Annotated in this window: 103 protein-coding genes, 1 tRNA gene and 3 pseudogenes (2 of these 107 only partly in view); 35 read left to right on the top strand and 72 right to left on the bottom strand. The window is 72.1% G+C overall.

What is annotated here, in order from left to right; all coding sequences use genetic code 11:
• The 3 genes from QHG49_RS28250 to QHG49_RS28240 form a co-directional block, all read right to left on the bottom strand.
• On the bottom strand, positions 1 to 2,398 hold the 5' portion of the coding sequence (locus QHG49_RS28250; protein WP_301491716.1) for a YfhO family protein. Its footprint begins 170 nt before the window's first position; the window shows 2,398 of its 2,568 coding nt (coding positions 1-2,398); it begins with the start codon at positions 2,396 to 2,398; its stop codon lies beyond the left edge, outside the window.
• Positions 2,399 to 2,671: 273 nt separating this feature from the next.
• Entirely contained in the window at positions 2,672 to 3,109 is a 438-nt protein-coding gene (locus QHG49_RS28245; protein ID WP_145483803.1) for a GNAT family N-acetyltransferase, read from the bottom strand.
• Between the two features lie 69 nt (positions 3,110 to 3,178).
• Positions 3,179 to 4,612: a PLP-dependent aminotransferase family protein gene (locus QHG49_RS28240; RefSeq protein WP_301491715.1), complete on the bottom strand. Its 1,434-nt coding sequence runs from the start codon at positions 4,610 to 4,612 to the stop codon at positions 3,179 to 3,181.
• Here QHG49_RS28240 and QHG49_RS28235 point away from each other — a divergent pair.
• Both QHG49_RS28235 and QHG49_RS28230 read left to right on the top strand, forming a co-directional pair.
• Positions 4,611 to 5,525 carry a DMT family transporter gene (locus QHG49_RS28235; protein WP_301491714.1) on the top strand — a complete coding sequence of 305 codons (915 nt, stop codon included), beginning with the start codon at positions 4,611 to 4,613 and terminating at the stop codon, positions 5,523 to 5,525. The two genes, QHG49_RS28240 and QHG49_RS28235, sit on opposite strands and share 2 nt — an antisense overlap.
• A 20-nt stretch (positions 5,526 to 5,545) precedes the next feature.
• The gene (locus tag QHG49_RS28230) at positions 5,546 to 5,743 is read left to right on the top strand and encodes a DUF1918 domain-containing protein (protein ID WP_145484125.1); all 198 of its coding nucleotides are present in this window, start codon (positions 5,546 to 5,548) and stop codon (positions 5,741 to 5,743) included.
• Here QHG49_RS28230 and QHG49_RS28225 read toward each other — a convergent pair.
• A complete protein-coding gene (locus QHG49_RS28225) occupies positions 5,740 to 7,032 on the bottom strand; it encodes a glycoside hydrolase family 10 protein (RefSeq protein ID WP_301491713.1) in 1,293 nt (430 codons plus the stop codon). The genes QHG49_RS28230 and QHG49_RS28225 overlap by 4 nt on opposite strands.
• Positions 7,033 to 7,205: 173 nt before the next feature.
• Between QHG49_RS28225 and QHG49_RS28220 the strand changes: the two genes are divergently transcribed.
• Positions 7,206 to 8,081: a 3-hydroxybutyryl-CoA dehydrogenase gene (locus QHG49_RS28220; RefSeq protein WP_145483794.1), complete on the top strand. Its 876-nt coding sequence runs from the start codon at positions 7,206 to 7,208 to the stop codon at positions 8,079 to 8,081.
• A 194-nt stretch (positions 8,082 to 8,275) separates the two neighbouring features.
• Positions 8,276 to 8,536 carry a hypothetical protein gene (locus QHG49_RS28215; RefSeq protein ID WP_145483791.1) on the top strand — a complete coding sequence of 87 codons (261 nt, stop codon included), beginning with the start codon at positions 8,276 to 8,278 and terminating at the stop codon, positions 8,534 to 8,536.
• Between the two features lie 26 nt (positions 8,537 to 8,562).
• Here the strand turns inward: QHG49_RS28215 and QHG49_RS28210 are convergent, their stop codons facing one another.
• The 10 genes from QHG49_RS28210 to infC all read right to left on the bottom strand — a co-directional run bounded on the left by QHG49_RS28210 (position 8,563) and on the right by infC (position 19,455).
• Complete coding sequence (locus QHG49_RS28210) at positions 8,563 to 9,099, bottom strand: NUDIX hydrolase (protein WP_186337802.1); 537 nt, start codon at positions 9,097 to 9,099, stop codon at positions 8,563 to 8,565.
• 65 nt (positions 9,100 to 9,164) lie between these two features.
• Positions 9,165 to 10,505, bottom strand: coding sequence for a transcriptional regulator (locus QHG49_RS28205; RefSeq protein WP_301491712.1), 1,341 nt, complete (start codon positions 10,503 to 10,505; stop codon positions 9,165 to 9,167).
• A gap of 195 nt (positions 10,506 to 10,700) precedes the next feature.
• Positions 10,701 to 11,750, bottom strand: coding sequence for a PP2C family protein-serine/threonine phosphatase (locus QHG49_RS28200; protein WP_145484124.1), 1,050 nt, complete (start codon positions 11,748 to 11,750; stop codon positions 10,701 to 10,703).
• A gap of 251 nt (positions 11,751 to 12,001) precedes the next feature.
• On the bottom strand, positions 12,002 to 14,518 hold the full coding sequence (pheT, locus tag QHG49_RS28195; RefSeq protein WP_301491711.1) for a phenylalanine--tRNA ligase subunit beta: 2,517 nt from the start codon (positions 14,516 to 14,518) through the stop codon (positions 12,002 to 12,004).
• A complete protein-coding gene (gene pheS, locus QHG49_RS28190; protein WP_145483779.1) occupies positions 14,518 to 15,639 on the bottom strand; it encodes a phenylalanine--tRNA ligase subunit alpha in 1,122 nt (373 codons plus the stop codon). Before pheS ends, pheT begins: the two co-directional genes overlap by 1 nt.
• A 138-nt stretch (positions 15,640 to 15,777) precedes the next feature.
• Entirely contained in the window at positions 15,778 to 16,908 is a 1,131-nt protein-coding gene (locus QHG49_RS28185) for an ATP-binding protein (RefSeq protein WP_159699825.1), read from the bottom strand.
• 50 nt (positions 16,909 to 16,958) lie between these two features.
• Complete coding sequence (locus QHG49_RS28180) at positions 16,959 to 17,810, bottom strand: RNA methyltransferase (RefSeq protein ID WP_159699828.1); 852 nt, start codon at positions 17,808 to 17,810, stop codon at positions 16,959 to 16,961.
• 191 nt (positions 17,811 to 18,001) lie between these two features.
• Positions 18,002 to 18,385 (bottom strand): 50S ribosomal protein L20, encoded by a 384-nt coding sequence (rplT, locus tag QHG49_RS28175; protein ID WP_037651207.1) that lies wholly within the window; start codon positions 18,383 to 18,385, stop codon positions 18,002 to 18,004.
• Positions 18,386 to 18,483: 98 nt separating this feature from the next.
• Positions 18,484 to 18,678 carry a 50S ribosomal protein L35 gene (rpmI, locus tag QHG49_RS28170; protein ID WP_004933563.1) on the bottom strand — a complete coding sequence of 65 codons (195 nt, stop codon included), beginning with the start codon at positions 18,676 to 18,678 and terminating at the stop codon, positions 18,484 to 18,486.
• 114 nt (positions 18,679 to 18,792) lie between these two features.
• Positions 18,793 to 19,455: a translation initiation factor IF-3 gene (gene infC, locus QHG49_RS28165; RefSeq protein ID WP_222128847.1), complete on the bottom strand. Its 663-nt coding sequence runs from the start codon at positions 19,453 to 19,455 to the stop codon at positions 18,793 to 18,795.
• A 383-nt stretch (positions 19,456 to 19,838) separates the two neighbouring features.
• Between infC and QHG49_RS28160 the strand changes: the two genes are divergently transcribed.
• A complete protein-coding gene (locus tag QHG49_RS28160) occupies positions 19,839 to 20,195 on the top strand; it encodes a DUF1844 domain-containing protein (RefSeq protein WP_086810444.1) in 357 nt (118 codons plus the stop codon).
• 1 nt (position 20,196) lies between these two features.
• Here the strand turns inward: QHG49_RS28160 and QHG49_RS28155 are convergent, their stop codons facing one another.
• The 3 genes from QHG49_RS28155 to QHG49_RS28145 form a co-directional block, all read right to left on the bottom strand.
• A complete protein-coding gene (locus QHG49_RS28155) occupies positions 20,197 to 20,928 on the bottom strand; it encodes an SseB family protein (protein ID WP_159699834.1) in 732 nt (243 codons plus the stop codon).
• Positions 20,929 to 21,012: 84 nt separating this feature from the next.
• Positions 21,013 to 22,173, bottom strand: coding sequence for a type VII secretion-associated serine protease mycosin (mycP, locus tag QHG49_RS28150; protein WP_301491710.1), 1,161 nt, complete (start codon positions 22,171 to 22,173; stop codon positions 21,013 to 21,015).
• Entirely contained in the window at positions 22,170 to 23,096 is a 927-nt protein-coding gene (locus tag QHG49_RS28145) for a hypothetical protein (RefSeq protein ID WP_301491709.1), read from the bottom strand. Before QHG49_RS28145 ends, mycP begins: the two co-directional genes overlap by 4 nt.
• Before the next feature lie 1,024 nt (positions 23,097 to 24,120).
• On the opposite strand from QHG49_RS28145, the gene QHG49_RS28140 reads away from it, so the two are divergent.
• On the top strand, positions 24,121 to 25,323 hold the full coding sequence (locus tag QHG49_RS28140) for an amino acid deaminase/aldolase (RefSeq protein WP_301491708.1): 1,203 nt from the start codon (positions 24,121 to 24,123) through the stop codon (positions 25,321 to 25,323).
• A 10-nt stretch (positions 25,324 to 25,333) separates the two neighbouring features.
• Here the strand turns inward: QHG49_RS28140 and QHG49_RS28135 are convergent, their stop codons facing one another.
• Genes QHG49_RS28135 through QHG49_RS28125 form a run of 3 tightly spaced genes read right to left on the bottom strand, consistent with a single transcriptional unit; the run spans position 25,334 to position 28,891 of the window.
• Positions 25,334 to 26,116, bottom strand: coding sequence for a 3-oxoacyl-ACP reductase (locus tag QHG49_RS28135; RefSeq protein WP_145483756.1), 783 nt, complete (start codon positions 26,114 to 26,116; stop codon positions 25,334 to 25,336).
• Positions 26,113 to 27,486, bottom strand: coding sequence for an aldehyde dehydrogenase (locus QHG49_RS28130; RefSeq protein WP_301491707.1), 1,374 nt, complete (start codon positions 27,484 to 27,486; stop codon positions 26,113 to 26,115). Before QHG49_RS28130 ends, QHG49_RS28135 begins: the two co-directional genes overlap by 4 nt.
• A 46-nt stretch (positions 27,487 to 27,532) precedes the next feature.
• Positions 27,533 to 28,891: a glutamine synthetase family protein gene (locus tag QHG49_RS28125; protein ID WP_301491706.1), complete on the bottom strand. Its 1,359-nt coding sequence runs from the start codon at positions 28,889 to 28,891 to the stop codon at positions 27,533 to 27,535.
• Between the two features lie 95 nt (positions 28,892 to 28,986).
• On the opposite strand from QHG49_RS28125, the gene QHG49_RS28120 reads away from it, so the two are divergent.
• Together QHG49_RS28120 and QHG49_RS28115 are read left to right on the top strand one after the other, a co-directional pair.
• Positions 28,987 to 29,724, top strand: a complete 738-nt coding sequence (locus tag QHG49_RS28120; RefSeq protein WP_301491705.1) for a FadR/GntR family transcriptional regulator — start codon at positions 28,987 to 28,989, stop codon at positions 29,722 to 29,724.
• Between the two features lie 47 nt (positions 29,725 to 29,771).
• Positions 29,772 to 30,458, top strand: a complete 687-nt coding sequence (locus tag QHG49_RS28115; protein ID WP_145483745.1) for a gamma-glutamyl-gamma-aminobutyrate hydrolase family protein — start codon at positions 29,772 to 29,774, stop codon at positions 30,456 to 30,458.
• A gap of 287 nt (positions 30,459 to 30,745) precedes the next feature.
• On the opposite strand, the gene QHG49_RS28110 is transcribed toward QHG49_RS28115, so the two are convergent.
• Positions 30,746 to 31,678 (bottom strand): LysR family transcriptional regulator, encoded by a 933-nt coding sequence (locus QHG49_RS28110; protein WP_301491704.1) that lies wholly within the window; start codon positions 31,676 to 31,678, stop codon positions 30,746 to 30,748.
• Positions 31,679 to 31,748: 70 nt separating this feature from the next.
• Between QHG49_RS28110 and QHG49_RS28105 the strand changes: the two genes are divergently transcribed.
• Complete coding sequence (locus tag QHG49_RS28105) at positions 31,749 to 32,918, top strand: TDT family transporter (protein WP_301491703.1); 1,170 nt, start codon at positions 31,749 to 31,751, stop codon at positions 32,916 to 32,918.
• On the opposite strand, the gene QHG49_RS28100 is transcribed toward QHG49_RS28105, so the two are convergent.
• The 4 genes from QHG49_RS28100 to QHG49_RS28085 all read right to left on the bottom strand — a co-directional run bounded on the left by QHG49_RS28100 (position 32,830) and on the right by QHG49_RS28085 (position 37,371).
• The gene (locus tag QHG49_RS28100; protein ID WP_159699846.1) at positions 32,830 to 33,552 is read right to left on the bottom strand and encodes a helical backbone metal receptor; all 723 of its coding nucleotides are present in this window, start codon (positions 33,550 to 33,552) and stop codon (positions 32,830 to 32,832) included. The genes QHG49_RS28105 and QHG49_RS28100 overlap by 89 nt on opposite strands.
• On the bottom strand, positions 33,549 to 34,118 hold the full coding sequence (locus QHG49_RS28095; protein ID WP_159699849.1) for a helix-turn-helix domain-containing protein: 570 nt from the start codon (positions 34,116 to 34,118) through the stop codon (positions 33,549 to 33,551). The genes QHG49_RS28100 and QHG49_RS28095 overlap by 4 nt, the downstream gene beginning before the upstream one ends.
• A 372-nt stretch (positions 34,119 to 34,490) precedes the next feature.
• Positions 34,491 to 36,293, bottom strand: coding sequence for an ABC transporter permease/substrate binding protein (locus QHG49_RS28090; protein WP_301491702.1), 1,803 nt, complete (start codon positions 36,291 to 36,293; stop codon positions 34,491 to 34,493).
• Entirely contained in the window at positions 36,286 to 37,371 is a 1,086-nt protein-coding gene (locus tag QHG49_RS28085) for a glycine betaine/L-proline ABC transporter ATP-binding protein (RefSeq protein WP_301491701.1), read from the bottom strand. The genes QHG49_RS28090 and QHG49_RS28085 overlap by 8 nt, the downstream gene beginning before the upstream one ends.
• Before the next feature lie 247 nt (positions 37,372 to 37,618).
• On the opposite strand from QHG49_RS28085, the gene QHG49_RS28080 reads away from it, so the two are divergent.
• The gene (locus QHG49_RS28080; protein ID WP_244319822.1) at positions 37,619 to 38,548 is read left to right on the top strand and encodes a 5'-3' exonuclease; all 930 of its coding nucleotides are present in this window, start codon (positions 37,619 to 37,621) and stop codon (positions 38,546 to 38,548) included.
• Positions 38,549 to 38,681: 133 nt separating this feature from the next.
• Complete coding sequence (locus QHG49_RS28075) at positions 38,682 to 39,530, top strand: siderophore-interacting protein (RefSeq protein ID WP_145483724.1); 849 nt, start codon at positions 38,682 to 38,684, stop codon at positions 39,528 to 39,530.
• Between the two features lie 28 nt (positions 39,531 to 39,558).
• Here QHG49_RS28075 and QHG49_RS28070 read toward each other — a convergent pair whose 3' ends face one another.
• Both QHG49_RS28070 and QHG49_RS28065 read right to left on the bottom strand, forming a co-directional pair.
• Positions 39,559 to 40,491 carry a 5'-nucleotidase gene (locus QHG49_RS28070; RefSeq protein WP_301491700.1) on the bottom strand — a complete coding sequence of 311 codons (933 nt, stop codon included), beginning with the start codon at positions 40,489 to 40,491 and terminating at the stop codon, positions 39,559 to 39,561.
• Positions 40,492 to 40,547: 56 nt separating this feature from the next.
• Positions 40,548 to 41,138 carry a GNAT family N-acetyltransferase gene (locus QHG49_RS28065; protein ID WP_301491699.1) on the bottom strand — a complete coding sequence of 197 codons (591 nt, stop codon included), beginning with the start codon at positions 41,136 to 41,138 and terminating at the stop codon, positions 40,548 to 40,550.
• A gap of 138 nt (positions 41,139 to 41,276) precedes the next feature.
• Here QHG49_RS28065 and QHG49_RS28060 point away from each other — a divergent pair, with 138 nt between their 5' ends.
• Positions 41,277 to 42,224 carry a pseudouridine synthase gene (locus QHG49_RS28060; protein WP_301491698.1) on the top strand — a complete coding sequence of 316 codons (948 nt, stop codon included), beginning with the start codon at positions 41,277 to 41,279 and terminating at the stop codon, positions 42,222 to 42,224.
• Positions 42,225 to 42,234: 10 nt separating this feature from the next.
• On the opposite strand, the gene QHG49_RS28055 is transcribed toward QHG49_RS28060, so the two are convergent.
• The 16 genes and pseudogenes from QHG49_RS28055 to QHG49_RS27980 form a co-directional block, all read right to left on the bottom strand.
• Positions 42,235 to 43,734, bottom strand: coding sequence for a cytochrome P450 (locus QHG49_RS28055; RefSeq protein WP_301491697.1), 1,500 nt, complete (start codon positions 43,732 to 43,734; stop codon positions 42,235 to 42,237).
• A 39-nt stretch (positions 43,735 to 43,773) separates the two neighbouring features.
• Entirely contained in the window at positions 43,774 to 44,394 is a 621-nt protein-coding gene (locus QHG49_RS28050; RefSeq protein ID WP_145483712.1) for an ATP/GTP-binding protein, read from the bottom strand.
• A pseudogene (locus QHG49_RS28045) lies at positions 44,375 to 44,719 on the bottom strand (DUF742 domain-containing protein); the annotation flags it as partial. The gene QHG49_RS28050 and the pseudogene QHG49_RS28045, both read right to left, overlap by 20 nt.
• A 233-nt stretch (positions 44,720 to 44,952) precedes the next feature.
• Positions 44,953 to 45,357: a roadblock/LC7 domain-containing protein gene (locus QHG49_RS28040; RefSeq protein ID WP_037651243.1), complete on the bottom strand. Its 405-nt coding sequence runs from the start codon at positions 45,355 to 45,357 to the stop codon at positions 44,953 to 44,955.
• Complete coding sequence (locus QHG49_RS28035) at positions 45,354 to 47,012, bottom strand: ATP-binding protein (protein WP_301491696.1); 1,659 nt, start codon at positions 47,010 to 47,012, stop codon at positions 45,354 to 45,356. Before QHG49_RS28035 ends, QHG49_RS28040 begins: the two co-directional genes overlap by 4 nt.
• A 314-nt stretch (positions 47,013 to 47,326) precedes the next feature.
• Positions 47,327 to 50,179: an RNA helicase gene (locus QHG49_RS28030; RefSeq protein ID WP_145483707.1), complete on the bottom strand. Its 2,853-nt coding sequence runs from the start codon at positions 50,177 to 50,179 to the stop codon at positions 47,327 to 47,329.
• An 86-nt stretch (positions 50,180 to 50,265) separates the two neighbouring features.
• On the bottom strand, positions 50,266 to 51,207 hold the full coding sequence (gene tatC / locus QHG49_RS28025) for a twin-arginine translocase subunit TatC (RefSeq protein ID WP_186337799.1): 942 nt from the start codon (positions 51,205 to 51,207) through the stop codon (positions 50,266 to 50,268).
• A 47-nt stretch (positions 51,208 to 51,254) separates the two neighbouring features.
• Complete coding sequence (gene tatA, locus QHG49_RS28020; RefSeq protein ID WP_145483705.1) at positions 51,255 to 51,542, bottom strand: Sec-independent protein translocase subunit TatA; 288 nt, start codon at positions 51,540 to 51,542, stop codon at positions 51,255 to 51,257.
• Positions 51,543 to 51,775: 233 nt separating this feature from the next.
• Positions 51,776 to 51,970, bottom strand: coding sequence for a hypothetical protein (locus tag QHG49_RS28015; RefSeq protein WP_145483702.1), 195 nt, complete (start codon positions 51,968 to 51,970; stop codon positions 51,776 to 51,778).
• Positions 51,971 to 52,034: 64 nt separating this feature from the next.
• Positions 52,035 to 52,295, bottom strand: coding sequence for a hypothetical protein (locus QHG49_RS28010; RefSeq protein WP_145484118.1), 261 nt, complete (start codon positions 52,293 to 52,295; stop codon positions 52,035 to 52,037).
• 244 nt (positions 52,296 to 52,539) lie between these two features.
• Positions 52,540 to 53,559: a YafY family protein gene (locus QHG49_RS28005; protein WP_145483698.1), complete on the bottom strand. Its 1,020-nt coding sequence runs from the start codon at positions 53,557 to 53,559 to the stop codon at positions 52,540 to 52,542.
• A gap of 14 nt (positions 53,560 to 53,573) precedes the next feature.
• Positions 53,574 to 54,551: a YafY family protein gene (locus QHG49_RS28000; RefSeq protein ID WP_145483695.1), complete on the bottom strand. Its 978-nt coding sequence runs from the start codon at positions 54,549 to 54,551 to the stop codon at positions 53,574 to 53,576.
• Between the two features lie 148 nt (positions 54,552 to 54,699).
• Positions 54,700 to 55,071, bottom strand: a complete 372-nt coding sequence (locus QHG49_RS27995) for an FKBP-type peptidyl-prolyl cis-trans isomerase (RefSeq protein WP_145483691.1) — start codon at positions 55,069 to 55,071, stop codon at positions 54,700 to 54,702.
• Positions 55,072 to 55,153: 82 nt separating this feature from the next.
• Positions 55,154 to 56,155 carry an FKBP-type peptidyl-prolyl cis-trans isomerase gene (locus QHG49_RS27990; RefSeq protein WP_145483689.1) on the bottom strand — a complete coding sequence of 334 codons (1,002 nt, stop codon included), beginning with the start codon at positions 56,153 to 56,155 and terminating at the stop codon, positions 55,154 to 55,156.
• A 149-nt stretch (positions 56,156 to 56,304) separates the two neighbouring features.
• Positions 56,305 to 57,666 (bottom strand): Pup--protein ligase, encoded by a 1,362-nt coding sequence (pafA, locus tag QHG49_RS27985; protein ID WP_145483686.1) that lies wholly within the window; start codon positions 57,664 to 57,666, stop codon positions 56,305 to 56,307.
• 9 nt (positions 57,667 to 57,675) lie between these two features.
• Positions 57,676 to 58,935: an MFS transporter gene (locus tag QHG49_RS27980; protein ID WP_145483684.1), complete on the bottom strand. Its 1,260-nt coding sequence runs from the start codon at positions 58,933 to 58,935 to the stop codon at positions 57,676 to 57,678.
• Positions 58,936 to 59,058: 123 nt separating this feature from the next.
• Between QHG49_RS27980 and QHG49_RS27975 the strand changes: the two genes are divergently transcribed.
• Entirely contained in the window at positions 59,059 to 60,081 is a 1,023-nt protein-coding gene (locus tag QHG49_RS27975; protein ID WP_159699879.1) for a LacI family DNA-binding transcriptional regulator, read from the top strand.
• 57 nt (positions 60,082 to 60,138) lie between these two features.
• Here the strand turns inward: QHG49_RS27975 and prcA are convergent, their stop codons facing one another.
• From prcA to arc, 6 genes are all read right to left on the bottom strand, one after another.
• Positions 60,139 to 60,888: a proteasome subunit alpha gene (gene prcA, locus QHG49_RS27970; RefSeq protein WP_301491695.1), complete on the bottom strand. Its 750-nt coding sequence runs from the start codon at positions 60,886 to 60,888 to the stop codon at positions 60,139 to 60,141.
• Between the two features lie 61 nt (positions 60,889 to 60,949).
• Positions 60,950 to 61,795 (bottom strand): proteasome subunit beta, encoded by an 846-nt coding sequence (prcB, locus tag QHG49_RS27965; protein ID WP_145483675.1) that lies wholly within the window; start codon positions 61,793 to 61,795, stop codon positions 60,950 to 60,952.
• Between the two features lie 34 nt (positions 61,796 to 61,829).
• Positions 61,830 to 62,093: an endonuclease domain-containing protein gene (locus QHG49_RS34185; protein WP_313958841.1), complete on the bottom strand. Its 264-nt coding sequence runs from the start codon at positions 62,091 to 62,093 to the stop codon at positions 61,830 to 61,832.
• 48 nt (positions 62,094 to 62,141) lie between these two features.
• Positions 62,142 to 62,360, bottom strand: a complete 219-nt coding sequence (locus QHG49_RS27955) for a ubiquitin-like protein Pup (RefSeq protein ID WP_037651273.1) — start codon at positions 62,358 to 62,360, stop codon at positions 62,142 to 62,144.
• A 172-nt stretch (positions 62,361 to 62,532) separates the two neighbouring features.
• Positions 62,533 to 64,044, bottom strand: coding sequence for a depupylase/deamidase Dop (gene dop / locus QHG49_RS27950; protein WP_370530515.1), 1,512 nt, complete (start codon positions 64,042 to 64,044; stop codon positions 62,533 to 62,535).
• Positions 64,045 to 64,276: 232 nt separating this feature from the next.
• Positions 64,277 to 66,043, bottom strand: a complete 1,767-nt coding sequence (gene arc / locus QHG49_RS27945) for a proteasome ATPase (RefSeq protein WP_111585203.1) — start codon at positions 66,041 to 66,043, stop codon at positions 64,277 to 64,279.
• 519 nt (positions 66,044 to 66,562) lie between these two features.
• Here arc and QHG49_RS27940 point away from each other — a divergent pair.
• Positions 66,563 to 66,865 (top strand): ferredoxin, encoded by a 303-nt coding sequence (locus tag QHG49_RS27940; RefSeq protein ID WP_046424349.1) that lies wholly within the window; start codon positions 66,563 to 66,565, stop codon positions 66,863 to 66,865.
• 25 nt (positions 66,866 to 66,890) lie between these two features.
• On the opposite strand, the gene QHG49_RS27935 is transcribed toward QHG49_RS27940, so the two are convergent.
• From QHG49_RS27935 to QHG49_RS27925, 3 genes are all read right to left on the bottom strand, one after another.
• Positions 66,891 to 67,472 (bottom strand): hypothetical protein, encoded by a 582-nt coding sequence (locus QHG49_RS27935; RefSeq protein WP_301491693.1) that lies wholly within the window; start codon positions 67,470 to 67,472, stop codon positions 66,891 to 66,893.
• Between the two features lie 232 nt (positions 67,473 to 67,704).
• Positions 67,705 to 68,607, bottom strand: a complete 903-nt coding sequence (locus QHG49_RS27930) for a tRNA (adenine-N1)-methyltransferase (protein ID WP_145483668.1) — start codon at positions 68,605 to 68,607, stop codon at positions 67,705 to 67,707.
• A 64-nt stretch (positions 68,608 to 68,671) separates the two neighbouring features.
• Entirely contained in the window at positions 68,672 to 70,180 is a 1,509-nt protein-coding gene (locus QHG49_RS27925) for a site-2 protease family protein (protein ID WP_301491692.1), read from the bottom strand.
• A gap of 179 nt (positions 70,181 to 70,359) precedes the next feature.
• On the opposite strand from QHG49_RS27925, the gene QHG49_RS27920 reads away from it, so the two are divergent.
• Both QHG49_RS27920 and QHG49_RS27915 read left to right on the top strand, forming a co-directional pair.
• Positions 70,360 to 71,538, top strand: coding sequence for a PD-(D/E)XK nuclease family protein (locus QHG49_RS27920; RefSeq protein WP_301491691.1), 1,179 nt, complete (start codon positions 70,360 to 70,362; stop codon positions 71,536 to 71,538).
• A gap of 14 nt (positions 71,539 to 71,552) precedes the next feature.
• The gene (locus tag QHG49_RS27915) at positions 71,553 to 72,224 is read left to right on the top strand and encodes a response regulator transcription factor (protein ID WP_046423998.1); all 672 of its coding nucleotides are present in this window, start codon (positions 71,553 to 71,555) and stop codon (positions 72,222 to 72,224) included.
• Positions 72,225 to 72,326: 102 nt separating this feature from the next.
• Here the strand turns inward: QHG49_RS27915 and QHG49_RS27910 are convergent, their stop codons facing one another.
• The 3 genes from QHG49_RS27910 to metH form a co-directional block, all read right to left on the bottom strand.
• Positions 72,327 to 73,931: an ABC transporter substrate-binding protein gene (locus tag QHG49_RS27910; RefSeq protein WP_145483663.1), complete on the bottom strand. Its 1,605-nt coding sequence runs from the start codon at positions 73,929 to 73,931 to the stop codon at positions 72,327 to 72,329.
• A gap of 437 nt (positions 73,932 to 74,368) precedes the next feature.
• Complete coding sequence (locus QHG49_RS27905) at positions 74,369 to 75,070, bottom strand: HAD family phosphatase (protein WP_301491690.1); 702 nt, start codon at positions 75,068 to 75,070, stop codon at positions 74,369 to 74,371.
• A 182-nt stretch (positions 75,071 to 75,252) separates the two neighbouring features.
• A complete protein-coding gene (metH, locus tag QHG49_RS27900; RefSeq protein ID WP_301491689.1) occupies positions 75,253 to 78,768 on the bottom strand; it encodes a methionine synthase in 3,516 nt (1,171 codons plus the stop codon).
• A 313-nt stretch (positions 78,769 to 79,081) separates the two neighbouring features.
• On the opposite strand from metH, the gene QHG49_RS27895 reads away from it, so the two are divergent.
• From QHG49_RS27895 to QHG49_RS27875, 5 genes are all read left to right on the top strand, one after another.
• Positions 79,082 to 79,846 (top strand): IclR family transcriptional regulator, encoded by a 765-nt coding sequence (locus QHG49_RS27895; RefSeq protein WP_159699894.1) that lies wholly within the window; start codon positions 79,082 to 79,084, stop codon positions 79,844 to 79,846.
• 353 nt (positions 79,847 to 80,199) lie between these two features.
• Positions 80,200 to 80,991 carry an MIP/aquaporin family protein gene (locus tag QHG49_RS27890; protein WP_145483652.1) on the top strand — a complete coding sequence of 264 codons (792 nt, stop codon included), beginning with the start codon at positions 80,200 to 80,202 and terminating at the stop codon, positions 80,989 to 80,991.
• Positions 80,992 to 81,063: 72 nt separating this feature from the next.
• Positions 81,064 to 82,602: a glycerol kinase GlpK gene (gene glpK, locus QHG49_RS27885; RefSeq protein ID WP_159699897.1), complete on the top strand. Its 1,539-nt coding sequence runs from the start codon at positions 81,064 to 81,066 to the stop codon at positions 82,600 to 82,602.
• 48 nt (positions 82,603 to 82,650) lie between these two features.
• On the top strand, positions 82,651 to 84,267 hold the full coding sequence (locus QHG49_RS27880) for a glycerol-3-phosphate dehydrogenase/oxidase (RefSeq protein ID WP_145483647.1): 1,617 nt from the start codon (positions 82,651 to 82,653) through the stop codon (positions 84,265 to 84,267).
• A 226-nt stretch (positions 84,268 to 84,493) separates the two neighbouring features.
• A complete protein-coding gene (locus tag QHG49_RS27875; protein WP_145483644.1) occupies positions 84,494 to 85,423 on the top strand; it encodes a PAC2 family protein in 930 nt (309 codons plus the stop codon).
• Between the two features lie 185 nt (positions 85,424 to 85,608).
• On the opposite strand, the gene mshC is transcribed toward QHG49_RS27875, so the two are convergent.
• The 4 genes from mshC to QHG49_RS27855 form a co-directional block, all read right to left on the bottom strand.
• Positions 85,609 to 86,838, bottom strand: a complete 1,230-nt coding sequence (gene mshC, locus QHG49_RS27870) for a cysteine--1-D-myo-inosityl 2-amino-2-deoxy-alpha-D-glucopyranoside ligase (protein WP_301491688.1) — start codon at positions 86,836 to 86,838, stop codon at positions 85,609 to 85,611.
• A 93-nt stretch (positions 86,839 to 86,931) separates the two neighbouring features.
• Entirely contained in the window at positions 86,932 to 87,759 is an 828-nt protein-coding gene (locus QHG49_RS27865; RefSeq protein WP_145483639.1) for an SCO1664 family protein, read from the bottom strand.
• Positions 87,723 to 88,313 carry a DUF3090 domain-containing protein gene (locus QHG49_RS27860; protein WP_145483636.1) on the bottom strand — a complete coding sequence of 197 codons (591 nt, stop codon included), beginning with the start codon at positions 88,311 to 88,313 and terminating at the stop codon, positions 87,723 to 87,725. Before QHG49_RS27860 ends, QHG49_RS27865 begins: the two co-directional genes overlap by 37 nt.
• Positions 88,314 to 88,410: 97 nt before the next feature.
• Positions 88,411 to 89,097: a histidine phosphatase family protein gene (locus QHG49_RS27855; RefSeq protein WP_301491687.1), complete on the bottom strand. Its 687-nt coding sequence runs from the start codon at positions 89,095 to 89,097 to the stop codon at positions 88,411 to 88,413.
• Between the two features lie 62 nt (positions 89,098 to 89,159).
• On the opposite strand from QHG49_RS27855, the gene corA reads away from it, so the two are divergent.
• Positions 89,160 to 90,161: a magnesium/cobalt transporter CorA gene (gene corA / locus QHG49_RS27850; RefSeq protein WP_167532148.1), complete on the top strand. Its 1,002-nt coding sequence runs from the start codon at positions 89,160 to 89,162 to the stop codon at positions 90,159 to 90,161.
• 139 nt (positions 90,162 to 90,300) lie between these two features.
• On the opposite strand, the gene QHG49_RS27845 is transcribed toward corA, so the two are convergent.
• Positions 90,301 to 91,356 (bottom strand): LLM class F420-dependent oxidoreductase, encoded by a 1,056-nt coding sequence (locus QHG49_RS27845; protein WP_301491686.1) that lies wholly within the window; start codon positions 91,354 to 91,356, stop codon positions 90,301 to 90,303.
• 139 nt (positions 91,357 to 91,495) lie between these two features.
• Here QHG49_RS27845 and QHG49_RS27840 point away from each other — a divergent pair, with 139 nt between their 5' ends.
• Entirely contained in the window at positions 91,496 to 92,479 is a 984-nt protein-coding gene (locus QHG49_RS27840) for an aldo/keto reductase (RefSeq protein WP_145483626.1), read from the top strand.
• A complete protein-coding gene (locus QHG49_RS27835; protein WP_301491685.1) occupies positions 92,476 to 94,857 on the top strand; it encodes a helix-hairpin-helix domain-containing protein in 2,382 nt (793 codons plus the stop codon). The genes QHG49_RS27840 and QHG49_RS27835 overlap by 4 nt, the downstream gene beginning before the upstream one ends.
• Positions 94,858 to 94,949: 92 nt before the next feature.
• On the opposite strand, the gene QHG49_RS27830 is transcribed toward QHG49_RS27835, so the two are convergent.
• Positions 94,950 to 95,738, bottom strand: coding sequence for a hypothetical protein (locus tag QHG49_RS27830; protein WP_301491684.1), 789 nt, complete (start codon positions 95,736 to 95,738; stop codon positions 94,950 to 94,952).
• A 47-nt stretch (positions 95,739 to 95,785) separates the two neighbouring features.
• On the opposite strand from QHG49_RS27830, the gene QHG49_RS27825 reads away from it, so the two are divergent.
• Positions 95,786 to 95,974: a DUF5703 family protein gene (locus tag QHG49_RS27825; RefSeq protein WP_145483619.1), complete on the top strand. Its 189-nt coding sequence runs from the start codon at positions 95,786 to 95,788 to the stop codon at positions 95,972 to 95,974.
• A gap of 108 nt (positions 95,975 to 96,082) precedes the next feature.
• On the opposite strand, the gene QHG49_RS27820 is transcribed toward QHG49_RS27825, so the two are convergent.
• The 3 genes from QHG49_RS27820 to QHG49_RS27810 all read right to left on the bottom strand — a co-directional run bounded on the left by QHG49_RS27820 (position 96,083) and on the right by QHG49_RS27810 (position 98,708).
• A complete protein-coding gene (locus QHG49_RS27820) occupies positions 96,083 to 96,844 on the bottom strand; it encodes a chaplin (RefSeq protein WP_301491683.1) in 762 nt (253 codons plus the stop codon).
• A 139-nt stretch (positions 96,845 to 96,983) separates the two neighbouring features.
• On the bottom strand, positions 96,984 to 97,217 hold the full coding sequence (gene chpH / locus QHG49_RS27815) for a chaplin ChpH (RefSeq protein ID WP_145483614.1): 234 nt from the start codon (positions 97,215 to 97,217) through the stop codon (positions 96,984 to 96,986).
• A gap of 165 nt (positions 97,218 to 97,382) precedes the next feature.
• The gene (locus QHG49_RS27810; RefSeq protein WP_301491682.1) at positions 97,383 to 98,708 is read right to left on the bottom strand and encodes a M20/M25/M40 family metallo-hydrolase; all 1,326 of its coding nucleotides are present in this window, start codon (positions 98,706 to 98,708) and stop codon (positions 97,383 to 97,385) included.
• 213 nt (positions 98,709 to 98,921) lie between these two features.
• Here QHG49_RS27810 and QHG49_RS27805 point away from each other — a divergent pair.
• Positions 98,922 to 99,009, top strand: a tRNA-Leu gene (locus QHG49_RS27805).
• Positions 99,010 to 99,172: 163 nt separating this feature from the next.
• Positions 99,173 to 99,262, top strand: a pseudogene (locus tag QHG49_RS27800) (helix-turn-helix domain-containing protein); the annotation flags it as partial.
• A 73-nt stretch (positions 99,263 to 99,335) separates the two neighbouring features.
• Here the strand turns inward: QHG49_RS27800 and QHG49_RS27795 are convergent.
• Both QHG49_RS27795 and QHG49_RS27790 read right to left on the bottom strand, forming a co-directional pair.
• Positions 99,336 to 99,965 (bottom strand): bifunctional 2-polyprenyl-6-hydroxyphenol methylase/3-demethylubiquinol 3-O-methyltransferase UbiG, encoded by a 630-nt coding sequence (locus tag QHG49_RS27795; RefSeq protein WP_301491681.1) that lies wholly within the window; start codon positions 99,963 to 99,965, stop codon positions 99,336 to 99,338.
• 74 nt (positions 99,966 to 100,039) lie between these two features.
• Positions 100,040 to 100,492 (bottom strand): hypothetical protein, encoded by a 453-nt coding sequence (locus tag QHG49_RS27790; RefSeq protein ID WP_301491680.1) that lies wholly within the window; start codon positions 100,490 to 100,492, stop codon positions 100,040 to 100,042.
• Positions 100,493 to 100,858: 366 nt separating this feature from the next.
• On the opposite strand from QHG49_RS27790, the pseudogene QHG49_RS27785 reads away from it, so the two are divergent.
• Both QHG49_RS27785 and polX read left to right on the top strand, forming a co-directional pair.
• Positions 100,859 to 101,281 (top strand): annotated as a pseudogene (locus tag QHG49_RS27785) (XRE family transcriptional regulator); the annotation flags it as partial.
• 116 nt (positions 101,282 to 101,397) lie between these two features.
• Complete coding sequence (gene polX / locus QHG49_RS27780; RefSeq protein ID WP_159699948.1) at positions 101,398 to 103,122, top strand: DNA polymerase/3'-5' exonuclease PolX; 1,725 nt, start codon at positions 101,398 to 101,400, stop codon at positions 103,120 to 103,122.
• A 38-nt stretch (positions 103,123 to 103,160) separates the two neighbouring features.
• Here the strand turns inward: polX and QHG49_RS27775 are convergent, their stop codons facing one another.
• Both QHG49_RS27775 and QHG49_RS27770 read right to left on the bottom strand, forming a co-directional pair.
• On the bottom strand, positions 103,161 to 104,456 hold the full coding sequence (locus QHG49_RS27775) for a phosphoribosyltransferase family protein (RefSeq protein ID WP_301491679.1): 1,296 nt from the start codon (positions 104,454 to 104,456) through the stop codon (positions 103,161 to 103,163).
• Positions 104,457 to 104,467: 11 nt separating this feature from the next.
• Entirely contained in the window at positions 104,468 to 104,782 is a 315-nt protein-coding gene (locus QHG49_RS27770) for a dsRBD fold-containing protein (protein WP_301491678.1), read from the bottom strand.
• A gap of 179 nt (positions 104,783 to 104,961) precedes the next feature.
• Between QHG49_RS27770 and QHG49_RS27765 the strand changes: the two genes are divergently transcribed.
• Positions 104,962 to 105,339, top strand: coding sequence for a YchJ family protein (locus QHG49_RS27765; protein ID WP_301491677.1), 378 nt, complete (start codon positions 104,962 to 104,964; stop codon positions 105,337 to 105,339).
• A gap of 24 nt (positions 105,340 to 105,363) precedes the next feature.
• Here the strand turns inward: QHG49_RS27765 and QHG49_RS27760 are convergent, their stop codons facing one another.
• A complete protein-coding gene (locus tag QHG49_RS27760) occupies positions 105,364 to 106,065 on the bottom strand; it encodes a FadR/GntR family transcriptional regulator (RefSeq protein ID WP_159699957.1) in 702 nt (233 codons plus the stop codon).
• A 141-nt stretch (positions 106,066 to 106,206) separates the two neighbouring features.
• Here QHG49_RS27760 and QHG49_RS27755 point away from each other — a divergent pair, with 141 nt between their 5' ends.
• Together QHG49_RS27755 and QHG49_RS27750 are read left to right on the top strand one after the other, a co-directional pair.
• Positions 106,207 to 106,731, top strand: coding sequence for a gluconokinase (locus tag QHG49_RS27755; RefSeq protein ID WP_145483592.1), 525 nt, complete (start codon positions 106,207 to 106,209; stop codon positions 106,729 to 106,731).
• A gap of 37 nt (positions 106,732 to 106,768) precedes the next feature.
• Positions 106,769 to 108,166: a GntP family permease gene (locus QHG49_RS27750; RefSeq protein ID WP_301491676.1), complete on the top strand. Its 1,398-nt coding sequence runs from the start codon at positions 106,769 to 106,771 to the stop codon at positions 108,164 to 108,166.
• An 86-nt stretch (positions 108,167 to 108,252) separates the two neighbouring features.
• Here QHG49_RS27750 and QHG49_RS27745 read toward each other — a convergent pair whose 3' ends face one another.
• The 3 genes from QHG49_RS27745 to QHG49_RS27735 are packed head-to-tail and all read right to left on the bottom strand — an operon-like array spanning position 108,253 to position 110,624.
• Positions 108,253 to 108,885 carry a cytochrome b/b6 domain-containing protein gene (locus QHG49_RS27745; RefSeq protein ID WP_145483588.1) on the bottom strand — a complete coding sequence of 211 codons (633 nt, stop codon included), beginning with the start codon at positions 108,883 to 108,885 and terminating at the stop codon, positions 108,253 to 108,255.
• The gene (locus QHG49_RS27740) at positions 108,869 to 109,585 is read right to left on the bottom strand and encodes a molybdopterin-dependent oxidoreductase (protein ID WP_159699963.1); all 717 of its coding nucleotides are present in this window, start codon (positions 109,583 to 109,585) and stop codon (positions 108,869 to 108,871) included. Before QHG49_RS27740 ends, QHG49_RS27745 begins: the two co-directional genes overlap by 17 nt.
• Before the next feature lie 52 nt (positions 109,586 to 109,637).
• Positions 109,638 to 110,624 (bottom strand): hypothetical protein, encoded by a 987-nt coding sequence (locus tag QHG49_RS27735; RefSeq protein ID WP_145483583.1) that lies wholly within the window; start codon positions 110,622 to 110,624, stop codon positions 109,638 to 109,640.
• 397 nt (positions 110,625 to 111,021) lie between these two features.
• On the opposite strand from QHG49_RS27735, the gene QHG49_RS27730 reads away from it, so the two are divergent.
• The 3 genes from QHG49_RS27730 to QHG49_RS27720 all read left to right on the top strand — a co-directional run.
• The gene (locus QHG49_RS27730) at positions 111,022 to 111,918 is read left to right on the top strand and encodes a DMT family transporter (RefSeq protein WP_301491675.1); all 897 of its coding nucleotides are present in this window, start codon (positions 111,022 to 111,024) and stop codon (positions 111,916 to 111,918) included.
• Between the two features lie 42 nt (positions 111,919 to 111,960).
• Positions 111,961 to 112,476 (top strand): NUDIX hydrolase, encoded by a 516-nt coding sequence (locus QHG49_RS27725; protein WP_145483579.1) that lies wholly within the window; start codon positions 111,961 to 111,963, stop codon positions 112,474 to 112,476.
• A 133-nt stretch (positions 112,477 to 112,609) separates the two neighbouring features.
• Positions 112,610 to 113,026, top strand: partial view of a phosphotransferase family protein gene (locus tag QHG49_RS27720; RefSeq protein WP_301491674.1) — the start only. It continues 606 nt past the right edge of the window; the window shows 417 of its 1,023 coding nt (coding positions 1-417); the start codon lies at positions 112,610 to 112,612; its stop codon lies beyond the right edge, outside the window.

Genomic DNA, 113,026 nt, shown 5'->3' with positions numbered 1-113,026 from the left:
TCAGGCTGGTCTCGGTGCCGTCCAGGGGGACGGCGATCAGTCCGTGGTACTGCCGGGCGGGGCGGGCCGGGCCGTCCCCGGCGGCGCAGCGCCAGCCGGCGATGCGGGGCGCGGCGAGGACGGCAAGTCCCCTGCTCCCCGGGCGCAGTTGGGCGCGTACGGTGTTGTCGGAGACGGTGACCGAGGTGGCGCCGGTGGCCTTGAGGCGGGCGGCGGCGGCACGCAGCCGGGCCGTGTCCAGGCAGCCGACGGCGCCGGGCGGGACGCGGCCGGGCCGGTCGGGGACCAGGTCGATCCGGATGCGCCCGGAGGCGGGGGCGCGGCCCAGCGGCTCCATGGCGGCCAGGGCGCGCCCGTGGTCGTAGTGGAACGGGGCGGCGCTCGCCGTGCCCCCGGCGAGCCGCGCGGTGCCGGAGAACCGCGGGGCGGCCAGGTACACCTGGGTGCCGGCCGGGCAGCGGGCGCTGATCGTCGGCCCGGTCAGCGCGTTCCCGGGGCCGACCCGGCGGCCGGGTGCGGGGGCCGCGTCGTCGCCCCGCACGGTGATGGGGGGCACGGTGTAGACGCGGCTGCCGAGCAGCAGTTCCTGGTTGCGGTACGGCGAGGAGCCGTAGGGCGCCTCGTCGGGGTGGGTCCGCACGGTCACCAGGGGCGGCACGTCCCGCCGGGTGACGGTCGGCGCGGCGGTGTCCTCGGGCAGGTGGGTCTGGTGCGGGTCGGGCGGGCTGTGCACCCGGGCGCCGACGGAGAAGAGCACGTCGGTGACGGCGTTGTCGAGGCTCTGCACGCCCCGGCCGCCCGAGGTCCAGCCGCCGCCGAGGGCGGTGAGGGTGCGGGAGAGGACGTCGGAGGTCAGGCTGCTGTAGTAGGCGGCGCCCTGGCCGCCGACCGCCAACGGGTCGTTGGCGACGGTCTGTTCGCGGCCGGGGTCGGTGCGGTAGCGGGGCCAGCCGTCGGCGCGGGCGATCGCGGCGGCCTGGAGTCGCTGCCGCTCGCCCCAGGGCGCGTAGTCGTCGAGGTGCTTGAGGCGCAGCCCGCTCGCCACGGCGGCGCTGGCGGCGCTCTCCCCCGCCTGCGCGCCGAGCAGCACCAGCACGGCCAGTACGGCGAGCCGCCCCCGCTGACCGCTGCGGCGCAGCAGGACAAGCCCGGTGAGCGCCCCGGCGACGCCGAGCAGCAGCACGGGCCAGGTGTGCGCGTGGACCAGGTTCGTGCGGCTCGCGGCGGCGACGGCCAGGGCGAGCAGGGACCCGGCCGCGCCGAGGGCGGGCAGTCCTGGCGGGCCGTACGACAGCGCGTGCCAGGCGGCGATGACCAGCAGCCCGCACAGCACGAAGCTCTGCCGGTAGGAGCTGCCCTGCGGGACGGCGAAGGCGTGCCAGGCCAGGCTGGTGGGCGCCCATTGCAGGGAGAGGGTGACCGCGAGCACCAGCGCGGTCCAGCCGGCGCGGACACGGCCGGGGACGGCCCGGTGGAAGGGCAGGGCGAGGGCGAGGAGCAGGGCGGTGGTGCCGACGTAGAGCGCCGGGGAGCTGTAGTCGTAGGTCGCCGGGAGCAGCCGGGCCAGCAGGTTCTCGGCCGGTGCCGGATGAAAACGGGCGAGGCGGCCCGGGTAGGCGTGCCTGGTGCCCAGGTAGACGACGGTCAGCAGCGGGGCGGCGAGGCCCATGCCGAGGACGACGGTGCGTACGGCGCGGCCGGCGGCGGCGAGGGCCTGCCGGCGCGGTGGGGCGGCGAGCAACAGCCTCAGCAGCAGCACGAGTCCGGCGCCGAGGGTGGCCATGTAGGCGGTGTAGAAGTTGGCGCTCCAGGCGAGCGCGACGACCAGCACCCCGAGGACCCGGCGCCGTCCGGCGAGGGCCCACTCGCCGGTCAGGCAGAGCAGTGGCAGCGCGATCAGCCCGTCGAGCCACATCGGGTTGTAGTCCGCCGCGAGGGTCCAGCCGCACAGCGCGTATGACGCCCCGAGCAGTCCCGCCGCCCACCAGCGGCCGGGCCGCAGCCGGAGCAGCAGCCAGGCCATGGCGGCCGCGGCGCTCGCGATCTTCAGGACGGTGATCACGTAGACCGCGAGGTCGATCCGGTCGCGCGGGAAGAGCGCGACGAGCGGTGCGAACGGGCTGGAGAGATAGGTGCCGAAGTCCGGCAGGAAGCTGGAGCCGTACCCGGACTGCCAGTTGACCAGCAGCCCGCCGTCGGCCCTGCCGTGCAGCAGGTCCCAGAGGTGGGCGTGCAGGGGCACGTACTGATTGCCCAGGTCGTTGACGCCCCGGGTGCGGGAGCCGAAGGGGTAGTCGCCGGCCAGCAGATCACCGGCGCACAGTGCCACGGCCGCCACGAGGGCGGCGAGTGCCGCGGCGGCCCGGCGCCCCGCACCCGGCACGGTCGAACGGTCCATCGGTCGGCAGACCCCCCAGTGAATTCACCTTGGATTTCGCCAACCTAGACGGGACAGCATTCCGATCGGTTGTGCCCTCAACCGAAGTTGATGCGTTTCACGGCGGACATCACCGGAAATTCGACGAGTTGATGTCCGGCCGGGAAACTCGACCTTTCCCGCACGTTATTCACAGGTGTTTTCGAGGTTCCCGTAAGTGGCATGCGGTGGTGGGGCCGTGACGGGCACAGGTCAAGGTTTCCGGGCGGCGGAGTACCGGCGGTGAGCGCCCGCTCACTCGAAGCGGTGGATCATCCACGTCCCGGGGCGTTCCAGCGGGGTGAAGCCGAGCCGCTCGTAGACCCCGTGCGCGTCCTCGGTGGCGAGCAGGATGCGGCGCACACCGAACGACGCGAGGTGGTCGCGGACACCGGCGACGAAGGCGGTGCCCACGCCCTTGCCGCGCACCGAGCGGTCGACGTACACATCGGCGAGCCAGGCGAACAGCGCCCGGTCGGTGACCCCGCGCGCATAGGCGACCTGCGCGCCGGAGGCCGTGTCGTAGACCCCGAAGTTGATCGAGGACGCCATGGCCTCCTCGTGCTTCCGGCGGGTGCGGCCGCTCGCCCAGTAGGCGTCGGTCGACAGCCAGCGGTGGACCAGGTTGACATCGACGCGGGCGGTGTCGGTGGAGAACTCGTAGCCGTCGGGGAGCCGGGATGCGTCACTCATCCCGCGATCGTCGCAGGCCCGCGGCGCGGAGGCGATCCGTCAACCCCCCTTCGGCGCATCAGAGTTGCGCTACAGCAGCTCGTCGCACGCCGCCCGCAGCCGCCGTACCCCCTCGGTGATCTCCCCGAGGCCCGCCACCGCCGCGAAGCTCAACCGGACGTAGGGCGCGGGGGGTTCGGCGCTGAAGTAGGGGCGGCCCGGGGTGAGGGCCACGCCCGCGCGCAGGGCGGCGGCGCTGAACGCGTCGTCGTCGGTGCCCTCGGGCAGCCGGGCCCACAGGTGGTAGCCGCCGGACGGGATGTGCGGCAGGGCGAGTTCGGGCAGCCGCAGCGCGAGCGCGCCCGTCATGGCGTCCCGGCGCTCCTTCAACTCCCCCGACAACGCGCGCAGATGGCGGGGCCAGGCGGGTGAGCCGACGAGTTCGAGCGCGGCCTCCTGGAGCGGGCGGGGCACGAAGAAGGAGTCCACCACCTGGATGGCGCGCAGCCGTTCGAGCACCGGGCCGTGCGCGGCGAGCGCGCTCACCCGGAAGCTGGGCGAGGTCGCCTTGGTCAGCGAGCCGACGTGCACCACCACGCCGTCGGGGTCGTCGGCGGCCAGCGGGCGGGGCAGCGGTCCCGCGTCGGCGTGCACGAGGCGTCGTACGAAGTCGTCCTCCACCACGAAGGCGCCGGCCGCGCGGGCGACGCCCAGTACCTCGGCGCGCCGGGCGGGGGCGAGGACCGCGCCGGTCGGGTTCTGGAAGAGCGGCTGGCAGACGAACACCCGGGCACCGGTGGCCCGGAAGGCGTCCGCGAGCAGTTCGGGCCGTACGCCGTCGCGGTCCACCGGCACCGGGACCGGGCGCAGGCCGCCCGCGCGGGCGAGGGCCAGCATGCCGGGGTAGGTGGGCGACTCGACGAGCACCGGGGCGCCGGGCGGGGCGAGCGCGCGCAGGGCGGTGGCCAGCGCGGACTGGCCGCCCGCCGCGATCAGCACCTCGGCCGCGGTGACCGCGCCGCCGATCTCCCGCGCGAACCACTCGCGCAGCTCCGGCAGCCCCTCCAGCGGCGGCCGCCCCCAGGCGCCGGGCCGCCGCCCCGCGCGGGCGAGCGCCGCCGCCATGGCCCGCTCGGGCTGGAGCGAGGGGTGCGGGTAGCCGCCGTTGAACTCCAGCACCCCGGGCGGCGGGGCGGCGAGCGAGACGGTGACCCCGGTGGCGTCCACCGTGCGCGGCACGAGGTCGGCGGCGCCGTCGGCGCTCAGCGCGACCTCCTGCCAGGAGGTGTCCCCGGCCGGCGCCTCGGGGGTGCGCGGGCGGGCCCGGAAGGCGCCCGCGCCGGGCCGGGTGAGGACCAGCCCCTCGGCGGCCAGCTGGGCGAGCGCCCGGGAGACGGTCACCGGGCTCACCCGGAACCGCTCGACCAGTGCCCGGCTCGACGGCAGCTTTCCACCCGGCGAGTAGCGGTCCAGCTCCCTCCGGAGCTGTTCCGCCAGTTCTCCCACGCTGCTACGCTCTTGCATGAAGACACAGAGTAGCGCTACTGAGGCCGGCCCGATAGCGGTCACCGCTCCCGGGCCGGAGCACCGGACGCTCGGCACCGCGCTCGCCGCCCTCGGCGTCGCCGCCTTCTCCCTCACCTTCCCGGCCACCGCCTGGGGCCTGGAGGGCTTCGGCCCCTGGACGCTGGTGACCGTGCGCAGCGCCCTGGCCGCCCTGGTCGCGGGCGGCGCCCTGCTGGCCCTGAAGGTGCGGCCGCCCGAGCGGCGCCACCTGCGCGGCCTCGCCGTCGTCGCGCTCGGCGTGGTTCTCGGCTTCCCGACGCTGACGACGCTGGCGCTGCGCACCTCCACCACCGCGCACGCGGCCGTCGTGGTGGGCCTGCTGCCGCTGACCACGGCCGTCTGCTCCGCGCTGCGCACCGGCCACCGCCCCTCGCGCCGGTTCTGGTGCGCGGCGGTGGCGGGCGCGGTGGCGGTGCTCACGTTCACGGTCGTGCAGAGCGGCGGCGCGCTCACCGCGGCCGACGGCTGTCTGTTCGCGGCCCTGCTGGTGTGCGCCGCCGGGTACACCGAGGGCGGGCTGCTGGCCCGGGTGATGCCGGGCTGGCAGGTCATCGGCTGGGCGCTGGTGCTGTGCCTGCCGCTGACGCTGCCGGCCGCCGCGCTGGCGCTGTCGTACGAGCCGTACCGGGTGACCGCGCACGGGATCGCCGGTCTGCTCTGGGTGGCGCTGGGTTCGCAGTTCCTCGGACTGGTCGTCTGGTACCGGGGGATGGCGGCCATCGGGGTGCCCAGGGCGAGCCAGTTGCAGTTGGCTCAGCCCCTGCTCACACTGGTGTGGTCGGCGCTGCTGCTGGGCGAACACTTCACGGCGGCCGCTCCCCTGACCGCCGTCGTCGTGCTCGTGTGCATCGCCGTCACCCAGCGGTCGTGATCGTTGAGGAGGGCCTGGAGATGCGCGCAGCCAAGGGCGACCGGCTTGTCCAGCACGGCAGGGTGGTCGGCCAGCACGACCAGGAGTCCGAAGTCGTCGAGGTGATGGGGCAGGAGGGCAGTCCGCCCTACCGGGTCCGTTTCACCGACGGGCACGAGGCGATCATGTCGCCGGGGCCCGACTGCCAGGTCAAGCACAAGGAGGACGGGCCCGGCTAGCGCGGTGGGCTCGCCGGTCGCGCGTAGTGGTCCGCGACCACGCGGCGCATCGCCCCGATCGGATCGTTCGCCATGTCCGCGGCGGCGAAGAAGATGTGCCCGCCCACCTGCGGACGGCGGGCGGCGAGGGTGAGGTGCCGGGTCAGCTCCGCCGGGTCCTGCCAGGCCGCGGGGCGGCCGTCCACGCCGGACGCCCCGGCCCGGTACAAGGCCTCGCCGATGTAGAGCCGCGTCCCGGTGCCCTCGGCGGTGCGCGCCCACCAGTCCAGCAGCGTCTCGTAGTCCGCGCCGCTCGCGCCGATCTCCCAGTACAGCTGGGGCGCGATGTAGTCGATCCGGTTCTCGCGGACCCAGGTACGGGTGTCCGCGTACAGATCGTCGTACGTCTGCGCGCCCGCGTCCGTGTCGGAGCCGCGCGGGTCGGTCGACGCGTTGCGCCACACCCCGAAGGGGCTGATCCCGAACCGGGTGCCGGGCCGCACCCGCCGGATGCCCGCCGCCATCTCCGTGACCAGCCGGTCGATGTTGTCCCTGCGCCAGTCGGCCCGGTCGGTGAAGGAGCCCCGGTGGCGCGCGTACGCGTCGTCGTCCGCGAAGGTCTCGCCGTCCTCGGGATACGGGTAGAAGTAGTCGTCGAAGTGGACGGCGTCCACGGGGTAGCGGGCGACCGCGTCGAGCATCGCCCGCTGGACGAAGGCGCGCACCTCGGGCAGGCCCGGGTTGTAGTAGAGCTTGCCGCCGTACGGCACCGCCCAGTCGGGGTGGACGCGCGCCGGGTGGGTGGCGGCGAGCAGGCCCGGGTCGGTGTGGTTCGCGATCCGGTACGGGTTGAACCAGGCGTGCAGTTGGAGGCCCCGGACGTGGGCCTCGCGCACGGCGGTGCCCAGCGGGTCCCAGCCGGGGTCGCGGCCCTGGGTGCCGGTGAGGAAGCGGGACCAGGGCTCGTACGGCGAGGGCCACAGCGCGTCGGCGGTGGGCCGCACCTGGAGCAGCACGGTGTTCAGCCGGTTGCGCACCGCCCGGTCGAGGTGGGCGATCAGCTCCTTCCGCTGCGCGGCGGCGCTCAGGCCGGGGCGCGAGGGCCAGTCCCGGTTCTCGACGGTGGCCACCCACACGCCCCGCATCTCGGTGGCCGCGCGGGCGCCGGGCGCGCCGGTGGCGCCCTTGGGTCCGGCCTTCCTGACGGGCGGCTCGATCCGCGCGGTGCCGGTCGTCGCCGCACCGCATCCGGTCATGGTCAGCGCCGACAGCGTCGCCAGGGCGAGGTCCCGGCGCGAGAGGGGTCCCATCGGTCACTTTCCTTCACGTTCCGGATCCGTTCGGTCACGGATCGTCTCCGTGGCCAAGAATGCCCGCACCCAGACGATCGATCATCGATACTTCGCGGTAACGTGCACGATCGGAGCAGGCGCCGGAACCCGGAGGTCTGCCAGCCAAGCCGGAGAACAGCGAAGGGGACGATGTGACAGGCATCCCATCGGGCGATATCGCGCGCGTCGGAGTCGTGGGCTGCGGCCAGATGGGCGCGGGCATCGCCGAGGTGTGCGCCCGCGCGGGTCTGGACGTGAGGGTCGCCGAGACCACCGGCGAGGCCCTGGAGATCGGCCGTACCCGGCTGCACAACTCCCTGTCCAAGGCGGCCGAGCGCGGCAAGATCTCCGCGGAGGAGCGGGACGCCACCCAGGCGCGGCTCAGCTTCACCACGGACCTCGGCGAGTTCGCCGACCGCGACCTCGTGATCGAGGCGGTCGTGGAGAGCGAGGCCGTGAAGACGGAGATCTTCCAGGTCCTCGACCAGGTGGTGACCCGGCCGGACGCGATCCTGGCCTCGAACACCTCCTCCATCCCGCTGGTGAAGCTCGCGGTCGCCACCTCGCGCCCGGACCATGTCGTCGGCATCCACTTCTTCAACCCGGCCCCGGTGCAGAGCCTGGTCGAGCTGATCCCCGCGCTGACCACCTCCGAGGGCACCCTCAGCCGCGCCCAGGCGTTCGCCGAGAAGGTGCTCGGCAAGCACGCGATCCGCGCCCAGGACCGCTCCGGCTTCGTGGTGAACGCGCTGCTCGTGCCCTATCTGCTCTCCGCGATCCGGATGTTCGAGTCGGGCATCGCGAGCCGCGAGGACATCGACAACGGCATGGAGATGGGCTGCGCCCACCCGATGGGCCCGCTGAAGCTGTCCGACCTGATCGGCCTGGACACCATCGTCTCCATCGCCAACTCGATGTACGCCGAGTACAAGGAGCCGCTGTACGCCGCTCCCCCGCTGCTCCAGCGCATGGTCGAGGCGGGCCGGCTCGGCCGCAAGACCGGCTCGGGCTTCTACACCTACGGCTGATCACGCTCAGCTACCAACAGACGTGCCCGGCACCGGATTCGGTGCCGGGCACATCCGTTTCACACACCGTGTGCGCGCCGGGCCCGCAGACGCGCGGCGCACACGCTCCCCACGCGACCACCAGGCGAGTTCACTTTCATGCGCATGCAAGGGGGTGCGGAACCCCCCATTCGACTACGGAAAGGAGTGGACCCTTGACCGGCGATCCGGAGCATCCCGTGGTCCATGGAGAACTCGCAGAGTTACGGCGCCGACTGGACGTGGCCTACGCCCGGGTCGAGGGCGGACTCGCGCTGCTCGGCCATCGCACCGAGGAGACCGCCAAGGAGCTGGACGAGCTGAACTCCCGTATGGTCTCGCTGGAACACGCGCGCTGGCCGCTGTCCTCGCTCGCCGCGCTGACCGCGCTCGGCGCGCTCGTGGTGACCATCTGGTCGGCCCTGCGCGCCCATTAGCCCTCGGCCGGACGGCCTTCGGCGCGTCAGCCCTCGGCGAGCCTGAGGTGGTGCAGCAGCAGTAACGCGGCCGCCATGTTGGCGGCCGGGACCTCCCCACGGGCGATCAGGTCGGGGACGAGCTTGAGGGGCACCCACTCCCGGCGGTCCGACTCGAAGTCGTCCACGGGGTGCCCGAGGTACTCGCCCCGGTCGGACCAGTAGATGTGGTGCCGGGCGTCGGTGAGGCCGTTGGACGGCTCCACCGTCATCAGGTGGTGCAGGGGCCCCGGCCGCCAGCCGGTCTCCTCCTCCAGTTCCCTGGCGGCCGCGCTCGCGATGTCCTCGCCGTCCTCGACGACACCCGCGGGCAGTTCCCAGCCCCAGCTGTCGGTGATGAAGCGGTGCCGCCACAGCAGCAGGACCTCGTTGGCCTCGTTGACGACCGTGGCGACGGCCACCGGGCGCATCCGGATGAGGAAGTGGTCCAGATGCCGGCCGTCGGGCAGCTCGACATCTGCGAGATTGACGCTGAACCAGCGGTTTTCATACACCGTTTGTTCGTTCTGTTTCGTCCACTGCACGGTTCTGCCACCTTTCGGGGGGTAGGTGGCAATATCGCAGCAGCGGCCGTGCGCCCACAGGGCGCCTACAGGGGCACGCGCAGCGCCCCGTCGATGAGTTCGGCGGCCTCGTTGGTGCCGGGCGAGCCGCAGCGCGCCAGATGTTCGCGCACCGCGCGCAGCCGGTCGCGCAGCCGCTGGGACTCCATGCCGCGCGCCTGCTCGGCCATCTGCACGGCGGTGACCACGGCCTTCTCCGCGTTGCCCTGGCGCAGTTCGATGGTGCTGAGCATGGCCAGCCGGTGCACCCGGCCCCGGTCGTGGGCCGGGTTGTCCACGGCCGCCGCCGCGTGCTCCCGGGCGGCGGCGAGTTCACCCAGGCTGAGCAGCGCCTCGGCGACCTGCACATTGACCAGGCCGGGCTGCACATAGCCGGTCTCGTCCGGTTCATGGCCGCGCCGGATGCGCTCGGCGGCGCTCTCCGCGCGCCGGATGCAGGCGAGCGCGCTGCCCGCGTCGCCCAGATGCGCGTACGCCTTGGCCTGCATCGCGTACAGGTCGGAGGCGAGGGCGGGGGTGATGTGCCGGCCTGCGGTGCGCAGCGCGGCCTCCGCGAAGGCCACCGCCTGCCGGAACTCCCGCATGAACAGGGACTGGTTGACCAGCAGCGCTATCACGTAGGCGCCGAGTCCCCGGTCACCGCTGGCCTTCGCGAGGCGCAGCGCCTGGTGGAAGTAGCGCTGCGCGAGTCCGTGCGCGTCCGAGTCGTACGCGCAGATCCCGGCGACGGCGACCAGCCCGCCGGTGGCGCGGTGCAGTTGGCGGCCGGTGGCGTCGGTGTAGCTGCCGCGCAGCAGGGGGGCCGCCTCGGCGTTGAGGAAGCCGACGATCCGGGCGCGGGTCGCGATGCCGCCGGCCTTGCGGTACATCTGCTCGTAGTGGGCGCGGGCCGCGCGCAGCGTCTCGATGTCGGCCGCCGTGACCTGGTGTCTGCCGCCCCGGGAGACATCGGTGTCCTCCGGCGGGTTCTCCCACTCCCAGACGGGCATCACGGCGGGGGTGCCGGTGACGGCCGGGGCGCCCAGCACATGGGGGCGCTGCTGTTCGTCGGAGCGCCACAGGGCGGTGGCCCGCTCCACGAAGCCGGACAGGGTGCCGGCGGAGGTGGCGCCGGGCCGGCCGGGCACGCCGAGGCCGATGTCGTCCAGGGTGACGGGGCGGTGCAGTCGGGCGGCCAGTACCTCGCAGATCAGGTCGGGCACCTGGCCGCGCGGCCGCTGGCCCTTCAACCACCGTGCCACGGCGGTGTGTTCGTAGCGGAGCGCGAGGCCCCGGCGGCGCCCTGCCTGGTTCACATGGGCGGCGAGACCGGCGTGCGAGATCCCCGCCTCGTCCAGGATGGCGTCAAGGAGAGTGTTGGGCTGCATGGGTGAACCCCCGAGTGCCTGATGCCGTTCAGCGTAGTGGCCCTGCCTTCACACGGGGTGTGAACCGAATGCCCGCATCCGGGGCGTGCACGCGCTGTCGCGGAGCGTGGCCGGGCCGCTTCACTGGTGGTCCTCCTCGAGAGGCCCGCCGGGCCATCGGCTCCCCCTCCGACAGCGGTGGTCCGGCGGGAACCATCAGCCGCGCGTGCTGGTGGCCGGGCGGGCCGGTTCCCGCGCCCTCGGCGCCGGTCCCCGCTCGTTGCGCAGCACCAGCAGGGCCACGTCGTCGGTGGGGGTGCCGCCGGTGTGCCGCAGCAGGGCGGCGAAGAGGGCCCGCAACACCCGCTGGGGCGAGGCGGGTTGGTCCCGTACGGCGGTGCGCAGCGCGTCGGGCAGGGCGAAGAACCGGCCCCGGGCGTCCCGGGCGTCCTCGGCGCCGTCGGTGAACAGGACCAGCGACTCAGCGGGGCGCAACGGCTCGCAGCGGTGCGGGGCGAGGTCCGCCGGGAGCGGGAACGGGCCGAGCGGCGGCAGCGGTTCGGCGCGGGTCAGGGGTTCGACGGCGGTGCCGGTGAGCCGATAGGGCCAGGGATGCCCGCAGTTGAGGGCGCCGAGCGTGCCGTCCCGGCCGATCTCCAGCAGCAGGACGGTGACGAACTCCTCGGCGACGGGGTGGCCGAGGTCCGCGGCGCACCCGGTCGAGGGGTGTTCGGCGCGGGCCCGGTCCCGCAGATGCCGGGCGAGCGCCCGCTCCAGTCGGCGCAGCACGCCGTCGAGCCGGGCCTCGTCATGGGCGGCCTCGCGGAAGCTGCCGAGGAGGGCGGCGACGGTGCCGAGGGCGTCCAGACCGTGTCCGCGCACGTCCCCCATCACCACCCGCACCCCGTGCTCGGTGGCGATGGCCTCGTACAGATCGCCGCCGACGCTCGCGCCCCGGTCGGCGGACAACTGGGCGGCGGCGACACCGAGTCCGTCGAGCCGCGGGGGCGGCGGCCGCAGGACGACGCCCTGCGCGACCCGCGCCGCCCGCCGCGCGAGCCGCAGCTCCCGCAGCAGGGCGCGCCGTACATGGACCAGCAGCCCGATGCCCACGCCGAAGAACACGACGCTGGCGGCGATACGCGCGCCGAGCCGCTCCTGGGTGGCGAGCGGGCAGCCGAACTTGTAGGCGACCGCGAGCGCGCCCCAGAGCGTGGGGAGCACGGCGCCACGCGCGGTGGGTGCCCGTGCCTTGATGCGGATCATGCCTCTGTCCCCCATGGAGAGTCCCTGACAGAGCAGACGGACCGGCCCCGAAAGACCGGTCCGATTCTGTCGACGCCATGGCCCGGGAGGACCGGGTCACCTCCGATGACCACTCGAACGAGTGAGAAAGCGCAGGTGGGAGTGCATTTATGCAGGAGGTGACGCCTTGTCAGAAACGTTCCTTCGGCCGGAACGCAAGCGCGCCCGGCCACGGAGGTCCGTGACCGGGCGCGCCGGGCGCGACACGGCGGTCAGCCGCGCAGTACGGCTCCGGTGCGCTCGCCCGCCAGGGCGACGGCCGCGTCCCGGGCCGCCGACGCCTCGTCCACCGTCAGCGTCCGGTCGGGGGCGCGGAAGCGCAGCGCGTACGCCAGCGACTTGCGGCCCTCGCCGAGCTGCTCGGCGTTCTCGTAGACGTCGAACAGCCGGATGGACTCCAGCAGTTCACCGGCACCGGCGCGCAGCGCGGCCTCCACCTCGGCCGCCGGCACCGGCTTGTCGACCACGAGGGCGACGTCCTGCGTGGCGACCGGGAAGGAGGAGATGCCCGGCGCCATCGGGATGCCGTCGCCGGCCTCCTCCAGGGCGTCCAGGTCCAGCTCCATCGCGCAGGTGCGCTCCGGCAGGCCCAGCGCCTTGACGACGCGCGGGTGCAGCTCGCCCGCGTGACCCACGACCCGCTCGGCGCCGTTCACGACGACGAGCAGCTCGGCGCAGCGGCCCGGGTGCCAGGGGCCGTACCGGCCCTTGCGCACGACGAGTTCGGCACCGGCCTCGTGGGCCACGGTGCGCGCGGCCTCGACGGCGTCGGCCCAGTCGGCCGGGCGGCCCTTGCCCCACCAGCCGGCCTGCTCACGGGCGCCCGTGAGGACGACGGCGGCGTGCCGCGGCTGCTCGGGCAGCGCGGCGTTCAGCGCCGCGATCTCCTCGTCGGTGGGACGCCGGTCCACCGGCAGGTGCCCGACGGCCCGGCGCTCCTCGCGCGGGTGGAAGACCAGCCCGGTCTCGAACAGGGCCAGGTCGTGCCCGCCGCGGCCGGTGTTGCGCCGCAGCGCGCCCAGCAGGCCCGGCAGCAGCGTCGTACGGAGCGCGGGCTCCTCGTCGCTGAGCGGGTTGACCAGCTTGACGACCCGGCGGACCGGGTCGTCCGCGTCCAGGCCGAGCTGGTCGAAGACCTGCTCGCCGAGGAACGGGTAGTTCAGCGCCTCGACATAGCCGGCGCCGGCCAGCGCGCGGCCGATGCGGCGGTGCAGCCGCTGGCGGGCGGTCAGACCGCGGCCGGCCGGGGGCCCCGGCAGCGTGGCGGGCAGGTTCTCGTAGCCCTCCAGCCGAATGACCTCTTCGGCGAGGTCGTTCGGGTCCGTCAGGTCGGGCCGCCAGGACGGCACGGTGACGATCAGCTCGTCCTGACCGTAGACGTCGCAGCCGACCTCCTGGAGGCGGCGTACGACGGTCTCGCGGCCGTAGGTGACACCCGCGACCTTGTCCGGGTGGTCCGCCGGGACGGTGATGGTGTGCGGCGCGGAGGGCGCGATGACCTCGGTGACGCCCGCGTCGGCGGTGCCGCCCGCGAGCAGCACCAGCAGGTCCACGGTGCGCTGCGCGGCGGCGGCCGCGGCGGCCGGGTCCACCCCGCGCTCGAAGCGGCGGGAGGCCTCGGACAGCAGCTTGTGGCGGCGGGCCGTGCGCGCGACGGAGATCGCGTCGAAGTGCGCCGCCTCGATGACGACCTCGGTGGTGGCGTCCGCCGCGTCCTCGCCGTGGTCGGCGATCTCGGTGTTGGCGCCGCCCATCACGCCGGCGAGGCCGATGGGGCCGCGCTCGTCGGTGATGACCAGGTCCTCGGCGTGCAGCTCGCGCTCGACGCCGTCCAGGGTGACGAGCTTCTCGCCCTCCTGGGCGCGGCGCACCCCGATGGTGCCCTGGACCGAGGTGCGGTCGTAGGCGTGCAGCGGCTGGCCCAGCTCCATCATCACGTAGTTGGTGATGTCGACGGCCAGCGAGATCGGGCGCATGCCGACCTTCTGGAGCCGGCGCGTGAGCCAGAGCGGGGAGCGGGCCTCGGGGCGCAGCCCGGTGACGGTGCGCGCGGTGAAGCGGTCGCAGCCGAACGGGTCGGAGACCTGGACCGGGTAGCCGTACGCGTTGGGCGCGGGCACGTCGATCAGGGCGGGGTCGCGCAGCGGCAGGCCGTAGGCGATGGCCGTCTCGCGGGCGACGCCGCGGATGGACAGGCAGTCGCCGCGGTTGGCGGTGACGGCGATGTCCAGGACCTCGTCCACCAGCTCCAGCAGCTCGATGGCGTCCTTGCCGGGCTCGGTCTCCGGCGGCAGCACGATGATGCCGTGCGTGCCGTCGTCACCCATGCCCAGCTCGTCGGTGGAGCAGATCATGCCGTGCGAGACCCTGCCGTAGGTCTTGCGGGCGGCGATGGAGAAGCCGCCGGGCAGGGTGGCGCCGGGCAGCACCACGACGACCTTGTCGCCGACCGCGAAGTTGCGGGCGCCGCAGACGATCTCCTGGGGCTCACCGGTGCCGTTGGCCTGGCCGACGTCGACCGTGCAGAAGCGGATCGGCTTCTTGAAGCCCTCCAGCTCCTCGATGGTCAGCACCTGGCCGACGACCAGGGGGCCCTTGAGGTCGGCGCCGAGCAGCTCGACGGTCTCGACCTCCAGACCGGCCGAAATGAGCTTGGCCTGGACGTCACGGCCGGTCTCGGTGGCCGGCAGGTCGACGTACTCCCGCAGCCAAGAAAGCGGGACCCGCATCAGATCTCCATCCCGAAGGGCCGGGTGAACCGGACGTCACCCTCGACCATGTCTCGCATGTCTTCGACGTTGTGGCGGAACATCAGCATCCGCTCGATGCCGAACCCGAAGGCGAAGCCGCTGTACTTCTCCGGGTCGACGCCGCAGGCGGTGAGCACCCGCGGATTGACCATGCCGCAGCCGCCCAGCTCGATCCAGCCCTCGCTGGAGCAGGTGCGGCAGGGCCGGTCGGGGTTGCCGACGGACTCGCCCTTGCACACGTAGCAGAGCATGTCCATCTCGGCGCTCGGCTCGGTGAAGGGGAAGAAGTTCGGGCGCAGCCGGGTCTTCATGCCCTCACCGAACAGCGACTGGACCATGTGGTCCAGGGTGCCCTTGAGGTCGGCCATGGTCAGGCCCTCGTCCACGGCGAGCAGCTCGACCTGGTGGAAGACGGGCGTGTGCGTGGCGTCCAGCTCGTCGGTGCGGTAGACGCGGCCGGGGCAGATCACGTAGACCGGCAGGTCACGGCCGAGCAGCGAGCGGATCTGCACGGGCGAGGTGTGGGTGCGCATGACCACACCCGACTCGGCGCCGCCGTCCGGGCCCTCGACGAAGAACGTGTCGGCCTCGCCGCGGGCCGGGTGGTCCGGGCCGATGTTCAGGGCGTCGAAGTTGAACCACTCGGCCTCGGCCTGGGGGCCCTCGGCGACCTCGTAGCCCATGGCCACGAAGATGTCCTCGATGCGCTCCGACAGCGTGGTCAGCGGGTGCCGGGCGCCGGCCGGGACGCGGTCGTACGGCAGCGTGACGTCGACGTCCTCCTCGACGAGCACCCGGGCGTCGCGCTCGGCCTCCAGCTCGCTCTGGCGGGCGGCGAGCCCCTTGTTGACGGCGCCGCGGGCCATGCCGACGCGCTTGCCGGCCTCGGCCTTGGCGTGCGGGGGCAGGGCGCCGATCTCGCGGTTGGCGAGGCTCAGCGGGGACGCCGGGCCGGTGTGCGCGACCTTCGCCTCGTGGAGCGCGTCGAGGGAGTCCGCGGCGGCGAAGGCGGCGAGCGCCTCGTCCCGCATGCGCTCGATCTCTTCCGGTTTCAACGCCTCGACCTCGACAGGGTCGTACGACTTATTGGGTGCCGACATCTCTTCCCGTGCTTCCGTTTGGCTGGCGGATGGTCCCCGTCACCGACTCGTCTCGACTCGCGAGGGCCGCGTGAAGGACACAAAGGTGCCAAAGGCCGAGTCTAACGGGGTGGAGCTGTACGAAGAGCCCGTGGGCCGCTAGGCGAGATACGCCGGGGCGCTCACGGGCAACGTAAATCGGAACTCGGCGCCGCCGCCGCGGGCGCGGCCGACCGTGATGGTGCCGCCGTGGGCCTCGACGATGCCCTTGACGATGTACAGCCCGAGTCCGGTGCCGCCGCGCTTGCTGCCCCGCCAGAAGCGGGTGAAGACGCGGTTCATGGACTCCTCCGGGATGCCGGGCCCTTCGTCGCTCACCGTGACCGATGTGCCGGCCTCCTCGCCCTCGCGGGGGGACGCCGTGGGCGTGATGTCGATGGTGACGGTTCCCTCGCCGTGCCGCACCGCATTTTCCAGCAGGTTGCTGAGCACCTGGTCGATCTTGTCGGGGTCGGCCCACAGATCGGGCAGCGGCTGCTCGATGCGCAGCAGGAAGCGGCCGGCGCTCTGCCCGGCGGCGACGTACGCCTGGATGTGGCGGGAGACGGCGGCCCCTATGTCGACGGGCTGCCTGCGCACCTCCAGGCGCCCCGAGTCGATCCGGGAGATGTCCAGCAGCTCCGCGATGAGCCGGGTGACCCGGTCGGCGTCCGCGTCGACGGTCTCCAGCATCAGCCGCTTCTGGTCGTCGGTGAACCGCTCCCACTTGGCGAGCAGGGTCGCGGTGAAACCCTTGACGGAGGTCAGCGGGGAGCGCAGCTCATGGGCGACGGTGGCGATCAGCTCGGCGTGGCTGCGCTCGGTGCGGCGGCGGGCCTCGGTGTCCCGCAGGCAGATGATCAGACGGTGCACCGGGCCGAGGGGCGCGGTGCGGACGTACCGGGCGGTGACGAGCACCTCCCGGCCGCCGGGCAGCAGCAGATTGCGCTCGGGCTGCCGGGTCCGGGTGGCGAGGCCGCCGTAGGGGTCGGTGAGCTGCCACCAGCGGCGGCCCTCCAGGTCCTCCAACGGCAGCGCCTTCTCCAGCGGCTGCCCGAGGGCCTCGGCGACGGGTACGGCGGTGATGCGCGCCGCGGCCGCGTTGAACCCGACGACGCGTCCCCGCTCGTCGGCGACCACCAGCCCGTCGGGGAGCTGGTCGGGATCGAGCCCGCCCGCACCGCACGAGGACGCGGATACCTCGCGCGCGTCCCGTCCTTCCGGCCCGGTGCTCGTGCCGGCCACTCTCATCCCCGTACCCCACCTCTCATACGGCGCAGGGCCCCGAGCTGGCCACCCTACTAGCTCTGGGTGACGGAACGGCACCCTCCGCGGGCGCGCTGCGCACGAGCCGAGGCGTACAGGCAGACGGCGGCGGCCGTGGCCAGGTTCAGGCTCTCGGCCTTGCCGTGGATGGGCACCCGTACGACGGCGTCGGCGAGGTCGCGGGTCTCCTTGGGGAGCCCCCACGCCTCGTTGCCGAACACCCAGGCGGTGGGCCCGCCCATGGTGCCCTTGTCCAGCTCCTCGTCCAGGTCGCGGTCGCCCGCGCCGTCGGCGGCGAGGATGCGCACCCCGGCGCCCTTGAGCCGCTCGATGGCCTGCTCCACGGGGACGCCGACGGCGACCGGGAGGTGGAAGAGGGAGCCGACGGAGGCGCGTACGGCCTTGGGGTTGTACAGGTCCACGGAGGCGTCGGTGAGGACGACGGCCTCGGCGCCGGCGGCGTCCGCGCAGCGCAGCACGGTGCCCGCGTTGCCCGGGTCGCGCACATGCGCGAGCACGGCGACCAGCCGGGGGCGGGCGGCGAGGATGTCCTCGAACGGGGTGTCCAGGAACCGGCAGACGCCGACCAGCCCCTGCGGGGTCACCGTGGTGGAGATGTCGGCGATGACGTCCTCGGCGGCGAGATGCACCCGGGCGCCGACGGCGCGGGCCTCACCGACGATGTCGGCGTACCGCTCCGCGGCCTCGACCGTGGCGAACAGTTCGACGAGCCCGCTCCCCTGATGCACCGCCGCCTCCCGCACGGCCTGCGGCCCCTCCGCGAGAAACAGCCGGTCCTTCCCCCGGAAATTCCGCTTGGCAAGCCGCCGCGCCGCGGCGACACGGGCGGAACGGGGAGAGATCAGCTCGGGGCTGACGGGGACCATGCTCTTCTTCGCTTTCCGGGGAGTCTTGTTGGTGTCGTGCCCCGAAGGGGCGCGGGGAACTGCGCGGGGAACTGCGCGAGCAACCACGGCGCACCCGCGGCCGAAAACGCACCGGGGAACCTCAACAGCGAGACCCGCAAGCCATACAGCCTGCGGGTCCCGGTATTACGACGGCTGAAGCCAGCGCAGCGTCACGCGGCCTTGGGCGCGTTGACGTCCGACGGCAGCGCCTTCTGCGCGACCTCGACGAGCGCGGCGAACGCGTTCACGTCGTTGACGGCCAGCTCGGCCAGGATCTTGCGGTCGACCTCGACGTTCGCGGCCTTCAGACCCTGGATGAAGCGGTTGTAGGTCATGCCGTTGGCGCGGGCAGCGGCGTTGATGCGCTGGATCCACAGCTGACGGAAGTCGCCCTTGCGCTTCTTGCGGTCGTTGTAGTTGTAGACCAGCGAGTGGGTGACCTGCTCCTTGGCCTTGCGGTACAGGCGCGAACGCTGACCACGGTAGCCGGAGGCCTGCTCCAGGATCGCCCGGCGCTTCTTGTGGGCGTTGACTGCCCGCTTGACGCGTGCCACTTGTTAACTCCTTGTAGCGGGGTCGTGGGTGTCCTCACACGACCCGGAAACGATTGGGTCCCGGTCCAGACGCACGGCGCTCGACGAGCGCCGCGGCGTCACTTGCCGAGAAGCTTCTTGATCTTCGCGGCGTCGCCCGGGGCCATCTCGGCGTTGCCGGTGAGGCGACGCGTCACGCGGGACGACTTGTGCTCAAGCAGGTGGCGCTTGCCGGCGCGCTCGCGGAGCACCTTGCCGGAGCCGGTGACCTTGAAGCGCTTGCTGGCACCGCTGTGCGACTTGTTCTTCGGCATAGCGCCGTTCTCTCCTCGTCGGTGGCGCTCCGGTGCCCGGTCACGAAAACCGGGCACGGTGGAGCGTCGCTCTTGTTTCGGTTACATCCTCGGGAGCCGTGCGGCTCCCCGGGATCACGCCTCGGCAGTTTCCTCGGACGACGCCTCGGCCTCGACGGGCTCCTCGGACGATGCCTCGGCCGGGTTCTGCGACTTGCCGGGGTTCGCCTTCGCGTCGGCCTTGCGGGCCTCCTGCGCCTGACGGGCCTCGGCCATCGCCTCGGTCTTCTTCTTGTGCGGACCGAGGACCATGATCATGTTTCGGCCGTCCTGCTTCGGGTTCGACTCGACGAACCCGAGGTCCTGGACGTCCTCCGCGAGACGCTGGAGCAGTCGGTAGCCCAGCTCGGGCCGGGACTGCTCACGACCACGGAACATGATCGTGATCTTGACCTTGTCGCCCTGCTTGAGGAACCGGACGACGTGACCCTTCTTGGTGTCATAGTCGTGCGGGTCGATCTTCGGCCGGAGCTTCATCTCCTTGATGACCGTGTGCGCCTGGTTCTTGCGCGCCTCACGGGCCTTCATGGCCGACTCGTACTTGAACTTCCCGTAGTCCATGAGCTTGCACACGGGCGGACGGGCGGTCGCCGCCACCTCGACCAGGTCCAGGTCGTACTCCTGCGCAAGCTCCAGTGCCTTCGCGAGCGGCACGATGCCGACCTGCTCGCCACTGGGACCGACAAGTCGCACCTCGGGAACGCGAATCCGGTCGTTGATGCGGGGCTCGGCGCTGATGGATCCTCCTCGATAGCACCACGCGACGGCCTGGCGGACTGCCGCGTAACGTCTGTATTCGTCCAGACCAACCGCGTCGAGGCAGAAAAAATGCCCCGGACGATCACAGGCGGGGCTCCTGGCTACCGGAGCACCGCCGCGATGGACGCGGGGCGCGAATCGGGCGACTCCATCGTCCGTACGGAACGATGGCGGCCGCCTGACCGGAGACCCGCCGTCCCGGGGGACGGATCGGGTGGGAGATCGGAGCCTCCACTTGTGGGCCGAGCGATAGGTGCATACCTACGTCCGGCCGGTCGCCCACCAGATTAGCAGGATGGCTTGACAAGGGCTAATCGGGCGGGCGTCACGGGGAGGCCGGCGGGCCGCTTAGGGTGTGGGGCATGAGTGAGACCCCTGCCGAGAACCCCGACTTCGACGCGATGACCCGCGATATCGCCGAGGTCCCCGCCGTCGAGGTGATCGTGACGGTCGCCGTCAACCTGATGAGCGCCGCCGCCGTGAAGCTCGGGCTCAGCGAGGAGGGCGACACGTTCAAGGACCTGGACGAGGCCCGCAAGCTGATCACCGCCCTCGCCGGACTGCTGGACGGCGGCGCGACCGAGATCAGCTCCTTCCACGCGGCCCCGCTGCGCGACGGCCTGAAGTCGCTCCAGCTGGCCTTCCGCGAGGCCTCGATCGTCCCGGACGAGCCGGGCCAGGGGCCGGGCGAGAAGTACACGGGCCCGATCTACGGCTGAGCTATTCCTTCACGTACAGGGGCTCGCCCGGAGGCGTCGTCCCGGCCGGCAGCAGTGCCAGGTCGAGGCCGCGCACCAGGCGGGCCCTCAGTGTTTCGTCGGCGGCGAGCCGGCCCGCGACCGCCTGGGCGGTCTCGGCGGGCGGGGCGGCCGGGTCGAGGACGAGGGCGAGGGTGCCGTCGGCCGGGCCGGGCACCAGGTGGGCGCGGCGTACGCCGGGCTCGGCCGCCACCGCCGCGCGCACGGCCCCGGTCACGGCCGGGTCGGCGAGCGGGTCGGTGCTGGTGCGGCCCTCGGCGAGGGCGAGCAGCGCGGGCCCGGTCAGCTCGAACGGCACCGGTCCGGCGAGGTCCAGCACGACCGTGTCGGCCTTCTCGTGCGCGGCGGCCTGGAGCGCCTGGTGCAGGGGTACGGCGACCGGCCGGGCCTCGGGGTCCCAGCGGGCGAGGGAGTCGGTGGAGGTGAACGCGGGCAGCGCGGTACGGCCACCGGCCTTCAGGGTGGGTACGGCCATGTCGCTGGTCTTCTCGCGGCGCAGCCCGTTCTCGTCCTCCTCGACCTCGCCGAGTACGGCGACGACGGGCACCAGCAGCCGGGCGCCCTTCAGCGCCCGGAGGACCGGCCCGACGGCGGTGCGGTCCTCGGCCCACGCGGCGAGCGCCGCACCGAGCCGGGGGTCGGCGGAGCCGTCGTCGTCGGAGTAGCCGGAGTCGGGGATGTTCTTGTTCGCCACGGTCACCGACCCTATCGGGGGAGACGGCCCGGCGGAGCGGCGGCCCGGCGCCCGCCCCAGGAGGGCCGCTTCGGAAGGGCCGCCTCAGAAGGTCTGCCTGCGGCCGCGCCACAGGATCACGCCGACGACCAGCAGCACCCCGCCGACGCTGCCCGCGAGGGGCGCCGCCCAGTCGGCGGCGGATCGGGTCGCCCTGGGGGCGTCGGGACCCGGGCCGAAGTACGTGCGGGGGTACGACGCCGGGCTCAGCTTCGCCGGTTCGAGCCGGTCGGCCGCGCTGAGGGCGGCCACCGGGTCGATCGTGCCGTAGCCCCGGGAGTCGTCGCGGCCACCGGCCGGCGGATCGTCGGCGGTGTCCTCCAGGAGCTTCTTGATCTGGGCCGGGCTCAGCCCCGGGTGGGCCGACTTGATCAGCGCGGCGACCCCCGAGACGTAGGCGGAGGCGGCCGAGGTGCCCCAGCCCTCGTAGTACTTGTGGTCGGGGTCGGCGATGACGACGTCGACGCCGGGCGCGCCGACCGCGGCGTACCAGCGGCGGGTGGAGAAGGCGGCGCGGGTGCCGTAGCGGTCGACGGCGGTGGCGACGACGACGCCGGGGTAGGCGGCCGGGTAGGAGACATGGTCGCCCTTGTCGCCGCCGTTGCCCGCGGAGGCGACGACGACCACGCCCTTCTTCAGGGCGTACTGCACGGCCTCGTCCTCGCCGGGTTCGGGGTGGGCGGAGGCGGAGTCGTCGCCGAGGGAGAGGTTGATGACGTCGGCGCCGTGGTCGGCGGCCCAGCGGATGCCGTCGGCGAGGGCGCTGCCGCGGGTGGTGCGGGCCTTGGCGCGGGCGGGGTCGCTGTCCTCCAGGATCACCCGCACGGGAAGGATCTTCGCCTCGGGGGCGACGCCCATGACGCCGTCGGAGTCGCCGGGTCCGTGGCCGTGGCCCGCGATGATGCCGGCCATGGCGGTGCCGTGCCGTCCCCAGATGCGGTCGCCCGGCCGGGCGCCGAAGCCGATCATGTCCTTGGCGGGCAGCACATTGCCGACGAGGTCGGGGTGGTCCTCCTGGACGCCGGTGTCGAGGACGGCGACGGTGATGCCCTGGCCCCTGGTGGTGTGCCAGGCCTGGTCGAGGTGGAGGGCGGACAGGCCCCACTGCTGGGCGCGGATGCCGTCGGCGTGGGCGGCGGCGGCGGGCAGCAGGGTGAGGGCGCCGGCGAGCAGAGCGCTCACCGCGGCCCCGCGGGCACGCTTCATGAGGGTCTCTTCGGGGCGCTCGTGGTGTTCGTGGCGTCGGAGCCGACGGCCTCGCGCAGCCGCCGTGCCATCTCCGCGGACAGTCCCTGCGCCTCGTTGCCGAGGCCGGACTGGGCCTGCGCGGTGGTGGCACCGGCCCGTACCGCGTCGGCGGCGGGCTGGGGGGTGTCCACGCTGCGGCCGTCCGCCCAGCCGGAGACGGCGTACACGACGACCGGGACGTCGGTGCGCACGGAGATGGTCCAGGTGGCGCGCTGGGCGTCGCCGAAACCGGCCGCGGGGGTGTCCGGGGCGGCGTAGGGGCGGGGCATCAGGTCGGGGCGTGCGGCGAGGTGCTGGGTGCGGAAGCGGGTGGCGAGCGCGGACATGCCGGCGGGGTCGGCCCTGGTGAACAGCAGGCCGACGGTGGTCACATAGCTCTGGGTGGCGTCCGTGTAGGTGGCGCGCAGCAGCCGCCGGCAGCCGGCACCGGCGAGGACCTTCCACAGCAGCGGGTCGAACCCGTCGGCGCAGCCGCCGTCCGGGGCGACCGCGACCCGCGTCCAGGTCCGGTCCGCTCCGCCGGGGCCCTCCCCCGCGCCCTGCACGACGGGCGGGAACAACGTGTCGACGGGCACGCTGTGCCACGCGGGCACGGCCGCGGCGAACCCCTGCGCGGCGCTGTTCTCGTGATCCTCCGCGATCCAACTCCCGGCCACGGCACCGCCGATGAGCCCGAGCCCCAGCACGAGGCAGACCCCGGCGACAACGGCCCGCCCCCGCCTGCGCACCCGGAGCAGGTCGGGTTCCCCGAAGGTGACATGGGGACGGCCGGCACCCTGCCGGGGCGGGGCGTGCCGGGGGGCGTGCGCGGTGGGCGGCTGGGGGTGCCACACGGTGGTGGGCCGGGTCGCATACGCGGGCGCGTCCGAGGGGGCGCTCACGGAGGTGCTCGCGGAGGTGCTCGCGGGATCGCCTGCGGGAGTGCCTGTGGGCGCGCCGAAAACAGGGCCGGGGCCGGGCGGGACCGGCCGGAGCGGGGTGGCCGCCCCGGAGGCGTCCGGGGGCACCGCGCTACCGGGGCCGGGAGTGTGCGGCCCGGCGGCAGGGGGGACCGGATGCGGTCCGGCCGTCGTCCCCGAGGCGTGCCGCGCGGGCACCTCCGCCCGCCCCGGCCGCCGGCCCGACGGCACGGAGCCGGCGGAACCGCCGGCCTCGGGCCGTACGGAACCGTCCCGGCGGCCGCCGTCCGCCGGCGCGGGACCGCCCGCGCCGGTGACACGGGGCTGCCCGGATCCCCCGGCAGCGGCGCCACTGCCGGCACCGTTGCCGGTACCCCTCGTGTTCGTACCTCCCCCGTCGGCCGACACGGCGCCGCTCCCGCTCGCGTCGGCGTACGCGGGGCGCGGCGCATCGGTCTCGGTGCGCGGGCGTGCCGCGCGGGGCGGGCTGTCGGGGAAGCGGGCCGAGGCGGGGGGTGGCGGGGGGCTCACGGGGCCGGCGGCCTCGGGGACGGTACGGCTTGCGGGCGTACCGCTCGCCGGTCCCCCGCCGTCGGCCGGGCCGCGTGGGGTGAAGACGGAGGGCTCGTCACCGGGGTCGTCCCCGAGGGGCGTGTCGGCGCGCGCGGCGGCGGTCGTCCGGGGGCCGTCCGCGCTTCCCGGGCCGGGAACGCCACCCGGTGCGCCCGCGCTCCAACCGGCGCCCGCGCGGGGGCCCGAGGAGGGCGGAGGGCCTGGCGGTACGCAGGAGTGGCGTGCTTCCGTGGTCATGCGTTCCCCGTTTCCTCGCGACCCGGGCCGTCTCCTCGTACCCGTACGAACGGACCGGCATCCCGGCCGGGTCCGTCGTACGTGCGCGTCACTCTACGGGTTGTCGGGGGCCGGGGCGGAACCAGTACGCCAGGCCGGGGTACTTGCCCGGAACGTCCCCCTACCCTGCGGTAATCCCTTCTGGCAGGCTTCCGGCATGACTGCGCGTGCCGCCGACCGGGCCCGGTACGACCGGGCCACCGCCCATCTCGAAGCGCCGCTGGCGCTCGTGGACCTGGATGCCTTCGACGCCAACGCGGCCGATCTGGTCCGCCGCTCCGGCGGCAAGCCGGTACGGGTCGCGAGCAAGTCCGTGCGCTGCCGTGCCCTGCTGGAGCGGGTGCTGGCCAAGGACGGCTTCCAGGGCATCATGTCGTTCACCCTCGCCGAGTCGCTGTGGCTGGCGCGCTCGGGCTTCGACGACATCCTGCTCGCCTACCCCTGCGCCGACCGCTCCGGATTCACCGAGCTGACCGCCGATCCCAAGCTCGCCGCCGCCGTCACCGTGATGGTGGACGACCCCGCCCAGCTCGACCTGATCGACGCCGCCCGCGCGGGGGGACGCGAAGTGGTGCGGATATGCCTGGAGTTGGACACCTCGCTGCGGCTGCTCGGCGGCCGGGTGCGGATCGGCGCCCGCCGCTCCCCGCTGCACTCCCCCGCCCAACTCGCCGAGATGGCACGGGTGGTGGCCGAGCGCCCCGGGTTCCGGCTGGTCGGGATCATGGCGTACGAGGGTCATGTCGCGGGAGTCGGTGACGCCGTCGCCGGGCGGCCGCTGCGCTCGCGGGCGATCCGGCTGATGCAGGCCGCCGCCCGCCGGGAGCTGGCCGAGCGGCGCGGCGCGGCCGTGCGCGCGGTGCGGGCCGTCGCCCCGGACCTGGAGTTCGTCAACGGCGGCGGCACCGGCAGTGTGCAGCACACCGCCGCCGAGTCCGCCGTCACCGAGATCGCGGCCGGCTCCGGTCTGTACGTGCCGCGTCTGTTCGACAACTACACGTCCTTCAGCGGCCGTCCGGCGGCCCTCTTCGCGCTGCCGGTGGTACGGCGGCCGGGGGTGGGCGTCGTCACCGTGCTCGGCGGCGGCTACCCGGCCTCCGGCGCGGCGGGCCCCGACCGCTCGCCGGTGCCGTACCTGCCGGAAGGGCTGACGTACGACCCGCAGGAGGGCGCCGGCGAGGTGCAGACCCCGCTGCTCGGCTCGCCCGCCGACGATCTGCTGATCGGCGACCGGGTGTGGTTCCGGCACGCCAAGGCGGGCGAGCTGTGCGAGCGGTTCGCGTCGCTGCACCTCGTCGAGGGCGACGAGGTGACGGCGACCGTACCCACGTACCGGGGCGAGGGGCGCACCTTCCTCTGAGCGGCAGGGCCTACAGGGGCGTGACGTACGCGCCCGCGATGCCGCCGTCCACCAGGAAGTCGGTGGCGTTGACGAAGGAGGAGTCGTCGCTGGCCAGGAAGGCGACCGCGGCGGCGATCTCCTCGGCCTCGGCGAACCGGCCCACCGGGATGTGCACGAGCCGGCGGGCGGCCCGCTCCGGGTCCTTGGCGAACAGCTCCTGGAGCAGCGGGGTGTTGACGGGCCCGGGGCACAGCGCGTTGACCCGGATGCCCTCCCGCGCGAACTGCACGCCCAGTTCACGGGACATGGCGAGGACGCCGCCCTTGGAGGCGGTGTACGAGATCTGGGAGGTGGCCGCGCCCATCCGGGCCACGAAGGACGCGGTGTTGATGATGGAGCCCTTGCCCTGGCGGCGCATGTAGGGGATCGCGGCCTTGCAGCAGAGGTAGACGGAGGTGAGGTTGACCTCCTGGACGCGCTTCCACGCCTCCAGGCCGGTCTCCAGGATGGAGTCGTCGTCGGGCGGGGAGATCCCGGCGTTGTTGAAGGCCACGTCCACGCTGCCGTAGGTGTCGTACGCCGTCTTGAACAGCGCCTCCACCTGCTCGGGGTCGGTGACGTCGACCTTGGCGAAGAGCCCGCCCACCTCGTCGGCGGCGGCCTTGCCGCGGACCTCGTCCACGTCCGCGCAGACGACATGGGCGCCCTCGGCGGCGAGGCGGCGGGCGGTGGCGAGGCCGATGCCGCTGCCGGCTCCGGTCACGACGGCGGTACGGCCGACCAGGCGGCGGCAAACACTGTTGTCGGTCACTGTGCGGGGCCCTCCGTGCTGATGAAGACGTTCTTGGTCTCGGTGAAGGCGGTCAGGGCGTCGGGGCCGAGTTCCCGGCCGAGGCCGGACTGCTTGTAGCCGCCGAACGGGGTCCAGTAGCGGACGCTGGAGTGGGAGTTGACGGACAGGTTGCCCGCGCGCACGCCCCCGCAGACGCGCAGGGCGCGGCCGAGGTCGCGGGTCCAGACGGACCCGGACAGCCCGTAGGGGGTGTCGTTGGCGAGGCGGATCGCGTCCCGCTCGTCGGTGAAGGGGAGCAGGACGGCGACGGGCCCGAAGATCTCCTCGCGGGCGGCCGGGCTGTCGTGCCGCTCCCCCACCAGGACGGTCGGCGGGTACCAGAAGCCGGGTCCGTCGGGCGCGCTGCCGCGCAGGGCGGGGGCGCCGTCGGGGACGTACGACCGTACGCGCTCCCGCTGCGCCGCGGAGATCAGCGGGCCCATCTGGGTCTTCTCGTCGGCCGGGTCGCCCACGACGACGGCGGCGAGCGCGTCGGCGAGGAAGTCGCGGGCCTCGTCCAGGACTGCCTGGTGGACGAGGATCCGGGTGCGGGCGCAGCAGTCCTGCCCGGCGTTGTCCAGGAAGGAGAACGGGTCGAGGGCGGACTTCAGGTCGGCGTCGGCGAAGACGATGTTGGGGCTCTTGCCGCCGAGTTCCAGGGTGACCGGTTTGACCAGCCGGGCGCAGCGCTCCATGATCTCGCGGCCGGTGCGGGTGGATCCGGTGAACACGATCTTGGCCACGTCCGGGTGGTCCACCAGGGCGCGTCCGGCGATGTGGCCGTGGCCCGGCAGCACCTGGAGGAGGTGCTCGGGCAGGCCCGCCGCGAGGGCGAGTTCGGCCAGGCGCAGGGCGGTGAGCGGGGTGGTCTCGGCGGGCTTGAGGACGACGGCGTTGCCCGCGGCGAGCGCCGGGAAGGCGCCCCAGGCGGCGATCGGCAGGGGGAAGTTCCAGGGGGCGATCACGCCGACCACGCCCAGGGGTTCCTGGAAGGTGACGTTCCAGCCGCCGGGCACCGGGATCTGCTTGCCGAGCAGGCGTTCGATGCCACCGGCCGCGTACTCCAGCAGATCGCGGGCGTTGCCGGCCTCCCAGCGGGCGTTGCCGAGGGTGTGCCCGGCCTCGCGGACCTCCAGGCGGGCGAGTTCCTCCAGGTGTGCGTCGACGGTGTCGGCGAAGCGGCGCAGCAGCCGGGCCCGGTCGGCGGGGGCGAGCGCGGCCCATCCGCTCTGGGCGCGGACGGCGCGTACGACGGCGGCGTCGACGTCCTCGGCGGTGGCGGCGGGGACGGTGGCGACGACCTCTTCCGTGGCGGGGTTGAGGATCTTCAACTCGTCGGAGTCGGACACGGATCGACCTTTCACGGGCGGGCGGAGCAGGGGGACACGGGCGCGCTCACAGGCGTTCGAAGGAGCGGCGCAGCTCCCAGTCGGTGACGGCGGCGTCGAAGGCCTCCAGCTCGACGCGGGCCATGTTGCGGTAGTGGGCCACGACCTCGTCGCCGAAGGCCGCCCTGGCGATCGGGCTGTGCTCCCACAGCTCGGCGGCCTCGCGCAGGGAGGTCGGGACGTGCTCGAAGCCCGCGGTGTAGGCGTTGCCGGGGCAGGGCTCGGGGAGTTCGAGCTGGTGCTCGATGCCGTACAGGCCCGCGGCGACCAGTCCGGCGACGGCGAGGTAGGGGTTGACGTCGCCGCCCGGGAGGCGGTTCTCGAAGCGTGTGGAGCGGCCGTGGCCGACCACGCGCAGCGCGCAGGTGCGGTTGTCGTGGCCCCAGGCGACGGCGGTGGGGGCGAAGGATCCGGGCTGGAACCGCTTGTAGGAGTTGATGTTGGGGGCGTAGAGCAGGGAGAAGTCGCGCAGTGCGGCGAGCTGTCCGGCGAGGAAGTGCCGCATCACCTCGGACATCCCGTCGGGGCCCGCCATGGCGTTGGCGCCGTCGGCGTCGGTGAGCGAGAGATGGATGTGGCAGGAGTTGCCCTCGCGCTCGTTGTACTTGGCCATGAAGGTGATCGAGACGCCCTCCTGGGCGGCGATCTCCTTGGCGCCGGTCTTGTACAGGGCGTGCTGGTCGCAGGTGGTGAGCGCCTCGTCGTAGCGGAAGACGATCTCGTGCTGTCCGGGATTGCACTCGCCCTTGGCGGACTCGACGGTGAGCCCGGCGCCCGCCATGTCGTTGCGCAGCCGCCGCAGCAGGGGCTCGATGCGGCCGGTGCCGAGGATGGAGTAGTCGATGTTGTACTGGTTGGCCGGGGTCAGCCCGCGGTATCCCGCGTCCCAGGCCTGTTCGTAGCTGTCCTTGAAGACGATGAACTCCAGCTCGGTGCCGACCTGGGCGGTGTAGCCGAGTTCGGCGAGCCGGTCGAGCTGGCGGCGCAGGATCTGGCGCGGGGCGGCGACGACCGGGGCGCCGTCGTTCCAGGCGAGGTCCGCGACGAGCAGGGCGGTGCCGGGGTGCCAGGGGATGCGGCGCAGGGTGGCGGTGTCGGGGCGCATGGCGAAGTCGCCGTAGCCGCGCTCCCAGGAGGACATCGCGTAGCCGTCGACCGTGTTCATCTCGGTGTCGACGGCGAGCAGGTAGTTGCAGCCCTCGGTGCCGTGCTCCAGGACGTCGTCGAGGAAGAAGCGGGCGGCGAACCGCTTGCCCTGGAGGCGCCCTTGCATATCGGGGAACGCCAGGACGACAGTGTCGATCTCACCGCTTTCCACGAGGGCTCGGAGTTCCTCGACGGGGAGCGGGGCTGTGCGGTCTGCCACGGAAAAGCCTCCTTGGGCGCCTTCGCGCTTCTTCGGCCGGGCCGGGAGCCATAAGGTATTGCTCAGAACCATTGCTTGGGAAGGGGGTACGGCGGATGTCGTCTCATACGGAGTGGCACGGGGTGGGCGACCGGCTCGCCCCGGTGCTGCGGCCGGTGCGGGCGGGCAACGGCTTCGAGGAGGCACTGGAGCAGATCCTCCAGGTGGTGCGGCTCGGCCTGGTACCGGGCGGCGAACGGCTGCCGGCGGAGCGGGAGCTGGCGGAGCGGCTGGGGATCAGCCGGGTGACGCTGCGCGAGGTGCTGAAGGTGCTCCAGGACCAGGGGCTGGTGGAGGCGCGGCGCGGGCGGTACGGCGGAACGTTCGTGCTGCCCCGCGCGGACGCCGGCGGCGAGGACGAGCTGCGGCGGCGGATCGCGGCGGTCGACGTCGAGGACGTGCTGCGTTTCCGCGAGGTGCTGGAGGTGGGCGCGGCCGGGCTGTGCGCGGCGCACGGGCTGAGCGGCGAGCAGGCGGAGCGGCTGCGGGAGGCGCTGACCGAGACGCACGAGGCGCCGCTGGCGGACTACCGGCGCCTGGACACGCTGCTGCATCTGACCCTGGCCGAGCTGTGCGGCTCACCCTCGCTGACCGCCCAGTACGCGGCGGTGCGGGCGCAGGTCAACGAGCTGCTGGACTGCATCCCGCTGCTGGTGCGCAATCTGGAGCACTCCCAGCGGCAGCACACCGCGCTGGTGGAGGCGGTGCTGGACGGGGACGCCGACGGGGCGCGGGAGATGATGCGGGAGCACTGCGCGGGCACGGCGGCGCTGCTGCGGGGCTTCCTGACGTAAGCGGATTCTGCAAAGGTATTCATGTATACCTTTCTGGGGAGGCTGGCGTGGGCGGACGACCGCTGATCGGTGTGAGCACGTATCTGGAGACCGGGGCGCGCTGGGGCGTCTGGGAGCTGGAGGCCGCGCTGCTGCCGGCCGCGTATCCCCGGCTGGTGCAGCGGGCCGGGGGGCTCGCGTGCATGCTGCCGCCGGACGATCCCGAGCTGGCCGCGGCGGCGGTGGCCCGGCTGGACGGGCTGGTCGTCGCGGGCGGCCCGGACGTGGACCCGGCTCGCTACGGCGCCGAGCGCGATCCCCGCACCGGGCCGCCGGCACCGGCCCGTGACGCCTGGGAGCTCGCCCTGATCCACGCCGCGCTGGCCTCCGGTACGCCGCTGCTGGGGATCTGCCGGGGCATGCAGCTGCTGAACGTGGCGCTCGGCGGGACGCTGGTCCAGCACCTGGAGGGGCACGCGGAGATGGTGGGCGTCTTCGGCGGGCACCCGGTGAAGCCGGTCCCGGGCACGCGGTACGCCTCCCTCGTCCCCGAGGGGGTGCGGGTCCCCACGTACCACCACCAGTCGGTGTCCCGCCTCGGCCGTGACCTCGTGCCGTCGGCGTATGCGGAGGACGGCACGGTGGAGGCGGTGGAGTTGCCGGCGCATCGGGGGTGGGTGGTCGGGGTCCAGTGGCATCCGGAGATGGGGGAGGATCTGCGGGTGATGCGGGGTCTGGTCTCGGCGGCCGGCTGAGGAGTCCCGGGTGCGGGTGCGTCGTGGCCGCTCGCGCGGCTCCCCGCGCCCCTTCGGGAGCGCCTCAGCGGCGGGGCTGACGGGAAGCCGCCGTCGAAGGCGGGGCTGGTGGACGGCTGCGGGCCGCATGTGGCCGCTCGCGCGGCTCCCCGCGCCCCTTCGGGGCGCTCCCCGGCTGCGGGCAGTCGTGCCGCTTGGGGCGGCACGGGTGGGCGCTGGGGGTACCCCCTCTGGGGGAGGCACCCCGTCAGCGCGGGCAAGCGTCCCCGCCCCCGCCCCGCGCCGGCTCACGCCCGCGTCAAGGCCAACAGGTCCCTCGCCGGCCCCGTAGGACGGTGTCCCGTCGGCCACACCGCCCGCAGGTCACGCCGTAGCGACACCCCCTCCACCGGCACCGCCGCCAACCGCCGCAGCGCCAGCTCCTCCCGCACCGCCAGCTCGCTGAGCACCGACGGCCCCGCCCCACTGACCGCCGACGCCTTCACCGCCGTGGTCGACGACAGCTCGATCAGCGGCCGCGCCAGCCCCCCGAGCGCCGCGTCCAGCACCTGCCGCGTCCCCGACCCCCGCTCCCGCAGGATCAGCGGCGTCTCCCCCAGCTCCTGGGGCGACAGCGGACGGCGGCGCCGCGCCCAGGGATGCCCCGGCGCCGTCACCACGATCAGCCGGTCGTGCCCGATCACCACCGCGTCGAGACCGGCGGGCACCGAAAGCCCCTCCACGAACCCCAGGTCCGCCTCCCCCGACAGCAGCAGCTCCGCCACCCTCGCCGAGTTCCCGGCCAGCAGCGACACCGCCGTGTCCGGACGCTCCGCGTGCAGCGCGAGCAGCCAGCCCGGCAGCAGATACTCGGCGATCGTCATGCTCGCCGCCACCCGCAGCCGCGAGTCCCGCCGGTCCCGCAGCGCCCGCGCCCCCGCGTCGAACGCCGCCGCCGCCTCCACCACCCGCCGCGCCCAGTCCGTCACCAGCACGCCCGCGTCGGTGAGCCGGGACCCCCGCGGGGAGCGGTCCACCAGGGCGACCCCCAGCTGCCGTTCCATCGACCGGACCCGGCTGCTCGCCGCGGGCTGCGTGATCCCGGCCTCCCGCGCGGCCGCGCCGAGGCTCCCCAGCCGGGCCACCGCGAGCAGCAGTTCCAGCGCCGCCAGATCCGGCACCCGGTGCGCCAACGACCCCGTACCCTCGCGCCGCCCTCCGGACCCCTCCGCCTCACTCATAAGACCAGCTTATGCCCTCATAGAAGGGAACTCCCTGGTCAGGGACGATTCCCCCCGGCACGGTGGACGCATGGTCACCGTCGCCCAGCCCCTCCCCGCCACCCGCGCGCCCCGCGCCGCCCGGGTCCGCCACCTCGGCCCGAACTGGTACGCCTCCGTCATGGGCACCGCCGCCGTCGGCACGGCCGGCACCGCGCTGCCGGTGGATCTCTCGCCGGGCCTGCACACCCTGCTCGCGGCGGTCTGGGCGCTGTCCCTGCTGATGCTGGTGACCCTGCTGGCGGCCCGCACCCTGCACTGGATCCACCACCGCGACCAGGCCCGCGCCCACCTCCTCGACCCGGCGATGGCCCCGTTCTACGGCTGCCTGTCCATGGCCCTGCTGGCCGTCGGCGGCGGCGCGCTCGCCGCGGGACACGACTGGCTCGGCACCCGGGCGGCCGTCGCCCTGGACACCGTGCTGTACACGGCGGGGACGGCGATCGGGCTGGCGGCGGCCGTGGCCGTGCCCTACCTGATGTCCGTACGGCACCGCATCGAGCCCTCCCAGGCGTCCCCGGTGTGGCTGCTGCCGCTGGTCGCGCCGATGGTGTCGGCCGCGCTCGGCCCGCTGCTGGTGCCCCATCTGCCGCCGGGCCAGCCCCGCGAGACCCTGCTGCTGGCCTGCCTGGCGATGTTCGGGCTGAGCCTGTTCGCCACCCTGCTGACGCTGCCGCTGATCCTCGGCCGGCTGATCACCTCGGGCCCGCTGCCGCTCGCGCTCACCCCGACCCTGTTCCTGGTCCTCGGCCCGCTCGGGCAGTCCACCACCGCCACCGGCTCGATCGCGAACGCCGCGCCCGGGGTCGTACCGGCCGCCCACGCGCACGGACTCGCCGTGTTCTCCGTGCTCTACGGCGTGCCCGTGATGGGCTTCGCGCTGATGTGGCTGGCGCTGTCCGTCGCCCATCTGGTGCGGGCCCGCCGCCGGGGCATGGGCTTCGCGATGACCTGGTGGGGCACCACCTTCCCGCTGGGCACCTGCGTCACCGGCGCGGCCACCCTCACCCGGCACACCTCCCTCACCGCGTTCCAGGCGCTGTCCGTCGCGCTGTACGTGCTGCTCGTCGCGGCCTGGCTCGCGGCCGCGTCCGGCACGGTGCGCGGACTGCTCAGCGGTGAGCTGCTCGCAGCGCCTCGCCCAGCGTCCGGGGCGCCCACGCCAGAGACGGGCCGTACCACGTCAGATCACGCCCGCTGACCAGCGCGCAGGCCAGGCCCGGGAAGGCCTCCGGGCCGTCCTCGGCGGTGAAGCGGTAGGGCTCGTCCGGGAGGACCACCACGTCCGGGGCCGCCGCCCGCAGCTCGTCCAGGGGGATGCGGGGGTAGCGCTCCGGATGGTCCGCGTACAGATGGTCGACGCCGAGGCGGGCCAGCACATCGCCCGCGAAGGTGTCCCGGCCGACGACCATCCAGGGCCTGCGCCAGATCGGTACGACGGCCGTGCGGCGCTCGGCCGGCTCCGGCAGCGCGCGCCACGCCGCCTCGGCCGCCCGCAGCCAGCCCGGCCGCTCGGGCGCCCCGCAGGCCGCCAGCACCCGCGCCAGCTCCGCGAAGGCGTCCGGCACCGTCCGCACCTCGGTGACCAGCACCTCCAGGCCCGCGGCGCGCAGCGCGTCGAGGTCCGGGACGCGGTTCTCCTCCTCGTTGGCGATCACCACATCGGGCGCCAGCTCGACGACGCGCTCCACCTTGGGGTTCTTGGTCCCGCCGATCCGGACGACGTCCAGCTCCCCCGGATGACTGCACCAGTCCGTGGCCCCGACGAGCGCCCCGGGCAGGGTCTCGGCCACGGCCTCGGTGAGCGAGGGGACCAGGGAGACGACGCGCTTCACCGGGTCCGGTCCCGCACGGCCTCGATGTGCTCGGCCACCGCCACCACCACGATCCGGGTGTCCGGCACGGTCGCCCGCCAGCGGTGTCTGACCCCGCCGGTGAGGTACAGCGTGTCGCCGCGGCCGAGGCGGTACGCGCGGCCCTCGGCCTCGATCTCGACGGCGCCGTCGGCGACGTACATCAACTCGTCGTTGCGATGCTGGAACTCGCGGCCCGCGTCGTGGTCGCCGGTGAACTCGGAGGCGTGCAGCTGGTGGTGGCCGCGGACCAGGCTGCGGGTGCGGGGGGCGAAGTCGTCCTCGGCGAGCGGTTCGGCTCGCACCAGGTCGACGGTGGCCGCCGGGTCCGCCGCGGCGAGGAGTTCGACGGCCGTGGTGCGCAGCGCGTCGGCCAGCTTCTCCAAAGAGGTGCTGCTGGGCCGCGCCCGGTCGTTCTCCACCTGGCTGAGGAAGGGCACGGACAGGCCGGTGCGCTCGGCCACGACCGCGAGGGTCAACTCCAGGGCGCGCCGGCGCCGCCGGACCGCCGCGCCCACCCGTACGGGCTGCTCTTTGTGGTCGCCCATCGCTCCGGCTCCCTCCCTCGCTCGTCGTGCGTTCCTCGAACGGCTTCACTGCACCCTACGCATGTTCGGCAAACGGTTTCACGCGCGTGTCACATCCCCGTCTCACCGAATACCCCCTACCCTCGCGTTCGCGCCAGGCGCCGGCGGTCCGAAGGCGTCCCCCGCGGCTTCCTCCCCGGGGATGAACATGCCCACCAGCCGGACTCATCACGCTGGGTGATTGGCCGGATTCTTCCCGTAGGGGACGCGGCCTCCTCAACCCCGGGAACACCGCGAGGGGCGGACGGCACCGTACCCCGTCGTCGTACGGTGCCGTCCGCCCCTCGGGTGGCGGTCCGGGCCGGTCAGGTCACCCGGCCGCCCGGTCGTGGGTCAGCCCGCGGCCTGCTCGCCGGAGACCGGCGCCCACTTGTCGACCAGGCCGGGGTTCTCGCGCAGCCAGGAGCGGACCGCGTCCTGCTCCTTGCCCTTTCCGGCCCCCTGGATCTTCGCCTCCAGGCCGGTGAGCTGCTTCTCGGTCATGGAGAAGTTCTTCAGCCAGCGGGCGACCTGCGGGTTGTCCCCGGCGAATCCCTTGCGGGACAGGGTGTGCACGCCGTCGCCCTTGCCCCAGGCACCCTTGGGGTCCTTGAGCTTCTTCAGGTCGTAGCTGCTGTAGGCCCAGTGCGGGGACCAGAGGGTGACGAGGACCGGCTGCTTGCGGGCGTAGGCGCGCTTGAGCTCGGCGAGCATGGCCGGGGTCGAGCCGTCGATCACCTGGTAGCTGCCGTCGAGGCCGTACGCCTTGAGCACCTTCGTCTTGAGCAGGCTCATCTCGCCGGCGCTGGGCTCGATGCCGACGATCTTCCCGCCGAACTCGGAGGCGTGCGCCTTGAGGTCGGCCAGGGAGTCGACGTCCTTCACGTAGGAGGGCACGGACAGCTCCAGGGAGGTGGGGCCGTACCACTTGCCGAGGTCGTCGAGCTGCTTGCCGTACTTCTTCCAGTACTCGGCGTGCGTGGTGGGCAGCCAGGAGTCGGTCTCGAAGTCGATCTGCCCGGTGGCGAGGCCGGTGTACAGGGGGCCGGCCGCGTACTGGGTGGTGGTGACCTTGAAGCCGCGCTCCTGGAGGATCTCCTTCCACAGGAAGGTGGAGGCGATGCCCTCGTCCCAGGGGATGTAGCCGATCTTGACCTCCTTGCCCTTGCCGATGTCGGTGCCGGAGGCCTCGGAGGTGGTGCCGTTGGAGCCGAAGACGCCGATCCCGCCCGCGGCGAGCGCGAGGACGACGATCCCGACGACGGCGACGACCGGACGCGGCCGGTACGACCAGGCGCGCTTCGGCGCCTTGGCGGCGGCGCGGCGGCCGGACGGGGACAGCTGGGTGCCCAGGGCGCCGGTGATGCGGTCCAGGTAGATGGCGAGGACGACGATGCCGACGCCGGCCTCGAAGCCGTAACCGATGTCGAGCTGCCCGATGGCCTCGTTCACGGCGCCGCCGAGGCCGCCGGTGCCGACCATGCCGGCGATGACGACCATGGACAGGCCCAGCATGATCACCTGGTTGACGCCGGCCATGATGGTCGGCAGGGCGAGCGGCAGCTGGACGCGCCACAGGATGTTCCGCGGGGTGGTGCCGAACGCCTCGGCGGCCTCGACCAGTTCGGCGTCGACCTGGCGGATGCCCAGTTCGGTCATGCGGACGCCGGGGGCCAGGGCGAAGATCAGGGTGGCCACGACACCGGCCGCGGTGCCGAGCCCGAAGAAGAGCATGGCCGGGATCAGCAGGACCATGGAGGGCATCGTCTGGAGCAGGTCCAGGACGGGCCGTACGGCGGCGCCGACCGCCTTGGAGCGGGCCGCCCAGATGCCCAGCGGGATCGAGATCACCAGGGCGATCACGGTGGCCACCAGGACCAGGGCGAGCGTGGACATCGCCTGGTCCCACAGCTGGAGCGAGTCGACCAGGGCGAATCCGGCGAAGGCGAGGACACCGGCGAGCAGTCCGCGCAGCCACCAGGCGAGGACGGCGAGGATGCCGGCCATCAGCAGCGGGGTGGGCGCGCCGAGGACGGCGTCGATGCCGTTGTACATGCCCTCCATGACGGCCTTGATGGCGTCGAAGAGCCAGGAGAGGTGGCCGACCAGCCAGTTCACACCGGAGTCGACCCAGTCGCCGAGGGGCAGCCTAGGCATGGCCGATCACCTTCTTCCCGTCCGTGCCGGAGCCGTCGCAGGCGGCGGGCTCGCCCTGTTCGTCGCCGAGGAAGCCCAGCAGGCGCTGCCGGGGCACCACGCCGACGAGGGTGCGGTCGGCGTCGAGGACGGCGACCGGGTGCGGCAGCCGGGCGCTGATCGCGCACAGCTCGGTGAACGGCGTCTCGGGCGTCGCCGTCTCGCAGCCGCAGTCGGCCTCGTCGCCGCGCAGCTCGGTGTCCATGACGGCGCCCGCGGTGAGCACCCGGGAGCGGTCGACGTCCTGGATGAAGGAGGCCACGTAGTCGTTCGCGGGGCGCAGCAGGATGTCCTCGGCGGTGCCGGTCTGCACGATGCGGCCGTCGCGCATGACGGCGATGCGGTCGCCCAGGCGCATGGCCTCGTTGAGGTCGTGGGTGATGAAGACGATGGTCTTCTTCAGCGTCTTCTGGAGCTCCAGGAGCTGGTCCTGCATGTCGCGGCGGATCAGCGGGTCCAGGGCACTGAAGGACTCGTCCATGAGCAGCAGGTCGGCGTCGGTGGCCAGGGCGCGGGCGAGGCCGACGCGCTGCTGCATGCCGCCGGACAGCTCGTCGGGCCAGGACGTCTCCCAGCCGGCCAGGCCGCACAGGGCGAGCGCCTCGTCGGCGCGGCGTTCGCGCTCGGCGCGGGGCACGCCCTGCACTTCCAGGCCGTAGGCGGCGTTCTCGCGGACGCTGCGGTGCGGGAACAGCGCGAAGTGCTGGAAGACCATGCTGATCTTCCGGGAGCGCAGTTCGCGCAGGCCGCGGTCGCCCAGCGCGGTCAGTTCCTCGCCGTCGAAGCGCACGGTGCCCGCGGTCGGCTCCAGCAGGCCGTTGAGCATCCGCAGCAGGGTGGACTTGCCGGAGCCCGACAGGCCCATGACGACGAAGATCTCGCCGGCCTCGACGCGGAAGGACGCGTCGATCACGGCGGCCATGGTGCCGTCGGCGCGCAGTTCCTCCCGGTCGGTGCCCTCTTTCAGGCGCTCCACCGCTTCGTCCGGTCGTCTGCCGAACACCTTGAACAGGTGCTCCGCCTCAAGCCTGGCTTGCACGCGAACCTCTTGTCTCGGGAACAGGGGACAGGAGGCGAAGGTCCGTCCGGCAGTCAGCGGGCCGGGACCCGGGGGTCCCGGCAGTTGAAAGGCGCACTACTTCGCTCCTGGCGGCGCGCCTCCCCAGGTCAAGCGAAGGCAAACCGATTCGTGGCCGGGCTCACCGCGATGCGCATCACGCAACGCGTTCCAGGACGAAGGGCGCGCGAGGGTGACGCGGGGGTGACTGTCAGTGGCGTACGGCATGATGCGAGACGTGACCGGACGACTGATGCTCCTCGACACCGCCTCGCTGTACTTCCGCGCCTATTTCGGCGTCCCCGACTCCGTGAAGGCACCGGACGGCACCCCGGTGAACGCGGTGCGCGGACTGCTGGACTTCATCGACCGCCTGGTCAAGGACCACCGGCCCACCCACCTGGTGGCCTGCATGGACGCCGACTGGCGGCCGAAGTGGCGGGTCGATCTGATCCCCACGTACAAGGCGCACCGGGTCGCCGAGGAGCACACCGGCGCGCCGGACGCGGAGGAGGTGCCGGACACCCTCGCCCCGCAGGTGCCCGTCATCGAATCCGTGCTGGACGCGATCGGCATCGCCCGCGTCGGGGTCGCCGGCTACGAGGCGGACGACGTGATCGGCACCTTCACCGCCCGCGCCACGGGCCCGGTCGACATCGTCACCGGCGACCGCGATCTCTACCAGCTGGTGGACGACGGCCGCGGTGTGCGGGTGCTGTACCCGCTCAAGGGCGTGGGCACCCTCCAGGTGACCGACGAGGCGGTGCTGCGCGAGAAGTACGGCGTCGACGGACGGGGGTACGCGGATCTGGCACTGCTGCGCGGCGACCCGAGCGACGGGCTGCCGGGCGTGCCCGGGATCGGCGAGAAGACGGCCGCCAAGCTGCTCGCCGAGTTCGGCGACCTGGCCGGGATCATGGCGGCCGTGGACGACCCGAAGGCGAGGCTCACGCCCTCGCAGCGCCGCCGGCTGACCGAGGCGCGGCCGTATGTGGCGGTGGCGCCGGAGGTGGTGCGGGTGGCCGGTGACGTGCCGCTGCCGGACGTGGACACCGCGCTGCCGGGCGCCCCGCGCGATCCGGCGGGCCTTGAGGGACTGGCGGCCCGGTGGGGCCTCGGCGGCTCGCTCCAGCGGCTGCTGACCACGCTGGACGCGTAGGGAGCGCCCGTAAACGCGGCCGTCAGGTGGGCAATTTTCGAGCAAAGCGCGATCGTTGAACCACAAAGGAAGATCGGGCCACCAGGAGAGATGTTAACTTAGGTATACCTAACCCAGTACGCAGGAGGCCGTGATGGCAGAGCGTCCGGAACGAAAGCCGCGCAAGGTCCACACCGCCCGGGTGGTGCGCACCGAGCGGCTGACCCCGCACATGCAGCGCGTGGTGCTCGGCGGCGACGGGCTCGCCGGCTTCGCGGCGGACACCTGCACCGACCACTATGTGAAGCTCCTGTTCGGTCCACCGGGCGTCACCTACCCGGAGCCCTTCGACCTGGAGCGGATCCGCGCCGAGTTCCCGCGCGAGCAGTGGCCGGTGACCCGGACCTACACGGTGCGCGACTGGGACGCCGAGCACCGCGAGCTGACCCTGGACTTCGTGATCCACGGCGACGAGGGCCTGGCCGGTCCCTGGGCGCTGCGCGTCCAGCCCGGCGAGAGCCTGCGCTTCATGGGTCCCGGCGGCGCCTACGCCCCCGACCCGGACGCCGACTGGCATCTGCTGGTCGGTGACGAGAGCGCGCTGCCCGCCATCGCCCGCGCCCTGGAGACGCTGCCCGCGGGCGCGCGGGCCCACGCCTTCGTGGAGGTCGCCGGGCCCGAGGAGGAGCAGAAGATCGACTCCGCCGCGGAGATCGTCTGGCTGCACCGCGGGGACCGCCCGGTCGGCGCCGCCCTGCTGGAGGCCGTACGCGCCCTGGAGTTCCCCGAGGGCCGACTGCACGCCTTCGTGCACGGCGAGGCCGGTTTCGTGAAGGAGCTGCGCAGCATGCTCCGGGTCGACCTGCGGATCCCGCGCGAGGACCTCTCGATCTCCGGCTACTGGCGCCTCGGTCACAACGAGGACGGCTGGCAGGCGTCCAAGCGCGAGTGGAACGCCCGCATCGAGGCGGAGCAGGAGAGCGGCGCTCGGGCCGCCGCCTGAGCCCCTCCCGGCGCGAACCCCCGGCCCCTCAGCGTGCGTTGATCTCGCCGAACGGCACATGCACGCTCGGGGTCGTCCGCGCCGTGCTCTCCAGGTGCGTCACCTGGTCGTCGAAGAAGATGTGCGGCTCCAGCACCTTCATCACGGCGCCCTTGTCTATGCCGCCGAGGAAGAACGCGCCGTTGACCCGCACGCCCCACTGCTTGAGGCTGTTCACGGCACGCTCGTGCGCCGGGGCGTTGCGCGCGGTCACGATGGAGACATGGACCCGCACCTCGTAGTCCGGGTGCGTCCTGCGCCGTTCCTCCTCCCGGTTCTGGATCCGGTTCACCCCGGCGAGGAAGTCCCGCAGCGGGCCCGCGTCGTGCGGAGTCGCCGCGTTGCGCAGCTCGTGCGCCCGGAACTCCTCCAGCCCCCCGGACTGGTAGACCTGCTCGGCCGCGTCGGTGGCGAGCACCCCGTCGAAGTCGAACGCGATCCGCAGTTCCCGGTCCGCCGCGTCGTCCGGGTACGCCGCCCCCAGCACATGCCCCGCGGGCAGCCCCGCCGCGACGGCCTCCCGCACATCGTCGCCGTTCGCCGACAGGAACAGCGACATGTTCAGCGCCGGCATGAACTTGTACGGGGACCGGCCCTGCATGAACACGGCCCGGCTGATGGGCAGTTCATGGGCCTGTATCGAGCGCATGACCCGCAGCCCGGTGTCGGGGTCGTTGCGGGACAGGATGATGACCTCCACCAGCGGATCGCCCGGCTCCCCGAGGTCGTTGAGCGAGAGCAGCCTGCGGATGAACGCGAACGCCACCCCGGGGCGCAGCGTGTCGTCCCGGTTCTCCTCCTGGTAGGCCCGGTAGGCCTCCTCGCCCTGCTCCCTGAACACCGCGTCGGACTCGCGCAGATCGAACAGGGCGCTGGAGGCGACACCGACGACGAGCCGGTTCGCGAGGTCATAGGCAGGCATGCGCCTTATCTTCACACCGGAATCGCCCCCGGGATCCCACGGCCGCCCGCCCGGGTTCAGTCCCCGCGCACCCGGGCGTGCAGATGCATGTCGTGCCAGCCGTCGAGGTGCAGATACGCCTTGCGCCGGGTGCCCTCCGGGACGAAACCGGCCTTGGCGGCGACCCGGCAGGACGCCTCGTTGGCGGTGGAGTGCATCAACTCCAGCCGGTGGAAACCGATCTCCTCGAACGCCCAGTGCGTCAGCGCGCCGGCCGCCCGGGTCGCCACGTTACGGCCGCGGGCCCGCGCCACGGTCCAGTAGGCGAGTTCGGCCAAGCCGTCGGCCAGCTCGATCTGCCGCAGCGCGACCCTGCCCAGCAGCCGCTCGGTGCCCTCCTCCACGACCGCCCACTGCGGCTCCCGCTCCCCGGCCCACGCCCGCCGCCACTGCGCGATCCACCCGGCGGCCTCCGCCTCGGACACGCAGGACCTGCCGTGGAAGCGGTGCATCAGCGGATCCTGGAACGCCGCGTACACGGCGGGCGCGTCCGCCTCCCGCCAGGGGCGCAGCACCAGGCCGTCACCGGCCGGGATGACGGGCTGGTCGGTACGGGCGAGGGCGCCGGCGGTCAGCACCGGGCTGGTGAGAAGGGGCACGGTCCACATACTGCCGCCCCGGGTCCCCCTCCCCCGGCCGTTCGGCGACACCCCACCCCTCGCACCCCTGACCGTCACCCCCGGCCGCCGTACGGCCACCCCGCGATGCCCGCACGCCCCCGCCCCTCCCCTCGTACCCTTGACCAGGTGAGACGCCGTACGCCGCCCCCGCCCGCCCCGCTCCCCCAGCGCGACGGGGTCGACCCCGTGCGGGTGCGGCTGCCCGCGGGCGGCGCGTGGGCCACCGTCGGCGAGCATCTGGTGGCGCGGCTCTCCGGTGCCGGGCCCGGGACGGTCGAGGCGATGTTCGCGGCCGGGCGGATCGTGGGCGCCGACGGGCGGGCGGTGCCCGCGGACGCGCCGTACCGGCCGGGGATGTTCGTATGGTTCCACCGGGAGCTGCCCGCCGAGGTGCCCGTGCCGTTCCCGCTGCCGGTCGTGTACCGGGACGAGCACATCGTCGTGGCCGACAAGCCGCACTTCCTCGCCACCACCCCGCGCGGCAGCCATGTCACCCAGACCGCGCTCGCCCGCCTCCGCCACGACCTGGGCATCCCGGCGCTCTCGGCCGCCCACCGCCTGGACCGGCTCACCGCCGGACTGGTGCTGTTCACGGTACGGCCCGAGGAACGCGGCGCGTACCAGACGCTGTTCGGCGCCCGCCGGGTCGCCAAGGAGTACGAGGCCGTGGCGCCGTACGACGCGGCGCTCACCCTGCCCCGGACCGTGCGCAGCCGGATCCTGAAGGAGCGCGGGGTGCAGGCCGCCCGACAGATCGAGGGCGAGCCCAACGCCGAGACCCGGGTGGAGCTGGTGGACCGGCGGGACGGGCTCGGCCGCTACCGGCTGCTCCCGCGCACCGGGCAGACCCATCAGCTGCGGGTGCATCTGAGCGCGCTCGGCGTGCCCATCCTCGGCGACCCGCTCTATCCGCGGGTGCTCCCCCCGGTGCCGGCCGGTGACTTCCGCCGCCCCCTGCAACTGCTCGCACGGAGGCTGGAGTTCACCGATCCGGTCACCGGCGCCGAGCACGCCTTCACCAGCGGGCGCACCCTGCTGGCCTGGGCCTCCTACCCCGAGTGGGCGGCGGGCTGACCCGGACCGCTCACTCGCCGCGCCACCAGCGCAGCAGCCGCTGCCAGGGCCCCCGCGCCGGGGCGCCGACCGGCATCGGCGGCAGCGGCGCGGGCCGGGGCGGCGGTACGGCCGCGGGGAGCGCGGCGCCCTGCGACTCCCGGCGCTGGGCGGGCAGCCGCAGATCGGGGGGCAGGCCGGGGCCCGCGTAGGCGCGGGGCGGCATGTCGGTGTCCTGCTGCGGCTTGGGTTCGAACCTGACCGGCAGCGACACCAGGTGCCGGGAGGCGATGGAGGAGCGCCAGCGCAGATCGTCCTCGGCGCAGGCCAGCTGGACGTCCGGCAGCCGGGTCAGCAGGGCGTCGACGCCGACGTCGGCGATGGCGCGCCCGATGTCCTGCCCCGGGCACTCGTGCGGGCCGCCGCCGAAGGCGAGGTGGGAGCGGTTGCCCTGCATGCTCGCGGCCAGGTCGGGCCGTACCCGCGGGTCGATGTTGCCCGGCGCGGGCGCGAACAGGATCCCGTCGCCCTTGGCGATGCGCTGCCCGCCCAGCTCGGTGTCCTGCTTGGCGTAGTAGCCGAAGACGGTGCTGAAGGGCGGCTCGTCCCACAGGGACTGCTCGATCGCCTCCGGCACGGTCATCTGCCCGCCGTTGAGCCGGGCCCGGAACCCGGGTTCGGTCAGGACCATGCGCAGCGCGTTGGCGAGCAGGTTGGCGGTGGCCTCGTAGGCGGCGAACAGGACGAGCCGCAGGTGTTCGCGGACCTCGTCGTCGCTGAGCCGGGCCTCGTGCATGACGAGGTGGCTGGTGAAGTCGTCCTCGGGCTGGGCGCGGCGGCGCAGGGTGAGCCGGTTCAGCGCGTCCATGACGTAGGCGTGGCTCTGGATGGCGGTCTCGGTGCCCTTGAGGGCGTCCCGGGCGGCCTGCACCATCCGGTCGTTGTACTCCTCGGGCATGCCGAGGATCTCGCACAGCACCGCCATCGGCAGATGCTCGGCGAACTGCGCGACGAGGTCGGCGCGGCCCCGTTCGCAGAACCCGTTGACCAGGTGCTGGGTGTGGCCGCCGATGTGCCGGCGGACACTGCGGTGGTCGATGGTGGCCATGGCGGAGGTGACGGCGTTGCGCAGCCGCAGGTGTTCGTCGCCCTCGGCATGGGAGCAGATGGGCTGCCAGGCGATGTGCGGCATCAGCGGGTGGTCCTGTTTGACCCGGCCGTCCAGGAGCGGGGCCCAGATGCGGCTGTCGCGGGTGTACTGCGAGGGGCTGCGCACCACCTGGAGGTTCTCGGCGTGCCCGAGCACCACCCACATCGGTACGTCGTCGTGCAGCAGTACGGGGGCGACCGGGCCGTACTGTTCGCGCAGCCGTTCGTAGAGGTCGTCCAGGTCCTCCGCGCCCGCGCCGTAGAGCCGGTGCAGTCCCCCGGGTCCGAGGCCGTGTGCGGGGCAGCCGGGTGGCGGGCCGAACAGGGGGTCGTGGGTGCCGGTGGCCGAGGTGCCGGTCGGAGGCTGGTGTTCAGGCGTCACAGTGATCGCTCCGGAACGGAAATAAGGAGTGCGGGTGAGTCAGGTGAGGGCGCCGGAGAGGGCGAGCGAGTGCAGGAACCGCATCAGGGTGAGCAGCACGTCCTTGCTGGAGGCGCGGCGGCGCACATCGCATTCGACGATCGGGATCTCGGGGGTCAGATCGAGCGCGGTGCGCAGTTCCTCGACGGGGTAACGGGGCGCGTCCGGGAAGGAGTTGACGGCGACCACGAAGGGCACGCCGCGTTCCTCCAGGCGGCCCATGACGTCGAAGCTGACCTCCAGGCGCCGGGTGTCGACGAGCACGACCGCACCGAGCGCGCCCTCGAACAGGCCGTTCCACAGGAACCAGAAGCGCTCCTGGCCCGGGGTGCCGAAGAGGTAGAGCACCAGTTTGTCGGTGATGCTGATCCGGCCGAAGTCCATGGCGACGGTGGTGGCGGTCTTGGACTCGGAGCCGTAGTTGTCGTCGATCCCGATGCCGGCCTGGGTCATGGTCTCCTCGGTGGTCAGCGGTTTGATCTCGCTGACGGAGCCGACCATGGTGGTCTTGCCGACGCCGAAGCCGCCCACGATCACGATCTTCACCGCGGCCTGGGCCGTGTGCGGCAGCTGGTCCGCGGTGCGCGGTCCGGGGATCGTGTCAGAGCCTTTGAAGTCCATGCATCACCGCTTCGAGGAGGGAACGGTCGGGGGCCGTGCGGCGGGTGGCCGGGGCGCGCGCCTGCACCAGTTCGGCCGTGATCATCTCCGTGATCAGTACGGTCATCGCGCTGAACGGCAGGGTGAGGTAGGCCGACAGCTCGGCCAGGGACAGCGGGGCGGCGCACAGGTCGAGCACCGCCGTGTGCTCCGGCGAGGCACCGGGCGGCGGGGTCCGGCGGGCCACGATCAGGGTCACGAGGTCGAGTTCGGCGCGGCCGCCGTCGGCGGTCCCGGTGACGGCGTAGAGCCGCTCGGGGTTGCGGGGCGGGGGCTGGCCGTCCGGGGTGCCGTGCGCGGGCGGTCCGCCGGCGGCCGCGGGCGCGTGCGCGCCGGCCGCGGCGCCGTGCGGGGACCGGCCGTCCGCCGGGCCGTGCGGGGTACGGCCGTCCGCCGGGCCGTGCGGGGTACGGCCGTCCGCCGGATCGGCGTACGGAGGCGGCCGCAACCGCGGCGAGGACGGGGACGGCGGCGGGGTGGTCGGCGGGTTCGGCGCGCGCCGTTGTCGTCGTGGAGGGGTCATACGGTCTGCCCGTCCCGCCGGGGCGGACTGGTGAGGTGGGCGCCGATCCGCACGACGAGGTCGCGCATCATGCCGCTCATCCGGCCCGGTTCGCAGGTGACGTCGGCGAGCACGGCGAGGTAGGCGTTGGCGCCCGCGTTCATCAGATAGAAGTAGCCGCCCTCGATCTCCACGACGACGACCTTCATCTCCCCGGCGCCGGGGATCTCCTGGATGATGGCGCCCGCCAGGCTCTGCACGCCCGCGCAGGCGGCGGCCACCCGGTCGGCGGCGTCGGGATCGCCGCCGTAGCGGGCGATGCGCAGGCCGTCGGAGGAGAGCACCACGATCATCTCGATGCCCGGCACTCCGTCGTTGAGCTGCTTGAGCATCCAGTCGAAGTTGCCTCGCTGCTGGATCACTGGACGGTCCCCTCGTCGTCGGCCTCGGTGGGGGCGGCCGAGTCATCGATCAGGTGCAGGTACTTGGTGGGGTTGAGCGTGAAGTCGGTCAGCTCGGGGGCGGTGGCGCCCTCGGGCATGCCCTTGCGCAGCCCGTCGAAGAAGTCGTCGATCCACATGCCCGGGGGGCGTTCGATGAGCTTCTTGCGCTCGGGGTCCACCTCCGGCTCGGGCTCGGGTTCCCGGCGGGTCTGGGACCAGATGGTGGGGTGGCCCTCACGTTCGGCCCGCTCGATGGCGGCCTCCTCGGCCCAGCGCTGGCTCAGCGGGACCTTCATCCTGCTGCGGCGCTGCGGCAGCCCGCCCGCCGTCCACTCGGTGACCTCGGGGACGTCGTCCTCCATGGAGATACCGGCGGGGATCTTGGGGCTGGTGGGGCGGCGCTTCTTGGGGCGGCGCTTGGGGCCCTCGACGGCGCCGAGTTCGGGCATCGGGATGCCGGTCGCGCCGATGCCGTGGGCGACGCCGACGCCGGGCTCGGTGGTGGTCATCACGCGCGGCACGATGAGGATCGCGCGCAGCCCGCCGTACGCGGAGGTGCGCAGCGAGACCTCCATGTCGAACTGCTTGCACAGCCGCCCGACGACGGCGAGGCCGAGGCGCGGGTTGTCGCCGAGGTTGTGCGCGTCGTCGCCGTTCTTGGCGTCCTCGATCATCTTCTCGATGCGGATCCGGGACTCCTCGTTGAGGCTGACCCCGGCGTCCTCGATCTCGATGACGATGCCCGTCTGCACCTCCACGGCGGTGACGTGCACCTTGGTGGTGGGCGGCGAGTAGCGGGTGGCGTTGTCGAAGAGTTCGGCCGCGGCGTGGATGACCGGCTCGACCGCGGTGCCCTTGATGTTGATGTTGCAGATCGACGCCAGGTGGATGCGGTGGTAGTCCAGGATCCGGGACATGGCGCCGCGCAGGGTGCTGTAGAGGGACACCGGCAGGGGCCACTGGCGGCCGGGGCGCCCGCCGCCGAGGACGCCGATGGTGTCGGCGAGCCGGCCGATCAGCGAGCTGCCGTGGTCCAGGCGCAGCAGGTCGTCGAAGACCTCGGGGTTGCGGCCGTGGTCCTCCTCCATCTCCCGCAGTTCCACGGCCTGCTGGTGCACGATGGCCTGGACGCGGCGGGCGATGCTGACGAAGGAGCGCTCGGTGGCGATCCGCATGGTGATCTCGTGGTCGGCGCCACGCAGCGCGACCCGGGTCATCTCGCGGTAGACGTCGGGCAGGACGCGCAGGTCGGGGTCGGCGTCGTAGACGTTCGCCATGACGTCGCGGAGCATCTCGCCGCGCGAGAGCCGGGCGAAGCCCCACGGCAGGATGTCCTTGGCGAAGCGGTGGATCAGCGCCTCGTGGTCGGCGAGCCGCTCCTCCAGGCAGGCGGTGTCATGGGCGTGCGCGGCCCGCTCCTCGCGCAGCAGGCGGCCGCGCCGGGCGGCCTCGCCGCCGGTGACCAGGACGAGGAGTACGGCGAGGGCCCCGCACAGGCCGACCGCGACCCGGGCCGGCTGCGGCACCAGGGCGGCGGCGACCGCGCTCGCCACGGCCATCACCATGACGGGCGGCAACAGGACGCGGGCGTAGGGACGTTCCCGGCGACCGGGCGGCTTCGGAACACTCACCATGGATGCCTTCTGGGACGGATCGGCTGGGTGTCGGAAGAGTTTTCGGGGGGAAGATTCATGGCACAGACCGGATCTTCGGCATGTTTGGGAACAGGCGCGCGAATTACCTCAACTTGGTGCGCCGCGGGCGAGCTTAGTCCGACCGGATCATCGCCGTGTCATATTCAGCGACCGCCTGAAATCCCCCGGCACCAGGAGTACTCTCGACCCCATTTGCACGCTGAGCTTCCGTTCGAACACGTTCGGTCAGGGTGTACGGGCATACGAAAACCGGCTCACCCCGAAGGGTGAGCCGGTCATCGCCGAGCTGCCGGTCAGCCGACCGACGAGTAGGCCACCACACCCCGCAGCAGCTGATCGACGGCCTTGCGCGCGGCCTTCGCCACGGTCGAGCCCTCGCGGGGCGCCGCCGCCGAGATCTGCCCCAGCACATCGATCACCTGCTTGCACCAGCGCACGAAGTCGCCCGCGGGCATCTCCGCCTCGCGCAGCACCTCGTCCAGGCCCTTGCCCGACGCCCACATGTAGGCGGCCCAGGCGAAACCGAGATCGGGCTCGCGCTGGCCCACGCCCTCGGTCTGGCTGATCCGGAAGTCCTCCTCCAGACCGTCCAGCCGGCCCCAGATGCGCACCATCTCCCCCAGCGCGGCCTTCGCCTTGCCGGAGGGCACCTTGGGCGCCGTCGCGTCGTCGCTGAGCCGTGCCTCGTACACCAACGCCGAGACGCACGCGGCGAGTTCGGCGGGCGCGAGGTCCTCCCAGACGCCCTCGCGCAGGCATTCGCTGGCCAGCAGGTCCAGTTCGCCGTAGAGCCGGGCGAGCCGCCGGCCGTGCTCAGTGACCTCGTCGCCCCGCAGATAGTCCAGCTCGGTCAGCAGGGCGACGATCCGGTCGAAGGTCCGCGCGATGGTGTTCGTACGGCCCTCGATCCGGCGCTCCAGCTGCGAGGTGTCGCGCAGCAGCCGGTGGTAGCGCTCGGCCCAGCGGGCGTGGTCCTCGCGGTCGTCGCAGCCATGGCAGGGGTGCGCGCGCAGGGCGGTGCGCAGCCGGGCGATCTCCCGGTCGTCGGCGGCCTGGGAGCGCTTCTTGCGGGCCCGCTCCGGCGGGATGTGCCCGGCCTTGGAGCGCAGCGCGGACGCCAGGTCCCGGCGCGACTGCGGCGAGCGCGGGTTGAACGTCTTCGGGATCCGCATCCGGTCCAGCGCCTCCACCGGCACCGGGAAGTCCATCGACGCCAGCCGCTTGACCTGCCGCTCGGCCGTCAGCACCAGCGGGCGCGGCCCGTCCTGGTGGTCGTAGCCGCGATGCCCGTGGGAACGCCCGGCGGGCAGACCCGGGTCCAGCACCAGGGCGAGCCCCGCGTACTTGCCCGTGGGCACATGGATGACATCGCCCGGCCTCAGCTTCTCCAGCGACGCGGCCGCCTCGGACCGCCGCAGGTGGGCGCCCTGCCGGGCCAGCTCCGTCTCCCGGTCCTTCAGCTCGCGCCGCAGCCGCGCGTACTCCTCGAAGTCGCCGAGGTGGCAGGTCATGGAGGCCTGGTAACCGGCCAGCCCCTCCTCGTTGCGCTGCACCTGCCGGGAGATCCCGACGACCGAGCGGTCCGCCTGGAACTGCGCGAACGACGTCTCCAGCAGCTCGCGCGAACGGTGCCGACCGAACTGCTCGACCAGGTTGACCGCCATGTTGTACGACGGCCGGAAGCTGGAGCGCAGCGGATACGTACGGGTACCCGCCAGACCGGCCAGATGCTCGGGGCTCATCCCCCGCTGCCAGAGCACCACGGCGTGGCCCTCGACGTCGATGCCCCGCCGGCCCGCACGGCCCGTCAGCTGGGTGTACTCGCCCGGCGTGATGTCGGCGTGCTGCTCGCCGTTCCACTTGACGAGCTTCTCCAGCACCACCGAGCGGGCGGGCATGTTGATGCCGAGCGCGAGGGTCTCGGTCGCGAACACGGCCTTGACCAGGCCGCGCACGAACAGCTCCTCCACGACCTCCTTGAAGGTCGGCAGCATGCCCGCGTGATGGGCGGCGATGCCCCGCTCCAGGCCCTCCAGCCACTCGTAGTACCCGAGGACGTGCAGATCCTCCGAGGCGATATGGGCGGTGCGCTCCTCGACCAGGGCCCTGACCCGCTCCCGCGCCTCCTCGTCGTTCAGCCTGAGCCCCGCGTACAGGCACTGCTGTACGGCGGCCTCGCAGCCGGCGCGGCTGAAGATGAAGGTGATGGCCGGCAGCAGGCCCTCGGCGTCCAGGCGCTCGATGACCTCGGGGCGGCCCGGCGTCCACGCCCGTGAACGCTGGCGGCGCTCCCGCTCCCGGTCGGCCTCCCGCATCGACCGCCCGCGGCGGCGGTCCTGGTACGACGGCCGGGTCGCCTCCATCCGCGCGAGGCGCGCCAGGTCGGGGTTGACGGCCTTCTTGTGGCCCTCGCCCTCCTCGAACAGGTCGTACATCCGCCGCCCGGCCAGCACATGCTGGAACAGCGGCACGGGCCGGTGCTCGGAGACGATCACCTCGGTGTCGCCGCGGACGGTGTCCAGCCAGTCGCCGAACTCCTCCGCGTTCGACACGGTCGCCGACAGCGAGACCAGGGTCACGGAGGCGGGCAGATGGATGATCACCTCCTCCCAGACGGCGCCGCGGAAGCGGTCGGAGAGGTAGTGCACCTCGTCCATGACCACATGGCCGAGGCCCAGCAGGGTCTGGGAGCCCGCGTACAGCATGTTCCTGAGCACCTCGGTGGTCATCACGACCACCGGTGCCTCGGAGTTCACGCTGTTGTCGCCGGTGAGGAGGCCGACCTTGTCCGCGCCGTAGCGGCGGCACAGGTCGGCGTACTTCTGGTTGGACAACGCCTTGATGGGTGTCGTGTAGAAGCACTTCTTGCCCTGGAGCAGGGCGAGGTGGACGGCGAACTCGCCCACGATCGTCTTGCCCGAGCCGGTGGGGGCGGCGACCAGCACGCCCTTGCCGGCTTCGAGTGCCTGGCAGGCCTCGATCTGGAAGGGGTCGAGGCCGAAGTCGTACATCTCGCGGAAGGATGCGAGCGCGGTGGCCTGCTCGGCTGCCCGCTGGCGGGCCGCCGCGTACCGCTCGGCCGGTGAGAGGTCCTCTGTCATCGTGCTTTCGAGCGTACCGGGCCCCACCGACAACAGGACGATCATTATCCGGAACGTGCGCTGAGCGGAGAAATGCCCCCGGCCCGGGAGAACCCGGTCCGGGGGCACTACGCCTCGCCCCGCGATGTGGGTCAGGTCACATCGTCGTAGCCGTTGACGTGGTCCTTGGCCGGCAGCTCGGGGGCGGAGCTCGCGCTCACGGACTCCACCTCGCCGACCGCCTCGGGCGTGAGGTCCAGCTCGGAGGCCTCGTCGTCCGACAGTCCGTCGTCCGCGCGGCGGGCCCGGCGCCGGTCGTTGAGCAGCGAGAAGGCCACCGCGATGAAGAAGAGCGCCCAGATCGGCGCCGCCAGCGCCAGCATCGACATGGGGTCCGCGCCGGGCGTGGCCACCGCCGCGAAGGCGGCGATGCCGACGACCATGGCCCGCCACCAGCCGAGCATGCGCTTGCCGGTCAGGATGCCCGTCAGGTTGAGCATGACCAGCAGCAGCGGCATCTCGAAGGCGAGTCCGAAGACCACCACCATGCGCGTGACCAGGTCGAGCAGCTTGTCCAGCGACAGCAGGTTCTCCACCCCGGACGGGGTGAGGTCGATCATCACCTTCGCCGTGATGGGCAGCACGTGGTACGCGAGGAAGCCGCCGCCGAGGAACAGCGGCACGCCGAAGCCGACGAACGCGTACGCGTACTTCTTCTCGTGGCGGTGCAGGCCGGGCGCGACGAACGCCCACAGCTGGTAGAGCCAGACCGGGGAGGCCAGCACCACACCGGCGGTCAGCGACGCCTTCAGGGCCAGCGTGAACGGGCCCAGCAGGTCGCCGATCGTGATGTGCGCGCAGTGGGTGTCCTTGCTGGCCTGCGACAGCTCACCGAAGGACTGGTGGCAGCCCACCGAACGCAGCAGCGGCGCGGTGATGATGTCGATGATGTCCTTGTAGAAGAAGGCGGAGACGATCGTGACGACGACGATCGCCAGGACACCCTTGGTGAGCCGGTTGCGCAGCTCACGCAAGTGATCCCCGAGCGGCATGCGCCCCTCGGGGTCCCTCTCCGTGCGGGCGGACTTGGGCAACCCACATCCTCATCTCGTGCAGCGGACCGGGACCCCCGGTCCTCGCGTCAGCGCTGGGTGGAGTCGGTCGGCTCGTTGACCGGGCGGGAGCTGGTCACATCGCCGGGCGCGGCCTGGATCGTGCGCTGCGCGGGGGCCGGCTCCTCGGCGGACGGGGCGGAGGCGGCGTTCTGCTTGCCACCGTCGTCCTTCATCGCCTTGGCCTCGCTCTTCAGGATGCGAGCGGACTTGCCGAGGGAACGGGCCATGTCCGGGAGCTTCTTGGAACCGAACACGAGGACGATGACCAGCACCAGAAGCACCAGGTGCCACGGCTCAAGTGCGTTGCGGAACATAAGTCTTCACCTTCTCACTGAGGCGGGGCGACGGCTTGTCCGACCGATCGGACAGGTGTCCGACCATCGTGCCGGCAGCGATCGTATCGCCCGGGGGTGAACGTCGGACACACCCCGTGCGTACTCCAGCTCTGCGGACCGCGCCTCGATCTCCGGGCCGCGACCAGCAGCGTACCTGGCGGAAGCGGCAAGGTGACAGGGCGAAGTGACCCAAAGCGCATCACAAGACGACATCACAGGGCGTCCACCGCCCGGGCCACGCTCACCGCCGACCGTTCCAGGTCCTCGGCCGCCCGGTTGATGCGCCGCGCGGAGTCCGCGACCTGCCGCCCGAGGCGGCGCGCCTCCACGAACACCCGGACGGCGAGGACTCCCAGGACGGCGAGGCCCAGGAACCCCATGGCTACCGCGAACATCGGCCAGAACATGAGGCCGAGCCTAGACCGTCCGGCGGGCCGCCCCGCACCCGGCCGCACCGGGGGCGGCCACCGGCTACACCGTCGAGTGGAGCCGCAGGGTCCGCACCCCGCCGTCCGTGAGCAGCTCCACGATGCGCTCCCCGGCCGGCTTGCGGACCGAGGCACCGCAGTCGGGGCAGGTGAAGGAGTAGAACGTGGTCCGGTCGCTGGCCCCGATGGCCAGCCGCAGCGCGCTCGCGGACAGCTCGAAGCGGCCCCGGCAGTCCGGGCAGCCCGCCCTGAACACCACGGGGACCACGCCCCGCATCCCCGCGAACGCGGTCGCCACCGTCATCCCGCTCGCCTCGGACACCGCGGTCTCGTTCACAGCCGTCACTCCTCTTTCGCCGGCCGGACCACCGACCGGTCCCTCAGCCGACCCGCCGACCGGCCCGCGGGCCGGTCCACCGGCGGGCCGGACGCCCGGACCACCGACCGGACCGCCGCTCGCCCGCCGTCCGGGCGCCCCGGCCGCGCGCAGCGGGCACGGTCACGGTGGACACGCCCTAAGGAACAGGCGGGCCCCGCCGCCCCGCGGCTCATCCGCGCGCCCCGGCGGCTTCCGGCGCCGGTCCGTGCGGGACGTCGTACGCCGCCAGCGCCTCGGCGGCCGCGCGGCGGGCGCTGTCGGCCAGCTCGGGCGGGGAGACGATCCGGCCGTCGCGGCCCAGGCGCAGCGCCAGGCGGCGCAGGGAGGCCGGTTCGGGGGTGCGCAGGGTGATGCGCAGCCCGCCGTCGGACAGCTCCTCGGCGCTGTCGTGCGGGTAGTACTCGGCGACCCAGCGGCCGCCGGGCCCGACCTCGATGACCACCTCGGGGTCCTCGGCGGCGGGCTGGACCAGCGCCTCGGACAGATCGCGCAGCTCCACCTCGGGCGGCGCGGACGGCTCGTCCAGGACGCGGATCTCGGCGACCCGGTCGAGCCGGAAGGTGCGCCGGGCCTCGGAGCGCCGGCACCACGCCTCGACATAGGTGTGGCCGACGCTGACCAGGCGGATCGGGTCGATCTCGCGCTCGGTGACCTCGTCGCGGGCCGGGGAGTAGTAGCGGATCCACAGCCGGCGGCGCTCGGAGATGGCACGGTCCACGTCCGCGAAGACGCCGCCCTCCGACTCGAAGGTCACCGACAGCCGGGAGCTGGCGCCCGCGGCCTCGCCCGCCGCCGTCTCCACCTTGGCGGTGGCGCGCAGCAGCGCCTGGCGGTCGCCCTCGCGCAGCCCCGGCAGCGTGGCCACCGCGCGGGCGGCCACCAGCAGGGCGGTGGCCTCGTCGGCGGCCAGCCGCAGCGGCTCCGCGGCCTCCTCGCCGAGCGCGGCCGGGTTGTGCCACCAGATCCGCTCGCCGTCGGTGTCGATGTCCAGCAGATCGCCGCCGCGGAAGCTGGTCCCGCACATCGGCAGCAGATCGAGGTCGGCGACCAGCTCGTCCTCGGTGATCCCGAAGGCGCGGGCCACGTCCGCGATCCGGGCGCCGGGCCGCTCGCGCAGATAGGTCACCAGGGAGAGCATCCGCCGGGTCTGGTCGATGGCGTTGACGGCCCTGGCCGGTTTGCCTGCCACAGTCCTGCTCCCCCTCAGCCCTTGGCCACGGCGCGCAGCCGGTCCACCACATCGGCCCGCAGCTCGGCCGGCTCCACGACCACCACATCGGGCCCGAACTCCACCAGCCAGGCGTCCAGGCCATGGCCGTACGGAATCTCCAACTCGTCCCAGCCGTCACCGAGTTCCCGCACCTTCGCGGCCTTCGCCCGCAGCGGGTACCCGGCACCGGAGCGCAGCCGGATCAGCGCCGAGCGGTCGGCCGTCTCACCGGCCCAGCCCGCCACGGTCTCGCGCACGGTCACCACGTCGGGCACGGGCACGGTGAAGCCCGTACCGCGCGAGCGGACCTTGCCGGTGATCCGGGACAGCCGGAAGACGCGCTCGGCGCCCCGGTCCCGGTCGAAGCCGGCCAGGTACCAGTGGCCGCGCCAGCACTCCAGCGCCCACGGCTCGACATGCCGGGGCTCGGGGTGGGCGGCGGAGGCCTTGCGGTAGTCGAACAGGACCGGGCGGCGGTCGCGGCAGGCCAGCATCAGCGGCTCGAAAGCGGCCTCGTGCACCGGGATGCGCGGCTCCAGCGCGGCATGCCCCTCGTACGGGTCGACCTCCTCGGGCAGCCCGGCCGCGCGCAGCTTCTGCAGGGCGCCGCTGGCGGCACCGGCGAGCCGGGCCTGCTGCCAGACCTTGGCGGCCAGGCCCAGCGCGGCGGCCTCCTCGGCGTCCAGCGTGATGGGCGGCAGCCGGTTGCTGTCGCGGCGGGCGAGATAGCCGACCTCGCCGTCGAGGTTCTCGACGGTCTCGATCACCAGGCCCAGCTCGCGCAGATCGTCCTTGTCGCGCTCGAACATCCGGTTGAAGGAGTCGTCGCTGCCGCTGCCGCCCTTCTCGGGGCGCACGGATTCGACATACGCCTCGATGGAGTCGCGCAGCTCGCGCTTGCTGAGCGGCCGCCGTGCGCCGAGCAGGCACAGCGCGAGGTTCATCAGCCGCTCGGCCTTGGCAATGGCCATCGACGCCCTTCGCCTTCTGTTTTGTGCTTCCGACCGTCGACCGTACCGCTCCCGGGCGCGGGGACAAAAGCCGAGGGCCCATGCCCGGACAGGCATGGGCCCCAGACGGTCGGATCCGGTCGGAAACGGCCGATGGCTCGGGTACGGCTCAGACCGCGAGCAGGTCCACCACGAAGATCAGCGTCTCGCCCGGCTTGATCGCCGGGGTCGGGCTCTGGTCGCCGTAGGCGAGGTGGGCCGGAATGGTCAGCTGGCGGCGGCCACCGACCTTCATGCCCTGCACACCGCGGTCCCAGCCCGCGATGACGCGGCCGCCACCCAGCGGGAAGCGGAACGGGGTGCCGCGGTTCCAGCTGGCGTCGAACTCCTCACCGGTGCTGAAGGCGACACCGACGTAGTGCACGGTCACGTTCTGACCCGCCTGCGCGACCGGCCCGTCGCCCTCCCAGATGTCCTTGATCTCAAGGTCCTTCGGGGCCTCGCCCTCGGGGAAGTCGATCTCGGGCTTCTCGATGTTCACGTCAAAAGCTCCTGCGTAGGTACGACACGAAACACGGACAGTCTTTCATCCCCGCACCCCCACCGCCCCACACGGACACCCCCTACATCGCGGCCAGGATGTCCACCGTGAACACCAGCGTCGCCCCCTTGCCGACCGGGCCGCCGCTCGGCGGATTGTCGCCGTACCCCAGCTGCGGCGGCACCACCACCAGCACCCGGCTGCCCACCTTCTTGCCGACCAGCCCCTGCGCCAGCCCCTTGACCGTCTCCTGCATCTGCGACAGCGAGAACTGGCTCAACCGCCCCGAACCGTACGTCCGCTGGAACGTCTTGCCGCCGTCCCACACAAGCCCCTGGAACTGGCAGAGCACCGTCTGATCCGCCTTCAGCTCCGGACCGTCGCCCTCCAGCACATACGTGGACACCAGCTTGTCCGGCGCGCTCGTGTGCGGCACCTTCACCACCGGAACCGTGCCGTCGGTGACCGTGGCGACCTTCGGCAGCGCCGGATCGTTCTGCGGAACCGCCTTGCCCCGCGCCGAACTCTTCGAGTTGAACGAATCGATCACATCGACGACGAAGACCAGCGTGTCCGTCCCCTTGATCCCCGCCTGCGGATTGCCCGCCTTGCCGTAGCCCCAGGTCGGCGGCACCGCGATCTCCACCCGGCTGCCGGTCTTCTTCCCGACCAGGCCGTACCGCCAGCCGTCGATCAGACTGCCCTGCGCCAGCTGCATCACCAGCGGCGCATGCCGGTCGTACGAATTGTCGAACACCTTGCCGGTGTCCCAGATCTGGCCCAGGTAGTTCGCCTGGACGAAGTCGTTCTCCGCGACCGTACGACCCGTCCCCGGGATCGCCGTGCGCACCGCCAGATTCTTCGACGGCGCGCCCGTGCCCTTCGCCACCGTCGGCTTCTCACCGAAGCGCGTACCCGCCGTGATCGCCGGCAGCGGACCGTCCACGATCTTGGGCGGCGGCGCACTCGGCGCCGAGGGTGACGGAGACGCGCCTGCCTGACTCGAACCGGACTTGCCGCCGCACCCGGCGAGCGTGACCAGTCCAGCGGGAACGGTGGCGAGAAGAAGCGAACGTCGGCGCACGGAAGAGCCTCGTAATCGGTCGGTCTTGCGGATGACGTGCGCGCAACTCTACGACCGACACGGGCGCCGCACGCGAAACGCACGACACGCGTGTGGCGTTGCGGCAGACCACCACCGCAACGCCACACCCGCCACCGGCAGCCGGACGGCTACATTCCGGCGATCAGCTTCTCCACCCGGTCGTCCACCGAACGGAACGGGTCCTTGCACAACACGGTGCGCTGCGCCTGGTCGTTGAGCTTCAGATGCACCCAGTCCACCGTGAAGTCCCGGCGCTGCTCCTGCGCCCGCCGGATGAAGTCACCGCGCAGCCGCGCCCGAGTCGTCTGCGGCGGAACCGACTTGCCCTCGAAGATCCGCACGTCATTGCAGATCCGCGCCGCCTGCCCCTTCTTCTCCAGCAGGTAGTACAACCCGCGCCGACGGTGGATGTCGTGATACGCGAGGTCTATCTGCGCGACCCGCGGATGCGACATCGTCATGTTGTGCTTGGCCCGGTACCGCTCGATGAGCTTGTACTTCATCACCCAGTCGATCTCGGTCTCGATCCGGTCCAGCTCCTCCGACTCGATCGCGTCCAGGGTGCGGCCCCACAGCTCAAGGACCCGCTCGACCGTCCCCGTACGGATCCCGCGGCGCTCGCAGAAGTCCACCGCCTTGTCGAAGTACTCGCGCTGCACCTCCAGCGCCGACGCCTCCCGGCCACTGGCCAGACGCACCTTGCGCCGCCCCGTGATGTCATGGCTGACCTCGCGGATCGCCCGGATCGGGTTCTCCAGGGTCAGATCCCGCATCACCGTGCCCGCCTCGATCATCCGCAGCACCAGGTCGGTCGCCCCGACCTTCAGCAGCATCGTCGTCTCCGACATGTTCGAGTCGCCCACGATGACATGCAGCCGGCGGTAGCGCTCCGCGTCCGCGTGCGGCTCGTCACGGGTGTTGATGATCGGCCGGGAACGCGTCGTCGCCGACGACACGCCCTCCCAGATGTGCTCGGCACGCTGGCTCACGCAGTACACGGCACCCCGCGGAGTCTGCAGCACCTTCCCCGCGCCACACAGCAACTGCCGCGTGACCAGGAACGGGATCAGAATGTCCGCGAGCCGGGAGAACTCGCCGTGCCGCGCCACCAGATAGTTCTCATGGCAGCCGTACGAGTTACCCGCCGAATCGGTGTTGTTCTTGAACAGGTAGACGTCGCCCGCGATTCCCTCCTCGTGCAGGCGTCGTTCCGCGTCCACCAGGAGTCCCTCGAGAATGCGCTCGCCGGCCTTGTCGTGGGTGACCAGTTCGATCACATTGTCACACTCGGGTGTCGCGTATTCCGGATGTGAGCCCACGTCGAGATACAGCCGGGCACCGTTCCGCAGAAAGACATTGCTGCTGCGGCCCCATGACACGACACGGCGGAAGAGGTACCGCGCCACCTCGTCAGGCGACAGGCGGCGCTGTCCCCTGAACGTGCACGTGACGCCGTACTCGTTCTCCAGCCCGAAAATGCGGCGGTCCATGAGGGAACATTACGCCCGATCCGTTGAGCTGAAACGGGGTTCGACAGCACGATTTGGATCATTTTCCGATGAAGCCGCAACGACCGCGCCCCGCGCGGGAGCTGCGAGGACCCGGCCCGTCGCCAGCAACACCAGCAACGACACCGCCCCGGCCGCCCCCGGCACCGCGAAACCCCACACCGTGCCACCGGCCTGGACCACCGGCCCCGCGAGCCCCGTACCCACCGACGCACCCACCGTGAACGTCGTCACCAGCCACGAGAACGCCTCCGTGACCGTCCCGCGCGGCGCGTGCCGGTCCACCAGGATGAACGCGCACGCGATGCACGGCGCCAGGAACACCCCCGACACCACCGACAGCAGCACCATCGCCACCGCGCCCGGCATCAGCATCAACGGCAGATAACACACCGCCAGGAGCGCCACCAGCATCCGCAGTCGCCGCTCCGGCGCCCCCGCCCACTGCCGCGCCCCGTACACCGAACCACCCACCAGGGCACCCAGCCCCAGCCCCGCCATCAGCCAGCCGTACACCGCGTCCCCGCCATGACCGTCCGCGTACGACACCGACGCCACCGTGATCGAACCCAGCGCCATCCCCACGAACAGGAACGCCCCCAGCAGCACCAGCAGCCCCGGCGAACGCAACGCGCCCAGCCAGTGCGCCTCCCGGGGCGCCGACCGCCACGCCCGCGACGGCGCCGACACCACCACCGACAGCGCGCCCAGCACCCCCAGCGCATTCAGCACCAGCAGCGCCACCCGCGCGTCCCACACCGCCGCGCACACCGTCACCAGCAGCGGCCCCACCGTGAACATGACCTCCTGCGCCACCGCGTCCATCGCGTACGCCGCGTGCACCTGCTCCTCGCCCCGCAGCACCGACGGCCACAGCGCCCGCAGCCCGCCCTCCAGCGGCGGCGCGCACAGCCCCGAGGCCGCCACCGCCGCATACGCCAGCGGCAGCGAACCGGTGCCCGCGAACGCGAACACCGTCATCGACAACGCCGCCAGCACCGCCGCGGGCAACTGCACCCGCGGCTGCCCGTACAGATCCACCAGCCGGCCCAGCACCGGCTGCCCGACCGCGTTCGCCACGCCGTACACCGCCGCCAGCGCGCCCGCCAGGCTGTACGTACCGCCCGACGCCCGCACGAACAGCACCAGGGCGATCGCCGCCGTCGCATTGGGCAGCCGGCCCACCAACGTGCCCGTCAGCAGCCGCAGCGCGTGCCGCGCCCGGAGTATCTCCAGATAACCCGTGGCCATGTCGCGGCGCCTCCCGTGGCTCGCACCGGGCGCCTCGACGCCCCAAGTGTTACGTATAACTTCTCCTCTCATACGTACCATGTGCGCTGTTCAGGCGTCCAGGCGAAGGAGCAGGGCCCACCCGTGGCACGCAGCAACACCCGACCCACCAGCCGCGACGTCGCCCAAGCGGCCGGCGTCTCCCAGGCCGCCGTCTCCCTCGTCCTCGGCGACAAATGGCGCGGCCGTGTCTCCGAAGCCACCGCCGAACGCGTCCGCCAGGCCGCCCGCGCCCTCGACTACCGGCCCAACCTCGCCGCCCGCAACCTCCGCCTCGGCCACACCCGCACCGTCCTCCTCGTCGTCCCCGCCCTCACCACCGAATTCTTCGCCGGTGTCTACACCGGCGCCGCCCGCGTCGCCGCCCAGCACGGCTTCGGCGTCGTCCTCTACCCCTCCCCCGAGGGCATCGGCCCCGCCCGCGACCCCTTCGCCTCCGCCCAGGCCGCGCTCGACGGCGTCCTCGCCTCCTCCATGGCCGCCGACGCCCTCACCGCCATCCGCGGCGACCGCCTCCCCCTCGTCATGCTCGACAGCGACCCCACCGCCAGCCCCGGCGCCGCCACCGTCAACCTCGACATCGCCGACGGCATCCGCCAGGTCGCCGACCACCTCCTCCACCTCGGCCACCGCCGCATCCTCCACCTCGCCGCCGACGTGCCCTCCTGGACCTTCGAGGCCCGCGCCCGCGCGCTCGCCGACCGCCTCAGCACCGCACCCGGCACCGAACTGGGCACCGCCCGCGCCCCCATCTCCATCGAAGGCGCCCGCACCGCCACCGAGACCGCCCTCACCGCCCCCGGCCCCCGCCCCACGGCCATCGTCTGCGACGACGACAAACTCGCCGCCGGCGCCTACAAGGCCGCCCGCCGCCTCGGCCTGCGCATCCCCGACGACATCTCCGTCACCGGCCTCGACGACCTCGCCCTCGCCACCGCCCTCGACCCCGAGCTCACCACCGTCCACCTCGACGCCGAACTCTTCGGGGAACGCGGCATGCACGCCCTCCTCGCCGTCCTGGAGGGCCACGAACCCCAGGGCGGCGACATCCCCGTCCGACTCGTCGTACGCGGCTCCACCGCGCCCCCGCCGGCCCACCGGGGCTGAACGCGAAGTGCCCCGGCCGATTCGGCCGGGGCACCCGAGGACCAGGAAGGCGGCGGACTACTCCGCGTCGTCGGACTCCTCCGAGCCGTCCGAAGCCGCGGCCGCGCCGCCCGCCTCCAGCAGCCGCGCCAGCTGACGGCCCACGATCCGCTTGAACTTCCGCTTCTGCGGCCGCGTACGGTCCAGCACCGCGACCTCCAGGCGCTCCGCCGGAATCTCCCGCTCGCCGCCGTTCGTGTCCCGCGACAACGCCTGCACCGCCAGCTTCAGCGCCGCGGCCAGACTCATCCCGTCCTGGTGCCGCTGATCCAGGAAGCTGCTGATCTGCTCCGCGTTGCCGCCCACCGCGACCGAACCGTGCTCGTCCACGATGGAACCGTCGTGCGGCAGCCGGTAGATCTGGTCGCCCTCGGGGGTCTCCCCCACCTCCGCCACCACCAGCTCCACCTCGTACGGCTTCTCGGCCGCCGAGGAGAAGATGGTGCCCAGCGTCTGCGCGTACACATTGGCCAGACCGCGGGCCGTCACATCGTCCCGGTCGTACGTGTAGCCACGCAGATCGGCGTACCGGACACCACCGATGCGCAGATTCTCGTACTCGTTGTACTTACCGGCCGCCGCGAAGCCGATCCGGTCGTAGATCTCGCTGAACTTGTGCAGCGCGCGGGACGGGTTCTCGCCGACGAACACGATGCCGTCGGCGTACTGCATGACCACCAGGCTGCGGCCACGAGCGATGCCCTTGCGGGCGTACTCCGCCCGGTCGGCCATCGCCTGCTGAGGTGAGACATAGAACGGCGTCGACACCGGTTATCCGTCCCTTTCTGTCATGGTCACTGTGATCACCTTGTCAAGAACCGGACCGCGCTCAGAGCAGCGCGGCCTTGGGGCCGTCCGGCTCCTCCAGGCGCCGCTGGAGCACCGAACGGGAGATCTCGGAGGCCTCTTCCCCGGTGAGCCGGCGGAAACCGTCCTCGGTGATCACGGTGATGATCGGGTAGATCCGGCGGGCGACATCGGGACCACCGGTCGCCGAGTCGTCGTCAGCCGCGTCATAGAGGGCCTGCACCACCAGCGTGGTGGCCTGTTCCTGCGTCAGGTCGTCACGGAACAGCTTCTTCATCGCGCCCCGGGCGAAGACCGAGCCCGAACCCGTCGCCGCGAAGTGGTGCTCCTCGGAACGGCCGCCCGTCACGTCGTACGAGAAGATCCGGCCCTTGTCCCGGTCCACGTCGTACCCCGCGAACAGGGGCACCACGGCCAGGCCCTGCATGGCCATGCCGAGGTTGGAACGGATCATCGTCGACAGCCGGTTGGCCTTGCCCTCCAGGGACAGCTGGGCGCCCTCGACCTTCTCGAAGTGCTCCAGCTCCAGCTGGAAGAGCTTCACCATCTCCACGGCGAGACCGGCGGTGCCCGCGATACCGACCGCGGAGTACTCGTCGGCCGGGAACACCTTCTCGATGTCCCGCTGCGCGATCACATTGCCCATGGTCGCCCGGCGGTCACCGGCGAGCACCACACCACCGGGGAAGGTCACCGCCACGATGGTGGTGCCGTGCGGCGCCTCGATCACCCCCTGTGTCGGCGGCAGCTGCCGGTTCCCGGGGAGCATCTCCGGCTGGTGCCCGGCGAGGAAATCCATGAAGGAGGAGGATCCTGGCGTCAGGAAGGCAGCTGGCAGACGCCCGGTGCTACGAGTGTTGGCTTCCACACGTTTCCTTCCACGTATGCAGCAGCCCGCCTTGTCACCTCGGGCTGATCTTGAACTGCCCCAGCGCAGCGTTGCGGCTGAAGCACAGTACGCCACGGACCCTACCCGTCTCGTGACTGTGATCCACATGTGCGGGCGGAGCCGCCGGACAGAGACGGCGGACGCCCCCTCGGGGGGCGATGAGGCCGCTCCGCAGGGGGCTTCGCCTCCTGGCACCGCGGGCAGCGGCGCCGGGAGCGCGCGGCGCCGTACTCCGCCACGCACTCCCGCATCCCTCGGCGTCCGGCTCCTCAGCCATCCGCACCCCCGCGGCCTTCACTTCGAAGGCAAAGCGACCAACGGGCCTTTACTCTCCGCCCTTTTGCACGAAGGACCTCACGAAGTCCTCGGCATTCTCCTCAAGCACATCATCGATTTCGTCCAGGACGGAGTCCACGTCGTCCGACAGCTTCTCCTGCCGCTCCTTGAGGTCCTCCGAGGACTGGGCGTCCTGCGCCTGCTCCTCGACCTCTTCGGTGGACCGTGTGGCCTTCTGCTGGCCGCCGCCGGTGTCCTTGGTTGCCATAACCCTCACCCCGCTCAGTTAGCCTGTCGATCGGTGATGATCAGACCCTACAAGCCGGGTCCGACATCAGCCCCGCAGTTCGTGCAACGTACGGGGGCCATCTCGATGATTCCCGGGCGGCGGGATTTCCACCCGCCGTCACGGACCGCACCGAGTACCCCCCTGGCCCCGCTCACCCGCCCGAAAGCACCCTGACCAGGTCTTCCGCGGTACGGCAGCGGTCCAGCAGCTCCTTGACGTGATTTCGCGTTCCGCGTAGCGGTTCCAGGGTTGGGACCCGCTGGAGGGAGTCCCGCCCGGGGAGGTCGAAGATGACCGAGTCCCAGCTGGCCGCGGCGACGTCGTCGGCGTACTGCTCCAGGCAGCGGCCGCGGAAGTACGCCCGGGTGTCCTCCGGCGGCTTGGCGCGCGCCCGCTCGACCTCGGACTCGTCCAGCAGGCGCTTCATCCGGCCGCGGGCCGCCAGGCGGTTGTACAGGCCCTTCTCGGGCCGTACGTCGGCGTACTGGAGGTCGACCAGGTGGAGCCGGGCGGCGTCCCAGTCGAGGCCGTCGCGGCGGCGGTAGCCCTCCATGAGTTCGCGCTTGGCGACCCAGTCCAGTTCGCCGGCGAGGCTCATGGGGTCGTTCTCCAGCCGGGTGAGGGTGTCCTCCCAGCGGCTGAGGACGTCCCTGGTCTGCTCGTCGGCGTCGGCTCCGTGGCGCTCCTCGACGTATTTGCGGGCCAGCTCGTAGTACTCCATCTGGAGCTGTACGGCGGTGAGTGTGCGGCCGCTGCGGAGGGTGACCAGGTGCTTGAGGCCGGGGTCGTGGGAGACCTGGTGGAGGGTGCGGACCGGCTGGTCCACGGCCAGGTCGACCGCGATGAAGCCGTCCTCGATCATGGCGAGGACGAGGGAGGTGGTGCCGAGTTTGAGGTAGGTGGAGATCTCCGAGAGGTTGGCGTCGCCGATGATCACATGCAGGCGGCGGTACTTCTCGGCGTCCGCGTGGGGTTCGTCGCGGGTGTTGATGATGGGGCGCTTGAGGGTGGTCTCCAGGCCGACCTCGACCTCGAAGTAGTCGGCGCGCTGACTGAGCTGGAAACCGTGCTCGTGGCCGTCCTGGCCGATGCCGACGCGGCCGGCGCCCGCGAAGACCTGGCGGGAGACGAAGAAGGGCGTCAGGTGGCGCACGATGTCGGAGAACGGGGTCTCGCGCCGCATGAGGTAGTTCTCGTGGGTGCCGTAGGAGGCGCCCTTGTTGTCGGTGTTGTTCTTGTAGAGGTGGATCGGCTGGGCGCCGGGGAGCTGGGCGGCTCGTTCGGCGGCCTCGGCCATGATGCGTTCGCCGGCCTTGTCCCACAGGACGGCGTCGCGGGGGTTGGTGACCTCGGGGGCGCTGTATTCGGGGTGGGCGTGGTCGACGTAGAGTCGCGCGCCGTTGGTGAGGATCACGTTGGCGAGGCCGATGTCCTCGTCGGTGAGCTGGCTGGCGTCGGCGGCCTCCCGGGCGAGGTCGAAGCCTCGCGCGTCGCGTAGCGGGTTCTCCTCCTCGAAGTCCCAGCGGGCCCGGCGGGCCCGGTGCATCGCCGCCGCGTAGGCGTTGACGATCTGGGACGAGGTGAGCATGGCATTGGCGTTGGGGTGGCCGGGGACGGAGATGCCGTACTCCGTCTCGATGCCCATTACTCGCCGTACGGTCATGCGGCCCTCCTTGCCCGGCGGCGCCCTCGGTGATGGGCGCCGCTCACGTACCGCTGGCGCTCCGGTGCGTGTGCGGTGCCCGTGCCCGCACTGCGCGACTCGGCGGTAGGAAAGAGCCTAGAACGCCTTTGCGCTGGTGGGGAGATCATTTGCGTCATTGCCTGCTCCGGTCGTGGCCGGAATAGCAGTCGGCTGCGGGTACCCGTCGTGGGCACCCGCAGCCGCCCCGCTTTTACAGGTACTGACCGGTGTTCGCCACCGTGTCGATGGAGCGTCCGGTGTCCGCGCCCTGCTTTCCGGTGATGAGGGTGCGGATGTAGACGATCCGTTCGCCCTTCTTTCCGGAGATGCGGGCCCAGTCGTCGGGGTTGGTGGTGTTGGGCAGGTCTTCGTTCTCCTTGAACTCGTCCACGCAGGCCTGGAGGAGGTGGGAGACGCGGAGGCCCTTCTGGGTCTTTTCGAGGAAGTCCTTGATGGCCATTTTCTTGGCGCGGCCGACGATGTTCTCGATCATGGCGCCGGAGTTGAAGTCCTTGAAGTAGAGGACTTCCTTGTCTCCGTTGGCGTAGGTGACTTCCAGGAAGCGGTTTTCCTCGGATTCGGCGTACATCTGCTCGACCGCGGTCTGGATCATTGCCTGGACCGTGGCGTTCTTGTCGCCGCTGTGCTCGCCGAGGTCGTCCGTGTGCAGGGGGAGTCGCTCGGTGAGGTACTTGCCGAAGATGTCCTTGGCGGCCTCGGCGTCGGGACGTTCGATCTTGATCTTCACGTCGAGGCGGCCGGGGCGCAGGATGGCCGGGTCGATCATGTCCTCGCGGTTGGACGCGCCGATGACGACCACGTTCTGGAGGCCTTCGACACCGTCGATCTCGGCGAGGAGCTGGGGGACGATGGTGTTCTCGACGTCGGAGCTGACGCCGGAGCCGCGGGTGCGGAAGAGGGATTCCATCTCGTCGAAGAAGACGATGACGGGGGTTCCCTCGCTCGCCTTCTCGCGGGCTCGCTGGAAGACGAGGCGGATCTGGCGTTCGGTTTCGCCGACGTACTTGTTGAGGAGCTCGGGTCCCTTGATGTTCAGGAAGAAGCTCTTGCCGGCGGCCTGGCCGGTGACTTCGGCGACCTTCTTGGCCAGGGAGTTGGCGACGGCCTTGGCGATGAGTGTCTTGCCGCAGCCGGGGGGGCCGTAGAGCAGGACGCCCTTGGGCGGGCGCAGCTCGTGCTCCTTGAAGAGGTCGGGGTAGAGGTAGGGAAGTTCGACGGCGTCGCGGATGGCTTCGATCTGGTTGCCGAGGCCGCCGATGGCTTCGTAGCCGATGTCGGGGACTTCTTCGAGGACGAGCTCTTCGACCTCGCTCTTGGGGACGACTTCGTAGACGTACCCGGAGCGGGGTTCGAGCAGCAGGGCGTCGCCGGGTCGGATGGTGACGTCGAGGAGGGGTTCGGCGAGGCGGACCACTCGTTCTTCGTCGGTGTGCCCGAGGACGAGGGCGCGTTCGCCGTCCTCGAGGATCTCCTTCAGGGTGACGATGTCGCCGACGCGCTCGTACTGCATGGCCTCGACCACGTTGAGCGCTTCGTTGAGCATCACTTCCTGGCCGCGCCGCATGTCGTCGAGTTCGACGCTGGGGCTGACGTTCACGCGGAGCTTGCGGCCGCCGGTGAAGATGTCGGCGGTGCCGTCCTCGTTGGCTTGCAGGAAGACTCCGAAGCCGGCCGGCGGCTGGGCGAGCCGGTCGACTTCCTCCTTGAGGGCCACGATCTGGTCGCGGGCCTCGCGGAGGGTGTTGGCCAGTCGTTCGTTCTGGGCGGACACGCCGGCCAGGTTCGTCTGCAGCTCGACGATCCGCTCTTCGAGAATCCTCGTGTGTCGCGGAGAGTCGGCGAGCTTGCGTCGCAGGACGGCGATCTCCTGCTCAAGGTAGGCGATCTGCCCGGCCGGGTCGTCGGACCCGCGTCCCGGGCGGATGCCGCGGTTCATGTCGTCGTCGTGGGCTGCCACGGTCCTCACCTCCTCCAAGGGGAGCTGGACGCTTCCAGACCCTACCTGGGTGGGTGTCGATTGAAACCCCTAGATCACAATGACTGTCAAGGTGTGTCGTCGGTCACCCGGTGCGCACTCCCTCGCACGGAGGGGATACCCACTCAACGTGATGGGGAAGCGGCTTGTTCCTCGGTTGGCGTGGTCGAAACCCTTCGGGAGTGGCCGGAGTTGTCGGCTCCGGGCCGGGTGGGCGGGTTTCCGGGCAGGCCGGGGGCCGCTCGTACGGTCATCACGTAGAGCGACGGTGCGGCCTGGTGGTGTCATGGTGGGTGTGGCTGGAAGTGTGCGTCCGGGGTCTGGGGCGTCCTGTGTCTGGTCGAGCGCTCGTACCCGAGCCGGTGGGGGCGGAAACCCGTTGACGGCCGGAGGCGGCCGGTTTCGGGGGCGGGGGTAGGGTCGGGCGTGTTCGACTGCCGCTGGTGTGGTCCCGGTCGGTGTGTGCCGTGCCGGGGGTGCGGCGTACCGATGTCAGGAGAGGTGACCGTGCAGCAGGAGGCCCCGGCCGGTGAGGCGCTGGAGGTGTGGATCGACCAGGACCTGTGTACCGGCGATGGGATCTGTGTCCAGTACGCCCCGGAGGTGTTCGAGCTGGACATCGACGGTCTGGCCTATGTGAAGGGCGCGGACGACGAGCTGCTTCAGGAGGCGGGGGCGGTGACGCCGGTGCCGTTGCCGTTGCTCACGGATGTGGTGGATTCGGCCAGGGAGTGTCCTGGTGAGTGCATCCATGTGCGCAGGGTTCTGGACAGGGTGGAGGTGTACGGTCCGGACGCGGAGTGAGCCGCGTTTTCCGGACGTGGCGTCGTCAGACGCTGTGGGCCCCGGCCGGGGTGGTGCGCAGGAAGGCTTTGCCGTTCCAGTGCCATGCGGCCGGGGTTTTCGTGTCCGGGCAGCAGCGCGGTACGGCGTCGGAGGAGTAGCCGAGCAGGGTGGCGCTGACGGTGCCGCTGTGCAGGGCGAAGTCGGTGACGGTGAGCCGGTCCTTGGGGTCGACGAGAGTGGCGACGACGCGGGGGGTGTGGCCGTCGGCGGCGCGGGTGAGGACGTAGACGCCGTCGGGTGGGGTGCCCATGGCGCTGTCGCAGCGGACGACGGCGGCGGTTTCGGGCCGGCCGTCGCCGTCGATGTCGCCGGTGGCCTTTTTGACGACGATGGCCTTCTCGGGTCCGCAGTCGAGCGGGAAGGTGACGCCGGTGGTGGCGGGGGGCGCGGCGGCGCCGGGGGCGGGGGCCGCTTTGGTGCCCGTGACGGGCTGGGCGGCGGTGGCCGGTCCGGGGTGTACGAGGGAGGAGAGGGCCACGACGCCGGCGACGGCGGTGGCCGTGGCGAGCCAGTGGATGGGGCGGGTGTGGGTGTGAGCGAGCTCCGGAACGGCGGATTGCTGCACGAGGAGTGTCTCCTGTGAGGGCTGTGCCGGGGGGTGTGGCCTGCATGGTGCCACACGTCACAGGGCGTGGGAACGGCGGGGTCGGGATTATGGGTGGTGGCGGGCCCGCGGGGGGTCTGCCGGTGTTCCGGGTGTCCGGTGCCCTGTCAACGAGTGGGCGCCGTGGCCGAGTTCCCGGGTCGGTCGGGGAACTGGGGCACGGCGCCCTGGTGTTGTGCGGGGTGCGGGTGGCTCAGCGGGCGGTGCCGCCGTCGGCGTTGGGTCCCGCGTAGTCCTCGCCGTAGGCGCCCTTGGCGGGGCGGCGGCGGCGCATGGGGGGCTCGACGCCGTCGGCGAGGCGGCGGGCGGTGAGCAGGAAGCCGGTGTGGCCGATCATGCGGTGGTCGGGGCGGACGGCGAGGCCCTCGATGTGCCAGTTGCGGATCATGCTCTCCCAGGCGGTCGGCTCGTTGAAGCAGCCGATCTCGCGGATGGATTCCACGGTGCGCGCGAGCTGGGTGGTGGTGGCCACGTAGCAGCACAGGATGCCGCCGGGGACGAGTGCCTTGGAGACGGCTTCGAGGCATTCCCAGGGGGCGAGCATGTCGAGGATGACGCGGTCGACGTCGGTGTCGGACAGGTTGTCCTGGAGGTCTCCGACGGTGAGCTGCCAGGCGGGGTGGGGGCCGCCGAAGTAGCGTTCGACGTTCTGCCGGGCGATGTCGGCGAAGTCGTCGCGGCGCTCGTAGGAGTGCAGCATGCCCTGGTCGCCGATGGCTCGCAGCAGGAAGCTGCTGAGGGAGCCGGAGCCGACGCCTGCCTCCACGACGCGGGCGCCGGGGAAGATGTCGGCGAAGGCGAGGATCTGCCCCGCGTCCTTCGGGTAGACGACGGCTGCCCCGCGGGGCATGGACAGGACGTAGTCGGGGAGCAGGGGGCGCAGCGCGAGGTAGGCCACGTTGCCGGTGGTGCGGACAACGCTGCCCTCGGGAGCACCGATCAGTTCGTCGTGCGGGAAGGAACCCTTGTGGGTGTGGAAGTTCTTTCCGGCTTCGAGCGTGAACGTGTAGTGGCGGCCCTTGGGGTCGGTCAGCTGTACCTGGTCCCCGACCTTGAAGGGCCCGCGCCTGCGGGCGGCACCGGTCGGTTCGGACATGTGACCAGACTACCGGGTCCCCGCCGGGCGCTTGACCGGCGGAGGGGTCGGGGTGGGCCGCCGGTCACTGGCTCGGGCGGGCCATGGCCTTGACGAAGGCGCGTTCCACGTCGGCGGCGGAGAGGACGCCGTAGATCTCGCCGGTGTTCTCGACGACGAGGTATTCGGTGGCGGGGGCGGCGCGCAGGGCGTCGAGGAGTTCTTCGCCGGACAGTTCGGCGGAGACGCGCATGTCGTCGGTGAGGTCCTGGGCGAGGCTGCTGACGGGGACCCAGGGGCGGCGGTGTTCCGGTACGCCGACGATGGCGGATTCGCGGACCAGGGAGAGGGGGCGGCCGTCGGCGTCGACGACGACGAGGGCGCGGGCGCCGGCGGCGTTGGCACGGCGCAGGGCCTCGGAGAGGGGGGTGTCGGTCTCGACGGGTACGGCGCGGCGGGTGAGGGTGCGGGCACGCAGGTCGGGGAGGTGTTCGCGGAGCCTGGCCATGCGCAGGCTGTTGCCGGCGCCGGTCCAGATGATCGCGGCGAGGATCGCGGCGAGCAGGGCGTCGGTGACGGTGTCCATGCCGTTGGTGTTCTCGGTGCCACCGCCGAAGGTGCCCGAGGAGTTCAGCAGGGGCAGTCCGACGAGGACGGCGACGGCGAGGGCGCGGCCGACCCAGGCGGCGGCGACGGTGCCGCTCATGGGTTTGCCGGTGATCTTCCAGACGACGGCGCGGAGCATGCGGCCGCCGTCGAGGGGAAGGCCGGGGAGCAGGTTGAAGGCGGCGACGATGAGGTTGGAGACCATGAGGCCGGCGAGGAGGACGCCGGGGACGGTGCCGGGCTGCACGGGCTTCATGGCGAGGTAGAAGAGTCCGGCGAGGACGAGGGAGAGCAGCGGGCCGACGAAGGCCAGGACGAATTCCCGGCCGGGTGTCTCGGCTTCCTTCTCGATCTCGGAGACGCCGCCGAAGAACTGGAGCTGGATGCGGCGGACGGGGAGCTTGAAGCGGATCGCGGCGACGGTGTGGGCGAGTTCGTGGACGAGTACGGAGGCGTAGAAGGCGACCGCGAAGAACAGGGAGACGAGGTACCGGGCGGCGCCCAGCTCGGGCAGGACCCGGTCGAGTTGTCCGCCGAACACCCAGGTGATCAGGGCGGCGACGAGGAACCAGCTCGGCGCGACGTACACGGGTACGCCGAAGGGGCGTCCCATGAGGATGCCGCCGCCGGGCTCCTTGGGGGGCCGCGGGGGTTCGCCCCTGGCCATGCCGGGGGCGGGGCCGGTGGGGGGTTCGGTGTGGGCGAGGGTGCGGTGGGTCTCGTGTGTCTCGGTGTCCGGCGCGGGCGGCCCGGCGGTGTCGGGCGTCTCGCCCTCGGGGTCCTCGGGGCGGGCGGCTTCGGAGCCGGAGGTGTTCGAGTCCGAGGTGTTCGAGTCGGGGGCGCCGGTGGCGGCGGTGTCCGTGTCGGGGCCGTCTTCCGTCGGTGCCGGGGCCTCGGGGGCCGGCGGCGGGGGCGTTGGGACTGCGGGGTGGTCGGTCGGCTGATCGTCGCCGGACCGCGGCTGCCCGCTCGCGCCGCTCACGTCCACGGTGTCCCCTCGTTCGAAGCGTCTTCCGCGCCTCTTGGGGCGGAAGGGTCTCTGATCGATGGTATGCGGCCGTGGTGGCGCGTTTCGCCCCGGCACCCCTTGTGTTCGCCCCGTGGCCGGGCGCGCGGCCGGACCCGTGACCGGGTCACTGTCGGTGGTGGGCCGTATGGTCTGTGGACATGGACACCAGCTTCGAGGAGGCGGGAGCCGCGGCGAGCGGTCCCGAGCCGACGGATCCGCCCGCGGCGGACGCGCCGACCCGCGCCGTGGCGGCGGACGCCGTGGTCACGGACGCTACGGCGGCGGACACCGTGGCCGGGGAGACGCCCGCCCTCGTGGCCGTACCGAGCCCCTCGGCCGCGCCGGACGCCGTAGCCGCGCCGATCCCCTCGCCCACCGAAGCCGCCGAAGCCGCCGGGCCCATTGAGCTCACCGAGACCGGCGCAGCCGCTGCATCCACCGGAGCCACCGCCGCCATCCGCTCCGCGGCGCCCGTCCCCCGTCCCGCCGCCGCTCCCACCTCGCTCTCCCCCTCCCGCGCCGGTGACTTCATGCAGTGTCCGCTGCTGTACCGGTTCCGGGTGATCGACCGGCTGCCGGAGAAGCCGAGCGAGGCGGCGACGCGGGGCACGCTGGTGCACGCGGTGCTTGAGCGGTTGTTCGACGCGCCCGCCGGGGAGCGGACCGCGCCGCGGGCCAGGGCGCTGGTGCCGGGCCAGTGGGACCGGCTGCGCGAGAGCCGCCCGGAGCTGGCGGAGCTGTTCGCGGACGATCCGGACGGGCAGCGGCTGGCGCGCTGGCTGGGCGAGGCCGAGCGACTGGTGGAGCGCTGGTTCACGCTGGAGGACCCGACGCGGCTGGAGCCCGCCGAGCGGGAGCTGTTCGTGGAGGCCGAGCTGGAGTCGGGGCCCCGGCTGCGCGGCATCATCGACCGGGTGGACGTGGCGCCGACCGGCGAGGTGCGGATCGTCGACTACAAGACGGGCAAGGCACCGCGGCCGGAGTACGCCGAGGGCGCGCTGTTCCAGATGAAGTTCTACGCGCTGGTGGTGTGGCGGCTGAAGGGTGTCGTACCGCGCCGGCTCCAGCTGGTGTACCTCGGCAGCGGCGAGGTGCGGACGTACGATCCGGTGCTCGCCGACCTGGAGCGGGTGGAGCGCAGGCTGCGCGCGCTGTGGGACGCGATCCGGGAGGCCACGGAGAGCGGTGACTGGCGGCCGCGGCCGACGAAGCTGTGCGGCTGGTGCGATCACCAGGCGCACTGCCCGGAGTTCGGGGGCACTCCCCCGCCGTATCCGCTGCCGGTGAGGGTGCGGGAGTCGGGCGCTGTGGCGCAGGGCAGAATGGGCGCGGACTAGCGAAGGAGTGTCACGTGGCCATCCGCGTCCTACTGGTCGACGACCAGCCCCTGCTGCGTACGGGTTTCCGGATGATCCTGGAGGCCGAGCAGGATCTCGCGGTCGTGGGCGAGGCCGGTGACGGCCTCCAGGCTCTCGATCAGGTGCGGGCTCTGCAGCCGGACGTCGTGCTGATGGACATCCGTATGCCGCGGATGGACGGGGTGGAGGCGACCCGGCAGATCAGCGGTCCGGAGCGGAACGGCCCGGCGAAGGTGCTGGTGCTGACCACCTTCGACCTGGACGAGTACGTGGTGGAGGCGCTGCGCGCCGGTGCCAGCGGCTTCCTGCTCAAGGACGCGCCGGCGGACGAGCTGGTGCAGGCGATCCGGGTGGTGGCGGGCGGCGAGGCGATGCTGGCGCCGAGCATCACGCGCCGGCTGCTGGACAAGTACGCGACGCATCTGCCCTCGGGCGAGGAGCCGGTTCCGGACACCCTGCACACGCTCACGGACCGTGAGGTGGAGGTGCTGAAGCTGGTGGCGCGGGGGCTGTCCAACGCGGAGATCGCGGCCGATCTGTTCGTCAGCGAGACGACCGTCAAGACGCATGTCGGGCATGTGCTGACCAAGCTGGGGCTGCGGGACCGGGTACAGGCGGCGGTGTACGCGTACGAGAGCGGTCTGGTGCGTCCCGGCGCGCAGTAGGCGCCGCGGGCTCGACGGCCGCCGGCCGAGGGCCTGTTCCGTACGACGGCGAAGGGCGCCCCTCTCCTGGCGGGGAGAGGGGCGCCCTTCGCCGTCGGCGTGTCAGCCGCTCACACCCCGGCCGAGCTCCCAGAGCTGGAGCGTGGAGGAGGAGTTGACGGCGTAGGCGACGCCCGTGATGTCGTCGCGGGCGGCGATGTACTGCTTGCCCTGCCACAGCGGGAGGACCGGGACGTCCTCGGCGACGGTGTCCTGGATCTTGGTCAGGCTGTCCGCGGCGGAGAGCCGGTTGGCGTCGCGGCGGGACTGCGGGATCAGGTTCCGCTGGATGTCGCTGTTGGAGTACGGCGAGTTGAGGAAGTTGTCCTTGTCGAGGAACGGCGCGAGGAAGTTGTCGGCGTCGGGGAAGTCGGGGAACCAGCCCATGCCGTAGACGTCGTACTGGCCCTTCTCCTCGGCGGGGCGGAAGGTGTCCCAGGGGTGGCCCTGGATGGTGACGTCGAACAGGCCGCTGTCGTTGAGCTGCTTCTGGAGGACCTCGAACTCCTGCTTGGTGGCCGTGCCGTAGTGGTCGGTCGTGTAGTGCAGGGTCAGCTTCACCGGGGTGGTGATGCCGGCCTTGGCGAGCAGGTTCTTGGCCTTGGCGGCGCTGGGGTTGCCGTACTTGTTGAAGAACGAGTTGGAGTGCCCGGTGACGGTGGCGGGGACGAGCGAGTACAGCGGCTCGGCCTCGGTGCCGTAGACCTTGGAGACCAGTTCGCCGCGGTTGATGAGCTGGGCCATGGCCTGGCGTACGGCCTTGGACTTCACCGTGGGGGCGTTGGTGTTGAAGGCGAGGTAGCGGATTTCGAGGCCCGGCATGTCGACGAGGTCGACGTTGTCGTCGCTGCCGGAGTCCAGCTTCTGGATCTGGGCGGGCGACATGGTACGGGTCATGACGTCGATGTCACCCTTGTCGATGGCGGCGCCCATGGCGTCGGCATCGGCGAAGGAGCGGACCACGACCTTGTTGTTGTTCACCGTCTGGGCCCCCTTGTAGTGGGGGTTCTTGGTGAAGGTCACGCTGACGAGAGCGTTGCCCTTGACCTCGGCCTGGAAGGTGTACGGGCCGGAGCCGTCCAGGTGGAAGCCGTCGCGCAGGGAGCCCTTGGGGTAGTCCTTGGGGTCGAGGATGCCCGCGACCGGGGTGGACAGCTTGTAGGGGAAGGTGGCGTCGGCCGTCTTGAGGTGGAAGACGATCTCGCGGTCGCCCTGCGTCTCGATGGTGTCGATGGTGTTCAGCAGCGAGGAGACACCGCTGTCGGCCTTGAGGTGCAGGGCGCGTTCGATGGAGAACTTGACGTCCTGGGCGGTCACCGGGTCGCCGTTGGCGAACGTGAGGCCCTCGCGCAGCTTGCAGGCGTAGCGTTCGCTGCCGCTGTCGGTGAAGCCGCAGCTTTCGGCGGCGTCCGGGACCGGGTCGCCCTCGCCCTTGGGCTCGGCCATGAGGGTCTGGACGGTCTGCCGCAGCAGGTTCCAGCTGCCGACGTCGTAGGCGTAGGCCGGGTCGACGGGCGCGGGGGCGTCCTTGGTGACGGTGAACCGGTCCGTGGTGCCGACGACGATGGCGTCGCCGCCCTTGCTCCCGCTGCCGGATCCGCCGCACGCGGCGAGGACCGGGGTGAGCAGGCCGGCCACCGCCGGCAGCACCAGAGTCTTGCGGTTCATGCGGGGGTTTCTCCAGAGCTGTTCGGGTCCGTGTTTCCGGCGCGCATGGGTGGCGCGCGGCGGGGCACGGGGGTTTCTTCGGTGATGTTCTCGCGACGAGATTAGTCCGCGCCCCGTGGGGCGTTCACAGCCGCGTGAGTTGACTCTTCATCACGCTGTGAAACCGGGCGTGGACACACCGAAAACCCGACAGTGGCAGGATTAGTGCAGCGTCTCATCAATCGGGACACAAGGGCCTGCCGTTCCCGGTCGGACCGGGCGGGTCTGCATACTCGTCAACCCTTGTCGAGGGGCCCGGGGGTGGCGAACGTCACAACTTCAACTGCGCGGGGTGCCGGCCGAATTCGGCCGTGCGGGCATGCCGTGAATTTCCCCGGATGCACTTCCGCGGTTATTCGCGGGCCGCGGTCAATGGGCTTTGCACGCTGGGTGAACGGCTAGGGCATTTCCGTCATCAGGCCGCGCAGAAATGCGAGGTCGACGTGTTCGAGGGAGGAGACGACGGTGCGTCGTTCGGCCGGGCCGATGGGGGCGAGGGAGGGTACGGCGACGACGTGGCAGCCGGCGGCCTCGGCGGCGGCGACGCCGGTGGCGGTGTCCTCGACGACGGCGCATCGGGCGGGGTGGGCGCCGAGTCCGCCGGCGGCGAGGAGGTAGGGGTCGGGGAAGGGCTTGGTGCGGCTGACCTCGTCGCCGGCGATGGTCAGGCCGAAGTGGTGCGGGCCGAGGACGGCGAGGACGCGGTCGATGATGCGCCGGTGGGAGGCGGAGACCAGGGCGGTGGGGATGCGGTGCTGGTGCAGTTCGGCGAGCAGCCGGGCGGCGCCGGGTTTGAGGGGCAGGCCGGTGCTGATGCGGGCCTCGAAGCCGTCGTTGAGCAGGACGCTGAGTTCGGCGAGGGTGATGTCGGCGCCGGTGGCCTCGATGAGGAAGCCGGCGCTGCGGGTCATCGGGCCGCCGACCACGACGTGCTTCCAGGAGTCGTCCAGGGTGTGGCCGAGGGCGGCGAAGACCTCCACCTCGACGTCCCACCAGAAGCCCTCGGTGTCCACCAGGGTGCCGTCCATGTCGAGGAGGACCGCTTGCAGTGCGGAACCTTCGGCCGAACGGGTTCCGAGCGCGGGGACCGTGCTGGTCATCCGGGCGCACCTCCTTGAGGGACGTTCAGGCCGGCTCCCCTGCGGGGAACCGGCCTGCGGTGGACCGACCAGTGTACGACTCCGCGCGGCGAAGCGCGTCGTTTATCGCTGGTGGCCCGGGGTATTCCCGAAGTCCCCGGGTGTGGCCCGGGGGGCGCTTCTCCATGCCCTTGACATATGCCTCAGCGGGCGTTGAAGTACTTCGCCTCCGGGTGGTGGATCACGATGGCGTCCGTGGACTGCTCGGGGTGCAGCTGGAACTCCTCGGAGAGGTGGACGCCGATCCGCTCGGGCTCCAGCAGGGCCGCGATCTTGCCGCGGTCCTCCAGGTCCGGGCAGGCGCCGTAGCCGAGGGAGAAGCGGGCGCCGCGGTACTTCAGGGCGAACATGTCCTCGATGTCGGCGGGGTCCTCGCCGCCGAATCCGAGTTCGGTGCGCACCCGTGCGTGCCAGTACTCGGCGAGGGCCTCGGCCAGCTGGACGGACAGGCCGTGCAGTTCGAGGTAGTCGCGGTAGGCGTTGGCCTCGAACAGCTTGGCCGTCTCCTCGCCGATCCGGGAGCCGACGGTGACGACCTGGAAGCCGACGACGTCGGTCTCGCCGGATTCCTCCGGGCGGAAGAAGTCGGCCAGGCACAGGCGGCGGCCGCGGCGCTGGCGGGGGAAGGTGAACCGGGTGCGCTCGTTGCCCTGTTCGTCCAGGACGATGAGGTCGTCGTCCTTGGACACGCACGGGAAGTAGCCGTAGACCACGGCCGCTTCGAGCAGGTTCTCGGTCTGGAGCCGGTCGAGGAGTCCGCGCAGCCGGGGCCGGCCCTCGGTCTCGACCAGTTCCTCGTACGACGGTCCCTCGCCGGTACGGACCTGCTTCAGCCCCCACTGGCCCTTGAAGAGGGCGCCCTCGTCCAGCCAGGAGGCGTACTCCTTGAGCTGGATTCCCTTGATGACGCGGGTGCCCCGGAACGGCGGGGCGGGCACGGGGTTGTCGGTGGCGACGTCGGAGCGGACGTGCCCCTCCTCCGGGCGTTCGGTCACCTCGACGGGGGCCGTGGCGCGGACCCGGCGCTGCTTCAGCTCGGGCAGTTTGGCGCCGGGGACGCCGCGTTTGACGCCGATGAGGGCGTCCATGAGGCGCAGGCCCTCGAAGGCGTCGCGGGCGTAGCGGACCTCGCCCTGGTAGATCTCGTGGAGGTCCTGTTCGACGTAGGCGCGGGTGAGGGCGGCACCGCCGAGGATGACGGGGTACGTGCCCGCCAGGTCGCGCTGGTTGAGCTCTTCCAGGTTCTCCTTCATGATCACCGTGGACTTCACCAGCAGCCCGGACATCCCGATCACGTCGGCGCGGTGTTCCTCGGCGGCCTCCAGGATCGCGGAGACGGGCTGTTTGATGCCCAGGTTGACGACGTTGTAGCCGTTGTTCGACAGGATGATGTCGACGAGGTTCTTGCCGATGTCATGGACGTCGCCGCGCACGGTGGCCAGCACGATGGTGCCCTTGCCGTCCGCGTCGGACTTCTCCATGTGGGGTTCGAGGTGGGCGACCGCGGCCTTCATCACCTCGGCGGACTGGAGCACGAACGGCAGCTGCATCTGCCCCGAGCCGAACAGCTCACCGACGACCTTCATCCCGTCCAGCAGCGTCTCGTTGACGATGTCGAGGGCGGGACGGTCCTGGAGCGCGGTGTCCAGGTCGGCCTCCAGGCCGTTGCGTTCACCGTCGATGATCCGCCGCTTGAGACGCTCCTCCAGCGGCAGCGCGGCCAGCTCCTCGGCCTTGCCCGCCTTCAGCGACTTCGCCGTCGCCCCCTCGAACAGCTGCATGAGCTTCTGGAGGGGGTCGTAGCCCTCGGCGCGCCGGTCGTGGATCAGGTCGAGCGCCGTCCGCACCTCCTCCTCGCTGAAACGCGCGATGGGGAGGATCTTCGAGGCGTGCACGATCGCCGAGTCCAGGCCCGCCTTGACGCACTCGTCCAGGAAGACGCTGTTGAGCAGGATGCGGGCGGCCGGGTTCAGGCCGAAGGAGATGTTCGACAGGCCCAGTGTGGTCTGCACGTCCGGGTGGCGGCGCTTCAGCTCCCGGATCGCCTCGATCGTGGCGACACCGTCCTTGCGGGACTCCTCCTGACCCGTGCAGATCGTGAACGTCAGGGTGTCGATCAGGATGTCCGACTCCAGGATGCCCCAGTTGCCGGTCAGATCCGCGATCAGGCGCTCGGCGATCGCGACCTTGTTCTCGACCGTGCGGGCCTGGCCCTCCTCGTCGATCGTCAGCGCGATCAGCGCGGCGCCGTGGCGGCGGGCGAGGTCGGTGACCTTCGCGAAGCGGGACTCGGGGCCGTCACCGTCCTCGTAGTTCACCGAGTTGATCACCGCGCGCCCGCCCAGGCGCTCCAGACCGGCCTCGATGACGTTCACCTCGGTGGAGTCCAGCACGATCGGCAGCGTCGACGCCGTCGCGAGGCGTCCGGCCAGCTCCGCCATGTCGGCGACGCCGTCGCGGCCCACGTAGTCCACACACAGGTCGAGCATGTGCGCGCCCTCGCGGGTCTGCTCCCGCGCCATCTCCACACAGTCGTCCCAGCGGGCCTCCAGCATCGCCTCACGGAACTTCTTCGACCCGTTCGCGTTCGTCCGCTCACCGATCGCCAGATACGAGGTGTCCTGCCGGAACGGCACCGACTGGTACAGCGACGCGGCGCCCGGCTCGGGGCGCGGGTCGCGGGCCGGCGGGGTCAGGCCCTGGACGCGCTCCACGACCTGGCGCAGGTGCTCGGGGGTCGTACCGCAGCAGCCGCCGACGAGCGAGAGGCCGTACTCGCGGACGAAGGTCTCCTGGGCGTCGGCCAGCTCGGGGGCGGTCAGCGGGTAGTGCGCGCCGTCCTTGCCGAGGACGGGCAGACCGGCGTTCGGCATGCAGGACAGCGGGATGCGGGCGTTGCGGGCGAGGTAGCGCAGGTGCTCGCTCATCTCGGCCGGGCCGGTGGCGCAGTTCAGGCCGATCATGTCGATGCCGAGCGGTTCGAGCGCGGTGAGGGCCGCGCCGATCTCGGAGCCGAGGAGCATGGTGCCGGTGGTCTCGACGGTGACCGAGACGATCACCGGGACGTCCAGGCCGAGGGCGGCCAGGGCGCTGCGGGCGCCGATGACCGAGGCCTTGGTCTGGAGGAGGTCCTGGGTGGTCTCCACGAGGAGCGCGTCGGCGCCGCCCTCGATCAGGCCCTCGGCGTTCGCCTGATAGGCGTCGCGCAGCACGGGGTAGGGCGCGTGGCCGAGGGTGGGCAGCTTGGTGCCGGGGCCCATGGAGCCGAGGACCCAGCGGGGGCGGCCGTCGCGGGCGGTGAACGCGTCGGCGCTCTCGCGGGCGACCCGGGCGCCGGCCTCGGACAGCTCGTGGACCCGGTCGGAGATGTCGTACTCGCCGAGGGCGGAGTGGTTGGCGCCGAAGGTGTTGGTCTCGACGCAGTCGACGCCGACGGCGAAGTAGGCCTCGTGGACCGAGCGGACGATGTCGGGGCGGGTGAGATTGAGGATCTCGTTGCAGCCCTCGAGCTGCTGGAAGTCGTCCAGGGTCGGGTCCTGGGCCTGGAGCATGGTGCCCATGGCTCCGTCGGCGACCACCACGCGGGTGGCGAGCGCCTCTCGGAGCGCGGACGCACGGGTCCGGCTGTCGGCGATAGGGGACGTTGGCAACGAGGCCATGTAAGGGCTCCCTGAAGGTGCGACGGCTGTCGGCTATGCGGTACCCCCACGCCGGGCGGGAGGGCCGCACGGCGCCAGACTAGCCGGGAGTGGGCTTGGATGGGCACAGGCGTCCACGGGACGGACGCGGATGGCCCCGGCGCCACGTCCGGGCCACCAGTGATGTAACAGGTGTCGACCGACCATTAGCGGGAGGTCGACATGGACCGGTAGTGTTCGACATTGCCGAACGGTGGTAGCGGAGCGCAGGCAGTCGGCGGCGCTTCGCCCAGAGATGTGTTCGGCAGTCGAAGGGGACGGAGGCAGGACGGCGATGGCACGGAACATCCAGTCGCTCGAACGCGCGGCCGCGATGCTGCGGCTGCTCGCGGGCGGCGAGCGACGGCTCGGGCTGTCCGACATCGCCTCCTCGCTCGGCCTCGCCAAGGGCACCGCGCACGGCATCCTGCGCACCCTCCAGCAGGAGGGGTTCGTGGAGCAGGACGACGCCTCGGGCCGCTATCAGCTGGGCGCGGAGCTGCTGCGCCTTGGCACCACCTATCTGGACGTCCACGAGCTGCGGGCGCGCGCCCTGGTGTGGACGGACGATCTGGCCCGCTCCAGCGGGGAGAGCGTGCACCTGGGGGTGCTGCACCAGCAGGGCGTGCTGATCGTGCACCACGTCTTCCGGCCCGACGACAGCCGGCAGGTGCTGGAGATCGGGGCCATGCAGCCCCTGCACTGCACGGCGCTGGGCAAGGTGCTGTCGGCGTACGACCCGGTGGCGCACAGCGAGGCGCTGGAGGCGGAGCGCAAGGCGTTCACGGACCGCACGGTGTGCGACGCGGCGGAGTTCGAGCACATCCTCGACCTCACGCGCGCGCGGGGCTACGCGGCCGATGTGGAGGAGACGTGGGAGGGCGTGGCGTCGATCGCCGCGCCGGTCCACGACCGGCGCCGGATGCCCGTGGGTGCCGTCGGCATCACGGGTGCGGTGGAGCGGCTGTGCCGGGACGGCGAGCTGCGGCCCGAGCTGATCGCCGCGGTGCGTGACTGCGCCCGCGCGGTCTCCCGGGACCTGGGTGCCGGGCGGTTCTGAGGGTCCCCGGGGGATCACGCTCTGTTGTGGGTAGGACCGGGACGCCGGGCGGCGTTCCGGCTCTCGGCCTACCCTGAAAGGGACAAAGTGGGGCTAAAACTACATAGTGTAGCGAAGAGTGATAGCCGACAACGATCAATAACGATCCGGTTTTCGATAAGAGAACTCTTGACGCACGCGTAACACCGAAGCAAGACTCCCGTCCATCGGTCGGCATTGTCGAACACCTATCGGTAATACGCGTTAGAGTGTGACAACGCCAAGGGCCGGTATCGCTCTCACCCCGAGGGCACCAGAACCCCCGGTGGGACCGGGGTTCGCTCACCCCTGGACGAAGGACAAAGGAGTCGCGGGTGTCCAGCTCCGACATCTTCATCGGCGAGACCCTCGGTACCGCCATACTCATCCTGCTCGGCGGTGGCGTCTGCGCCGCCGTCACGCTGAAGGCCTCCAAGGCCCGTAACGCCGGCTGGGTCGCCATCGCGTTCGGGTGGGGCTTCGCCGTCATGACGGCCGTGTACATCTCCGCGCCGCTCTCCGGCGCCCATCTGAACCCGGCCGTCACCGTCGCCCTGGCCATCAAGAACAGCGACTGGAGCAACGTTCCGTACTACCTCGGCGGCCAGCTGCTCGGCGCCATGATCGGTGCGGTCCTGGTGTGGCTCGCCTACTACGGGCAGTTCCACGCGCACCTCACCGACAAGGAGATCGTCGGCGGTCCGGGCGCCCAGGACACGACGGCCAAGGCGGTCGAGGCCCAGGAGCAGGGTGCGGGACCGGTGCTCGGCATCTTCTCCACCGGCCCGGAGATCCGGAACGTGGTGCAGAACCTCGTCACGGAGATCATCGGCACCATCGTGCTGATCCTCGCGGTCCTCACTCAGGGCCTGAACAACAACGGCAACGGCCTCGGCGCGCTCGGCGGTCTGATCACCGCCTTCGTGGTGGTGGCCATCGGCCTGTCCCTCGGCGGCCCGACGGGCTACGCGATCAACCCGGCCCGTGACCTCGGCCCGCGCATCGTGCACGCCCTGCTGCCGCTGCCCAACAAGGGCGGCTCCGACTGGAGCTACGCCTGGATCCCGGTGGTCGGCCCGCTGATCGGCGCCGCCATCGCGGCGGGTATCTACAACGTCGCCTTCTGACGAAACCCCCACCGGGGATTCGCGCACGCGCCGTACGTTCAGCCCCTCAACCACGGACCTCAGGAGCACACAGTGACCGACGCCCACACCGCAGGCCCCTTCATCGCGGCGATCGACCAGGGCACCACCTCCTCGCGCTGCATCATCTTCGACCGGGACGGCCGTATCGTCTCCGTCGACCAGAAGGAGCACGAGCAGATCTTCCCGAAGCCGGGCTGGGTCGAGCACAACGCCAACGAGATCTGGACCAACGTCCAGGAGGTCGTCGCCGGAGCCGTCGAGAAGGCCGGCATCACCCGCGACGACATCAAGGCCATCGGCATCACCAACCAGCGCGAGACGACCGTGCTGTGGGACAAGAACACCGGTGAGCCCGTCCACAACGCCATCGTCTGGCAGGACACCCGTACCGACGCCCTGTGCCGGGAGCTCGCCCGCAACGTGGGCCAGGACCGCTTCCGCCGCGAGACCGGCCTGCCGCTGGCCTCCTACTTCGCCGGCCCCAAGGCCCGCTGGCTGCTCGACAACGTCGACGGCCTCAAGGAGCGCGCCGCCGCCGGGGACATCCTCTTCGGCACCATGGACACCTGGGTCATCTGGAACCTGACCGGCGGTGTCAACGGCGGCCGGCACGTCACCGACGTCACCAACGCCTCGCGCACCATGCTCATGAACCTGCACACGATGCAGTGGGACGAGAAGATCGCCGAGTCGATCGGTGTGCCGCTGGGCATCCTCCCCGAGATCCGCTCCTCCGCCGAGGTCTACGGCGAGGTCACCGGCGGCAAGCTCGGCGACCTGCTGGGCGGCATCCCGGTCGCCTCCGCGCTCGGCGACCAGCAGGCGGCCCTGTTCGGCCAGACCTGTTTCTCCGAGGGCGAGACCAAGTCGACCTACGGCACCGGCACCTTCATGGTGATGAACACCGGTGACAAGATCATCAACTCGTACGCCGGTCTGCTGACCACGGTCGGCTACAAGATCGGCGACCAGCCCACGGTCTACGCCCTGGAGGGCTCGATCGCCGTCACCGGTTCGCTGGTGCAGTGGATGCGCGACCAGATGGGCCTGGTCTCCACCGCCGCCGAGATCGAGACGCTCGCGCTCTCGGTCGAGGACAACGGCGGCGCCTACTTCGTGCCGGCCTTCTCCGGCCTGTTCGCCCCGCACTGGCGCTCCGACGCCCGCGGTGTGATCGCCGGTCTGACCCGGTACGTCACCAAGGCGCACCTCGCGCGCGCCGTCCTGGAGGCCACCGCCTGGCAGACCCGGGAGATCGCCGACGCCATGGTGAAGGACTCCGGCGACGAGCTGGTGGCCCTGAAGGTCGACGGCGGCATGACCTCCAACAACCTGCTGATGCAGACCCTCGCCGACGTCCTGGACGCACCCGTGGTGCGCCCGATGGTCGCCGAGACCACCTGCCTCGGCGCCGCCTACGCCGCCGGCCTCGCCGTCGGCTTCTGGTCCAGCACCGACGAGCTGCGCGCCAACTGGCGCCGGGCCGCCGAGTGGACCCCCCAGATGGACGCGGAGACCCGCGACCGTGAGTACAAGAACTGGCTCAAGGCCGTCGACCGGACCATGGGCTGGATCGAGGACGAGAACTGAGCGGCCTCTCTCGGCTCAGACCGCTCTGACGAGGAGTAAGTACCCCACATGACCAGTCAGTCCACCCTGCAGTCCGTGCCTGCCCTGGGAACGCGCCCGGCCTCCGGCTCCAACCCGAGTCGCGCCGAGACCAGGGAGCAGCTCTCCAAGGCGTCGTACGACCTTCTTGTGATCGGCGGCGGCATCCTGGGCATCTCCACCGCCTGGCATGCCGCGCAGTCCGGGCTCAGGGTGGCGCTGGTCGATGCCGGCGACTTCGCCGGTGCCACCTCCTCCGCCTCCTCCAAGCTGCTCCACGGCGGTCTGCGCTACCTGCAGACCGGCGCGGTGAAGCTGGTGGCGGAGAACCACTTCGAGCGCCGCGCGGTGTCCCGTCAGGTGGCTCCCCACCTGGCGAACCCGCTGACCTTCTACCTCCCCGTGTACAAGGGCGGCCCGCACGGCGCGGCGAAGCTCGGCGCGGGCGTCTTCGCCTACTCGGCGCTGTCCGCGTTCGGCGACGGCGTCGGCCACCTGCTCTCCCCCGCCAAGGCGGCGCAGGACGTGCCCGAGCTGCGTACCGAGAACCTGAAGGCCGTGGCCGTGTACGGCGACGACCAGATGAACGACGCGCGCATGGCGCTGATGACGGTCCGCGCGGCCGTCGAGGCGGGCGCGGTCGTCCTGAACCACGCCGAGGTCACCGGCCTGCGCTTCACCCGGGGCCGGGTGACGGGCGCGGAGCTGAAGGACCGTACCTCCGGTGACGAGTTCGGGGTCGACGCCCGGCTGGTGCTGAACGCGACCGGCCCCTGGGTCGACCACCTGCGCAAGATGGAGGACCCGGGCGCGGCGCCGTCCATCCGGCTGTCCAAGGGCGCGCACCTGGTCCTGAAGCGGACCTCGCCGTGGAAGGCCGCGCTGGCCACCCCGATCGACAAGTACCGGATCACCTTCGCCCTCCCCTGGGAGGACATGCTGCTGCTCGGCACCACCGACGAGGAGTACGAGGGGGACCCGGCCGATGTTTCGGTCAACGACAAGGACATAGCGCAGATCCTGGACGAGGCGGCGTTCTCCGTCCGGGACCAGCAGCTGAAGAAGGACCTGATCACGTACGCGTTCGCGGGTCTGCGGGTGCTGCCGGGCGGTCCCGGTGACACCGCGAAGGCCAAGCGCGAGACGGTGGTGACCGAGGGCAAGGGCGGCATGCTGTCCGTCGCGGGCGGCAAGTGGACCACGTTCCGCCACATCGGTCGTACGATCATGAAGAAGCTGGAGGCGCTGCCGGGCCACCCGCTGGGCGACGACTTCGAGCCGATCTCCTCGCTGCCGAAGAAGCTGCCGCTGCCCGGTGTCGCCAACCCGCGCGCGGTCGCGCACCGGCTGCTGGTGGACGGTCCGGCCCCCGGTCCGCGGATGGCCGCCGACACCGCGAAGCACCTGGCCACCCACTACGGCTCGCTGGCCTTCGACATCGCCCGCATGGCGAACGAGAACCCGGATCTGGCGCAGCGGGTGCACCCGGACGCGCCGGAGATCTGGGCGCAGGTCGTGTGGGCCCGTGACCACGAGTGGGCGGAGACGGCGGACGACGTGCTACGCCGCCGTACCACGCTGACCATCCGCGGCCTGGCCACGGACGAGGTCCGGGCGAAGGTCCAGGGTCTGCTCGACGAGAAGTAGTCCCGGTCGGACACCGACGCGGGGAAGGGGCGGCGCCGTACGCACGGGCCGCCCCTTCCGCGCGCCCGTCCCGGGTCCGGGCTTTATCAGGGGCGCGAGGGGTGTTCGAGCGGGGAGGGCGGGGCAGTGATCCGTTCACTGCCCCCTACAAGGGGACTGCGGACGCCCTTGCCGGACGCCGTAAGGTTGGTGAGTCATGCAAGGGCACGTCGGAAGGAGGCACTGGGTGATCGAGCTGGAGGGGGTTCCCGAGCTGATCGACCCAGTCATGGTGGCCGCGTTCGAGGGCTGGAACGATGCCGGTGACGCCGCCTCCACGGCGGTCGCGCATCTGGAACGCGAGTTCAAGGGCGAGGTGTTCGCGGCGCTGGACGCCGAGGACTACTACGACTTCCAGGTGAACCGGCCGACGGTGTTCATGGAGGACGGGGTACGCAAGATCACCTGGCCGACGACCCGGCTCTCGGTGGTCCGTGTCGGCGGTGCCAAGCCGCGCGACCTGGTGCTGGTGCGGGGCATCGAGCCGTCCATGCGATGGCGCTCGTTCTGCAACGAGCTGCTCGGCTTCGCGCACGAACTGGGCGTGGAGCTGGTGGTCGTCCTGGGCGCGCTGCTCGGCGACACCCCGCACACACGTCCGGTACCGGTCAGCGGGGTCACCTCGGACACGGAACTGGCGCAGCGGATGGACCTGGAGGAGACGAAGTACGAGGGGCCCACGGGCATCGTCGGGGTCCTCCAGGAGGCGTGCACGCATGCCGGGGTGCCGGCGGTGTCGCTGTGGGCCGCGGTGCCGCACTACGTCTCCCAGCCGCCCAACCCGAAGGCCACCCTGGCACTGCTCAACCGTCTTGAGGATCTGCTGGACCTGCGCATCCCGCAGGGCGAGCTGCCGGAGGACGCGCGGGCCTGGCAGGTGGGCGTGGACCAGCTGGCCGCGGAGGACAGCGAGGTCGCGGAGTACGTCCAGACGCTGGAGGAGGCCCGCGACACGGCGGAGCTGCCGGAGGCGTCCGGCGAGGCGATCGCGCGGGAGTTCGAGCGGTATCTGCGGCGCCGGGACGCGCCGGGCGGCAAGGCGCGCCCGTCGAAGCCCGACGCGGATGCCTCCGGCGGTTCGGCCGGCGATGACGAGGGTGACGGGTCGGAGGACTGAGGTACGGCGAAGGGGCGGTCCCGGGTTGGGGGCCGCCCCTTCTTTTTGTCGCCGATGCCTGTCTTCGAGGCTTGTCGCCGATGCGCTACGGGGTGCCGCTCGACGCCGGTCGGGTGGCGGCGGGACCGTTGTGGTCGATCGCGCCGTTCCCCGCGCCCCTTCGGGGGCGCGGGGGTCGGCGGGGTCTACAGAGCAACGCCCAGGAGGGCGTCCACCGCCCTCGTGACCAGGCCCGGGGCGCCCGTGTCCGTGCCGCCCCCGGTGTGCTGGCGCTCGGCCCAGCGGTCCACCGCGACAAGTGCCGTCGGGGAGTCCAGGTCGTTCGACAGGGCGTCGCGGATCTCCTCGACCAAGGCGTCGGCGGAGGGGCCGTCGGGGCGGGAGACCGCGGCGCGCCAGCGGTCGAGGCGGTCGACGGCGTCCTGGAGGACCTGGTCGGTCCACTCCCAGTCGGCCCGGTAGTGGTGGGCCAGCAGGGCGAGGCGGATCGCGGCCGGGTCGACGCCACCGCGCCGGACCTGGGAGACGAAGACCAGGTTGCCCCTGGACTTGGACATCTTCTCGCCGTCCAGGGCGACCATGCCGGCGTGCACGTACGCCTTGGCCATCGGGAACTCGCCGGTGAGCACGTGGGCGTGCGAGGCACCCATCTCGTGGTGCGGGAAGGCGAGGTCGGAGCCGCCGCCCTGGACGTCGAAGCCCATGCCGAGGTGGTCCAGGGCGATGGCCACGCACTCGATGTGCCAGCCGGGCCGGCCGGGGCCGAGGGAGGCGCCGTCCCAGCTGGGCTCGCCCTCGCGGGCCGCCATCCACAGCATCGGGTCGAGCGGGTTCTTCTTGCCCGGGCGGTCCGGGTCGCCGCCGCGCTCGGCGGACAGCAGCCGCATGGCGGCCGCGTCGAGGTGCGAGACCGAGCCGAAGTGCGGGTCGGACTCGACGGAGAAGTAGACGTCGCCCTCCAGTTCGTAGGCCGCGCCGAGGTCGCGCAGCCGCTCCACGAGCGGGACGATGCCCGGTATCGCCTCGACGGCGCCTATGTAGTGCTGGGGCGGGAGCATCCGCAGGGCGGTCATGTCCTCGCGGAAGAGGGAGGTCTCCTTCTCGGCGAGAGCGACCCAGTCGACGCCGTCGCGCTCCGCGCGTTCCAGGAGCGGGTCGTCGACGTCGGTGACGTTCTGGACGTAGTGGACCTGCCGCTTGGTGTCGAGCCACACGCGCTGAACGAGGTCGAACGCGTTGTAGGTCGCCGCGTGACCCATGTGGGTCGCGTCGTACGGGGTGATACCGCAGACGTAGATACGGGCGACGGGACCGGGCTGGAGGGTGACCAGGCCGCCGGTCGCGGTGTCGTGGATCCTCAGGTCGCGGCCCTGACCAGGCAGGGCGGGGACCTCGGAAGCGGGCCAGGCATGCATGTACATGAGCCTAACCGGCCGCGCGAGGCACACACGACCGGGATCGAGCCGGATGGCCGGTCGGGCGCTCTTGTATCTTCGGCCGCACTGTGCTCACACGGGCGGCCAGGGGATCGCCGGCCAGTCCCCGCCGGGTTCCGGGTGCAGCCCGGAGGCGAGGAGGGCGGCGACGCGGGCGCGGGTGGCGTCCAGTTCCGCGGCGGTGATCAGCGGGGCGAGGCGCTCGCCCAGATCGCCGTCCAGGGCGTCGCCGAGCCGTTTGAGGACCCCGACGGCCTCGGCGGTGAGGGGCTCGCCCGCCCAGCCCCACAGCAGGGTGCGCAGCTTGTCCTCGGCGTTGAAGGTGACCCCGTGGTCGATGCCGTAGAGCCGGCCGTCGGCGGTGGGCAGCAGATGGCCGCCCTTGCGGTCGGCGTTGTTGATCACGGCGTCCAGGACGGCGAGCCGGCGCAGCCGCTCGTCGTCGGCGTGCACGAGCAGCGCGGTGCGGCCCTCGCCGACCTCGGCGAAGCCGATGGCCTTCCAGCCGGGCTCGGGCTCCTCGCCGTCGACCAGGGCGAGGAGTTCGGGCTCCGGGGAGACCTCGATCCACAGCTGGCACATGCCCTCGCCGTAGGGGCCGTCGCGCAGCACGGTGGGCGGGACGAGGCCCCAGCCGGTGGCCTCGGAGACCTCGTAGGCGGCGACCTCCCGGGCGGCGAGGGTGCCGTCGGGGAAGTCCCACAGGGGCCGCTCCCCCGCCACCGGCTTGTAGACGCAGCCGGCTTCCCGGCCGTCCTGGGCGACGGTGCAGTACAGGGCGGCGTTGGAGGCGTCGCGGATGCGGCCGCGCACGGTCAGCTCACCGCGGGCGAGCAGTTCGGCGGCGCCCGGGTCGGCGGCGGTCACGCCCCGCGGCGGTATCCGTTCTGGCGCGGGCATACGTGTCCTTCCGGATCGAGCGGGAGGCTGCACAGCGGGCACGGCGGCCGCCCGGCGTTGACGACGTCGAGGGCGCGCTTGGCGAAGGCACGGGCCTGCGCGCCGGTCAGCCGGACCCGCAGCATCGGGGGTCCGTTCTCCTCGTCCTGGAGCAGCCGTTCCTCGGCCTCGGCGAGGTCCTCCTCGGTGTCGGCGTCCAGCTCCACCAGGGCCTGCGCCTCCACGACCATGCGCTGTTCCTCGGCGTCCCAGGCCAGGGCCATGGTGCCGACCCGGAACTCCTCCTCGACGGGGGTCTCCAGCGGGGCGGTGTCGGAGATCTCGTTGGGCGCCATGGCCGGGACGGAGGCGCTGCCGCCGCTGCGGCGCACCACCTCGTCCAGGAGTTCGTCCATGCGCTCGGCGAGCGCGGCGACCTGGGTCTTCTCCAGGGCCACGCTGGTCACCCGGGGACCCGCCATGGCCTGGAGGAAGAACGTACGGCGTCCGGGCAGTCCGACCGTGCCGGCCACGAAGCGGTCCGGCGGATCGTAGAGGAACACCTGACGGGACACGTCCTGTCTCCATTGGGTCGAGAGTTACGGCGGTGCGTGTGCGGGCCGCTGCGGATACGCGGCGGCGCGGACCGCTTCACCCTACTGCGGGCGACGATCACGGTGCGCCCGCACCGCCACCGACCGGTGCGTCGCCGTCGGGGTGCGCCTCGCGCGGGGCGAGCGAGGCGAGATCACCGGTGTCGCCGAGGCGGACGAGGAAGGGGCGAAGCCGGGTGTAACGGATCGCGGTCACGGAACACGGCTCCACGGAGATCCGCTGGAAGAGGTCGAGATGGAGGCCGAGGGCGTCGGCGACCAGGGATTTGATGATGTCGCCGTGGGAGCACATCAGGTAGGTGGCGTCGGCGCCGTGGTCGCGTTCGACGCGCGCGTTCCACTCGCGTACGGCCTCGGCGGCGCGGGTCTGCATGGCGCGCATGGACTCGCCGCCGGGGAAGGCGGCGGCGGAGGGGTGGGCCTGGACGACCTCCATCAGCGGCTCGTCCTTGAGCTCGGCGAGCTTGCGGCCGGACCAGTCGCCGTAGTGGCACTCCCCGATCCGGTCGTCGGTGTGGGGGGTCAGGCCGGGGCGGGCGGCGAGGAGCGGGGCCAGGGTCTCCTGGCAGCGCTGGAGCGGGCTGGTGACGATCTCGGCCAGCGGCAGGGCGGCGAGGCGGGCGGGCAGGGCGGCGGCCTGGGCGGTGCCCCGCTCGTCCAGGGAGACCCCCGGCGTCCAGCCGGCGAGCACGCCGGAAGTGTTGGCGGTGGAACGTCCGTGCCTTACGAGGATCAGCGTGGGCATGCGGACCAGGGTAGGCGCATCAGATGGTGCGCCGGTGATCTCGTGAAGGGAGAATGCGCTCCGTGATCGTCGACTGTGCCATCTACCGGCATGGAAAGCGGACCGAGGGTCCGGAGGATCTGTCCGACGCGCTCGCCGAGGCGCGGGCGGCGGGCGGGTTCGTGTGGATCGGGCTGTACGAGCCGTCCGAGCGGGAGTTCGACCTGGTGACCCAGGAGTTCGGGCTGCACCCGCTGGCGGTGGAGGACGCCCTCAAGGCTCATCAGCGGCCCAAACTGGAGGTGTACGAGGATTCGCTGTTCGTGGTGCTGAAGCCGGTCGGGTACGAACCGGCGAGCGACACGGTCTCGGCGGGAGAGGTGATGGTCTTCGTCGGCGACTGCTTCGTGGTGACGGTGCGGCACGGTGAGGCGTCGCCGCTCGCGGCGGTGCGGCACCGGCTGGAGGAGGAGCCGGAGATGCTCCACAAGGGGCCCACCTCGGTGCTGTACGCGATCGCCGACGCCATCGTGGACCGGTACCTGGAGGTGGCGACCGAGCTCCAGACGGATCTGGAGGAGGTGGAGGCGGAGGTGTTCCGGCCCGAAGGGGGCGGCGCGCGCAACACCGCCTCGCGGATCTACGGCTTCAAGCGGCAGATCGTGGAGTTCCGCCGGGCGACCGGGCCGCTGACGGTGCCGCTGAACCGGCTGGCGGGGACGGGGCCGCTCGGCTCGGGCAGCGGGGTGCCGTTCGTGCACGAGGAGGCGCGGCCGTTCTTCCGGGACGTCGGCGACCATCTCGCCCGCGTCAACGAGTCGGTGGAGGGCCTGGACCGGCTGGTGTCGGACGTGCTCTCGGCGCATCTGGCGCAGACGAGCGTGCGGCAGAACGACGACATGCGCAAGATCTCCGCCTGGGCGGCGATGGCGGCGGTGCCCACGATGATCGCCGGGATCTACGGCATGAACTTCGACCACATGCCCGAACTGCACTGGCTGTGGTCGTACCCGGCGGTGATCGTGGTGATGGCGCTGCTGGAGGTGGTCCTGTACCGGCTGTTCAAGCGCCGCGAGTGGCTGTGAGCCGCCCCGGCCGCGGGGGCGGCCCGGCAAGAAGGGGCCGGGGAGTCGTAACCGCTCGTCGCCGGGCGCGTTGTTCCCGGTGACGGCCGTGGCGGGGAAGACCCCCGAGCTCCCACCACGGCCGTGGAAGACTTCCGGCTCAGGCGAGCCCGGCGCGCTCCAGGGCCTCCGTGCCGGTGCGCAGGGAGGCGAGCCGCTCTTCCAGGGTGAACCCGGCGGGCGCGAGGCTGAGGGTGGTGACACCGGCCTCGGCGTACGCCTTCATGCGATCCGCGATGCGGTCGACGGAGCCCAGCAGCGTGGTCTTGTCGATGAGGTCCTGCGGGATCGCGGCGGCCGCCCCCTGCTTGTCCCCGGACAGGTACTTCTCCTGGATCTCGGCGGCCTCCCGCTCGTACCCCATGCGCTGCGCCAGCTTGTTGTAGAAGTTCTGCTTGGCGCTGCCCATGCCGCCGACGTACAGCGCGGTGTAGGGGCGGAAGGTGTCGGCGAGCGCGGCCACGTCCTTGTCGTCTCCGACGGCGAGCGGCAGGGTCGGGCAGATGTCGAACCCGTCGAGGGTCTTGCCCGCCTTCTCCCGGCCCGCGCGCAGATGCGTGAGGGTGGTCTCCTCCAGGTGCTCGGCGGCGGGGAAGATCAGCAGGGCGCCGTCGGCGATCTCGCCGGTCTGCTCCAGGTTCTTCGGGCCGATCGCCGCGATGTACAGCGGGATGTGCTCGCGCTGCGGGTGCACGGTCAGCTTGATCGGCTTGCCCGGACCGCCGGGCAGCGGCAGCGTCCAGTGCTCGCCCTCGTACGACAGCCGCTGACGGGTCATCGCCTTGCGGACGATCTCCACGTACTCGCGGGTACGGGCCAGCGGCTTGTCGAACCTGACGCCGTACCAGCCCTCCGAGACCTGGGGCCCGGAGACGCCGAGGCCGAGCCGGAAGCGGCCGCCGGAGAGGGTGTCCAGGGTGGCCGCCGTCATCGCGGTCATCGCCGGCTGGCGGGCCGGGATCTGGAAGATGGCCGAGCCGACGTCGATGCGCTCGGTCTGGGCGGCGACCCAGCTGAGCACGGTGGCCGCGTCGGAGCCGTACGCCTCGGCTGCCCAGCACACGGCGTAGCCCAGCCGGTCGGCCTCCTGCGCCACGGCCAGATTGTCGCCGTCCATTCCGGCACCCCAGTAGCCGAGGTTGAGTCCGAGTTGCATGGCCGATTCCCCTTACCCGTGAGTAACGTCCCTGTGGCGCAGACCTTAGCGCGGGGGCGCGGGCGGCGCCCCGTGCGGGCCCGCGCGAGTTGTCCACAGGCTTCCCGCCCCGCTCGTTCCGGCCAGTAATCTCGCGGTCATGGAGCAGAGGCATCTCGGCCGTACCGGCCTGCGCGTGTCCCGGATCGGACTCGGCACCCTCACCTGGGGCCGGGACACCGAAGAGCATGACGCCGCGGACATGCTCAAGGCGTTCTGGGAGGCCGGCGGCACCCTCGTCGACACGGCGGACGTGTACGGCGGCGGGGAGGCGGAGTATCTGCTCGGGCGGCTGATGGAACGGCTCGTACCGCGCCGCGACCTGGTCATCTCCACGAAGGCGGGCAGCGTCCCGGACCCCGGGCGCCGCTTCGACGGCTCCCGGGGCCATCTGCTCGCCGCGCTGGACGCCTCCCTGGTCCGCCTGGGCACGGACCATGTGGACCTGTGGCACATCCACGCGTACGACCCCGGGACCCCGCTGGAGGAGACGCTCCAGGCCCTCGACATAGCGGTGGCCAGCGGCCGGGCCCGGTACGCGGGCGTGTCCAACTTCTGTGGCTGGCAGCTCGCCAAGGCGGCCACCTGGCAGCTCGCGGCGCCGGGCACCCGCACCCGGCTGGCCAGCACGCAGATGGAGTACTCGCTGCTCCAGCGGGGCGTGGAGCGCGAGGTGCTGCCCGCCGCGCTGGACCTGGGCGTGGGCCTGCTGCCCTCCTCGCCGCTGGGCCGGGGCGTGCTGACCGGAAAGTACCGGCACAACACGCCCGCGGACTCGCGCGGCGCCTCCGATCATCTGGCGCCGTTCGTGGAGCCGTATCTGGACGACACGGCGACCCGCATCGTCGACGCGGTGACGACGGCCGCCGACGGGCTCGCGGTCACCCCGCTCCAGGTGGCGCTGGCCTGGGTCCGCGACCGCCCCGGGGTCACCGCCCCGATCGTCGGCGCGCGCACCGCGCAGCAGCTCACGGCGGCGTTGTCAGTGGAGGCGCTTAGTCTTCCTGACGAGATCTGCCGGGCGCTGGACGATGTGTCGGCGCCCTTGCACCGCTATCCCGATCACGACTGGAGCACGCTGTGAGCACGGAACCGGAGACCACGGAGGAAACGGGGCCGGGGACGCCGGAGATGCCGGAGGCGCAGGGCGCGCCGGAGGCGCCGGACGGGGTGGCCGGGGTGGCCGGGGACGGTCTCGCGGCGGACGGCGGTGAGGGTGCGTCCGAGGTGTCCGACGTGTCCGAGGCATCCGGAGCGCCCGAGACGTCCGAGGTGGAGGACGGCGGCGCGGGCGAGGAGACGGCGGAGCCGGCCGAGGGGGCGGAGACGGCGGAGCCGACCGGGTCGGCCGAGGAGGCGGAGTCGGATGGGTCGGCCGGACCGGTGGCCGAGGGTGCCGGGAAGCCGGAGCTGTCCGAGGCGGCGGCCGAGTTGGCCGCGCAGCGGCTGGAGCGGGAGCGGATCGAGCGGCGCAAGGCGGAGCGCAGGGGGCCCGTGGAGAGCGGCGCCAAGCTGAGCGGGACGGCGGCCGATCTGCTGGCCGCGGTCCGGGCGGTGGAGGGGGGCAAGAAGCCGGCGTCCACGGTGTTCGCACAGCCCGCGCGGCCCGCGCCCGAGCGGGCACCCGAGCCGGGCCCCGCGACCGCCCCGGTCCGTCCCGCACCCGTACCGGAGCCGGTGCGCCAGGAGCGGCCCGCGCCCGCCCCCGCGGCCGCCCCGGTCGGGCCCTCGCCGCAGACGGTGGAGGCCGTACGACAGGTGCTCGCGCGGGGTGGGGCGCCGGAGGCGCTGGGGCAGCAGGCGGCCCTGGTGCTCGGCGAGGGCGCGGGCGATGTGCTGCGGGAGGACCCCTGGCAGTTGCTGCGGCTCCCGGGGGTGCGGCCCGAGCAGGCGGACGGCTTCGCGCGGGCGCTGCTCGGCGCCGAGTGCGGCCCGCGGGACGAGCGGCGGGGGCGGGCGGTGACGGTCTGGCTGCTGGAGCAGGCGGCCCTCGCCGGACACACCGCCCTGGAGCTGCCCGCGCTCACCGCGGCCCTGGCCCAGCGGGGCGTGCCGGACCCGGACGAGGCCGTGCAGAGCACCCTCGCCGAGGGCGAGGCGCTGGTGTTCGAGGACGCCCTGGAGGAGGCGGGCGCCCCGGCCGCGCGGGCGGCGGACGACGAGGAGGAAGAGGCGGCGGAGCGCCCGGTGCGGGTGCTCATCGCCCTGGAGCGGTACGCCATGGCCGAGGAGAGCCTCGCCGACGGCCTGGCCCGGCTGATCAACTCCCCGTCCCAGGACGCCGGGGAGGCCTGGGCGCCGGTCGTCGCGGAGTTGTCGGGCGGCGCCGCCGAGCTGGCCCGCGCGGTCGCCGGGCACGGCCTGGTCCTGCACACCGGCGGCGACGCCTCGCGCGCCGAACCGGCCGCCCTGCTCGGCGCCGCCCGGGACGCGGGCCTGCGGGCCCTCGCCGTGTGCCACACCCCCGACGGCCGCGACCGTCTCGCCGCGCTGCCGCCGACGCGCGGGGCGGGCGTGGGTACGGTCGCGGGTCTGCTGGCCGGTGCCGAGGGACCGGGCCGGGACGGCGACGGAGCGCTGGAGCTGGATCTGCTGATCGTGCTGGACGCGCCCCAACTCGACGTGGAGAGCGCGGCGATGCTGGTGGAGTCGCTGCCCGACGGGGCGCGGCTGGTGCTCAGCGGGGATCCGGCGCTGCTGTGGTCGGCCGGTCCGGGACGGGTCTTCGCCGATCTGCTCGCGGCCCGCGCCTGCCCCCAGCTCGCCTCCCGGCTGCCCGACCCGGGTCCGATCGGCGAGCTGGTCTCCGGGATCGGCATCGGCGAGCTGAACCAGGTCGAGGCGCCCGGCAAGGAGGTCGTGATCGTGCCGGTGCGGGACGCGGGCGAGGCCGTGCACCGCACGGTGCAGCTGGTCGCGGACTCGGTGCCGCGCGCCTTCGGGGTGCCCGTCGAGGACACGGTGGTGATCACGCCGGGCCATGGCGGCGCGGCCGGTACCCGGGCTCTCAACTCCGCCCTGAAGGAGCGCCTCAACCCCGGCCCCGGCCGGTTCGGCGGCTTCGACCCCGGCGACCGGATCGCCTACTCCCCCGCCCCCGGACGGACCCTGCCGGGCACCGTGGTGAAGGCCGATGCCGAGGGGCTGCACCTGTCCTGCGCGGGCGCCCCCGTGGCCGTACCGCGGGAGCGGGTGGAGGGGTCGGTGCGGCACGGATGGGCGCTGACCGCGCACCAGGCGGTGGGCGGGCGCTGGCCCGCGGCGGTCGTGGTGCTGCCCGGCGACGCGGCGCAGACGCTGAGCAGGCCGTGGGTGTACACGGCGTTCGGCCGGGGCGAGCGGCATCTCTCCGTGGTCCACGGCGTGGAGGGGGCGCTGCCGCGAGCGGTCGCGGAGATCCCGGCCAAGCCCCGTACGACGCGGCTGGCGACCCTGCTGCGCCCGCAGCCCCCGACGGACTGAGTCCCCGGCGCCGACGTGGTGAGGATCATCCGAGGCGGCGCCGTGCGGCGGCGCCGTACCGGCTTCGCGCCGTCACGGCACCGCCGCCGAGGTCACCTGCCGGCGCCCCGGACGGCCGCGCCGCCGGCCTCGCCGTGCTCGCCTCCGTGCTCGTCCTCGGTCTCGTCCAGGTCCTCGTCGTCCACGAACTCGATGTCGTCGTCCTCGGCATCCGGGTCGGCGGCGTCGTGCTCGTCGTGCTCGTCGTGCTCGTCGTGTTCGTCGTCCTCGTCGTCGAACACCGCGCTGACGTCGAAGCGGCACACCACCGCCTGCGGGTCGAAGTGCTCGAAGGGGGCCTCCAGCCACTCCCCCGCCTCCGGGGCCTCGTCGGCCGCGGTGACCCAGAGCGTGGAGTCGCCCTCCTCCAGGCCGAACTCCTTGTGCCGGGAGGCGATCTCGTCCGGTTCGAACTCGCCGAAGAGCAGGCCCAGCGCCCCGGGGACGGTGCCGGCGGCGTCCTCGTCCAGACCGGCGAGATCCTCGAAGTCCTCCGCGGCCTCGACCCGCTCGGCCTGGGCCAGCAGCCGCTGGGGCTCCGCCACCGTGTAGTCGCGGCGGATCAGCACGCTGATCGCGTGGGGTTCCTCGGGGCCCGCGTACGGCGGCAGCGTCTCGTCGGCGCCGGGGATCTCGAAGGGGGTGACCTCGTCGTAGCGGTCGTAGAGCAGCTCGTCGTACACCTCGGCGGCCGCGGCCAGCTGGTTGAACGCCTCGAAAACGGCCGGGTCGTCGTCTCCTGACCTGCGTTCGACCGCCGCCAGGTGACGGTCGAGCGCGGTCTTGATCGCCTCGGCGGCGGCGCGTACCTCGGCAGCGGTGGGCTGCGCAGCATCAGACATAGTGCAGACGCTATCCGTACCGGGCACCAGCCCGCACAATAGATGCGATGCCGGAATACGAATTTGTCGACGTGTATGTCCCTCGCGGGGTGTCCCGCAAGGAGACCGCACGTCTGCTGACGGACCATGCCGAGTACGGACACTGGGAGTTGGACCGCCTGAGCCTGCTGCGCGACGGCAGCCGCAAGGTGCGGCTGCGGCGGCGGATCATCCGCCAGCTGCGGGCCACCTGGTGAGGCGGGACCGCTGAGGGCGACGGGGGCGCGAAAGAGGCGGAGCGGGCCCGCCCCCAGGGCCGGACCCGCTCCTCATGCCCGCCCGTCACGGCGTGTTCGTCCGCCGGATCAGGCCTTGACCCGTGCCTTGCGGTAGAGCACGGCGCCCGCGATCAGCGCACCCGCGCCGGCCGGCAGCGCGAGGCCCAGAGGCAGGTCGCTGCCGGTGTGCGCGAGCTGCCCCGTGGTCAGGGACGCCGGGGGCGCCTGCGGCACGTGCACCTGGTGGGCGGGCGGGGTCGCCGGGGTGCCCGGGTGGTGCGGGGTGCCCGGGGCGGTCGGCTTGCCCGGCTGAGTCGGGTGGCTCGGGTGGCCTGGGTGACTCGGGTGACCGGGGTGGCTCGGCGGGCTGGTGTGGCCGCCCGGCGGGGTGCTGTGCGTACCGCCGCCGTTCGAGCAGTGGTTGCCCAGGGCGGGGTTGCCCACGCCGACGACGTCGACGCTGTTGCCGCACACGTTCACCGGGACGTCGATCGGCACCTGGACGGTGTTGCCCGACCCCACGCCCGGCGAGCCGGAGGTGTGGCCGCCCGCGCCGGAGCCTCCCGAACCGCCGGCGCCGCCGTGGCCCTGACCTCCGTGGCCGCCGCCGGAGTTGGCGCAGGCGTTGCCCATCGCCGGGTTGAGGAGCCCGACGACGTTCACGGTGTTGCCGCAGACGTTCACCGGGACATGGACCGGTGCCTGCACGGTGTTGCCGGACAGGACGCCCGGTGAGCCGGTGGCGGCGCCGGACGCGCCCGCGTCCGCGTGTGCCATACCGGTCGCGGCGGCGAGTACCCCGGTCGCCGCCGCCATGGTCATCAGACCCTTACGGGTTCCTTGTCGCATTGCTGCGTACCCCCCTGCCTTCGCTTGCCGTCACTGTCTGGAAAAGGCCGGTCGGCCTCGGAGCGCATGGCGCGCGCTCCGAGGCCGACGGCTGAAAGAAGACGCCCCTCGGGGTGGAAGCCCCTACGGGGAACGGGTGTCAGCCGTTGACGCAGGTGTTGCCGAAGGCGGGGTTCAGGAGCCCGATCACGTTGATCGTGTCGCCGCACACGTTCACCGGAACGTGCACGGGCACCTGGATGACGTTGCCGGAGACGACACCCGGGGAGTGCAGGGCGGCACCCTGGGCACCGGAGTCGGCGACGGCCAGGCCCGCGCCCGCGAGAACCAGCCCACCGGTGGCAGCCGCGGCAGCGACGACCTTCTTGATCATTGTTCCTCCTCGTTGGCAAAGCGGCCCCAAGGTGCGGGGTCGCATCACCTGTAACGAGGAGGGAGTAATGGAGCTACGAGCTTATGGTCGCATTCACCCTTCTCAGTCGATCTCGAACGGGCGCCCGAAACCAGGGGGGTGCGGCTCGAACGTCCCGGCGGCCGCTCAGGACGCGTCGATGAACCGGTCGAGCACCCGCACGCCGAACTGGAGACCGTCCACCGGCACCCGCTCGTCCACGCCGTGGAACATGCCGGCGAAGTCCAGCTCCGGCGGCAGCTTCAGCGGGGCGAAGCCGAAGCCGCGGATGCCGAGGTCGTCGAAGGACTTGGCGTCGGTGCCGCCGGAGAGCATGTACGGGACCGCCTTGGCGATGGGGTCCTCGGCGAGCAGCGCGGACTGCATGGCCTCGACCAGCGCCCCGTCGAAGCTGGTCTCGACGGCCTTGTCGGCGTGCACGTCCTCGCGGCGCACATGCGGGCCGAGCAGCCGGTCGAGGTCGCCGAGGAACTCCTCCTCGTACCCGGGCAGGAAGCGGCCGTCGATGTGCGCGGTGGCCTCGCCGGGGATGACGTTGACCTTGTAACCGGCGTTCAGCTGGGTCGGGTTGGCGGTGTTGCTCAGGGTCGCGCCGATCAGCTTGGCGATGCCGCCGAGCTTGGCGACGGTCGCCTCCATGTCCTCGGGGTCCAGCTCGGTGCCGAGCGCGTCGCCCAGCTCGTCGAGGAAGGCCCGGGTGGTCTTGGTGACCCGCACCGGGAACCTGTGGCGGCCGACGCGGGCGACCGCCTCGGACAGCTCGGTGATGGCGTTGTCGCGGTGGATCATGGAGCCGTGCCCGGCGGTGCCGGCCACGGTGAGCTTCATCCAGTGCATGCCCTTCTCGGCCGTCTGGATCAGATAGAGCCGCCGCTGCTCGCTCACGGTGAAGGAGAAGCCGCCGACCTCGCTGATCGCCTCGGTGACGCCCTCGAACAGCTCGGGGTGGTGGTCGACCAGGTGGCGCGCGCCGAAGGTGCCGCCGGCCTCCTCGTCGGCGAGGAAGGCGACGACGATGTCGCGCGGGGGCCGCCGCCCGCTGCGCAGCCGGTCGCGCACCACCGCGAGGGTCATGGCGTCCATGTCCTTCATGTCGACCGCCCCGCGCCCCCATACGCACCCGTCGGCGATCTCGCCGGCGAAGGGGTGGTGGGTCCAGTCGTCGGCGTTGGCCGGTACGACGTCCAGGTGGCCGTGGATCAGCAGGGCGGGCCGGGAGGGGTCCTCCCCCGCGATACGGGCCACGGTGGAGGCGCGGCCGGGGTGGGACTCGTAGATCTTCGGCTCCAGGCCGACCTCCGCCAGCTTCCCGGCGACCCACTCGGCGGCCTGGCGCTCGCCGGGCCCGGAGTGGTCGCCGTAGTTGCTGGTGTCGAACCGGATCAGGTCGCGGCAGAGGTCCGCGACCTCGTCCTCACCGGTGACACCCTGGGCCGTGTCCTTCTCACTCACGCTGCTTCCTCCCGCTTCCCTGCTGGTGGGTCCCCCTCATCCTCTCTCCGGGCGCGGCCCGGACCCAAGACCGGTCCCGGCCCGTCACACGCCGTTCACGCCCGCCCGCCCCGGACCGGGGGGTGATCAGCCACCCCCGAAAGCCTGGTAATGTTTCCTCTGTCGCCGCGAGGAAAACCCCGCCGAGGGAACACCACGCACGACAGACACCTTGTCCGGGTGGCGGAATGGCAGACGCGCTAGCTTGAGGTGCTAGTGCCCTTTATCGGGCGTGGGGGTTCAAGTCCCCCCTCGGACACCAGAGAGAAAAACCCCAGTTGATCTGGGGTTTTTCTGTTTCTCGGGCTGTGACGTGACCAACAGCCGGGCGAATCCCCAGGTCAGACCAGGGATGACAGGCCGAGTCGGCCCGCTCCGGAAGCGGCCAGCCGCCGCGCTCCGTCCTTACGTGAGCCCGCGCCCGGCACGCCAAGAGCGAGAGCGTCACCGCCATCGCCAAGGCCCTGGGAATCTCGCGTACCACCTTGTACCGGCACATCGGTGAGAGCGCCTGAGACAGGCACACAGCCGTTCTGGCAAACCCCTGGCGTACGCGTCGGAGGCATCGTCATGCCCGAGCAAGCGGGGTCAGAGAGCTACCGCACGCACGAGCATCGTGCCTACGGTCCTGCCTTCCGGCGGGTCGATGACGGATGCGGAAACATCTGTGAATCCGTGGCCGGTGAGGAGGCGCATCCATTCGCTTGGGCTGTGGTCGTATCGCAGACCCGCCCTACCCGGTCGCGGACTCTGACTTCCGGCAGGCAGGTGCGAGAACGCCAGAATGCCATCCGCTGCCATGCGCGCCCGGATCAGGGGGAGCAGAGTCTCCGGATCAACGAACCAGACGGCACCGAAGATCGAGAGCACAACATCGAACGTTTGGTCCGTCCCGCTCAGGAACGCCGTCGCTTCCGCTGTGCGGAACTCAAGACCCCGCAAATCGCTCCAACGTTCCCGTGCCACAACCTCACGAGCGGGGGCGATGTCCACCCCGAGACCGGACGCGCCGAGGGTCACCAGGTGTGCCAAGTTGCTTCCGCTTCCCGAGCCGAGTTCCAGCACTCGGCGTCCGGCGACGGTACCTAGAAGACCCTCGTTCGGCCCGTGATCGGCGTACTGAGTCCAGTTCAGCCAGGTCGTGTCTCCGTTGGCGTTCCTGTCCCTACGGGGCGTACTCCCGACTGCGTACCTGTCCCAGGACTCAGCCAATGACATGCAGTGTTCCTCTCCGGGAGCGGGGCTCGCCCCCAACGTACGGGGGTGAGCCCCAACTCATGCGCTGTTCGGCTCTACTTGGGCGAGTCGTGGCATCCGGCGTGGCACTGGTTGCAGTCGGCCGCGCTGTCCATACCCCACAGATCGGGGTCGATCTCGAACCCGGCCGCCTTGATGGCGTTGATCGTCCGCTCCAGAACCAGCGGACCGCCGTCCTGCGAGTCGCGCCCGTCGCCCAGCTCGGGAACGTGGTGGATGTACCGGCCGAAGTGCCGGCCCGTGAAGTGGTGGTACAGGATCGAGTCCAGCATGAACGAGTGCCACGCCTCGTCCACCTGCTTCGACGGACCCATGAGCAGGTCCGGGTTCTCACCGCACGTGACCAGGTAGGCGACGGCCTGCCCGAACTTGGCCTCCGCCAGCTCCCGAGTGTTGTCCGGGTTCCGGAGAAGGAGCGTCACCTCCCGCTCCCACACGTCCGGCGTGACGTACGCCTTCGGGTCGCGGATCACTACTGCCGTACTCATGCTGGCTGGCCTCCACGTGATCGGGGGTCGGATGTACTTCGGTTCTGTCGTCCGCCTCGGCACTGGGGGCATGAGCACGGGGGCATCAAGTCAGTAGCGAGGGGCTCCCCGCCCTCTCCCTCGTAGAGGGTCTGGGGCTCTGTCTGCGTACCGTCTGCTCTCACCTTGTAGGTGCTGATGCGGAGGGACATGACGACCATGTTCCGGATCGGCCGTAACCATCGCGGCGACGTTCCCGGCGTCCCTCGGGTGTCATCTCGGTGTCGAGCCGAAGGCGTCAAACCGGTGTCATTGGAAGCGCGGCGTGGCTAGCCTCAGATCATGACGACCGGTACCACCGGTGCCGTCGCAAGCCCGGAGATAGACGCTCAGGGTGAGTACGCGGGTATCTGGCTGTCGCGGTATGAGTTCTACTCGTCCAGCCGTGACGAGACGTTCGACTGTAAGCACTACGTCGTGATCGTCCAGCACGGCAACCGGCTGACGGCGCAGAGCTTGCCCGGAGCCTCGACCAACCCGGACAGCCCCCTGTCTCTGGATCTCACCGTGGACCGAAACGTCATCACGGGCACCTGGACCGAACAGACTGCGGCCGATGGCTACTACCAGGGAGCCCGCTATTACGGGGCCATTCAGATGCTGATCGAGCCCACCGGCCGCCGCATGGCGGGTAAGTGGGTGGGGTTCGGCAAGGATTTTGACGTGAACACCGGACCGTGGGAGCTGCGCCTACTCGACCGGTCCACGGGCCGAGCGAGCATTGAGCGGTACTCGACTCTTCCGTCATGAGCGGGCTGGTGCCCGAGTCGAGAGTTCAAGTTGCCCCTCGGACACCAGTGAAGGCCCCTTGCCCAGCAAGGGGCCTTTCGCGTGCCCGGAGGTCGTCGGGTTCCTAGACTTGAGGTGTGGCCCGGGTCAATGGTGAGGTCGAGGCGGTTCTGCGGGAGTACGCCGATCTCATCGCGATCACCGGAGGTGACGCGTTCAAGGCGCGTGCCTACGAGAAGGCGGCGCGTGCCGTCGGGGGGTATCCGGCCGATGTCTCGAAGCTGGACGAGGAGGGGCTGCGGGAGATCCCGAATGTGGGGCGGTCGATCGCGGACAAGGTGGTCGAGTACCTGCGGACCGGGAAGATGGCGGCCGTCGAGGAGCGGCGGGCCAGGATCCCCGCCGGGGTGCGGGAGTTGATCACCATTCCGACACTCGGGCCGAAGAAGGCGCTGCGGCTGTACGAGGATCTGCACATCTCCTCGGTGAGCGAGCTGGCCGCGGCGATCGAGGCGGACCGGCTGGCCGATCTCAAGGGGTTCGGGGAGAAGACGCAGGACAACATCCGGCACGGGATCGAGCTGCTGCGGCAGGCGGGGGCGCGGGTGCCGCTGTCGGTCGCGCTGGAGACCGCCGAGGGGATCGTCGGCGCGCTGCAAGAGGTGACCGGGTGCCGGCGGTGCGCGTACGCGGGGTCGCTGCGGCGGATGCGGGAGACCGTCGGGGACCTGGACATCCTGGTGGCGGCGCGGAAGTCGGGGCCGTTCATGGCGGCGCTGTGCGAGCTGCCGGACACGGCCGAGGTGATCGCGCGGGGCACGAAGAAGACGTCGGTGCGCACCGGCGAGGGGCTCCAGGTGGATCTGCGGGTGCTGCCGCCGGACTCGTGGGGCGCGGGGCTCCAGTACTTCACCGGGTCCAAGGCGCACAACATCCGCACCCGGACGATCGCCGTGCGCCGGGGGCTGAAGCTGTCGGAGTACGGCGTGTTCGACGCGGAGAGCGGGGAGTCGGTGGCGTCCCGCACCGAGGAGGAGGTGTACGCGCGGCTGGGGCTGCCGTGGATCGCGCCGACGCTGCGGGAGGACCGCGGGGAGATCGAGGCGGCGCTGCGCGGGGAGCTGCCCGAGGTGGTGACCGAGCGGGACGTGCGCGGTGATCTGCACACGCACACGGATCTCACCGACGGGCTGGCGTCCCTGGACGCCATGGTGGAGGCGGCGGCGCGGCGCGGGTACGCGTACTGCGCGGTGACGGATCACGCGCCGGATCTGTACATGCAGAGGATGACGGACGAGAAGATCCTCGCCCAGCGGGAACGGCTGCGGGAGCTGGACGGCACGCATCACCGGATGCGGCTGCTGCACGGTACGGAGCTGAACATCGGGCCCGACGGCGGGCTCGACTGGCCGGACGAGTTCCTGGCCGGCTTCGATCTGTGCGTGGCCTCGCCGCACTCGCACTTCGACCTCGGCCGCAGGGCGATGACCCGGCGGCTGGTGCGGGCGGTGGAGAACCCGTACGTGAACATCCTCGGGCATCCCACCACCCGGCTGATCGGCCGCCGGGCGGGGGTGGACGCGGACTGGGACGAGGTGTTCGCGGCCTGCGCGCGCTCCGGGACCGCGCTGGAGGTCAACGCGCAGCCGGACCGGCTGGACCTCGGGGACGAGGACATCCTGCGGGCGCGGACGCACGGGGTGCGGTTCGCGGTGAACACCGACGCGCACTCGGTGCCGCAGCTGGCGCAGCTGCGGTACGGCATCGGCACCGCCCAGCGCGGCTGGCTGACCCCGGACGAGGTGGTGAACACCTGGCCGCTGACCCGGCTGCGCCGGTTTCTGCGCAAGGGCGGGCGCTGAGCCCCGGCGGGCGACACGGCGCGGGGCGGCGGTCGGGCCTACACGTGCGCGGGTGCCAGGTGGTCCGTGAACCAGTCGCGGGCCAGTTCGGTCACCCGTTCCAGGGTGCCCGGTTCCTCGAAGAGGTGGGTGGCGCCGGGGACGGTCTCCAGCCGGTTCTCGCAGCGCAGCCGGGCCTGGGCGGCCCGGTTGAGGTCGAGGACCAGCGGGTCGGCGCCGCCGACGAGCAGCAGGGTGGGGGCGGTGACCTCGGGGAGCCGGGATCCGGCGAGGTCGGGGCGGCCGCCCCGGGAGACGACGGCGGCGGGGTGCCCCTCGGGCGCGGCCCACAGGGCGGCGGCCGCGCCGGTGCTGGCGCCGAAGTAGCCGAGGGCGAGCCCGGAGGTGGTGGGCTCGGCGCGCAGCCAGTGGGTGGCGGCGAGCAGCCGGGCGGCCAGCAGCGGGATGTCGAACACGTTGTCGCGGTCCCGTGCCTCCGCGTCGGTGAGCAGGTCGAACAGCAGGGTGCCGAGCCCGGCGCGGTGCAGGCCCTCGGCGACGTGCCGGTTGCGGGGGCTGTGCCGGCTGCTGCCGCTGCCGTGCGCGAAGGCGACGACGCCGGTGGCGCCCTCGGGCACGGTCAGGCTCCCGCCCAGCCGTACGGCACCGGCGGGTACGGTCACCTCCCGCTCGGCGCCGCTCGGTCCGGCGTTCGTACGGCGTCGTCGTGCCCGGCGCAGACACGCCGTGACCTCCGCGTCCTCGGTCTGCGTGAAGTCGTCGTAGAACTGCCCGACGGCGGCGAAGTCCCAGGGCGTCAGGAGGCAGACGACGTCGTCCGCGTCCCCGCCGAGGCGGTGGGCGACGTCGCGGGGGGCGACGGGGACCGCGAGCACGATGCGGGCGGCGCCGCGGGCGCGGGCGACCTGGCAGGCGACGCGGGCGGTGGAGCCGGTGGCCACCCCGTCGTCGACGACCACGGCGGTGCGGCCGGTGAGCGGGGTGGAGGGACATTCGCCCCGGTAGCGTTCGGCGCGTTCGGCGAGCACCCGGCGCTCTTGCTCCTCGACCCGGGCGAGTTCGTCGTCGCGTACGCCGGTGCCGCGCAGCACGTCCGTGTTGAGCACCCGTACGCCGTCCTCGCCGATCGCGCCCATCGCCAGTTCGGGCTGGTACGGAACCCCGAGCTTGCGCACGAGGCAGACGTCCAGCGGGGCGTCCAGGGCCTCGGCGACCTCGGCGGCCACCGGTACTCCCCCGCGCGGCAGTCCGAGCACCACCACGTCCGGGCCCCGCAGCTCTCGCAGGCGGGCGCCGAGCCCGCGTCCCGCCTCCAGCCGGTCGGCGAACCGCACGGCGGACCCCCTCACTCCCGGGGCAGCCAGAGCGGCGTGGGGTCCTCCGTGTCGGCCGCGCCCAGCGCCCGCATGTCGCCGTCGGCCGCGCGCACCAGCAGCCGGCCCATGGCGATCAGGGCGCGTCCGGCGGCGAGTTCGTCCCCGATCTCGGGCATGTCGCGGTCGTACGGGCTGCGGCGGGCCTCGGCGTGGCTCTCCAGGACGTTGTCCCCGGTGTCCAGGACGATCCGGGCCGTGGTGTCCGGGTCGTGCTCGGACAGGTACAGGTTCAGCCGCCACTCCTTGACCGCCGGCGGGTGATGGCTGCTCACGGGTCGGGTCATCGTCCGTCCCTCCTCCTCGCGGCGCGGGCCCCGGGCGCGTCGGGCCGTACATCCGCCGTGGGCCCGCCCGTCCTCGGCTTCGTGGGTCCGCCCGTTCTCCACTGTGCACCCGCCCGGCGGCGGACGCCTCCGCTGCCCCGGGCCCGGCGCGGCCCTGCCGTCCCGGCACAATGGGGCGCATGACCACGCGCGCCACCTGCCCCTGCGGACTGCCGCAGTCCTACGACGCCTGCTGCGGCCGTTTCCACTCGGACGCCGCGGCCGCGCCGACCGCCGAGCTGCTGATGCGCTCGCGGTACTGCGCCTTCGTCAAGGGGGACACGGGGTATCTGCTGCGCACCTGGCATCCGCGGACCCGGCCGGAGCGGCTCGACCTCGATCCGGGGATGCGGTGGACCGGTCTGGAGATCCTCGACGGCACCGACGGGTCCGCCTTCCACACCACCGGGACGGTGACCTTCCGCGCCTCCTACCGGGGCGGCTCGCTGCACGAGCGCAGCCGGTTCGAGCGGGTGGCCGGGGCGTGGGTGTATGTGGACGGGGACTTCCTGGAGTAGGGCGCCCCGGTCAGGGCGCCCCGGTCAGGGCGCCAGGATGTCCAGTTCCTGGAGCGCGCCCACGGTGATCTGCCGGGTGAGTTCCTCGGCGCGCACCGCGTCCCGGGCGCGGACCGCCTCGGCGACCCGTACATGCAGGGTGACGGCCGCCGGGTCGGGGTCCTCGAACATGATCTCGTGCTGGGTGCGGCCGGTCAGCACCTCGGCCACGACGTCGCCGAGGCGGGCGAACATCTCGTTGCCCGAGGCGGTGAGGATGACCCGGTGGAAGGCGACGTCGTGGAACAGGTACTCCGCGAGCCGGTGGCCGCGTGAGTGGGCGACCATGCCGAGCGCGCACTCGGTGAGTTCGGCGCACTGCTCGGCGGTGGCGTGCCGGGCCGCGAGTCCGGCGGCGGCCGGTTCGATCGCGGAGCGCAGCACGGTGAGCGAGCGCAGCTGGTGGGGGCGGTCGGCACCGGCCAGCCGCCAGCGGATGACCTGCGGATCGTAGACGTTCCACTCGCACTTGGGGCGGACCGTGACGCCCACCCGGCGGCGGGACTCGACCAGGTGCATGGATTCGAGGACCCGCACCGCCTCGCGCATCACGGAGCGTGACACCTCGAAGTGCTGGGCGAGTTCGTCGGTGCGCAGGATGGCGCCCGGCGGGTACTCGCCGGCGGTGATCGCGGGGCCGAGGCTGTCCAGTACGCGGCCGTGCAGCCCCCGGCCCGGTGTGCTCATGCACTCAGCGTACGGCGTAGGTCACGGAAACAAAAAGTCAGACTTATACATCACAGACTCTTGAATTCGTCGTACCTAATGGGTTTCAGTGTGGCGACGCCGCCGTGGCGTCGGATGTCGAGGAAGACAGCGAGGCAGTACATGCGAACCCCCCAGGTCGTCGTCGTGATGGGCGTCGCGGGGACGGGCAAGACCACGATCGGTCCCCTGCTCGCCGCGCGGCTGGGCGTCCCGTACGCCGAGGGCGACGACTTCCACCCCAAGGCCAATATCGACAAGATGACGGCCGGGACACCGCTGGACGACAGCGACCGCCTGCCCTGGCTGGACGCCATCGGCCACTGGGCGCACGGGCGGGCCGGGCTCGGCGGGGTGGTCAGCAGTTCGGCGCTGAAGCGGGCGTACCGCGACCGGCTGCGGGCGGTGGCGCCCGGGGTCGTGTTCGTGCACCTGACCGGCGACCGGAAGCTGATCGAGGACCGGATGGCGCACCGGCAGGGCCACTTCATGCCGACCGCGCTGCTGGACTCGCAGTTCGCCACGCTGGAGCCTCTCGGGCCGGACGAGGCGGGCGTCGCCGTGGACGTCGCCGGCGGCCCCGAGGAGATCACCGAACGCGCCGTACTGGCGCTGGACGGGCTGTCCACCGCATCCGCGCCGCAGTAGCGCCCTCCCCAACTCCCTGTTACCGCAAGGAACCCCCGTGACCAGACTCAGCGTCGAGATGCTGGCAGCGGACGCCCCTCCGCCGATCTCCACCGCAGGACACGCCCAGCTGGGCATCGCCGTCCTGGTGGGCATCGCGGTGATCGTCCTGCTCATCACCAAGTTCAAGCTGCATGCCTTCCTGGCGCTGACCATCGGGTCGCTGGCGCTCGGCGCGGCGGCCGGCGCGCCCCTCGACAAGGTGCTCACCAGCTTCACCACCGGGCTCGGCGCCACGGTCGCGAGCGTCGGTGTGCTGATCGCCCTGGGCGCCACGCTCGGCAAACTGCTCGCCGACTCCGGGGGCGCGGACCAGATCGTGGACACGATCCTGGCCAGGGCCGGCGGCCGGGCGATGCCGTGGGCGATGGTGCTCATCGCCTCCGTGATCGGGCTGCCGATCTTCTTCGAGGTCGGCATCGTGCTGCTGATCCCGGTCGTGCTGATGGTCGCCAAGCGCGGCAACTACTCCCTGATGCGCATCGGCATCCCGGCGCTCGCCGGTCTGTCCGTGATGCACGGCCTGATCCCGCCGCACCCCGGCCCGCTGGTCGCGATCTCGGCGCTGCACGCCAACCTGGGCGTGACCCTGGCGTTCGGCATCCTGGTCGCCGTCCCGACGGTGATCGTCGGCGGCCCGCTGTTCTCGAAGGTCGCGGCCCGCTGGGTGGACGTCCCGGCGCCCGAGCGGATGCTGCCGCAGCGGCCCTCGCAGGAGCTGACCCGCCGTCCGAGCTTCGCCGCGACGCTCGCCACCATCCTGCTGCCGGTGGCGCTGATGCTGCTCAAGGCGCTGGTGGACATCGTCGTCGACGACCCGGCGAACACCACGCATCGCGCCTTCGACGTCATCGGCGCCCCGCTGATCGCCCTGCTCGCCGCCGTGATCGTCGGCTTCTTCACGCTGGGCCGGCCCGCCGGGTTCAGCAAGGAGCGGCTCCAGGCCACGGTGGAGAAGGGCCTGATGCCCATCGCGGGCATCCTGCTGATCGTGGGCGCGGGCGGCGGCTTCAAGCAGACGCTGATCGACTGCGGTGTCGGCCAGATGATCCTGGACGTCTCCAAGGACTGGTCGATCCCGGCGGTGCTGCTGGCCTGGCTGATCGCCGTGGTGATCCGGCTGGCGACCGGCTCGGCGACGGTGGCGACGGTCTCGGCGGCCGGTCTGGTGGCCCCGCTCGCGGCCGACATGTCGACCACGCACACCGCCCTGCTGGTCCTGGCGATCGGCGCCGGCTCGCTGTTCTTCAGCTTCGTCAACGACGCCGGGTTCTGGCTGGTCAAGGAGTATTTCGGGCTCACCGTCGGCCAGACCGTCAAGACCTGGTCGATCATGGAGACGATCCTGTCGGTGGTCGGCGGCGCGCTGGTGCTGGTGCTGTCACTGGTGGTCTAGCGACGGCGGTACGAAGCGGAAGGCCCGCCCCCTCTGCCGGGGGGCGGGCCTTCCGCATGGGGGCCTCTTGGCGGGCCGGTGCCCGTTCATGGCCGCGGGCGCCACAGAGGGTGCCGCCGTTTCGCCCACTCCCGGCTGACCGTTCCCGTGCGCAGCCCCTCTCTCGCCTCCGGGTCGCCCAGCGCCATGCCGATATGGCCCGCGAGGACGACCGCGATGGTGAGGGCGAGCCAGTCGTGGACGAAGGTGGCGGAGGTGCGCCAGACCAGCGGCGCGAGATGGGTGAACCACATCAGCAGGCCGGTGCCGAGCATGACCGGGGTCGCGCCCGCGATCCAGGCGGCATAGATCTTCTGCCCGGCGTTGAACTTGCCCGCCGGGCGGGCCTCCGGGCGCCGGTCGCGGCGCAGGGCGGCCCGCAGCCAGAGCTTGTCGTGCGGGCCGAACCGGTTGAGGAAGCGCAGGTCGGCGCGGAAGGCGCGGGAGGCCAGGCCCAGCAGGACGGGGACGGGCAGCGCGAGCCCGGCGCACTCGTGGACGCGGACGACCAGGGCGCGGCGGCCGACCAGGACGGCGAGCTGCGGGATGTAGAGGACGGCCGCGGTCGCCACGCAGACGCCCATCAGCGCGGCCGTGGCCCGGTGGATCCAGCGTTCGGCCCGGGAGAAGCGACGGATCCGGGCGGCGGGGCGGGCCGGGGTGTCAGCTCGTAGGCTCATCGGTGCGTCCGTTCGAACGGCCGACCCAGGCGTCGACGTCGTACCCCAGGTTCTCCCAGTAACCCGGCTGGACGCGGTCGGTGACGGTGATGCCGGAGAGCCACTTGGCGGACTTGTAGAAGTACATGGGCGCGACATAGAGGCGGACCGGGCCGCCGTGGTCGTGGCCGATGTCCTTGTTCTGCATGCGCAGGGCGACCAGGACGTCCGGGCGGCGGGCCTGGTCGAGGGTGAGGCTCTCGGTGTAGGTGCCGTCGAAGCAGGTGAAGCGGATCGCCCTGGCGGTCGGGCGGACCCCGGCGGCGTCGAGGAGATCGGCGAGGCGTACGCCTTCGAAGGGGGTGCCGGGGACCCGCCAGCCGGTGACGCACTGGACGTCCCTGACCAGCCGGGTCTGCGGGAGGGCGCGCAGGTCGGCGAGGGTGTAGGCGCGGGGACGGTCGACCAGGCCGCCGACGGTCAGGCGGTAGGTCGTGGCGTTCTTGTCCGGGACGGAGGCGGCGACCGAGTAGTAGCGGAAGCCGCCGCCGTTGGGCAGCAGCCCGGTCAGGCCCGTCGGGTCCTTGCCCGCGATGCCCTCCAGGGCGCGCTGCAGGGTGGGCGCGGCGAGCACACCGAGGGCGCCCAGGCCGAGGGTGCCGAGGAAGACGCGGCGGCCGACGGGGGTGCCGTCCCGTTCCTCGGGGGGTTCGGGGTTCACCTGCTCATTCGAACACCGGGCTCGCGGGGTGACCAGGGCATCGGGGCCGCGGTCAGGGATTCGTAAGGAATGCCAGGGCGCGGGCGCGGGCCGTGCGGAAGGCGGCGCGCGGGTCGCGGTGCGGGTAGTTCCAGGGGGCCCGGGTGGCGTGCGGGCCGATGCGCCGAAAGAGGACGGCGGCCTCGGCCGGGCGGCCCGCGCAGGACAGGGCGAACGCGAGGTGGTTGAGGTCGATGTGGCGGCGGGGGTGCTCGTCCTGCTCCCATTCCAGCCACCAGTCGAAGCCGGCCCGCAGGATCCGGCGGGCGCGCGGCCCGGACCAGTGCGCCGAGGCGGTGGGGTCGGCCGGGGCGAGGCCGGTGGCGGCGAGCACCCGGTGGCGCTCGGCGAGGGCGACGACGGGCAGCACGGCCAGCGGGGAGTCGGCGGGGGCCTCGGCGGCGGCCAGTTCGGCGAGGTCGTACACCTCGTGGGACTCGTACCGGCCGCCCGAGGGCCGTTCGGCGAGGCGGGCGACGAGCAGATGGTGGGCGTGGTGGTGCTCGGGATGGCGGCGGCGCACCTCGGCGAACACGTCGAGGACCTCGCGCTCGGGCCCGGCGATCCGGGCGAGGCGGAGCAGTCCGAGCCAGGGGGTGGGGTCGGCGGGGGCGAGCGCGGCGGCCCGCTCGCATGCCTCGCGGGCCCGTCCGGGGTTCTCCCGGCCGCGCAGGGCGCGCTGGACGAGGGCGAGGGCGAGCAGCGCGGCGGCGTCCGGGGAGCCGGGTTCGGCCCGGAGCCAGTCCCGGGCCCGGGCGGCGGCGTACGGCTCGCGGGCGAGCGCGGTCAGCCGGTGGCCCCGGCGGTCCCAGTCGTCGCCGGTGCGCAGCAGCAGGGAGCGGGCGGCCTGGCGGCGGCCCTGGGCCAACGCGGCGCGGGCGGCGCGCAGTTCGGCGTCGTCGAGGGCGTCGTCGTACCCGCCGGGGAGGTCCGGGGCGGGGGCACCGGAGGGGTCCGTGCGGGCCCGGCGCACGTCGAGCAGGGGCGGGAGTGGTGACACCGCAGGACTTCCTGTTTCTCGGGCTGCCATCGGCCGATCACACACAGCAAACCCGCAGGCCAAGGTTTGCGTCAAGCGGAACGCTGATGTTAATGGGTTCAACTACCGTTCGCGGCCGGGAAATTGGGGTATAGGCGCGGATACGTGACCGCCCGTGCGGCCGGGCCGGAACCGGCGCGGGACCGGCGTGAAGTGCGGCGCTGTGGTGGACGCCATGCCGTCGCGCCTCCCGCCGTGCCGAGGTGTGTGGCGTACGCCATGGCGCCCCGCGCCCCCGGCGCCGACCATGGCGGGTCAACCGCCCCTTTCCGGGTTCTTCCGGGGCAATGCCGTCCCGGGGGCGCTACAGTCGGCCACTACGCGTCCGTGGTCCGGCCGGATGATCGAGGTACGCAGCGTGTCGGTTCTGGTTCTCCTCCTCGCCGTGAGCGCGGCCTGCTGTCTGGGCCTCGGCTTCGTGCTCCAGCAGAACGCCGCGCAACAGGCGCCGCTGAGCGACTTCCTGTCGTTCCGGCTGCTGCTCGACCTGATGCGGGTGCCGCGCTGGCTGGGCGGCCTCGGCCTGATGGTGGCCGGCATGGTGCTGGGCGCGGTGGCCCTCGGCAAGGGCGAGATCTCGCTGGTGGAGCCGCTGCTCGCGACCAATCTGCTGTTCGCGCTGGCGCTCTCCCGGTACCAGACCAGGCAGCCGCTGGGACGCCAGGGCTGGGCGGGGCTGCTGCTGCTCGCGGGCGGGGTGAGCGCGTTCATCACGGCGGGCGAGCCGCGGGCCGGCGACGCCATCGCGGACCCGCTGCGGCACTGGCTGATCATCGGCGCGGTGGTGGGCGTGGCCCTGGCCCTGACGACGTACGCCAAGCGCTCCCGGCTGAACTGGGCCGCCGTGCTGCTGGCCCTGGCCGCCGGGCTGCTCTACGGGGTGCAGGACGCGCTGACCCGGGTGAGCGGCACCCTCTTCTCCGACGGCGGCTTCGCGGAGCTGTTCACCAGCTGGCAGCCGTACGGCGTGTTCGTCTGCGGGGTCTCCGGTCTGGTGCTGGTGCAGAGCGCGTTCGAGACGGCGCCGCTGCGGATGTCGCTGCCCGCGCTCACCGCGGCCGAGCCGCTCGCCGGGATCCTGTGCGGGGTGGGCTTCCTCGGCGACCGGCTGCGCACCGACACCGGGGCGCTGGCCATCGAGGCGGCCGGGCTCGCGGGCGTGGTCGCGGGCATCGTGCTGCTCGGGATGCACCCGGCGATGCCCTGCGGCACGACGGAGTCGGAACCGCCGGCCCACGAACTCCAGCGCCGCTGAAGCCCTCCGCCGGGGCGCCCGCCCCCGTGCTTGGATGAGGGCATGAATCCTGCTGACGAGATCCTCGACATCGTCGACGAACACGACCATGTCGTCGGGCAGTTGCCGCGCGGCGAGGTGTACGAGCGCGGGCTGCGCCACCGCTGTGTCTTCATCCAGGCCCGAGACGCGCGGGGGCGCCTGTTCGTGCACCGGCGCACCGCGACCAAGCTGGTGTTCCCCGCCCTGTACGACCCGTTCGTCGGCGGGGTCGTGGGCGCGGGCGAGTCCTACGACGAGGCGGCGCTGCGGGAGGCCGAGGAGGAGCTGGGCGTGTCCGGGCTGCCCCGGCCCACGTTCCTCTTCACGTTCCTCTACGACGACGGCGCCGGGAAGAGCTGGTGGTCGGCGGTGTACGAGGTGCGCTGCGAACTGCCCGTGAACCCGCAGGCGGAGGAGGTCCAGTGGTACGACTTCCTCTCCGACGAGGAGGTCGAGGCGCGCCTCGGCGAGTGGGAGTGGGTGCCGGACGGGCTGGCCGCGTACGAGCGGCTCGCGGAGTTCCGCGCCGGGAACTGAGTCTCCCCCGCCCCGGAGATCCGGTGGTCCCCGTCACGTTTCCCGTCGGGTTCGCCGCACCCACTGGACGACATACCGACCGGTCGGCATCATGAGTCGAGTCCTGATACCCGACCGTGCACAGGAGTGACCCATGAGCGCCGACCACCCGCCCGGACTGGACCTGGACCGGCTGCGCGCCCTGCTGGAGCGGGAGCGCCCGGGGCTGGTGCGGGGGCCGCTCACCGGGCGGCTGATCGAGGGCGGCCGGTCGAACCTCACCTACGCGCTCTCCGACGGCACCTCGAAGTGGGTCGTGCGCCGCCCGCCGCTCGGCCATGTCCTCGCCACCGCGCACGACATGAAGCGGGAGCACCGGGTGATCAGCGCCCTGCACCCCACCTCCGTGCCGGTCCCCGCGCCGGTGCTGCTGTGCGAGGACGAGGAGGTGCTCGGCGCGCCGTTCTACATGATGGAGTTCGTGGCGGGCACGCCGTACCGCACCTCCGCGCAGCTCGCCCCGCTCGGCGAGGAGCGGGTGCGGGGCGCGGTGCTGTCCCTGGTGGACACG

This window comes from Streptomyces sp. WP-1, from assembly GCF_030450125.1.
In the GTDB taxonomy this organism is placed as follows: Bacteria; Actinomycetota; Actinomycetes; order Streptomycetales; family Streptomycetaceae; genus Streptomyces; species Streptomyces incarnatus.
Note: the sequence above shows the minus strand (reverse complement) of the source record. Positions and strands in the feature narration are given on the sequence as shown.

Bases quoted from the DNA above. Each gene is read 5' to 3' on its own strand.
- QHG49_RS28245 (WP_145483803.1), bottom strand. From the start codon at position 3,109: ATGAGTGACGCATCCCGGCTCCCCGACGGCTACGAGTTCTCCACCGAC.
- QHG49_RS28235 (WP_301491714.1), top strand. From the start codon at position 4,611: ATGAAGACACAGAGTAGCGCTACTGAGGCCGGCCCGATAGCGGTCACC.
- QHG49_RS28240 (WP_301491715.1), bottom strand. From the start codon at position 4,612: ATGCAAGAGCGTAGCAGCGTGGGAGAACTGGCGGAACAGCTCCGGAGG.
- QHG49_RS28230 (WP_145484125.1), top strand. From the start codon at position 5,546: ATGCGCGCAGCCAAGGGCGACCGGCTTGTCCAGCACGGCAGGGTGGTC.
- QHG49_RS28225 (WP_301491713.1), bottom strand. From the start codon at position 7,032: ATGGGACCCCTCTCGCGCCGGGACCTCGCCCTGGCGACGCTGTCGGCG.
- QHG49_RS28205 (WP_301491712.1), bottom strand. From the start codon at position 10,505: ATGCAGCCCAACACTCTCCTTGACGCCATCCTGGACGAGGCGGGGATC.
- QHG49_RS28200 (WP_145484124.1), bottom strand. From the start codon at position 11,750: ATGATCCGCATCAAGGCACGGGCACCCACCGCGCGTGGCGCCGTGCTC.
- pheT (WP_301491711.1), bottom strand. From the start codon at position 14,518: ATGCGGGTCCCGCTTTCTTGGCTGCGGGAGTACGTCGACCTGCCGGCC.
- pheS (WP_145483779.1), bottom strand. From the start codon at position 15,639: ATGTCGGCACCCAATAAGTCGTACGACCCTGTCGAGGTCGAGGCGTTG.
- QHG49_RS28185 (WP_159699825.1), bottom strand. From the start codon at position 16,908: ATGAGAGTGGCCGGCACGAGCACCGGGCCGGAAGGACGGGACGCGCGC.
- QHG49_RS28180 (WP_159699828.1), bottom strand. From the start codon at position 17,810: ATGGTCCCCGTCAGCCCCGAGCTGATCTCTCCCCGTTCCGCCCGTGTC.
- rpmI (WP_004933563.1), bottom strand. From the start codon at position 18,678: ATGCCGAAGAACAAGTCGCACAGCGGTGCCAGCAAGCGCTTCAAGGTC.
- QHG49_RS28160 (WP_086810444.1), top strand. From the start codon at position 19,839: ATGAGTGAGACCCCTGCCGAGAACCCCGACTTCGACGCGATGACCCGC.
- mycP (WP_301491710.1), bottom strand. From the start codon at position 22,173: ATGAAGCGTGCCCGCGGGGCCGCGGTGAGCGCTCTGCTCGCCGGCGCC.
- QHG49_RS28140 (WP_301491708.1), top strand. From the start codon at position 24,121: ATGACTGCGCGTGCCGCCGACCGGGCCCGGTACGACCGGGCCACCGCC.
- QHG49_RS28120 (WP_301491705.1), top strand. From the start codon at position 28,987: ATGTCGTCTCATACGGAGTGGCACGGGGTGGGCGACCGGCTCGCCCCG.
- QHG49_RS28110 (WP_301491704.1), bottom strand. From the start codon at position 31,678: ATGAGTGAGGCGGAGGGGTCCGGAGGGCGGCGCGAGGGTACGGGGTCG.
- QHG49_RS28105 (WP_301491703.1), top strand. From the start codon at position 31,749: ATGGTCACCGTCGCCCAGCCCCTCCCCGCCACCCGCGCGCCCCGCGCC.
- QHG49_RS28095 (WP_159699849.1), bottom strand. From the start codon at position 34,118: ATGGGCGACCACAAAGAGCAGCCCGTACGGGTGGGCGCGGCGGTCCGG.
- QHG49_RS28090 (WP_301491702.1), bottom strand. From the start codon at position 36,293: ATGCCTAGGCTGCCCCTCGGCGACTGGGTCGACTCCGGTGTGAACTGG.
- QHG49_RS28080 (WP_244319822.1), top strand. From the start codon at position 37,619: ATGCGAGACGTGACCGGACGACTGATGCTCCTCGACACCGCCTCGCTG.
- QHG49_RS28075 (WP_145483724.1), top strand. From the start codon at position 38,682: ATGGCAGAGCGTCCGGAACGAAAGCCGCGCAAGGTCCACACCGCCCGG.
- QHG49_RS28070 (WP_301491700.1), bottom strand. From the start codon at position 40,491: ATGCCTGCCTATGACCTCGCGAACCGGCTCGTCGTCGGTGTCGCCTCC.
- QHG49_RS28065 (WP_301491699.1), bottom strand. From the start codon at position 41,138: ATGTGGACCGTGCCCCTTCTCACCAGCCCGGTGCTGACCGCCGGCGCC.
- QHG49_RS28050 (WP_145483712.1), bottom strand. From the start codon at position 44,394: ATGGACTTCAAAGGCTCTGACACGATCCCCGGACCGCGCACCGCGGAC.
- QHG49_RS28035 (WP_301491696.1), bottom strand. From the start codon at position 47,012: ATGGTGAGTGTTCCGAAGCCGCCCGGTCGCCGGGAACGTCCCTACGCC.
- QHG49_RS28030 (WP_145483707.1), bottom strand. From the start codon at position 50,179: ATGATCGTCCTGTTGTCGGTGGGGCCCGGTACGCTCGAAAGCACGATG.
- tatA (WP_145483705.1), bottom strand. From the start codon at position 51,542: ATGTTCCGCAACGCACTTGAGCCGTGGCACCTGGTGCTTCTGGTGCTG.
- QHG49_RS28015 (WP_145483702.1), bottom strand. From the start codon at position 51,970: ATGTTCTGGCCGATGTTCGCGGTAGCCATGGGGTTCCTGGGCCTCGCC.
- QHG49_RS28010 (WP_145484118.1), bottom strand. From the start codon at position 52,295: ATGACGGTGGCGACCGCGTTCGCGGGGATGCGGGGCGTGGTCCCCGTG.
- QHG49_RS28000 (WP_145483695.1), bottom strand. From the start codon at position 54,551: ATGGCCATTGCCAAGGCCGAGCGGCTGATGAACCTCGCGCTGTGCCTG.
- pafA (WP_145483686.1), bottom strand. From the start codon at position 57,666: ATGGACCGCCGCATTTTCGGGCTGGAGAACGAGTACGGCGTCACGTGC.
- QHG49_RS27980 (WP_145483684.1), bottom strand. From the start codon at position 58,935: ATGGCCACGGGTTATCTGGAGATACTCCGGGCGCGGCACGCGCTGCGG.
- QHG49_RS34185 (WP_313958841.1), bottom strand. From the start codon at position 62,093: ATGGCTGAGGAGCCGGACGCCGAGGGATGCGGGAGTGCGTGGCGGAGT.
- QHG49_RS27955 (WP_037651273.1), bottom strand. From the start codon at position 62,360: ATGGCAACCAAGGACACCGGCGGCGGCCAGCAGAAGGCCACACGGTCC.
- dop (WP_370530515.1), bottom strand. From the start codon at position 64,044: ATGACCGTACGGCGAGTAATGGGCATCGAGACGGAGTACGGCATCTCC.
- QHG49_RS27930 (WP_145483668.1), bottom strand. From the start codon at position 68,607: ATGTCCGAACCGACCGGTGCCGCCCGCAGGCGCGGGCCCTTCAAGGTC.
- QHG49_RS27920 (WP_301491691.1), top strand. From the start codon at position 70,360: ATGGACACCAGCTTCGAGGAGGCGGGAGCCGCGGCGAGCGGTCCCGAG.
- QHG49_RS27910 (WP_145483663.1), bottom strand. From the start codon at position 73,931: ATGAACCGCAAGACTCTGGTGCTGCCGGCGGTGGCCGGCCTGCTCACC.
- QHG49_RS27905 (WP_301491690.1), bottom strand. From the start codon at position 75,070: ATGACCAGCACGGTCCCCGCGCTCGGAACCCGTTCGGCCGAAGGTTCC.
- metH (WP_301491689.1), bottom strand. From the start codon at position 78,768: ATGGCCTCGTTGCCAACGTCCCCTATCGCCGACAGCCGGACCCGTGCG.
- QHG49_RS27895 (WP_159699894.1), top strand. From the start codon at position 79,082: ATGGCACGGAACATCCAGTCGCTCGAACGCGCGGCCGCGATGCTGCGG.
- QHG49_RS27880 (WP_145483647.1), top strand. From the start codon at position 82,651: ATGACCAGTCAGTCCACCCTGCAGTCCGTGCCTGCCCTGGGAACGCGC.
- mshC (WP_301491688.1), bottom strand. From the start codon at position 86,838: ATGCATGCCTGGCCCGCTTCCGAGGTCCCCGCCCTGCCTGGTCAGGGC.
- QHG49_RS27865 (WP_145483639.1), bottom strand. From the start codon at position 87,759: ATGCCCGCGCCAGAACGGATACCGCCGCGGGGCGTGACCGCCGCCGAC.
- QHG49_RS27855 (WP_301491687.1), bottom strand. From the start codon at position 89,097: ATGCCCACGCTGATCCTCGTAAGGCACGGACGTTCCACCGCCAACACT.
- QHG49_RS27845 (WP_301491686.1), bottom strand. From the start codon at position 91,356: ATGCAACTCGGACTCAACCTCGGCTACTGGGGTGCCGGAATGGACGGC.
- QHG49_RS27840 (WP_145483626.1), top strand. From the start codon at position 91,496: ATGGAGCAGAGGCATCTCGGCCGTACCGGCCTGCGCGTGTCCCGGATC.
- QHG49_RS27830 (WP_301491684.1), bottom strand. From the start codon at position 95,738: ATGTCTGATGCTGCGCAGCCCACCGCTGCCGAGGTACGCGCCGCCGCC.
- QHG49_RS27825 (WP_145483619.1), top strand. From the start codon at position 95,786: ATGCCGGAATACGAATTTGTCGACGTGTATGTCCCTCGCGGGGTGTCC.
- QHG49_RS27820 (WP_301491683.1), bottom strand. From the start codon at position 96,844: ATGCGACAAGGAACCCGTAAGGGTCTGATGACCATGGCGGCGGCGACC.
- chpH (WP_145483614.1), bottom strand. From the start codon at position 97,217: ATGATCAAGAAGGTCGTCGCTGCCGCGGCTGCCACCGGTGGGCTGGTT.
- QHG49_RS27795 (WP_301491681.1), bottom strand. From the start codon at position 99,965: ATGTCATTGGCTGAGTCCTGGGACAGGTACGCAGTCGGGAGTACGCCC.
- QHG49_RS27790 (WP_301491680.1), bottom strand. From the start codon at position 100,492: ATGAGTACGGCAGTAGTGATCCGCGACCCGAAGGCGTACGTCACGCCG.
- QHG49_RS27770 (WP_301491678.1), bottom strand. From the start codon at position 104,782: ATGACCCGACCCGTGAGCAGCCATCACCCGCCGGCGGTCAAGGAGTGG.
- QHG49_RS27765 (WP_301491677.1), top strand. From the start codon at position 104,962: ATGACCACGCGCGCCACCTGCCCCTGCGGACTGCCGCAGTCCTACGAC.
- QHG49_RS27760 (WP_159699957.1), bottom strand. From the start codon at position 106,065: ATGAGCACACCGGGCCGGGGGCTGCACGGCCGCGTACTGGACAGCCTC.
- QHG49_RS27755 (WP_145483592.1), top strand. From the start codon at position 106,207: ATGCGAACCCCCCAGGTCGTCGTCGTGATGGGCGTCGCGGGGACGGGC.
- QHG49_RS27745 (WP_145483588.1), bottom strand. From the start codon at position 108,885: ATGAGCCTACGAGCTGACACCCCGGCCCGCCCCGCCGCCCGGATCCGT.
- QHG49_RS27725 (WP_145483579.1), top strand. From the start codon at position 111,961: ATGAATCCTGCTGACGAGATCCTCGACATCGTCGACGAACACGACCAT.